Origin of the sequence: Providencia burhodogranariea DSM 19968 (assembly GCF_000314855.2) — a bacterium.
GTDB lineage: Bacteria > Pseudomonadota > Gammaproteobacteria > Enterobacterales > Enterobacteriaceae > Providencia > Providencia burhodogranariea.
In genome coordinates this window covers 1335865-1451207 of the sequence record NZ_KB233222.1, presented here as the reverse complement: position 1 = coordinate 1451207, position 115343 = coordinate 1335865, and the positions used below count along the sequence as shown (strand labels likewise).

Sequence of the window (115343 nt, the reverse complement as noted above, 5' to 3'; positions counted from 1 at the left end):
GCTGAAGTTGCCAGCTGGTTGCAGAAACACGGACGGTTAAAAGATCAACCTGAATTAGCTGCTAATGCAAAAACGTTAAGCAAATGGAATTTAGCACTGCGTGTAAGCGTGAGTATTGAGGCATCAGAGGTGGATTCTCTAACCCAAAAAATCGTATCACGCAGGCAAGTTAAAGAATTAAAAGATAAGACGACAAGTTAAGTACTAGCTCCTTTTTAGGTCGTAAAGGAGCTAATCAGACTTAATTTTAGGTTATTTAATGGCTAACTGGGCGCGAACTTCCATCAGAGCAAAACCAAGTAAATTCAATCCTTTCCACGTTAGTGGATTTTCAATATTTTCTGCATCTTCAGCAAGGCCAATTCCCCATATTTTATCGACAGGGCTGGCTTCAACTAAAACTCTTTCTTTTGTATTTAATAAAAACTGCTGTAATTCCGCATTTTGTGAAAATTTAGCGAGGTTTGCACTAACGACAATATCAAACCGATGAGCTTCCCAGATATCTTGCTTAAACCCACGAACTTCTCGACCAAATGCTTTTGCAGCACCCGGATTAGGCGCATTAATTATCTTAGTGAAAATATCTTGGTCGCTAAATAATCGGGCTTTTTCTGCCATCATAAAATGCTCAGCACTGGCAAAACGATTACCATCCACGATAAAAGGGGCTGGGTACCACTGGCTAAAGCAACTTTTGGTGATTTGATTTTGTTTTGATTGATGCCCCCAGAAAAAAAGGTACTTAAACTTTTTACCTGTACGGTACTGTTTACAAAGGTTTTGTATATCCATAATGATTAATCTAAATTTGAAAAATATCTATTTAGGGTAGCTATATTTAAACTTAATAAAAAGGGGGAATTGTATTTTGGTGGTTGCTCAATAACGTGATGTATCACAATTTGCTCATTTTATGTAATCTAACTGATTAAAATAAAACAGTTTTTAAGATTGTTGCGAGAGCGAATTTGTTCAGTTACATGTATTCTGAATTATTTTACACGCATCTTAATACATAAAAGAAGTGATCGATTTTAGGTGCTTTTTAGTTATCGTGACATGTCACGATATTTTATCTCTATTATTGATAAGTCATTTAAAATGAAACAAATTTATGTTTAAGATTGCAGGAATATTTTTAATTGTATGTGATTTTAATTATTTTGCATGTTTTTAAGCGCTACAAACAGATGTTACCTACCAGTATTGGAATAATCCCCAATCATTAATGACCAAAATTTTGACACGACAAGTTGTTATCGTAGTATTGACATTATTAGTAGTATGAGTACTAAACATGCATTAGAAGTATCAAATAGCTAAAAAGTAAAGATAAATATTTTGCAACAGATGCATAGTTACACTATGTTATCGAGTAATTACTTCATCCGATAAGGAGTTATGTGTGTCTTTGGAACAAAATCAGAATTATGAAAAGCAGTCTATCGATGAAGTTTTAAACAAGCTATCGTTACTCTATTCAAATGCCATTGATTCGCTGAGAAGTTCAATTGCGACTTATATAACCGAAGGGCAGTTACCGGATGCCGATGCTCGAAAAAACGGATTATTTGCATATCCCGAGCTGTGTGTTGAATGGAGTGGCAAAATCGACCACTGTGAAAAAACACGAGCATATGCACGATTCATTAAGCCCGGTAATTACTGCATCACGATTACTCAACCGGAACTATTTCGTCAATATTTAACCGAACAGTTGACCATTCTACAACAAGATTACGACGTTACCTTTACCGTCAAACCATCGCAAACAGAGATCCCATATCCATTTGTCATCGATGGCTCTGATTTGGTGCTAGATAGAAGTATGAGCAGTAGCCTTGCTGCACATTTCCCTATTACCGATCTCGCTAATATCAGTGATGATATTACAGATGGACTGATTCAATCGACGGATGAAATGCCACTTTCGCATTTTGATGCATTGCGTGTTGATTTTTCATTGGCAAGGCTCAAGCATTACATGGGAACTCCACCAGAGCATGTTCAACCCTATATCTTGTTTACTAACTATAATCGCTATGTAGATGAATTTGTCAGCTGGGCCTGCGAGCAAATTAAAGATCCGGATAGCCGCTATATTGGGTTATCTTGTGTTGGTCATAACTACTTGACGGCTGAAAATGCCGACCCGCAAATCGCAACCTCTGACCTGACATGGAAGAAATTCCAAATGCCAGCTTACCATTTGATGGCTAAAGATGGTGCGGGAATTACGCTAGTGAATATTGGTGTTGGTCCATCAAATGCTAAAAATATCTGTGACCATCTAGCGGTATTGCGACCCAATGCATGGCTGATGATTGGGCATTGTGGTGGTTTACGTGAAACCCAAAAAATTGGTGATTACGTATTGGCACATGCCTATTTGCGTGATGACCATATTTTAGATGATGTGCTTCCACCCGATATCCCGATCCCAAGCATCGCAGAAGTGCAGCGCGCCTTGTATGATGCCACCAAGCAAGTTAGTAATATGCCGGGTGAATTAGTTAAACAGCGTTTACGAACAGGAACTGTAGTGACGACTGATGATCGTAACTGGGAGTTGCGCTTTTTTGCAACTGCACGTCGCTTTAGTTTAAGTCGAGCAGTTGCTGTAGATATGGAAAGTGCAACCATTGCAGCTCAAGGTTATCGTTTCCGTGTTCCATATGGGACGTTGTTGTGTGTTTCGGATAAACCTCTACATGGCGAAATAAAATTACCGGGGCAAGCAAACAGTTTCTATGAAGGTGCTATCTCAGAGCACTTACAGATAGGGATACGAGCCATAGACTTATTACGGCAAGAGGGTGATAAATTACACTCACGAAAACTCAGAACATTTGATGAACCGCCTTTTAGGTAACAAGGAATTAAATCATGATAAATAGTAGTGGAATTATTCCTCAAATCGAGACTGAAAGATTAATTTTATCAGGGCATCAACAGAGTGATTTTTCTGCACTAACTCAGCTTTGGGCAACCGAATCGATGGTTCGTCACATTGGAGGTTCGCCGTCAACTGAGCGTGATTCATGGATGAGGATGCTTGCTTATATCGGACTATGGCCATTACTGGGTTTTGGATATTGGGCAGTACGAGAAAAGGAAACTGGGAGTTATGTTGGTGATCTCGGTTTTGCTGATTTTCACCGTGTCATCCAACCTGCGATAAAAGGAATACCTGAAGCGGGCTGGGTTATAGCGCCTGAATTTCAAGGGAAAGGCTATGCTACTGAAGCCATGCAGGCAGCGTTAAAATGGTTGATTGAACAGAACAAATTTCAAGAATCAATTTGTTTTATCGCACCGGATAATGCGCCATCACTGCGTGTCGCGCAAAAGCTAGGGTATATTATCCAAAAAGAAGTATTAATGAATGGTGCTTGCACGGTTTTACTCAAAAAAGCATTAAGATAACCGCTTGTTTTTTGAGCCGAGTTATCGCGTCAAACTTTGAGTTGTATGGGATGGTATCAACATTCATGCAACTCGAATTAGTTAAGGTGTATTTATGGTTGATGAATTAGATATTTCTGAGGTAAGTAAATTATCTGGCTTGCCTGCATCCACGCTTCGTTACTATGAAGAGAAAGGCCTCATCACCCCGATTGGTCGTAAAGGTCTGAAACGTGTATATCACGCCCAAAATATACTTATTCGTTTGTCACTTATTTCACTAGGGCGAGAGGCTAAATTTTCGCTCGATGAAATAAGCGCCATGCTGAACCAGAAAAATGGCCCGAATATTGATAGAAGTGACCTTGCCGCAAAGGCGGATGAAATTCAGAAAATGATTGAAAGTTTACTAGTGCTTAAAAGTGGTCTATTACACATTGCCAATTGCTCTGAAGAGAATCATCTCGCTTGTCCTAAGTTTCAAAAAATCATGGCGATCGCGTTGAAAACAAATCGTAAATTACATAAATAAGTTATAGCTGGTTTTATTTTCACTTGATTATCCCATTTGGGATAACAATTAATCCTATTATCGTTCATAGAAAGCCCTGGAAAACTTCACTACACTTACGTTATTGCCGTATTGCTTTGAAGGGGCCTATGTCTATTCATTTTCTTGCATTTGAAAAACCTATAGTCGAACTGAATGAAAAGATCGACGCCTTAATGACGTTTAAAAAAAATGGTCATCAGTCTGAAATTAATCTTGATGAAGAGATAAAACTCCTCGAAAAAAAATGTCTGTCATTAACCAAAACCATTTTTTCTCAGCTTGGTGCTTGGGAAATCGTCCAATTGGCTAGGCACCCAATGCGACCTTATACCCTTGATTATATTTCTTTAATTTTTACTGAATTTCAAGAGCTGGCAGGTGATAGGGCATTTGCCGACGATAAAGCATTAGTGGGGGGATTAGCTCGCCTTGATGATCAACCCATTATGGTTATTGGTCAGCAAAAAGGTAGAACCACAAAAGAAAAAGTATTGCGTAATTTTGGTATGCCTTCGCCTGAGGGCTATCGTAAAGCATTGCGTTTAATGAAGATGGCCGAGCGTTTCCATTTGCCTGTGGTGGTTTTTATTGATTCAGCGGGAGCTTATCCCGGAATTGGAGCTGAAGAACGAGGCCAAGCAGAAGCTATTGCGCGAAATATTATGGAGATGTCTCGACTGGCAACACCTATTGTCTGTGTGATCACCGGAGAAGGTTGTTCCGGTGGTGCGTTAGCAATCGGTGTTGGCGATCGCATTAATATGCTGGAATACAGCACTTATGCGGCGATTTCACCAGAAGGATGTGCATCCATTCTTTGGAAAGATGCGCAGAAAGCTCAAATCGCCGCAGAGGTGATGGGAATGACGGCGAAACGCCTCAAGGAATTAGGCATTATTGATACGATTATTCCTGAACCTCTTGGTGGTGCTCATCGTGACTATTTGCTTGCGAGCCAACATTTAAAGCAACAGTTACTTACCGATTTATCTGCAATAAAAAAACTGGATACTGAAACATTGTTGGCTGAGCGTTATCAAAAAATAATGGCTTTCGGTTACTGCTAATTACATATAACCAAAATAATTCGAGTGATATTGCGCGATACAACAAGCCTAATACTGATGGAAATACAGCAATGTTGATTGCGTAGGCTCATTAACGGTCATGCTTCTTGAATTATTTTGTGTATATTGTCACGTATCTGAATTACGTTATCGGAGACGTGAATGAATATATGTGACTGGTCGAATCAATTTGATAACTATCTACAACAACATTGGGTTAATAACGACAATGCCCATGATATTTATCATGTTCGGCGTGTTTGGATGACAGCGCAAAAACTGATGCAGACAGCTGATGAGGTTAACCCATTAATTGTTCTAACTGCATGTTATTTTCATGATTTCGTTAACTTGCCGAAGGATCACCCACAAAGAGCCGAAGCGTCATCGTTGAGTGCAACAGAAACTATTAATATTCTGCAAAAACACTTTCCAACCCTACCTAAAGATTATTACGCACCAATATCTCATTGCATTATCGCTCATAGCTTTAGTGCAAATGTGACACCGACGACGATTGAAGCCAAAATTGTTCAAGATGCCGATAGATTAGAATCGCTTGGTGCAATAGGATTAGCGCGTGTATTTTCAGTCAGTGGTTTATTGAATCGAGCACTTTTTGACGCAAATGACCCTTTTGCTGAAAACCGTTTATTAGATGATAAACAATGGGCATTAGATCATTTTCAAGAAAAATTGCTTAAATTACCTGAAACAATGCAAACACCTGCCGGTAGATTGCTTGCCATTCAAAATGCCAATTATTTAGTCCAATTTATGGCGAAATTAAGCGCAGAGCTTAATGGTAACAACGTTATATTTGATAATGTTATTATCGAAAAATTTTCACTGCCGCTGGAATGAAAACATCATGATAAATAAGCTGATTTAACAATACTTAAAAACTGTATACTTAATGAATCAATGACTATTAAGGATATAAATGCCAGTTGATTTGAATTTATTAAAGGTTTTTGTTTCAGTTGCTTCTTTAGGCAGCTTTGCTCGTGCTGCGCAGCAGTTGGTTATGCCGACGTCAACTGTGAGTCGCAGTATTAAACAGCTAGAAGAGCAACTTAATTGTCGGTTAATTGAAAGAACAACACGGCGCATGAGGTTGACCGAGCAAGGCTCAATCTTATTGAAACAAAGCCAAAAGCTGTACTTAGAACTTGATGAAACGTTGGAGCAAATAAGTCATCCCAATAGATTAACTGGAACATTACGTATTACTGTTCCCAGTGAAGCCGGTAGTCTATTATTGGCAGAGCTATTAGCTGATTTTGCCTTATTACACCCACAATTGGCGATACATTGTGATACGCAATTGATGCCTTTAGATGTGATTAAGGATGATATTGATCTGTTATTAACATTTCATCGTGGTGAATTAGAGAATAGTAGTTATCATTCGCGGATCATTCAATCGTGGGAAAGTGTTGTCGTGGCTGCACCCAGTTTAATCATGAAAACGGGTCGGCCAAACAATATAGCTGAGCTTACAAATATGCCGTGCATCTCAAGTTTTAGTGCATTATTTGGGCAGCCGTGGATCTTTATTAATCAAAAAAAACAACAGCAGAAGATCAGTATCAATAGTCAATATCGTGTAAATAGCGGTATTTTAGCTAAAGCCGCGGCACTTAAGGGAGTAGGTTATGCAATATTGGCGCAAGAAGCTTGCCAATTAGATATCAAACAAGGGCTGCTTGAAGTTATTGATTTTAATGAGAAGCCTGCTCCGATTGAATTACGAGCAATCTATGCCAGCCGTAGTTCATTGTCACTGAAGATTGATGCATTTTTGAAGTATCTGACAGAGAAATTTCCCACAACAGAACAATGAAATTACGATATGTTGCAGTAGTAGATGCAATAGTATAAATAATCTGGGGTTAAGGATTTTAATCGTTTGAAATGATATAATTGAATTTAAACAAGCATTACACCCGTCAAACATCATATTGTCTGGCGGGTGTTGCAAATTTAGGCGCTTATCAGCTACTCAATTTATTTGGCGCTAACACCTCGTAATTGCATCGTTAAGCCCTTCAGGAAATAACGCAGCAATTGGTCACCACAATCACGGTAGTTTTTGTGACCAGGTTTGCGAAACACTGCATTTAATTCAGGCTTAGATACTCGAAAATCAACTTTTTGATAGATATCTATCATATCAGTATCTTTTAATTCAAAAGCGACACGGAGCTTTTTTAGAATAATATTATTTGTGATCCGCGCTTCAATTTCTGGAACAGGATGATTTTCATCTTTACCTCGACGGAAAAAGATCAATCCATTAAGAAAATGACCAAGTACATTGTCATTACACTCAACATATTGCGGGTCATCATCTTTTTTTAACCAGTTTAGCATTTCAGGTTTGGTGACAGTTAAATCAGCGAGTTTAACAATCTCAACCATTTGGTTATCACTCAGGTCGAGCATATAACGGACACTACGTAAAACATAATTATTAAGCATGGTTATTGATTTTCCATTATTTGTTTTTTCTAAATCAATCACCAAAGATAACTATCAATGCTGAGATTCAAAAATATCAGGTCGTTTATTGGGGGCATGATAGAGATTAATTGAAGGTTTATCAATATACATGTATGACTTCAAGCTAGTATACACGTCATACTTCAAGCTATATGGGTGTTGACTGCACTCAGCTAGCCGAGTCACATAGTGACCTATGCTCTTCCGACAATCTTAGTTTGTCGCCTATACACGTCATACTTCAAGCTGTAAGGGTGTTGACTGCACGCAGCTAGCCGAGTCACATAGTGACCTATGCTCCCCCCGACTATCTTCGTTTGTCGCCTATACACGTCATACTTCAAGCTATATGGGTGTTGACTGCACTCAGCTAGCCGAGTCACATAGTGACCTATGCTCCCCGACTATCTTCATTTGTCGCCTACATACAGCTTGAATTATTTTGTGTATATATATGCAAGTTGACTACATGCATCATGAATTATTTTGTGTATATATATGCAAGTTGACTACATGCATCATGAATTATTTTGTGTATATATATTCAAGTTGACTACATGCATTTTGAATTATCTGGAGCATAACAATCGGTAAAGGAAAATATTTCGCTAGATTTTACGCATCTAAAGATGCATTAGTTACTCTTAAATTGCAGATTATCCCATAAAGTAAATCAACCCATAGAAAAAGACTAATGTTAGCCCAACAGTTAATAGCATATTCCTGAATAAAATTGCGGAAAAAACACAAAATAATGCTCCCCATAAGTAGGGATTATCAGGAAAACTGCGTAACTCATGGTTTTCTAAAAGAATAACGGGGGCGCAAATTGCAGTTAACAAGCAAGGTGCCGAGTAGCCAAGCGCTTGTCTGACAAAAAGTGGTAACCTGACGGGTAGCTGCGGGATCAAGAACACATAGCGTAAAGAGAAAACAATTGCTGTTAGAGCGATAATTAATATCCAGATCATTTTTCTTCCTTTAATAAACGTGAAACCACAACTGAAACACACATTCCACCGACACCCGCAATAACAATAGCGCTGCTAATTGAATAAAGTGAAAGTACTATTGCAACAATGAGTGAAAAAGCAACGCCACAAGCAGTACTAATTTTTTTTGTGAGGGGGACAACAATAGCTAATAAAGTGGCTACGACTGAAAAATCTAAATGTAGGTTGCTTAAATCAGTAACGAAATTAGCCATAATAATGCCGCACAAGCTGGTAATTTGCCAAACAAGATAAAAGCTGAATCCTGCCCCAAATAAATAAGGGAAACTTAATGCTTGGCGTTTTGCTGCGCTAATAGCAAATAATTCATCAGTTAGCAAAAAACCAATACTGAGTCGCTCGGTGGTAGTAAAGCTCTTCACATGAGGTCGCATGGTTAGACCATAAAGCAAATGTTGTGAAGTAATAAAAAATACCGAAATAATAATTGTAATGTAGCCAGCACCTGAATTAAGCAATCCTAGCGTCACTAACTGTGCTGCTCCAGCGAAAACGATGGCAGACATCGCCATGCTTTGCCAAAATGTCAGTCCGGCGTCAACTGCCATTGAACCTGCTAAAAATCCCCATGGAATTACGGCTAAATTTAAGGGCGCGCTATGCATCGCACCATCAACAAGGGCACGTCGCCATTGGCTACGTTGTTGTGAGTACATTAATTGAATACCTTTTTCTAATAGTTATAAATATTATCAAGATGAGACTGCATATCAGATAGAATAAAAGCCTATTTATCAACAGATATTATCAATTTATACCTGACTTACTTCAAGTAGCATAGGATGAGTATGGTTTATATATCCATCATACTTTAACTATTTGAATCACTAGGTTATATCCAGCACTCTTTGGAACACTCTATTGTTGTATGTATTAGCCATTTTAATTATAAATTTGTGTTTATTCATTAGTTACTTTTGATAAATAAGGTTATTTGTTACTTTGATTCATATGAGTTATTTGTCGGGTAAATCAATTTACTTTGTTTTATTTATATCTTTAATTGAAATTAATTTTACCATCACTATTTATGTATTTGTTTTAGATTATAAGTTTGCTTATATCGATTTTGGTAGAGCTAAATAGCTGAATAATTGTTGTTGTTAGTGAAATTCTAATAATGGATGGCTTGTTGGGTTATTTATTTTACTTAATAAATATTTTTGGTTCTTAGTGTAACTATTTTCTTCTTTAAATGGTGTTTGTAACTATATTATTAATTATAGTTGGTGATATCTTTTATAGCGTTTAAACCCCGTGTATCATAGTCAGTATCAAGTGGATATGTTTATTTTTTGTTATAACTTTTATTAGGTTAGCGGGTTCCTTATGCTTGAAAATCTAGGTGTCACTAATTTATGGACTTATTTAATCGGTGTGATTTTTATTACATTGGTTCCAGGTCCTAATTCTTTATTTGTTTTAACCAGTAGTGCAAAGTATGGCATTAAAAATGGTTATAAAGCGGCATTGGGGGTATTTACAGGTGATGCAATCCTGATTTTTCTATCATTTTTAGGGGTTGCATCATTAGTCAAAACATCACCGATGTTTTTTAGTGTGATTAAGTATGCAGGTGCGGCTTACTTATTTTATTTAGGAATAAAGACGCTCTATAGTGTGTTTCATAAAAAACAGTCAGAGAGTGAAGTGGATGCTATCGTTATCGCCACTAAAGGGACATATCAAAAAGCGGTATTTCTCAGCTTATTAAATCCTAAAATGATTATTTTTTATGTTTCATTCTTTATTCAGTTTATAAATCCTTCATACCCAAGTGCAGGTATCCCATTTTTTATTTTGGGTGTTATTCTTGAAGCATGCAGTATGATTTATTTATCTATGTTGATTTTTGGGGCTGTTGCAGTGACTAACATGGTAAAACACAATAAAAAATTATCCAGTTTATCAAATAGCTGTATCGGCGCAGTATTTTTAATGTTCGGTGCTAAATTAGCAATGACAGCTTAATAATTTATGTTTACCTTTATTATGCCGGCCTTAAGCCGGCTTTTTTATGGTTAATGCTGGTTATCAAACTTAATTTTTTAAACTCGCCAATTTTGTTTTGGGCTGAGGATATTCGATTAATAAGGTTGTCAGCCCTAATATAGCCATAATCAAACCCACCCAAAGTGGTGCTGTTAGGCCAAAATCGTAACTAATCCCCAGTCCGCCGAAGAAAGACCCAGTAACAATCCCTAAAGTAATCACAGAAGAGTGAAGGGTATTAATAACCGGTCGACCATTCGCAGTCCGTATCACTCTAGTTACCATTGCTGGGTTCATAGTCACACCGACTAAACCAATACCAAAAATCGCTAACAACGTAATCAATTTTGATGAAGGGAAAAGTGCAAATAATAATAAAAAACAACTTAATGAGAACAAACCAATAAATATAATTTTTATGGTATAGCGTTCGGCAAATTTACCTACAACTGTATTTCCTATCAATGTAGCAACACCATACATAATCAATAACAGGGTAACTGCATTATCACTGAAGCCCGTAAGTTGTTTTAAAATTGGTGTAAAATAAGTAAAAGCTGAGAATGTAGCGCCAATTATTAATAAACTTGTCGCAAATACCCACCAAATTCGACTTTGTTTTAATGATGTTAATTCATCCGAAAGGCTCAATACGGCCTGTTTTTCAATGTTTGGGATAAACCATCCACAGAGGCCACTAGCAAACAGGCTAAGTACACAAACTGCCCAAAAGCTTTCCCTCCAACCTAGATGCGTACCAATAAGATTTGCCATTGGTAGCCCAATAATGGTTCCTAACATGATCCCGGATAAAACAATCGCGATTGCCCAACCTCGATGAATTTCCGCAACAAGCTCAATACAGATTGCTAATGCAATACCAAAAAAAGCACCGGAGGCCGCACCAGTTATCAATCTTGCAATAATCAGTGTTAAGTATTGTGGAGCAAGTGCCCCTAATGCTTCACCTACGATAAAGATGGCAAACAAAATGAGTAGTGCTGTTTTTGGTGGTTTATGAAGTAAAAAAATCGCTAAAAGAGGACCTCCTACGGCCATTCCAAGAGCATAAATTGAGACTAAATAGCCGATTTGAGCAATAGAAACGCTTAAATCTTGAGCCATTACAGGAAGCATGCCAGCAACCTGAAATTCACTGGTTACGATAGCAAATATCCCAAAAGCCAATATATAGATGCTAAATGGGATTGTGGTTTTGTTATTCGTTGAAACTGATTTTAATTGCATGAAAAACCTTAGTTTAGTTATTTTTTTGCTTTTACTCGACAGAGAAAAGAAGAATGATTTGTTTTTGTAATTCAGATTACATAAATAAACTGACTTGATATTAATCGTCAAGTTAATTATGTTATTTGAATTACAAAAATAGAATATAGGGGGTTATATGGCGCAACGAGGCAGACCTAAAAACTTTGATAGAAAATCAGCGCTGACTAAAGCAATGACGCTATTTTGGGCAAAAGGCTATACAGATACTCAACTTGCTGAATTAACGAAAGTAATGGGAATTAACGCACCTAGCTTTTATGCCACTTTTGGCAGTAAAAAAGCGACTTTTCGTGAAGCAGTGGAGTTATATGTCGAAGAAGTCGGTTCGCAATCGATGAATGCTCTCAATGAGGGGACGACATTAGCTCAAGGGCTCAGAGCAATGTTAGAAATGAGTGTAAAAACTGATACATCCCAGCAAGCTGGCGGCTGTCTGATTATTATGGGCGTAGTAAACCAATCTACTGAAAATACGGAAGAATGGCATTTTTTAAAATCATTGCGCGAAGAAACTTATGATTTGATCTTAAAGCGGATCGTTCGTGGTCAGAATGAGGAGGAGCACTTGGCTGACGTAAATGTAGCTTCATTGGCCACTTTCTTTTATGGGATTGTGCAAGCACTTTCAATGCAAGCAAGAGACGGCGCGAGTGCAGAGCAACTTTATGCAATGGTTGATACAGCAATGAAAATTATCGAAACATAGCCTAGGTACGGATGAGTAAGCCGTGAATAAAAGCAGACTGTTAGTATGCGGCAGTCACTCGCTCACAGAGGGTTATTTGCGAGTAAAGTGTTTTGAGCCCGCTACACAGAGAATAACACCACAGGTTGCCAGCATCATTAGGGAACTAACAGTTTCATGTAGCAGCCAAGCAGATAGCATCAATCCCAAGAAGGGTTGCACTAGCTGTAATTGTCCTACACCTGCAATACCACCTTCTGATAGCCCTCTGTACCAGAAAAAGAAACCAATAAGCATGCTAAATATCGAAACATAGATGAGCCCACCCCAAGCAAAGGTAGGTACGTTATTCAAGGTGCTTGGCCAAAGAAATAGACATAGTATTATCATTAAAGGTAAAGATAAAACCAGTGCCCAGCAGATAACCTGCCAACTACCGAGTTGTTTGGCTAATGTCGCGCCTTCAGCATAGCCAAGTCCACATAATAAAATAGCGGCAATCATGTATAAATCGCCAATGAGCGAACTCTCTCCACCTTGCAGGTAGGCGAAACTCACCACAAAAAAACTCCCCAGCACAGAAAAAAACCAAAATGCTTTGCGAGGGCGCTCACCGCCACGCAACACGGCAAAGATGGCGGTAGATAACGGTAATAGCCCGAGAAACACCATTGAGTGTGCGGATGTTATATGCTCTAAAGCGAAAGCAGTTAACAGTGGAAAGCCAATCACGACCCCCGACGTAACTATACACAAGGCGGTAAGTTGCTTTTTACTTGGAAATTTTTGACGAAATGTGATGAGAATGAGTACTGCTAATAGGCCAGCTATTGTCGCTCGAGCAACAGTTAAAAAATCAGGCGTGAAGCCTGAGATCGCTGCTTTTGTTGCAGGAAGGGAACCACTGAATATAACTACGCCAATAAATCCATTAATCCAGCCCCGTGTTGAATGAGATTGTGATGTCATTTTTTGTTTCCTGTTATATTTCATATGGTTAAGTGCTTTGGCGTAAGGCGTGTATAAGCGACAGATTACTTGAGTTTCCTTAAGTTAATGTAGATAATTATGACAATCAAAAAATTGTCATAGGTACAATTGCATGAGTACAACTCGTTATAAAAGCTATGTTGATAATATTGCCCGCCAAATTCACTCGGGGGAATTATCACCGGGCACACGATTACCAACACATCGTGCATTTGCAAAACAGCAAGGCGTCTCATTAGTGACAGTGTCACGTATTTATCGAGAGTTAATAAATCTAGGACTTGTGAGCGGTGAAACTGGAAGAGGAACGTTTGTACGTGATATCAGCTTATTGCCAACATCGAGTATTGAACATGATATTGTGCCGAGTATGTTAGATCTTAACTATATTTACCCAATAACCAGCAATCAAACTCAGTTGTTACGCGATGTGCTGCGCCGGCTCTCGACAGGCGGAGACTTAGAAAGTTTTTTACACTACTTACCGAATGCTGGGCGCCGTCACGAAAGAATTATCATCGCAAAATATTTAGCAAAACGCGGACTTAAACACGTTGATCCTGACAATATTGCGTTAGTCAGTGGTGCCCAGCATGGTCTCGCTACTGTTATGTTTGGGATCTTTAATCCTGGAGATGTGATAGCCGTTGATGCACTGACATATCCCGGTTTTAAAGCACTTTCGAAGATTTATCATATAGATTTAGTGACGATTCCAGTAACAGAAACAGGTCCAGATTTAACTGTATTTGCAAAATTATGCCAACAACGAAATATTCGTGGATATTATACGATGCCAACATTACATAATCCGCTGGGCTGGGTTATGGATCTCAGTACGCGTAATAGAATCATTCAGCTTGCGAAACAGCATAATTTCTATCTGATTGAGGATGGCTCTTTCGCCTATTTACACAATTCACCACCACCGCCATTAGCTCAGTTAGCACCTGATATCACATTTTATATTTCAGGGTTTTCAAAAAATATTGCCACTGGCTTGCGAGTTGGTATGGTCGTCGCCCCCGCAAAATATATTGCAGATATAGAACGTATCATTCGTATTACGACTTGGAATACACCTGCGATCACCACTGCGATTATCTGTGATTGGCTTGAAAGTGGAGAAGTTGAAAAACTGGAACAAGATAAGAGGCTTGATGCAAAAGAAAGGCAAAAAATCGTACGACAGACTTTTGATAAAATCAATTATGTGGCACATGAAAATAGTTATTTTGTTTGGATACCTTTACCCGAAGATGTTCGAACTGAAGCATTAATAAGTCGTTTAGTAAAATTGAATATTGTAGTGAGCTCAGCAGCTTCTTATGCGGGAGTACAATCAGCTCCACACGCTATTCGCGTAGCAATAAGTTCACTATCTCATGAACAATTGAAGTCTACATTACAGCAAATCCAAGCAGTAATATTGTATATGGTCGATCTTTAAATTTGATGCAATATATAATACCGATATGAGTGATAAATTAGCTTGGTTGATTGATTTAAGGAAGTAGTGTTGCATGATAAATGAATATAAACATTTTACGGCGACAGCGATGATCCGTAATAGTAAAGGCGAATTTTTGCTGCATAAGCATCCTAAATTAGGTTTTTGGTTACCCCCAGGTGGGCATATAGAAACGAACGAAGAGCCTCAGGATGCAGTAATTAGAGAGGTGTTGGAAGAAACAGGGTTAGCTTGCCGAGTCGTTGATTGTGCTTATCCCATGAAAAATAAAGTGAGCAATTCAAAGCATGTCCATGTACTACCTATGCCATTAGCAATTTTGAAAGAGTTTATTGCCGATAATAAAAAAGGCGATCACTGGCATATAGATATGATTTATTTATGTGAATTAATCACACCGAATGTAATGCCTGATTCTACCTTTTGTTGGATCCCATTTGATGAAATGTCGAGCCTCGATATTCCTGATGATGTGATAGAGCTAGCGAGTATGGTAAATACCTACCATACTTTGAACCATACGATGTTTGATTCGCATGATTAACGATATTTTTGAAATGGATAAAAATTGTCCCAACAAAATGTAATCGTTAGCCAGAAATAGTGAGCTAAGAGGGTCTGATAGTTTAGTTGCTTATTCTTTCAGCAACCCTATGTGATTAATAAAGATTTTGTCACATAACTATTTACTCACGTGTTATATTTCATCACTTAAGTTTGTCGTTTTTTAAGGTGGAGCGAGAGTAATGAGCAAATTACGGGTAGGTGTTATTTTTGGTGGTAAATCAACGGAGCATGAAGTCTCTTTACAATCAGCAAAAAATATCATAAATGGTCTTGATCGCAATAAATTTGATGTATGCCTTATCGGTATTGATAAAGAAGGGCATTGGCATGAATATAATGAAGCTGATTTTTTAGTCCACGCGAATGATCCCGCCCGAATCGCACTTAACACGCCAAAGCGTAGTATTGCAATTATTCCAGGTAAAACAACACAGCAATTTATTTCGCTTGAAGATGCACAGCCGCTTCCTCAAATTGATGTTATTTTCCCTATTGTTCATGGCAACTTAGGTGAAGATGGTTCATTACAAGGTTTATTACGTATGGCAAATTTACCTTTTGTCGGCCCTAGCGTATTAGGCTCCTCTGCTTGTATGGATAAAGACGTTACTAAGCGACTATTACGTGATTCCGGATTACAAATTGCTCCTTTCATCACGATTACAACAACAGGTCGTTCAACTATCAATTATGAATCTGTTGTGAAACAGCTTGGATTACCACTGTTTATTAAGCCTGCAAATCAAGGTTCTTCTGTCGGTATCAGTAAAGTGACTAATCAAGAAGAATTCACTGCGGCCCTTGATTTTGCTTTCTTATTTGATGTCAAAGTGCTTATTGAAAGTACGGTGAAAGGACGCGAAATAGAGTGTGCTGTGTTAGGTAATGATCAACCACAGGCGAGTTTATGTGGTGAGATTGTTCTTCATAATAGTTTCTATGCTTATCATACAAAATACATCGATGAAAACGGTGCTTCTGTTGTAGCTCCTGCCGATTTATCAGTAGATATTAGCGATAAAATTAGAGAAGTTGCACTACAAGCTTACCGTGCATTAAATTGTTGTGGTATGTCGCGTGTTGATGTGTTTTTGACTGAAGATAATCAAATCGTTATTAATGAAATCAATACACTGCCAGGTTTTACTAATATTAGTATGTACCCTAAATTATGGCAGAAAAGTGGAATGACCTACCAAGAACTGATTACTCGTCTTATTGAATTAGGTATCGAAAAATATCAACAAACTGCGATTCTAAAAACAGCTTGTGAGGCAAACTAATTCATTAAACCTTGCTGGGTACTGGTATCTTCCGGCAAGGTTTTCATTAGAACTTTTTACATATTATTTTGATTGATAGAGTAAGGTAATGAGGTTTTCTTCTACTTACACCAAACATAGTTGCTATAACGGAACAGTGGCTCAAAGCCAAATTTTTTGTACAAATCAAAACCAGCTTCAGATGCATCAAGGAAACAATGCTCAACACCTTGTTGGCGACAAAATGCTAATGCATAAGCAATTAATTGCGAAGCATAGCCATTACCTTGATGAGTAGGTTCAGTACCGATATCGTCGAAACGTGCTAACGCACCCTCGATGGTGACGGTCATTGACGTTGCCGGCTCTCCATCAACGAGTAAGACGAGATGAAATTGTGGAGCGCCTTGTAGTAGGGCATCTTCATGATAACGAATATACTCATTAACAACCTGATCATGCTCATCTGAGATATAAAAAGCGGATACTAACGGTTTTGCCCATAATGAGAGGTCATGGTTTGCAAAAACAATATCAACTTGATTTTCAGGTAAATTAACCGGAAGTTGTTGATCAAGAGCTAATGCCATCGCCGTTGTCACACTATCATATTGATAGCCTAAAGATTCAGCCTCAGTAACGACTTCTTTTAGCATCTCCTCAGGGATCACCAAAGTATGATTTTTATTTTGTGCCACAAAAAGATGATGCGCCTGTTTAAAGGCATGAATGGTTGATTCAGGTTGCAGATAAATAAAGTTAAATACAGGCGAATTTAGCGGAGTGAGGTAACAAATCGTATGTTGTTCGATTTGGATACTATGCTCACAAATCGAAGTCCAAAACGTTTTCTCAATGGACTGATAATGCCTTAAATAATAGAGTGGAATATTCATTTTTCAGTTACCTGACGCAAAGCGTGTTAATCGATATGGGCTTAGTGCGGCCTGTTCTGTGTTGTGTATTATTTCATCCTGCGCCAGATGGCAAATTAAGGGCGCAAGGGTAACGGCAGCATGCATACTAATAATATATAAACCATTAAAATCAGTAACTTTACCAACAATCGGCATTTCATCCTGTGGCATAGGTCGCATTCCGGTGAACGCTTTCTCTAAGTTTAGATCATCTGTACTTATAAAAGATTTTTTGAGGGTGCATAGCGCGTTTTGTGCGATATGCGTTGCGCTATGTTCGGGAGTGTCGTCAATATAATCTTCAGCACAAAGTGTTTTTCCATCAGTTGCAGGGCGAACTTCCATTTCGGGTGTCGAAATAATATGTTTCATCGCCGGTGGTGTGCCCCGTGACTGAAAGTGGGCAATAATAGAAGGTGATGCAAAGAGCGGTAAGGTTACTTGTAAGGTTTTTAATAATTCAATCGCACCTACACCTGCGGTGATGATGACTTGATCTGCGTAGAGCGTTTCCGTCGAAGTCGTGATGCCCGTGATTTTATTATTTTCGTGCACCATCGCTAACACATCGGTATTAGGTAAGTAGTTGATGCCTTGTGCTACAGCAAGTTTGAGAAGGGTTTGTGTTACATAAGTAGGATCAACATAGCCTTCATCTTCAGAAAATGCAGCTAACTCTGGGAGAGTGAGTAAATTAGGCTCTATGGCTTGCAGTTCATGTTTTGTTAAGCCACGAATTTTGAATCCTTTTTCACTATGGGAATCAATAAACTGACGGGTTGCAGCTTCATTTTCTTGCCAACTTATTGCACCAGACCAATTAATATTGAGTTGACCGTTGGTTAGCCGATCAAGATTACGCCATTCTCTTAAGGCAAGTTGTCGAAGCTTGCTATAACCATCTGGCCTACCATAGGATACGTTGAGCCAAGCAAAGGCATGTTGAGTCACACCTAAGCCAGCTTCAGATTTATCAATAAGCATAATTTTTCCGTTAAAATTGCAGGATAAGTACCATGCAAGTGTTGTCCCAATAATACCTGCACCAACAATAATTATGCTACTTTGATTTTTTGAATTCATGATTTACCAGAGTGACAGGATCAAATTAAACTAAGCGTATTTGGTTAAAATATTGCTGCAAAAAATAGTCATAAACTAATCAATTTATTGTAATTTAGTTATCATATGTCAAATTATATGTCGGTAAGGATATTGATGGATCATCATTGATATCATGGGGACACAGATGCATGAGTAATGCATCAACAAATACACGTTATACGACTTGAATTATGACGGCGTATATATACCGTAATATTCATTATATGTGTATTAATATTCTCAAAATTATTATAGCCGTCATATTACTGGTTACCTCTGATGCTTTTCTTCTGCTTGGTTCTGAGGGTTATGCCGATACAGGGATAAAATCAATTTGATTAAAACATGCATAAAAGCAAACAGGATTAACAATGAAATTTCTATTTGAGCAAGTAACAGTATTTTCTGATAAAAGGTTGAATGGCAATCCACTTGCTGTGGTTGTCGGTGCGGATTCACTATCTGACGAGCAAATGGCTCAGTTTGCAAAATGGACAAACTTAAGTGAAACATCTTATTTATTACAGCCTAAGCATCCTGATGCAGATTATCGTGTGCGTATTTTTACATCTGAAGGTGAGCTGCCTTTTGCCGGTCATCCGACACTAGGAAGTTGCTATGTTTGGCAACAAGCATACGGACAGCAAAATAGAACCACTATTACCCAAGAATGCGGTGCCGGTTTAGTCAACCTGAAACAGTCTGAAGGTCGACTCGCGTTTATGGCACCACCGCTTATTCGCACTGGGGAAGTTGAACAAGATGAAAGAGCTAAAATACTCAAGGCATTTGCTCTTGAAGAGCAAGATGTTGAAGCCTGTGAATGGTTAGATAACGGACCGGGATGGCTGGTCATCCTGTTAAAATCGGTTGACAAATTATTATCTCTCACACCCGATTATTCACGATTGAAAGGCTATGATATTGGTGCTTGTGCGGTTAGGCCTATAGAAAATGAAAAGCAGCTCGAAGTTCGAGGCTTTTGTTGTTCAATTTCCGAAGAGGACCCTGTTACCGGAAGTTTAAACGCAGCCATAGCACAATGGCTAATCCCGCAAGGTAAACTACCCAAAAATTATATTGCAGGGCAAGGTCAAAAAGTGAGTCGTGATGGCATTATTTATGTTTCTTCAGATGCCCAAGGTATCTGGATTGCCGGAGATGTTGTGAATTGCATTAGTGGATCTGTTGAGTTGGATTAATCTTAACGGAGGCTTATACATCAGGCTGGGACTCAAATTCCCAGCCTTCAACGTCAATATTATTAGTTTATAACAACATGTAAATACTCTGGCTGCGATTGGATAAATCGAAACCAGAGTGCGTTATTTTATACTCTGACTAATTTAGTGACAAAAGCAACCACAACTAATAATCCGGCTATCATTAATAACGCAGTTGCTAATGTAAATTGAAATGCCACAAAACCAATAGCGGCGGGACCTGCTAAAATGCCCAGATAACCGAGTGTTGAGACCGCAGGTACAGCCAGTGCCTCAGGCATTGTATTTTGTTTGCCAATGGCTGAAAACATCACGGGTATAATGTTTGAACAGCCCGCACCGACCATTGCACAGCCAAAAATGGCTAACCACAAGAATGGGGATAAGACGGCAATGATAAATCCTAAAGAGGCAAATAACGCTCCCCAGAATACGATACGGGCTGATCCCACTCGCATCACAATTTTATCACCCGTCAAACGACCAATAGTCATCGTTGTTGCAAATGCAGCAAACCCAAGTCCACCAAGGGATTCTTTCAATCCATGATGTTCAATTAAGAATACAGCACTCCAATCGAGCACCGTACCTTCAGCAAGAAAGACCGCGAAACAGACAATACCAATAATAAGTACAATCCCTTTTGGGATAGCGATAAGTGGGCCTGTTGGCGCATTGGCATAGTTTAAAAAGCCTTTAAAACTGATGAGCAAAAGCAATAATGAAATTAAGGAAATAATGGTAGAAGCTATGATCGGTGGAATGCCAGTCAACAAAATAGCACTCATTGCCCCAGCACCTGCAATACCGCCCACGCTATAGAAGCCATGGAAACCTGACATAATGGCCTTATCAGAATTTTTTTCAACAATGACGGCCTGTATGTTCATTGCGCAGTCTGTTAGTCCAATGCCAATTCCGAAAAGTAATAAACCAAAGACTAATAAGCCAATGTGTGAAATAGCGGGTAATAGCGGCAATAGAAGACAAAAGGCAATTGTTGATGCGACCATGAGTCGTCGACAGCCAAATTTAGCCGCAATAGCGCCGGTTAAAGGCATTGCGACGAGGGCTCCAAGGCCAAAGCATAATAATAATAATCCTAATGTTGCATCATTTGCCCCCGTATTTAATTTTACATAAGGGATTAATGCAGCCCATGAAGCTGTCGCAAAACCTGCAATAAAAAAGATAATCCGAGTGGAAACTTGTTCTTTTTTTGCTGGTGTTAGTGCCGTTTCTAATGATTTAGTAGATAGTGTCATTTTATCAATATAGTTATCGGGTTATTAAATTATCCGTGATTAAGGATATGTAAAATTTGCTCATGTAGAATAGGGCAGCCTGTTGCAAGAATAGCCCCCCCTTTTTCTACGCGATTTCCATCGAGCGTCGTGACTCGGCCACCCGCTTGTTCAATAATCGGAATTAAAGGAACAATATCATAGGGTTCGAGTGCAAATTCAAAACAAACATCGATTCGTCCTGCTGCTAACATTGCCATGGCATAACACTCACCGCCATAACGTGTCATTAATACTTTTCTTGTGAGCTCAGTAAAGTGAATATTCGGATGGTTTTCTATCGGCTCAGGGGACGTAGTATGCAATATAGCTTGCTCAAGTGCGACATTTTTACGTGTTTGTAAGCGATACTGCCCCTGTCGATTACTTGTCCAACTCCCTGTTTCATCAGCCCAAAATCTTTCGCCAATATAGGGTTGGCTCATCATTCCCATTGTCGCTGTACCATCAACGGTAAGTCCGATTAGGTTAGCCCAAAGTGGTAATCCACATAGAAATGGACGGGTACCATCAATCGGGTCTAATACCCACTGGATTGGTCCTTCTCCCGTGATGCCATATTCTTCCCCCATAATGGAATGGTTAGGATAAATATGCTCAATATGTTCGCGCATCAATTTTTCCGCGAGTTTATCTGCTTGTGTGACGGGGTCAAAGCGATAATCAGCTTTAGGTTTGTTCTCAAGCACAGTAAGCTCGTTGGTTCGATAATGTTCTAGTGAAGCTTTACCTGCAATATTGGCGAGTTCATGTAAAAAAAAACTATCTGGGAGTGAGTGTTTGTTCATTTTTAGATCCTTACCGTAGAAAAGTCATCAATAAATTTGACATCTTGCCATGCTCGATTATGATACTTTTAGTTTATTAACAGGATGATTGCATGCTCGATTATGCCGCTTTTCCAGATCAAAGACAAAAAAAAATACGCGAACTGTTGAATAGCAATGGACGGGTAGTTTGCACTGTACTTGCGCGTGAAATGAATGTATCTGAGCATACAATACGACGCGATTTAAATGAGTTAGCGCAAGAAGGTATCTGTAAGCGAGTTCATGGCGGTGCGGTGAGTATGCTTGAGGAATCAGGCACGTTCGAGCAACGAATCGGACAAAATCAAGCTGAGAAAGTCAAAATTGCACATAAATGTGTAAGCTTAATCAAAAAAGGCGGTTGTATTTTTATTGATTCAGGATCAACTAATTTAGAGATTGCTCGTAGTATTCCTGACGATTTGAGTATCTCCGCGGTGACAAATTCGCCTTCCATTGCGCTGGAGTTGATGAAAAAAACACATTGTGAGGTGATTCTAATTGGTGGAAAGTTAAACTCGCAAATAGGCGCAAGTGTTGGAAATAGTGCGATATATCAAATTAGTCAAATTCACTTTGATCAATGCTTTATCGGCGGCTGCGCATTGGATCCTCAAATTGGCATTACTATTTTTGATTTTGAAGAGGCGGAATTTAAAAAAGCACTGATAAGGCAAAGTAACCAAATCATTATGGGTGTGACCGCAGATAAACTGCCAGGTGTTGCAAGATATGTGATAGCGGATTGTGAACAATTATCTGTGTTAGTCATCGATAAGCCGATGACTGCGGACCTCAATCAATTATTTGATGAAAAACTAATGCGCGTTTTGTTTGCTTAAGTGTCATTAGAGATAAAGTAAGGCGCGACAGAGAACCTATCGTGCCAATCAGGTTATTCTTGCAACCAAATATTGTGTTTCTAGAACCCCAGTGCTGGCAATAAAAAGCAAATAATACAGTAGATAATAAGTAGATAATAAGTAGATAATAATATGTGATAACGAGTGTGCTAAATTCCGTGCACGCCATAAAACTAACCTATTTGAGTGAGAGTTAAAGAATAAATTTAATTATAAGCGTACTGGATTTTGATAAGCATTTATACTTTATCTCTTTCTTATTTCAATTAGTAGAGTGGCTGATATTGAATACCAAATAAGCTTGTTTATATATAAAGCTTAAGGTTTTAGTTAGTGATTGATTATATTATATAAAATAAAAATAACATCGACTTTATATTAGTTTATTATGATGATAAATCACGCTATATTTATCATCATTCATTGAAGGGGAAAAAATGAAATTTATCGTATATATTGCAACGAGTTTAGATGGTTATATTGCGGATAAAAACGGCAATATTGATTGGTTAATCAGTATCGATAACCCTGAAGGCTCTGATTTTGGTTATGCTGACTTTATGTCTGAAATTGATGCCATTGTTATGGGAAAAAATACCTTTGAAACGGTGCTAGGTTTTGGTGGTGAGTGGCCATTTGATAAACCCGTATTTGTATTGAGCCAATCGCTTACAATGTTACCCGATGCACTGCCTGAAAATGTGAAGTTATTACAGGGCAATCCTGAGCAAATTGAAGCAGCGCTAACGCCTTACCAATTTGAACGTGTTTACGTTGATGGTGGCAAAACTGTACAGGCATTTTTAGCTGAGAATAGAGTTGATGAATTAATCGTTACGCGTATTCCTGTATTATTAGGTGATGGGATCCCGTTATTTTGTCAGAATGACAAGCAAATTAATTACCGCCACGTAAAAACAACTATTTATCTAGATTCATTAGTGAAATCGCATTATGAGAAGAGTGTGTAAATACCACGTAGTTTTTTTCAGGCTGAATTAGGTCGAATTAGTGGATATATTGGGATTTACTTTAACATTGTTACCCATTGTTATTTCTCCGGGGGCAAGTTTTGCTATTGCACTCAATAGCACTTTGAATAAAGGTTTTAGAGGACTTGTTGTTCCTATCGTAGGTACAGGGCTAGGTATCTTAACGCATGGCTTATTGGTGGGGATCGGGTTAACGAAAATCATTGTTTCTTCTCCTTGGATATTTAATCTGATCAGTATTTTAGGTTTTATTTACCTAATTTACCTTTCAATCATGCTGATTTATTCAGGATTAACCACATCTAAACAGGCGTTAAATGCCAAAGTTAAATCGGTAACGATTACAGATGCTTATCTTGCCAATTTACTTAACCCCAAAGCCATTATTCTCTACTTAGTTGTGGTGTCTAACTTCGCAGGAATTAACCCGACATTGCTCGATTTTCTCTTTTTATCCACCATTCATATTGTCCTGATGTCGCTATGGCTAATTTTTTCATGTGGCTTATTGGTTATTACATCGACTAAGATTGATGTGGTGAAATTGAAGACGGTGATTAACATTGGTGGTGGGGTATTATTGCTACTAATGACACTTTATTCTCATTTTTGTCGATAAAAAGTATCAAGCAGGCATGATTGAACAACACCTGCTTAATATATTATTCAACAATAAAACTGTGGTAATTAAATAGTGCAGTAAATCCTAATTTTTTATAGATAGAGAGCCCGTCGCTCGACGCTTCCAAATAACAACACTCAATACCGTTATTCATACATTCTTTTAAAGCATGCTTAATCAGTAATGTTGCTAAACCTTTACGTTGGTACTGTGTATCGGTGCCAATGTCATCAAGGCGTGCCATATTACCATTTACTGTGAGCGTTAATGTACTCACTGGTTTGTTGCCATTAAATAATACATAGTGCTGAAGCTGAGTATTTCTATCTAGCGCTCTTTGGTGATAACGCATATATTCATCAACGACGGCTTTATCATCAGAATTATCATCGTTAGTCTCTTCACCAAATGCAGTGATTAATGGCGCCGCCCAATCTTCTAATTGGTCATTACATAAGGTTATTTTATAACCTTCCGGCAAAATATAATCAGTGTGGTGGGTCATCTCTGCTTGGATCAAAACCATCGCTGTTGTTTCACCGTCACTCTCGTATTGTTTCGTTGAAATGAGAGGCGTGAATTGCTCAAGCTCATCTTCATGAATAACCAGAATATAGGGTTTGTTTTGTTGTGAAAATAAGGTGTTTGCTTGTTCAAAATGGGCAATAGAAGCGCCTGCTTTTAGGTAAATAAAACTGAAAGCAGGAATAGGGAGTTCAGAAAAATAAGCAAATGTTGCGCTATCAATTTCTATAGCGTCTTTGCAAATATTTGACCAAAAATGGTGCTCTAGTGTATAGAAGCCTATTTCATTAGTTTTCATCAAGTTAACTTTAGTTTAATTATTTGTTTATTTTAAATTTCAGTGTATATAAAGTGAGTCGGACTAGCAAGTGAGAGGTTGAAAAAAAGTACTTAACAATCAGTGTGTTATTGGTGGTTATTGATATATCAAACGTTAATCATATTATTATCTACGTGGTATTAACCGATCTCTCTTGAATTATCTTTGGGTTTATATCGTATTGTGTACAGATATTCTAAAAAATACTATACTCCCCCTATGTATATAACGGACTGTTAACTATGCCACATTCACCAAAAGAAAAAAAAGCTGTTCTAACACGAGTTAGAAAATTGAAAGGGCAGTTACTTGCACTGGAGACTGCTTTGGAAGATGAAGTGGAGTGCAGCGCGGTATTGCAACAAATTGCCGCGATAAGAGGGGCAGTTAATGGTCTGATGGCAGGTGTTTTAGAGAGTCACCTGCGAGAAGGACTACAAGAATCTGCAACAACATTGAGTCAAAAAGAGTCTGTTGATGATGCAATTTCACTTATTCGAACATACCTGCGTTAATATTGAGAAGGAATGATTATGAAATCACGTGCAGCGGTTGCATTCGGACCGGGAGAACCACTGAAAATTGTTGAAATTGATGTGATGCCACCTAAAGCGGGCGAAGTATTAGTTAAAATTAGCCATACAGGTGTTTGTCATACTGATGCATTTACATTATCAGGAGATGACCCTGAAGGACTATTTCCAGTCGTATTAGGTCATGAAGGTGCTGGTGTTGTAGTCGAGGTGGGGGAAGGCGTCACTAGCGTGAAGCCGGGTGATCACGTTATCCCTTTGTATACTGCTGAATGCGGCGAATGTGTATTTTGTAAATCCAATAAAACCAATCTATGCGTTTCTGTTAGAGGAACTCAAGGGAAAGGTGTTATGCCTGATGGTACAACACGTTTTTCTTATAATGGGCAGCCTCTTTATCATTATATGGGCTGCTCTACTTTCAGTGAATATACGGTTGTTGCTGAAGTCTCTTTAGCAAAAATCAATCCAGAAGCGAATCACCAAGAAGTCTGTTTATTAGGTTGCGGTGTGACGACAGGGATTGGTGCGGTACATAATACAGCCAAAGTTCAAGAGGGTGACTCGGTCGCTGTATTTGGACTTGGTGGTATTGGTCTTGCCGTAATTCAAGGTGCGAGACAAGCCAAAGCAGGGCGTATTTTTGCCATTGACACTAATCCGAGCAAATTTGAATTAGCTCGCCAATTTGGTGCGACAGACTGCTTAAATCCGAAAGATTTTGATAAGCCGATACAGCAAGTGCTCATTGAAATGACTGAATGGGGTGTTGACCATACTTTTGAATGTATTGGTAACGTTAATGTGATGAGAGCTGCGCTAGAAAGTGCGCATCGTGGCTGGGGTCAATCTGTAATTATTGGAGTTGCAGGCGCAGGTCAAGAAATATCTACTCGTCCTTTCCAACTGGTTACTGGTCGTTCATGGCGTGGTACTGCATTTGGTGGTGTTAAAGGTCGTAGCCAGCTGCCGGGTATGGTCGAAGATGCGATGAAAGGGGATATTGAATTATCGCCTTTTGTTACGCATACGCTTCCACTTGATAGCATCAATGAAGCTTTTGACCTAATGCATGAAGGTAAATCTATTCGTACCGTAATTCATTACGATTAATCTCTAGGGGCTGTTGCTATTTGAGAGTCAACAGCTCCGATTAAGCTTGTTATAGCGAATTTACGTTATTCAAATTGATGAGGAGCTTGTATGGAAAGGATTGAACGTCACGCCTGTTTTGGTGGTTGGCAAGATGTCTATCAGCATCATTCGAAAGTGTTAGGCTGCAGTATGAAATTTGCGGCTTACTTACCACCGGAAACCGATAACAAGACTTATCCCGTGATTTATTGGTTGTCTGGGTTGACGTGTAATGAACAAAACTTCATTAATAAATCAGGCGCACAACAATTTGCCGCTGAACATGGTGTTATTTTAATTGCACCAGACACGAGTCCTCGTGGTGAGCAAGTTGCTGATGACGACGCCTATGATTTAGGGCAAGGGGCTGGCTTCTACATAAATGCATTGATGGCACCTTGGAGTCGTCACTACAATATGTATGACTATATTGTTTCTGAGTTACCTGCTCTTGTTGAGGCTAATTTACCTGCTAATGGTAAACGAGCCATTTGTGGTCATTCAATGGGCGGACATGGTGCATTGATGATCGGGTTACGAAATCCTGAGCGTTACACCAGCTTGTCTGCTTTTGCACCGATTATTGCACCTTCACAAGTGCCATGGGGACAAAAAGCCTTTATGTCATATTTGGGTGAAGATAAATCGCTGTGGTCACGTTACGATACCGTTAATCTGTTGAATGAATTAGAGACAACACCACCAATGCTGGTGGATGTAGGGACAGATGACCCCTTTTTTCAAGAGCAATTGCAACCGGAACTACTTGATGAAGTTTGTCGCCGAAAGCAGCATGATTACACGCTGAATTTACGTGAAGGTTATGATCACAGCTACTATTTTATCGCGAGTTTTATTGGTGATCATATTGCATTTCATGCACAACATCTGAAACGCTAATTATTATTTGGTGATGAAATTATCCATCACCAGCATATTGACTTGGAAAATGAAGGAATTTACATTGAATAACGCACCAGAGACCATCACTTTTTTTGAGCGTCTGTTACCACTTGTTGTATCGGGTGAAAAAGTGATTACGATCCGAGATGAAAGTGAAAGTTATTATGTGCCCGGCTCTATTATTAAAGTGTATGCATTAGAAACAGGCAAATATTACACTGACATAGAAATAATTTCGGTAGACGCTATTTCTTATAATGATATTTCAGAATATCACGCAGCACAGGAATCGATGTCATTAGATACGTTAAAAACGTTGATCCGTGAAATTTATCCGACAGAGAAAAATCTGTTTGTGATCCATTATCGTTTGGTAAATGATATCAAAACGAATTGAATTTCGTTAGGTTGATTAATAGCTTAGTTTTAAGTGTTTTTGGGCTTTATCTAAGGGTAACGACGATGCCGAATATTATAATCGGCTCCGTTCATTATATATTTAGAATTTATCGTGCCCTAGATTTTATCCACAGTAGCAGCAAAATTAGAATATATTTATTTTTTGGATAGGCCATATATTTACAATTACTCCTTTAATAAACAGAGAGTAATTCATTTATTGGGATAAAATTTTAGTGAGTGGTAGGGCTAATGATGAATGAGCTTTATCTTAAATGTTAGGGGCGTTAAAGGACGGCTTGGTAGTCATACACAATAAACCAATATAAATCAATGCCTTACTGGTGAGCATAGTTAATGGTTTGTTTTGATTTAAATGATTAATAAATTAACATATAAAACAATGCATAGTGCATCAATCTATTTTTTTCCATAAATATTTTTTATTACTAACAATTAAAAAAAATGAAAAATAGTCATTCAGTATTTATCATAATTAATCTTAATTTTACTTTTAAATTAACATTATTTCATGTAATGGAATGAAAATGACATTGACATATTTGAATGGCTTGCAGTATAAAGATATCATTCATCAAGATTATATTATTTTAGAGTTTATTCATGATTAATAAGTTAATTAATAATGGAATTTCCAATAGTGGGGTTTTTGGTTTAAAGGAAGTAAAAAGTGAGTACTTATCACTGACTAATAAGATAAAAAGAATTTTTAATATATCTAATGAGCAGGTAGATAAAGTAAAGCCAAAGTTAAAACAGAGTGCAATGCAAGGAAAGCCAGCAGGACAAAGGAGTAGCTCACTGCGAGAACAGATTAAAACCTCATATGTTATGCCTGATTCAAGTCATATTGCAAAAAATAATTTTATTAAAACAGAACGATTCAATGGTGTAAAAAATGAAGTTACTACAGAAGAACGGAATATATTGAATAATGAAAAAAATAGCCTAATGAAAGGAAATGTTAGTTCTCTTCTTGGAAAGGGTATTATGTCTGCTCAGAAACTTGAGAATGTTCTGCCAATTAAATGTGAATATACGCGGTTAGATAAGGAAAATAATCGTTATTCACCTGCTAACTTAAAACCGCAGGCCGGGGTGGCATTTTCTACTGGAACTAATATAAAGGCTGCTGAAATTATTCTTGGCAAGCCGCTAGGTAACTATTTTAACAAACAAAATTATGATGATAATTTAAAAGTAGTGACAATTGATAACGGCAATTGTGGAACGATAGGAATAAGTTTCAATTTAAATGATATAAAAGCTGACCAACCTCTATTGCTCCATTCTGGCCAGCTTTCAGGATGTACTATGGCATATGCTATTAAAGGCGATCAGATGTATGCATTTCACACGGGAAAACCGGGTAATGATGATTCTGACTGGAAGACAGATAAAGAGGGTGTCAAGTCAATGATAAATGGTTATGAAAAAATGGCTCGGTTGCCACTTTCTGATCGAGATGATGTGAACAATCAAAGTCTAATTAATTATTTGCATGATAATTTTGATTTTTCAGCTGTGACATTTTGTGGACATGGTGAAAAAGTGGCGAGTCAAAGCAATGTTATTATGCTTGATTATAATAAACCATCAGAAATGGTTAATGACAATAACGCGAGAGTTGCAAATGCAGTTGCTGTTATCTCGAAAGATGGGGATACAATAAAAATTGAAACGTTATTAGATGATATGGTTATTGATAAAAAAACACTAGAAACAAGTTCTATAAATAGTGAATTATCAAATTCACAATATATTTCTAAACTTTAGTTATAAAAATAGTTATAAAAATAGTTATAAAAATAGTTATAAAAATAGTTATAAAGAATATTATTGATATACAAATCATCTGGGATGATAAATCACCCCAGCTTAGCTATATGCACTAGTCTATCGATTTACTTACTTCAGGGTAGGCAAATAGCGCCGGTGAGCCTCCAGTATGAACAAACAATACCGGTGTGTTTTCTTCGGAATTTGCTAGATAATCAAGAAGGCCAGCCATCGCTTTCCCTGTATAAACTGGGTCTAGCAAAATACCTTCACTGCGAGCAAGAAGAGTAATCGCATTCAAAGCTCTTTGGTTTGGCATGCCATACATAGGTTCAAAATAGCTATCCCACAGTTCTATTTGGGGGGTTTTTACAATAGCTAATAGCTCAGCGAGCTCACGCTGTATTTTCTCAACCTTAGGCGCTTGATCTTGCTTAAATCGAGATACTGTTACACCAATCACTTGTGATTGAGGTAACAACTCTTGTAGCCCAATAGCCAGTCCTGCATGGGTTCCTGCACTACCAGATGCAACGACAACTTTATCAAATTCAATTTCAAGTGGCTTTTGTTGTGCAATCTCGATAGCGCATTGAACATAACCAAGTGCGCCGAGTCCATTAGAACCACCAACAGGCACAATGTAGGTATCTTCCAATCCTAGTGTTTTAATTAGTTCTTCCATTTGTGCTTGTGGATCTGTGAGCTCGGCACACATAACACATTCTGCTCCAAATAACTCGGTGAGTAATTTATTGCCGTTATGTAGAAAGTTACTCTCATCACTTTGAATTGGATTTTCAAGCAAAGCAATACATTTTAAACCATATATAGCGGCAACCGCAGCCGTTTGACGGACATGATTTGATTGGATCGCCCCGGCGGTAACAATGACTTTTGCTTTTTTAGCGAGAGCGTCAGCAATCAGAAATTCTAGTTTACGAAGTTTATTTCCACCCATTGCTAGTGAAGATATATCGTCACGTTTGATAAAAATTTCGCGGTCAAATACGCGAGATAAGTTTTCTAGGTGTTCTAATGGCGTAGAGGCTTTGTTTAGATTAATTTTTGCAAAAAGTGCTAATTTTCGTTGTAGTGACATCTCAAACTTCCTCAGATATTAATAGGAAAAACCTAAGTATAGATAAATGGCAAGTACAATGCTTGCGGTGACTAATGCGTAAGGCATTTGTGTTCTAATATGTTCAATATGCTCGCAGTCAGTTGCCATTGAGGCAACGATGGCATCGGCAGAAATAGGTGAGGTCATATCACCAAAAATTGCACCAGAAATAGCTGCACCAATCATATATTCAATAGGCATGCCAACAGAGAGCCCGAGTTGAACACCAATAGGGATCATAATCGCAAATGTTCCCCATGATGTGCCTGTAGCAAGAGACATAATGGCACTTATAATGAAAATAAAACCAACTGAAAACCCAGGAGCCATTACACCGTGTGTGATTTCAGCGATATACGCACCCGTATTTAACTCTGCGGAGACATTTCCCATCAAAAAAGCAAGGATCATGATAGAACTGATTTTCAGCATATTTGCATAACCGATGAACAGTTCTTTAAAGAAATCATCAATGTTTAATAAACGACGGCCAATAAACCAGCAGAAAGAAACCACTGTGCCGAACATAACGCCCCAGTAAACTGATGCTGAGCCACTACCTTTACTAAAATCACCATCGCCCGTGATATAAAGCGCAACAGGTACCATTAGAACTGTAGAAAGAATAGGGATAAAAAAGTTTAAAACGGAATGTGCGTTTGGATGTTCAATAATATCAGCTTCATCATTAATATTGCCATGTTGGGAAATATTACCAGCGTCATGAGCTGCTTGATATTGTATTTCTGCTTTTTTCATCGGCCCCCACGCCACATTGGTAAACACATAAAATAGAATGGTTGCTAAAGATAACCATGCCATTAGGTTGTACCCAATCGAGGTAATGAGAATATCAAAAGGTTCACCAGTGATTAGTCCTTGAGATATTTGGACACCAATCAAACCCATGATTACGGCCCCCCAACCATTAATAACTGCGGATGAGCAGACGGATATACAAGCTGTTTGAATAATATAAGCCATTTTTTCAGGTGCAACGGCGTATTTACGAGCAAGGTTTTTGGTCGAAGCACCAGCAACAAGCTGATTAATCGAACTTTCAATAAAAATCAATGAAGTAATAATGATAGCTAACAGCTGTGTTGTAACACGGTTTTTAACGAGATTAGTTCGATAAGTGAGTAGTTGAACTAATGCTCTCACGCCTCCGGTCACGACAACTAACCGCATAATCCCACCTATCATCACTATAAAGACAATAGTTCGAGTATTTCCGGGGGAGGCGAAGGTATCGATAATTCCATCAACGGTACCTTTTACACCCAACAAAACACTGTGGTCATGAATAACGCTAAAGCCCACTAAAATACCAAGCATTAACGAAAGTATGACTTGGCGCGTAAGGATTGCCAAAAGAATTGTTACGATGGGCGTAATGATTGTCCAGATGCCATAATCCTGCATGTCTTTACCTGTTTTGTCCGCTTTGAATTAACATAGGAATTATAATTATCTGAAAATCATAGCATTGATACTAAGGCATATTGAATAAATTTCTCCGTTTGGCAGTATCTTGTAACAAAAATTTTTATAAAAAACGATAGTGCATGAAAAATTGCCTGTCTAGGATGAAATAAATCCATAAGAATGCGTTGAATCGTCAGGCTAATCATTTATTTATTGTGTTGAATAAACTATGGCTACTCGAAGAATGATTAAATGTATTTTTATAATGCCGAAATAATAACTGTTATATTTTTAATATATCAACCAAGGAATTTATTAATGCCAATGACAACCCTCGATCAGAAAGCAATACGGATGAAATACACTACTCCAATTGAGCTCGAGAATTTAAATTCATCAGAGTGAATCTAGTGAATTGATGGAAAAAGCAGTTTCACATTCTTATAATAAGCTTGTTGAAGCGTCAGTAGATTTGAGCAGGGTAGGCTGCTATATAATATTATCTCTAAATAGTGACATTGACAATTTTGTCCAAAAAATAAAAAGTCCTCCGTATCAATTCATTTTAAATTAAGAGCTAAGGTTTTTGAACCTATAATTTTTGAGTTATGTCATGCATGACATATTTATAAATAGGATTGTTTATGTTGGGAAAAATAAATTCTGGTCAGCTATTTGAGTTTAATATGTTGTGCAGCCTTTAGTAAGGCTGCACAACAGTTAATGTTATAACTACTTATTATTTATCATATAATTTAAATAACGGGCAAGTGATGTGATATCCATTGGCGTATACTCTGGTCCTCCCACTTCAATTAATGCGGCTTGAGTTTTATTAGTGTCATACCGAGGTATATTTCTGAAAACCTCCCAGAAAGTGAGGTCTTCATATATAACCTCTGAAAGCATCGGTAACAGCGGCATCAAAGGATTATCATCTAAATTAGGGTCGTCATATAACTGTTGTAACCACTGTTTATAAGGCATTGGCGTTAAAGGATAACCACAATGCTCAAATAGTTCAAAGAAGGCATTCAAACTGATTGATAAGTCATCATTCGGGGGAATTAGATGATACACATGCCCCAGCCGACTATTATCACTCGCGAGGCGAATTAAAGCTGTACAAGCATAATCCACAGGGATCAACTCTTTACGATCACCGGGTAATAATGGTGATGCGCCAGTTTTAATACACCCTTTGATCAACCGCCACATAAAATCGTCTGGATTACCTACGCCGCTAATACTATCGGTCATCATAAAGCCTGGTCGGTAAACGGACAACGGAATCCCTAACTTCCGTGCGTGCCACATTAGGCGTTCAACGACCCATTTACTCTGTATATAACCCAATGTATATTTCATTCCCTCCCAATAAGGCATCAAATCGTCTTCTTCATAAAAACGCTCAGTTTTAAATAATAGACCTGCGGGCCCTATGGCTGCGATGGTTGATACGTAATGCAGTGGTTTGCTTTTATTTTCAACAGCAAAACGTAATAAATTGATAGCCCCCTGTACATTAGCTGCACGGTGTGTTTGATAAGGTTCAATGAAACTAATATGTCCTGCAGTATGAAAAATAACATCACAATCTGTTGTCAGACGCCTGTAACTCTCACAATCCAACCCTAGCTGTGGCTGTGCTATATCACCCGCTAGCGCTACAATACGTGAGCCAAACTCAGGTTGCCAAAGCCCATATCCAGCCATATTATCTTTGATGCGTTGTAGGGCAGCGTCATTATCTTTGGCTCGTACCAGACAGAAAACCTGGCGTACATCATCTAACTGTAATAAATCGCGCAGGCAGAAAGCGCCCATAAATCCTGTTGCACCAGTCAACAAAACACGTCCTGCAGAGGCGGTTAACCATGGCTGAGGTTTTTGAGGGTGCGGCTGAATATCGTCAGGAAGTTGACTATCGTTAAGTAAGATAGAGCAAATATCTTCAGTTACAGCTTTTTGTGGTTGTTCGAGTAAAGTCAGCAAAATACGAGGTGTTTGGGCATCGTACAAATTTTGGATAGATAAACGTAATCCAAATTGACGTTTAATTTCCAACACTAATCGTGCTGCTTGTAATGATGTACCACCAAGCAGAAAAAATTCATCATCTAACGAAGGATTAGCGACATCTAGCACCTGTTGCCAAATCTCTAACAATTTCGCGGCATTTTGAGGTAATTCTGAAGTGCATTCAGCCCCAGTTTTTAGTTTCTCTAGTTGAGCCTGCAACAAAGGGCGATTGGCTTTTCCGTTTTCATTGATAGGAATAGCATCTATAACCTGTAAACGAGGGAGCATATAGGGCGGAAGCTGTTGTTTAAGGTTATTAAGTAGAGTGTTGATGTCGAAGCTATTAGGGTGCTTAGGAACGATAAAGGCAGTTAGATAAGCATCAGATGTCCCATTTTTAATGGGGCAAACGACGGCCGCTTGTAACTGGTTACTTTTGAGTAATTGAGCCTCAATATCTTCAACCTCAATACGGTATCCATGTAGTTTGATTTGGGAATCGGCACGCCCGATATACATGATAGTACCATCAGATCTTTGCCGACCAATATCGCCACTTCGATACAGGCGTTGTGGGTGATTTTTTCCAGTAATATTTACCATCAGGAATTTTTCCTGCGTAAGTTCAGGGCGATTAATATATCCTCGGGCTATCCCTTCACCTCCAATATAGATCTCCCCTTGAACACCTGCCGGTGTAAGATGCAACTGTTCGTCCAAAATATATACGTCAGTTTTGTCAATTGGCAGGCCAATTGGTAATGCGTCATTATACAAGTCGTTTTCCACAATGCGGTGGCAAAGTGTAATCGTTGTTCCTTCCGTTGGACCATAGCAATTGAGTAAGTTTTTGGGCCAAGCTGTTAGCGGTAGCGACTTCAATACTTGCAAGTTAAATGCCTCCCCACCAATTAGTAGATAATTTAGCGATCGGAAGGCGCTTGGGCATTGAGGTGCGATAAAATTAAATAAAGATGTCGTCATAAACAGGTAGCTAATCGCGTACTGTTGTAAGGCATCTTCTAATCGTTTCGGGTCAAGTAGAGTCTCTTTGGTGAGAATAACTAATGTAGCGCCATTGAGTAGTGCCCCCCAAACCTCTAGGAAGGAACCATCAAATGCTGGATTCGCGTGGCAAGCAATCCGCTCGTTCGACGTAATGTGAATAAAACTGGAATTAATGAACATGCGCACAATGCCACGAGCTTCAATTTCTACACCTTTAGGTTGCCCAGTAGTTCCTGAGGTGAAAAGAATATGGCTACGCTGATTCAACCCATTATTTCTCATCGGTAATTCAACATATCCACTGTTGGTTAAGGAATGCCGATTAAAAGGAATAAAATGAGTTGATAGAGCTCGCTCAGCAGAACTCGCATCTGTAATGGTCAATTTTGCTTGTACTTCTTGTAGCATAAAATTAAGTCGTTCATCCGGTTGTGATGGATGAAGAGGAACACAGGTTCCTCCGGCGAGTAAAACAGCTAATTGGCAAACAATATGTTCAGCACCAGCTCCCATTAAAATAGCAACGGGTTCCTCGGGTTGTATTCCTATATTATGTAATACCATAGCCAGCTTTTGCGCCTGCTCAGATAATTGGCTATAATTTAGAGTATAGTCTGGAGCGATGATTGCTGGCTGCTCTGGGTATTGTTTTGCTTGATGTAAAAAAAGGTCAATAAGGCTAACATCAAGGTATTCAGGGTGATTTTGTTGTGGTTGATTCATATTTTTGCTCCTATTGAGTGGATATTTCAAACTGCGTCAAATGAACATTGCTGCCGATACAATTCGAGTAATTTATGCTGATCGGCTTTACCATTAGAATTCAAAGGAATGGCATCAACGAGGTGGATACGTGGCAACATATAGGGTGGCAAAAATTGTTGGAGTTTATTTAACAGCTGTTTACTGCTGAAATTGACTGGATCTTGAGGAACCACAAAAGCAAGTAAATAGCCTTCATCACCTTCTTTTTTTATTGCACAGACAGTCGCTTCAAATAGCAAACCGGTATTCAATAATTGAATTTCGACTTCCTCTGCTTCTATGCGATAGCCTTGTAATTTGATTTGGTTATCTATACGACCTCCATACATAAAGACACCATCTTCTCTTTTCCATCCCAAGTCTCCAGTTTTGTATAAACGTAATGGCTCTTTTTGACCGCTAATCTCTGTGATGATAAATTTCTCTGCCGTTAAATCAGGTCGATTGAGGTAACTACGTGCTACACCATCACCACCAACATAGATTTCTCCCAAAACACCAACCTCTACCAACTGTAATTCTTTATCAAGAATGAAAACGTCAGTATTATTGATAGGGCGGCCTAATGGCATATTTTCTGCAGTTAGATCATCCAATCCAATCGGGTAGTACAGGGTGTAAGTCGTATTTTCTGTAGGTCCATAAACGTTATAGATATTCTTAGGCCATTCTTTTGGTGGTAGAGACCTAAGTGCATTGAGGTTAAAAGCTTCTCCACCGATCATCAGGTAACTGAGGGTACGGAAAGCATCAGGACAAAGAGCTATAATAAAATTGAATAATGAAGGTGTAACCAATATTGAGCTAACAGCATTATTGATAAAGCTAGATTTTAATTTTTCGGGGTCGAGCAGCTCCTCTCTGTCAATAATTACAGTTGCCGCACCATTTAGTAGTGCCCCCCAAAATTCAAGCAGAATGGCATCAAAATCTGGGGCAGAAATACTACCAAGGCGGTCGTTGGTCGAAATTGGGAGATAATCTGCATTTACTACTAAACGTAGTATGCCACGACATTCCACTTCAACAGCCTTTGGTTTACCTGTCGTACCCGAAGTAAACATAATATAGGCTCGATGATTCACACCCAGTTTTTGCCCTGGAAAATCAGTCGAAAAGGAATCGTTATGTGGTACAGACCTGAGTAGAATATATTGAGTTGATAACTTACGCTTCGCCAATGCAAATTCAGTAATGGTATAGGTGACTTCTGCCTCTTGTAACATAAAGTTCAACCGTTCATCAGGTGAAGTTACATTAAGAGGTACACAACTCCCTCCCGCTAACAAAATCGCGACTTGGCAGATGACTTGTTCAATACCCGATTTTAGCAAGATGGCTACTGGCGTTTCATTACTAACGCCTAAATGTAGTAAATAAGAGGCCAGTGACTTTGCCTGTTCTGCAAGTTCGGCATAAGTGATAGTTCGTTCTGATGTAATGACTGCTGGGTGATTTGGGTAACATTCAACTTGTTGTAAAAAAAGCGCAATTAATTTTAAGTTATCAGAATCTTTAACGGCTTGATGTTCTGTACAGACAACGAGATCATACATTTATAGCAGCTCCTGAATCTTAACTGTCAGCTTCAACAAAGTGACAGTTCGGTTTAATTGGGATAGTTTTAATATTGGAATCTCAAGAACGTTTACGAACAAGTTAATGTGCTTAGGTCTACCAGTATTCGCTGATCTTGTCGGGTTTCTAGCCAGTTATCGATATCCAGAATCCACCATTCGCATATTTTTAGCTCATAGAAACGGCGCATACCTTCTCCTATAAATTCGTTTAGTGGTGGCATCCACATTGCACGCAAGGTTTCATCAGGGTAATTATTGAGAGAAAAATAATTGTATGTTTCGTCAGTTTCACTCTTCGGTATTTCACGGCAAAGACCAGTAAATTGAGCTCCATCAAGTCCAATCGGTGAAATCCCTTGTAAGTCAGTCCGAAATATTGAACCACTTACTTGAGCATGTTGGCGGATATTTTCAGAGTGCTTAGCGATACGTCCTGAGCACCAAATTATCCGGGTAGGTGAAAATGCGGGAACATAATTAATTGTAGATGCCCAAACTTCACCAGCATGAGAACGGCTAGCAAGTGTGAAAAAACGAGCATTTTGTAGTAAAGAGAGGCTTCTTTTTATTAGTGACATAATTAGCATTTACTCTATTGGTTAAACGATAAGTGCTCTTTGCCACTTTTGATTGCTTCAATGATTGCGGCATGTGGAGCATGTAGATAATCATCAAGTGAAACCTCGTGTTCTTGCGCATATTGAGAAGGCTGTAGTTGTCGCCAGAAAATAGCGTCAAAGCCTGATTTATGCAGTACGGATGTCAGCGTTTTTTCAGACCAATAATGTGCTTCAATATTAACGTCATAGGGAGGTTGGCAAATATGCATATTCACCAAACTACCATCTGTACGTGCCTCTTTTTCGATCAGACGAAAACCATATGGGCGATAATATTCGGGATCTGGATTGAAGTTAGGATGCATGGGGAGAGTAATAAGGCGGCCGCCAGGCTTTAAGAGCCCAGCCATGGTTTGACTCATCGCTAATAATCTATCTTTATCCGGTGCATAAGGCATAACATAAGTAGCCAATACGATGTCAAATTGTTCTTTAAAATTACTATCAAGTGTAGATGTATATAATATACCTTGTGGATGTTGTTGTTCTCTCTGTTTGGCATAGCTCAACATGCCCTCAGAAATATCAAATCCTACCATCCGATTAGGGCCTTTACTATGTAACCAACGGGCGAATAAGCCTGGCCCACAGCCAAAATCTAGTACGCTCAATCCTGTAAGATCGCCCAACAAAGCATCAATCGTCGGGACTTCCAAATATTTGCGATAAGGTGCCGCGAACATTTTTTCATAAAGATCGGCATGGGCATCAAAAGTTTGTTTATCAAAATCAGTGTGTATCTGTTGTTGCTGACCAATTAATGGTGATGAAGGGGGTTGTTCAATACTCATACTACCTCACTAGTTATGGATGAAAAATATAGCTCTATAATTAATGAACAGAACTATTTACATTGAGTAATCTTCGTTCCCTGATGAGAGATAAGGTAAATATAGTGACCTTAAATAATAATTATCTTTGTCCTTGACTGGGGGAGAGTAGTTATTGTTAAGGTCTTCAACAATAAGGCGTGAATAACAATTTTTATAAGTACGAAATAAACCAGAGACGGGCTAGATAGGGTCGTGGGGTCATATATACATTGGGAAACAAGGTTTACTAACATTTAGCGCTAGATATTAAATTCATGGAGATAATGGTTTTTTTAGGCGTTCACTAAGTATATTTAGTTTTATTAGTAGTTATTAAATATATTATTAATGTTAAAAGGATGGGGTTTGTAATCGGTTGTAATTTAATTTTATTAAAACATATAAATTAGCAAAGTGAATTAATTATATCCATTAATTATATGTAGTCATTATTTACATATAAGAATGGTTTTTTTTATTAAAAAGGTATCTGTAATAAGTGATAAACTAATTGATTTAATGACTTATATGAGCGGAATGAACGTTTTAATCGATGTTGCCGTATTATTATGTAAATTGTTTAAACTATGACCAGCCAGGCTAAAAATAGCAAAGTGAAAAAATCTAGCGTACAACTAACTTGATTCAATCTGAGTACTGTGTTTTTTAACAAAATCGATAAAACAACGTAATCTTGGTGAAACGGCTTGAGTACGATAATAAACGGCGTGAATTGGCTGCTTACCATAGACTGTTTGTTCGGTTAATATCTGAACCAGTTGCCCATTGGCCATGGCCTCCAAGCAAACAAAATCTGAAGAAAGTAGTATGCCACCACCGTGAATCGCTAAGTGAAAAAGAACCTCGCCGCTAGTAGCAGAAATATCAGGTGTCACTTTAAATGATGCACCATCTTCTGTTTTTAGTGGCCATATATTTAACGATTCTGGGGTGGTGAAACCCAATAGACGGTGATTTTTAAGATCATCAAGGCGGGTTGGAACGCCATACTTTTGTAAATAAGATGGGCTGGCAACAATGCGTTTCTGGCTATACCCCATGAGAGTTGCATTTAACGAAGAGTCTTTTAAAGGGCCAATCCGAAATGCAATATCAGTCTTTTTTTCTAATAGATTAGTAAAACCTTCAAAATTAGTGATCTCTAATTCTACTTGAGGATATTGCTCATTAAATTGTGGAATCAGTGGCGCGAGTACACGAGTTAAAAAGGGGGTTGATGCATCAATTCGCAATTTACCAGAAGGAATAGATTGGCGAGCAGATAACATATTTTCTGCATCTTGCGCGAGTTGGACTATTTCTCGCGATTTTTGCAAGAATGCGATGCCTTCATCACTGAGTTTAATTTTACGCGTTGTACGGTAAATAAGCGTCGTGTACATTTTCTCTTCAAGCCTTAGCAGAGCTCGACTGACGGTGGATATCGTCATATTGAGTTGTTCTGCTGCGGCAGTAATCGACCCGCAATCTACAACGCTAATAAATACTTGTAATTCTTCAAAGGTAATTTTCATTTTTGCAATTTTGACAAAAGTTTTTTTCACATTAACGGCTTTTTCATTAGGGTTCAATATGAAAAAATAGCGCTACTTTAAATAGTTCCACAAAACATAGTTTTAATAAGGTTAATATATGAGAGTCAACACGGCACTTTTAGCATTGTCGATAGGTGCATTTGCAATTGGTGCAACAGAGTTTTCCCCAATGGGAATGCTACCTTATATTGCTGATAATTTAGATGTCTCTATCCCATCAGTGGGGGCGATAGTGATCATTTATGCACTGGGTGTCATGATCGGAGCACCAATCATGACATTAATTCTTGTGAAGTATCGACCGAAGTTTGCCCTGATTTTCTTAATGTCGATATTTACAGTGGGGAATTTATTATCAGCAATGTCTCCCGATTTGGTGACACTGTCACTTTCTCGCTTTGTTACCAGCTTGAATCATGGGGCATTTTTTGGAATAGGCGCTATCGTCGCGGCGAGTATAGTGCCGCCGGGTAAGCAAGCTAGTGCGATTGCTGCTATGTTTATGGGGTTAACCATCGCCAATATTGGGGGTGTTCCGCTGATGACTAAACTAACGCAAGTGATTGGCTGGAGGGAGGCATTTTACCTAATCTCAGCACTTGGTTTAGTGACTATTATCAGCCTTGTTTTAGCTCTACCAAGCCATTTAAAAGGCCAAATGGTTAATGTTAAGTCGGAATTACGAATTCTACGTAAACCTCAAGTTATGTTAGGTATGTTGAGTACTGTACTAGGTGCAAGTGCCATGTTCACCCTGTATACCTATATAACGCCGACATTAATGCAATTTATTAACGCGTCTGACCAAATGATCACTGTGATGTTAGTGATTATCGGAGTTGGTTTCACGATTGGTAATTATATTGGTGGTATATTTGCGGATAAGTCATTATATGGAACATTATTTACTTTCTTTGCAATGCTAGCACTGAGTATGGCTATCTTCCCACTAATTGGCACAACCATGGTTGGTGCAGCGATTGGACTAGCTTTCTGGAGTATATTTAGTTTTGGTATAGTGCCACCTTTGCAAATTTTAGTGATGAAGGCAGCGACAGGAGCACAGGCTTTAGCATCTTCAGTTAACATTGGTGCCTTTAATCTAGGTAATGCCATTGGAGCAGCTATAGGCGCAGTCGTATTATCACAAGGCTATGGTTATGCAATAGTCAGCTATATGGGCGCACTAGTCGCAATATTGGGCATTATTGTGCTGTATGTGAAGTTACGTCAAAATTCGCAGCAAAAAATGGCTCAAACTGCGGTTTGCTCCTGCGATTAAGTCACCATTATTGAGTTAGAACGAAAGCAATTGTTATCTTAATACGGTACTCAATTTAATTTTAAGGTATTCATATAACAAGGTTAATCTAATTCGGTCAGGCTATCTGTTCTCATTCAGTTTAAAAGTATCGTAAAATGGCGCTATTAAATAGCGCCATTTTCTATCATGGGTCTTACCCATTCACCTCTGGCCATATCGTTTGACTGTCATTGATGCATCCTGTAGTGGTGAGATGAGTGATAAGCAATCATGTTTAAAAATTGTTTGTCATTATCAAATCGTGTTAACACTTTTCCAACCTAATACGGGCAAATGGCCTATTACGATGATCATCCTTTTTGTATCTTCTTCGATAACTTATCAGATAGAAACAATGGAAGGAATTTATGATGGTCACAAGTATTTATAAAGACATTTCTTTAGCACCCGCGGGCGAACAAAAAATTGCATGGGTTCGTGCTCATATGCCATTGCTACGTGCGTTAGAAGCGCGTTTTTTTGAAGAAAAACCGTTTGCTGGCAAACGTATTGCGTTATCGATTCATTTAGAAGCCAAAACAGCTTACCTCGCCCAAGTTTTTGCTGCTGGTGGAGCGAAAGTCTCTGTGACGGGTAGTAACCCGATGTCAACTAAAGACGATGTCGTCGCTGCTTTAGTCAGCAATGGCATCAATACCTTCGCTATTCATGCCGCAAGTGCCAAAGAGTACCAACAATTTGTTAAAGAAACACTAGCTTGCGAACCCCATATCGTTATCGATGATGGTGGTGATTTAGTTCATGATTTGCATAGTGTTTATCCTGAATACGCGAGCCATGTCATTGGTGCCTGCGAGGAAACAACGACAGGTGTATTGAGAGCGATGGCTCGCGAAAAAAGCAATGAACTGAATTTCCCAGTGATCTCAATTAATGGCGCACAGTCAAAACACTTATTTGATAACCGTTATGGAACGGGTCAATCTACTTTTGATGGCATCATGCGTACAACTAATCTCGTCATCGCGGGTAAAAAAGTGATTGTTGCTGGCTATGGTTGGTGCGGTAAAGGTTGTGCAATGCGCGCTAAAGGTTTAGGGGCTGAAGTGATCATTACTGAAATTGACCCTATTAAAGCACTTGAAGCGAAGATGGATGGTTTTGATGTAATGACCATGGAAGCTGCTGCGCCTCTTGGTGATATTTTTGTTACTGCAACAGGTTGTTGTGATGTGCTCACCGAGGTGCATTTCAATCTGATGAAAGAAGCAGCGATTATCAGTAATACTGGCCACTTTGAAGATGAAATCAATCTTAAAGCTTTGCAAGCCATCAGTGTCGATACTTTCGAAGCTCGCGAGAATATTGACGCTTACTGCCTACAAAATGGTCGTACTGTTTATTTGTTAGGTCGTGGAGCTTTAGTTAATATTGCCTGTGCAGACGGTCATCCCGCAGAAATTATGGATATGAGCTTTGCTCTTCAAGCGCTCGGTGCAGAATATTTGCTTAAGCATGATCTTGATAAAAAAGTGTATGCAGTTTCTGATGAAATTGATAGCGAAGTTGCACGCCTTAAATTGCAAGATATGGGGGTATCCTTCGATACCCTTAGCAATAGGCAGTATCAATATTTGAATGCTTTTGAGCTGAAATAAAATAGGCGAGGATCACTAATGTCGATACTTAATAGCCTGTTGGGTATTGTTGTCATACTTTTGATTGCTTACCTTTGCTCCAATAACCGCCGTAGGATTAGCTTACGGGTCGTTTCCATCGCATTATTAATGCAGTTTAGCTTTGCATTTTGTATGTTATACCTACCTGCAGGTAAACAGCTAATGATATGGATGGCTGATAAAGTTACTGCATTATTAGATTACACACAGGTAGGAACTCAATTTTTATTAGGTGGTTTGGCGACAGACAAAATGTTTGATCTGCTAGGCGCAGATGGGTTTATTTTTGTATTTAAAGTGCTACCGGTATTGGTATTTTTATCCTCACTATCTGCCTTATTGTTCCACCTTGGTGTAATGCAAAAATTGATTATGCTGATTGGCGGTGGATTACATCGATTATTGGGTACTTCACGTGCTGAATCTATGTCATCAGCGGCTAATATCTTTCTTGGTGTCACCGAAGCGCCTTTGGTGATCCGCCCTTACTTGAAATACCTATCATCATCTGAATTTTTCGCTATTTTAGTTGGAGGGATAGCATCCATTGCCGGTACAGTGCTATTAGGTTATGCCCAATATGGTGTGAAGATAGAGTATTTATTGGCGGCATCATTTATGTCTGCACCAGCAGGATTATTGTTCGCAAAGTTGTTTTACCCAGAAACTGAGCAGAATAGTGATAAACACACCACTGCAACCTCAATGAAAGGGGAAGAATCAGAATACCGCAATAGCATTGATGCTGTTACTCAAGGTGCAAGTATCGGTGTCAATATGGCGTTAAACATTGCAGGTATGCTATTAGCATTACTCGCTATCGTTGCAATGCTTGATGGCATCATTATGTGGGCAACTAGTTTCACTGGATATGACATTTCACTCACTCAACTGATGGGATGGTTATTTTCTCCAGTTGCTTGGCTATTAGGTGTTGACTGGGCTGAAGCACAATTTGCAGGGCAACTATTAGGGCAGAAAGTCTTATTTAATGAGTTTATCGCCTATGCTAACCTACAGCCTTATTTAAATGGTGGGATTTTGCCTGTAACAGGTGAAGCGTTAAGTGTTAAAACACAAGTAATCCTCTCTTTTGCATTATGCGGATTTGCCAACATTGGAACAATTGGAATTGCGATAGGTGGTATTGGTGCGATGTGTCCTGAGCGCAGAGGTGAATTGACCAGCCTTGCATTCAAGGCATTTAGTGCAGCAATTTTAGTAAACTTAATGAACGGTGCAATTGCTGGGCTGATTTTAGGCTAACAATAATAGGTGGTCACATGATGAAAGAAACCCCATTTCGAGAGTTGTGGTTAAAATTTAGTGAACAAGAACTTTTACCCGATGTCGATTGGTTATTTCGTCATGCTCCACCTTCCGTGAAAAATACGTTCTGCACTATTCATTTGCAAGAAGGATACAAACTGATCCATCAAGGAACAGAGAATCTTTACATCTATATTATTATTGAAGGCGAGTTTGTAGTGAATAAACTTGCCGATAATGGGAAAGAACTTGCATTAACTCTCTGCTATAGAGGCGAGTTTCTAGGCGAAATGGAAGCGTTATGTCAACAAAAAAATTATCATTATGATGTGATAGCACTTACCGAAGCTCGAGTTATTCGTATTCCATCAGACAGCTTTTTGGTGTGGGTATCTCAAGATCATCGCTTATCTATTTTATTAAATCGTCAATTATCAAAGCGTTCTTTAATTAATGGTGAACAAAGACTTATGACGGTTGTTGATTCGATAGAAAAAAACCTATTATATATACTCACTCAATTACCGACACACCAAATTCGGCTTCCTCGGGAAACATTAGCTGCTATTTTAGGGACATCACGTCGACATTTAGATAAAGTACTCTTCAGACTGAAACAACAAAACGTTATCGAACAAGAAGGTCAAATAATTTTATTAAATACAAAAAACAATTATAATATATGAGTTATATTTTTTGGCCTTTATACTTTTCGTGTTTTTTTCTATTTATAAATGAATAATAATATCTTTTTATTAAAGCTGCTAATTTCTTTATAAGCCAAATTAAAGGGGTTAATAGAATAAATCCCGGATAATATTTTGAATTCTTATTTTGTTCGTATTCCATAATGAATGTCCTATGACCGTTTAATTATATTTAGATTTGCATAGGGAAAAATCAGAAAAAAGCGACAGATGCAATTTTTTGCATAATACAGATCAAGAATGAATGATTTTGTATTACATTACAGATACAGGGAAATTGTTAGGGGCTTAACGTGTTGCTGTACAAACAGATCTCGCAAACATTACAAGAAAAAATTCATCGAGGTGACTATTTAAGCGGTGAAAAACTGCCATCGGTTAGGGCAATAGGGCGTGAACATGCAGTGAGTCTGACTACTGCGCAGTTAGCTTATCGTGAGCTAGAAAAAATGCAGCTGATTTATGCTGTTCCTAAATCAGGATATTTTGTCATCCCTGATAAGTCAGAGGCATTATTACCTAAAGTCGTTAACTATATTCAAAAGCCCGTTCATATTGAACAGTGGAACCCTACGATCGATTTCTTACGTGTTGAAGAGCGTGAGGGGGTAACTTCATTATCTTGTGCTGTACCCAATATTGATACGAAAACGTTAGAGCCTTTATGGCAAGAAATGAACATGGTAAGTCGGCGTAAAAATCGTTTAATGCTGGAATATGATAGCTTGCAAGGGTTGGCTGCATTACGTGAGCAAATCCATAATATTTCAGATCATAAACCACTGATTACGGCTGATGATATCGTGACAACCACTAGCGGCCATCAATCGTTGTCACTCGCAATTCAAGCTTGTACGCAGGGCGCTGACGTTGTTGCGGTTGAATCACCAGCATTTCCCGGCTTGCTACAAACCTTGTATGGATTAGGACGGAAAATCATTGAAATCCCAACTGATCCACAAACAGGTATCGACCTTGATCGTGTGCAAGAAGCTTTCGAACGCTGGCCAGTTAAAGCCGTTATTGTTACACCAACATGTAATAACCCAATGGGTTGCTCTATGCCAGATATTCATAAACAACGATTGCTAGAATTAACCACTCAACATGGTGCTGCAATTATTGAGAATGATATCTTAGCGGGGCTTGCTTACGATTATCCACGCCCATCCACCATAAAGTCTTTAGATAATGAGGGGCGAGTCATTTTATGCAGTTCTTTTTCTAAAACGATAGCACCAGGGACACGAACAGGTTGGATAGTTCCAGGCAAATATAAAGAAAAAGTGATGCATTTGAAGTACCTTTCTCACTGCTCAGGTGAAATTTTTATGCAGCAAGTGATGGCCAATTTTTTACGTGATGGACATTATTTTCCGCATTTACGTCATATGCGTCAGCATTATAGCGAGCTGCAATGTCAATATCGTGAGCTGGTAGAAAGTCATTTCCCGCCAATGACTCGGATCTCACGTCCTCAAGGTGGTTTTTCATTGTGGGTAGAACACCCTCCGGTTGATAGCCGAAAATTGTTGGAGGTATTGAAACGAAATAAAGTTATTGTGCTAACAGGTGATCACTTTTCAACTAGCAATTGTTTCGCTAATCATTTACGAATCAATTATGCACTGCCATTGATCCCAAGGCGTCGAAATGGTATCAAAATATTGGGTGAAACATTAAAGTTGGCGAGTTTATAGAATTTTATTTGTAATTGCTGATGAGTGTCGTTGGTTTGATATCTGTGAAGCCATTATTGACTTCACAGATAAGAGCTTATTATTGGGCTTGCAAGATATGAGGTCGCTTAATGCTCATACCTTTGAGCATACTCATCCAAGCTAATACAGTGACGCACATCAGAATAATAAATATTGATTTAGGTGGTAGTTCGGTGAGGACTATTCCTGTAATCATTGGGTTAAATGCGCCACCTAATAGTCCCAAAGCTTGAGCAGAAAAATAGCTCGATTTCATACCCTCAGGCGCGATGTTATCGATAAGCATATACTCACCTGGCGCATAAATAAGCTCTCCTAAAGTAAAAATAAAAGCCCCGAGCGCCCATAGATACAAATTTTCGCCTGCTTGCATAAAAGTTGCTAAACTTACAACAAAACAAGCAGTACCTATTGTCATGTAACGCCGAAGATTATCAGGATGAAGTCGTCTACCCACCATATACTGTAACAATACCACTACGACAGCGTTCACGGGTAAAACAATACCAATGACTGCTTGAGCAAACTCGCTATTTGTCACTGTAATGAGATATTGGGATATCCATGTAACGAAAGAGCCAAATACTAACGAGCCGAGAAATGTAGATAAAATAAACCAAGCTAGCGCTCTGTCATGTAACATTGCAGCAGGATCCCAAACTCGTTTTTGTCCTGTTTGATGGTGAATTGGTTTAACACTTTGTACAAAGCGTTGAATAAAGAAAATAGGTAAAGAGGCTGATGCAGCGGCTAACCAAAAAGGTAAATTAATGCTGTATATTAATAGCCATGTTCCTAACGGAGGGCCAATTGTCCATCCGATATTTAAAAAGGTGTAGTTAAGTGAAAATATTTTTGCTTTATTGGATAGGGAGAGCGTATCTGAAAAGTAACCTTTTAAAACAGTAGAAAAAACAGAATAAGAGCAGTTTATCAGAGAAAAAAAGATCACTACCAGTATCGCATTGCTAGACAATGGAATAGCAATAAAGCCACAAATAAAGGCAATAATAGCAATTAGCATGCAAGGTTTTTTATCTACCTTATCAGCCAAGATACCAAAGCCCATGCTAAATATAATACCTACAGTTAAAGCTAGTGACATCGCAAACCCAACAATATCAATTGCCATATGGTATTCACGGGTCAGATAAATAGCCATAAAAGGCAGTGTTGCACCGCGCCCAATGGTTAATAGTAGTGATGAGCACAGTAAGGCACTATTTGAAATATTTGATTTAGAAAGCATGACTCACGACCTAGCGTTATATACCCAAAATAATCCTAGTTGCATATATACTTGCCATACTTCAAAATGCATAGTTGTTGACCGTTCTTAGCGAGCAATAGAGCTTATCTATTTCCTCACCAGTCATATCTTTGTTTCTATATGCAAATCGATTTATGTAGCGTATAAATAATCAGCTAAAATATCCTAAAAAGCCACATTAATGCAGTGATTATGGTAGAAGCAACCATCAACACGCGACGTATAGTATAACGAGATTAGTTGTTATTAAGTTATAATATCGTTCACAACCAATATAAATTATCGAATTTTCACATCGCAATAAATGCCTTGTTAAAGATAAAATTGAAAACAATATTTTTCTAATGACAATCTCCGATTCCCCATCATAAATATGGAATTCATTATAGAATCTAGGGTTATTAGAGTATTACTCTATAGCCTTTTATACTGTTTTTACTGATGAAAATGCGTTTGTTTAGAAAAAATGAGGAATAGTGTTATGGGGCAAAGAAAGAACAGCATATTAAATAAACCACTCGGTTATTATTAAATAATAACATACTTAAATTTAGATTAATAAATGAAATATTTGGTTTATAGGATATGTGGACGTTTATTATTAAGCTCAATAAATACGCAAAAAATAATAGTAATCTGCTTCGATGAAAACGAAGTTATAAGACATAATTCAAATATTCAAATAAACATAAATATCATGTTGGAATATACACAATTAAACGGTTGCCTTTTAATATATCAAAAGTCAAGGATGTGTAATCATAGTTCTCTAGTTTGCCTTGATAAGTTACTTCACGTACTCCAGTACAAGGTTGATAAATTTCATGCTTATCCCACAGTTGGTTAAAGACACTAGATTGTGCATTTAGTATTTTTATTAATTGTTTTATGTATGGGTCGCTTTTAGTTCGAGCGTAGTCACGACGAAAGCTGGCTAATAATTGTTTAGCGACGATAGGCCAATTTGTAAATCTTTCTTGATAACGTGAATCCATAAATAATAGATATAGGAAATTACAGTAATGAGAGTCAGCTTCAGAAAAATGGAAATAGTCATTTGCTCGAGAATTGTAAGCGAGAATATCCCAATGAAGATTCAATACGTAACATAAATAATTTTTAGGAAAGTCAGTAATCATACGTGAAATAGCACTAGGCACGTAATGTTCGGTACTTCCTGTTTCAGTCGGTTCACGATTATGAGTCAATAAATAGAGATGCTGGCGTTCAGCACTATTTAATTTCAGTGTATTTGATAGGTTATCAAGAAATTGAGTTGATACGCCAATGTCTCGGCCTTGCTCAAGCCAAGTGTACCAAGTTAATCCAACTCCCGCGAGAGCGGCAACTTCTTCACGACGAAGGCCTGGTGTCCGTCTTCGAGTTGTTCTCGGCAGACCAACATCTTCAGGTGAAATGCTTTCACGTTTTTGTTTTAAAAAATCCGCGAGCTCAGGGCGGTTACGCTCTTTATCTTTCATAGCCTATTGCTTTTAGTAATAGTATAAATGGTTAAATTGTATCAGGATAATGCATTCAGTATAGTCCTCATTTATTAGGTTGTCTAAATGAGAAAAATATGAATCAACATCAACGTATCACACTCTTTGTATTATTACTGGCAGGATTTGTGACTATTTTCGACTTGTTTGTTGTTAATGTCGCTATTGTCAGTATCGAGCGAGCGTTAAATGCCAATTTAACAGAATTAACTTTGATTATTGTTGGCTATGAATTGGCATTTGGATTGTTATTAATCACGGGTGGTCGGTTAGGTGATATTTATGGTAAAAAATCGTTATACCGCATTGGAATGGCATTTTTTACCTTAGCCTCTCTATTTTGTGCATTTGCGCCAACAGCAACACTACTTGTTATTGCACGATTTATTCAAGGGCTCGCTGCTGCACTATTATTTCCTCAAGTATATGCCAGTATTCGTGTCAATTTTAATGAATCTCAGGCAAAAAAAGCATTTGGCTATTTAGGTATGAGTTTGGGCTTAGCTGCGATAGCCGGGCAGGCTCTTGGCGGTTGGTTAATTACGCTCGATATTTTTGAACTCGGTTGGCGAATGATTTTTTTAGTCAACTTACCTATTGGTTTAGTGGCTATTGTTTTATCTGGTTATCTATTTGAAGGTGAAAAAAATAAAATCAATCTCGATTGGCTAGGCGTCTTGTTTTCTAGTGTGGGTATTTGTTGTGTATTGTTGCCATTTCTGATGTTACCTATTTGGGGTTGGACTATCATAAGTTGGTTATTGTTTATTGCTGGCGCATTGATACTCATTCTATTCGCATATTATGAAATTATTATTGAAAAACAAGGAAAAGCGCCTTTATTCAGTATACATATTTTACGTAATCGTTCTTTTATTGTCGGTTTGTTAGTCGTAATGAGCATCTATTCAACGTCATCCGCTTTCCCCCTTATGGTATCTATTTTATTACAAACAGGCTTAGGGCTAACACCACTGTTAGCAGGTATGATATTCGTTCCTTCGAGTATTGGGTTTGTAATATCGTCATTACTGACACCATCTTGGATAAATAGCCATGGGGAAAGGGTGGTATTTTGGGGAGCTGTACTTTACGGTTTAAGCTATATGTTATTGCTAGTGGTATTCCAGTTACTCTCACTAACTAGTGATATTTGGTGGCTTATGCTAGTGCTATTTCTGATTGGTTTTACTCAGGGAATGGTCATGACTCCGATGCTTAATCTGGTACTTTCAAAAGTAACATCTCAGGTGACAGGGCAAGCATCAGGGCTTACTGCGACGTTACAGCAAGTTGGAGCCGCGGTCGGTACAACAGTAGTTTCTGTCATTTTACAATATGGATTGGCACATTTTTCACACCAGTTACCATTTGAACGATTAAAAACAGCGGTTAGTATGGGTTTTAGTTTTAGCTTACTGATGGCGATATGTTCGGCGATATTGTTGTTATTGATTACGCGCAAAGTTAAGCCAACTATTAAAGGCAATTGTTGCTAGTCATAAAAAGCCCTATGAACTGCATAGGGCTGACACTATCCTCTACGAACAGAGGATAATTGGCGGCTATATTGTACCGCTAGGTGAGTATAAATTTGATTTGCCTAGAGGATAATATATTCATATTCATGGATACTGAAAAATCTAGCAATATCCTATAACCTGTCCTTAGTGATCCCCGATACCAATCAATTGATAAAAAACCTTTTGTATAAACATGTATCAACTTTTGTTGTTTACATTGTTATCGTCCACATATTGTAGAAAGCAACTCGGCCAAGTAATTCAGCCATAATCACTGAGGTTGCAGAAGCGTAAATCCAACTACTAGGAGCACGTTTAAATATGACAAATAGAGTGGCGATTAATGCGACTAATATAAGCAATACTTGCAAACCAAACCACAGAGTCTGTTCACTTGTGAGTGCGCTATTTGCTCGCCACAATATAGATAGATAACTTGGGCGAATTAATAAGCTAGCAATCATTCCGATGACGGCAACCCATAAAGCATTTTTACCCGCACCTAATGCAGCCAACCAACCAATACTTTTAAATAATAACTGACTACCTTTGCCACTAAGTAAGCCTAATGCTGAAATCGCGCCTAATATTCCGAAAAGTGCTGATAAGGCAATTTCATCGCTCATCGGTGAACGGCCAATACCAAAAAATAAGTTAATCGCGCGTAATAGTTGACCCATATGAAACACGCCGATAGCTAGACCAATACCGAACAAACATAGCGTTGCAAATAATCGACCTCCTAATTGACGTCCGTTATATTGAGAAAAACATAACAGCAGAACAAACGCGCCAACCGCGCTTTGGCTTAGTACTGTAAAGAAAACAAGCGGGAGTTCATGCATAATTTAGATCTCCTTTGGGTTCATGACTGAGCCATCTTTATCACCTGTCGGGCGAGCCGATGGATGCGGTTTAACGATAAGATTAGGGCGGGTTAAACTTGGGTCTGGTAAAGGTGCAATCGCATTTTGTGTGCCATAGCGTGTTCGTAATTCATCGATAGGGCCGAAATCTAGTGCGCGTTGTGGGCATGACTCAACACAAACAGGTTGTAAGCCTTGTTCGACTCTGTCAAAACAGCCATCACACTTAGACATAAGCTGTTTTTTCTCATCAAATTGTGGAGCACCGTAAGGGCAGCGTAGTTCACAATAACGACAACCCACGCAAATATCTTGATTGACCACGACTAATCCATCTTGTTCTCGTTTGTGCATAGCGCCGGTTGGGCAGCCTTTAACACAAGTTGGTTCATCACAGTGATTACAAGCTATTGAAAGGTAATAGGTAAAAGTATTATTTAACCAACCATTGCCCGATTTGACCCAACTCCCACCACCGTATTCATAAACACGACGGAACTTGGGTCCAATATCCAATTCCTTTTTATCTTTACAGCTAACTTGGCATGTTTTACATCCGGAGCAGCGTGATGAATCTACATAAAAACCGTACTGTGTCATAATTATCTACCCCTTAAGCTTTTCGGACTTCAACAAGATTTGTGTGCTGTGGATTGCCTTTTGCCAACGGTGATACTTTGTGTGATGTAAGAGTATTGATACATCCACCTATATCAATGCCGTTATTATCTTGTTTCGTCCAGCCACCTTCGGGCATTGCAACTACACCAGGAATAATGCGATTAGTCACTTTGCAAGGTATTTCAACCGTACCTCGATCATTAAAAACATGCACAATTGTTCCGTTATGAATACCTCTTTCATGAGCATCAATCGGGTTCATCCAGATTTCATCAGGAACAGCTTCTTGTAATTGAGGAACGTTGGAATATGTTGAGTGAGTATGGCCTTTAGTATGAAAACCACTAAGTTGAAGTGGATATTTACTATTCAGAGTGCTGTCTAAATGGGATTCTTTAGCAATACAAAATTCAGGTAGTGCGGTGATTTTATCGCCTTCAGGTAAGATCCAACTACGTGCTAGAGAATCTAATGCTTCGGAATAAATTTCTGCTTTTCCTGATGGTGTTTTTAACGGATTAGCGACTGGATCTTGGCGAAAGTCAGCCAATGCAATACTTTGTTGTTCGGTTGCTTTTTGTTGGTCTATTATTCCCATATTTTGTGCTATTGACCATTCGGGTAGATAAGGGCGTTTGGCTTTTACTTCGTTATAATGTTTTTCAATCCAATCGCTTTGGCTACGGTCCTCGGTATAGGCTTGTTTAACGCCAAAATGGTCAGCTATATCTGCGCAAATATCATAGGTGCTACGTACTTCCCACATAGGCTTGACAACGGGTTTCATAGCAATCATGTAGTGGTTTGATCCTGAAGCATAAGAGTTATCCACCAAATCTTGAGCTTCTAAATAACTGGTTTCTGGCAATAAGATATCCGCATATTTTGCGCTCGGCGTCATATGGTTATCGATCACCAAAATAAATTCGCATAGTTTGTCATCTTCGAGGATTTTAGCAGTACGGTTGATATCACCGTGTTGATTTATAAGGGTATTACCAGCTTGATTTATAATACATTTAATGCCGACATCTAATTTTTCTTTACCACGTAATCCATGGGTTTTATCGGTAATAATTTCAGGATTAAGTACTGCATCAGTCCACAGATAACATGGAATAGCTGTTTTAATTGGGTTATCTCCATCAGGCAGGCTAGGGACACCATACTTAGTCGCATAAGGCCAATTACCGGTATTCGTGCCCGCAAGACCAAAATGCCCAGTGAGTAGTGGTAGTGTATTGATTGCACGAACGGATTGTTCACCATTAGCGTGTCGTTGAGGTCCCCAACCTTGCGCGATATAACAGGCTTTTGCCCCAGCAATTTGTCGTGCGAGTTGACGAATACGTTGTGCAGGGATCCCAGTGATCATTTCTGCCCATTCAGGTGTTTTTGCTGTTTTATCTACACCAGTCCCTAAAATATAATCTTTATAGCTACCATTTTCTGGGGCACTGTTGGGTAAGGTGCTGTTGTCAAAACCAACACAAAAATGGTTAACCATGGCTTCATCGATTAATTGCTCAGTGATTAAAGTCCAAGCAATTCCAGAGACTAACGCAGCATCAGTAGTAGGGCGGATAGGTAACCATTCTGCATGTTCAGTCACTACCGAGTCAGTATAACGAGGATCAATAATAATTACTTGTGCTTGTGAACATTCCAAGGCGCGGCGAAGCTCTTCAACTTGTCCACCACCCGACATTCGAGTTTCCGACAGGTTCATACCAAAGAAAACCACGAGGTCAGAATGGCGAATTTGGTCAAAGTGGCTTGCCGAATATTCTCCATAGGTATAAGGCGTGGCCACAGAAATTTGAGCAGTTGAATAGGTATTGTAATAACGTAAATAGCCACCAATAAGGTTGAGGAGACGTTTCCAAGCTGTTGTACCTTGGTTGTGATAGTAAGCACCAGATTGATAGTTGTAGTAAACAGATTCATTACCATGTTCAGTGATAATTCGTTGCAGTTGATCTGCAATGATTTTATTCGCCTCTTCCCATGAAATGCGTTCAAATTTTCCTTCACCGCGTTTACCGACACGTTTCATCGGATATTTGAGTCTATCTGGGCTATAAACGCGCCACCGGCTTGAACGACCTCTTAAACAAGGGCGGATCTGATGTTGCCCAAATTCTGATTCATTTGGGGCGATTTCAGGTTCAATTCTTTGAATAACATCGTTTTTAACAATGACTTTTAATGGGCAGCGGCTACCACAGTTGACCAAACAAGCACTATGCTGAATCTGTTCTTTATCGATCGAGGTGGTAGGACCGAGTATTGAACTGTCAGCAAATGCAGTATTTGAAAAGGGCAATGGAATAATGGTAGAAATGGTAGCAGCAGTACTTATTTTAGCGCTATTTTTGACTAAATTCCGCCGGCTTAGTGAATGTGATAGTAAATTTTTAAAATTATAGGGCATAGTGGCATTACTCATTTTAGGTATAATTGCGCTAATAACTATACCTAAAATGAATAATATATATTGATAGTAATCAATTAGAACTCTAAGTTTTTCGGAATTTAATAAACTTTGTGAGTTCAAATATAAAATGAGCAATGGAAATTAATTCTAAAATGCAATTAATTAACATATTTTAAACTATTATTAGTATAAAAATATTTAATGTAATGTGTTAATCAATATGTATCCCAATATACATCGGTTCTGTATTTGATTATGTTTTTAGGATTTGTTGATAATGATTTTTATTTCCAATAAACTCAATATGCTTGTTTCTAATGTGATGTATTTAAAGAAAAAATAAATACTGGCATTGATGGGTTACTCCGATTTTTTTAATTAAAAATTCCATTTGTAATTCTTTAAACATTAATGTTATTAGCTGATTTAATGATTGGTTAATATGATAAGTATATATTTACTTTCATATAATAGATTGTTTGATAATAGAAAATATTGCGCTATTTCTTTTTTCATTACCAGGGTTTTGGTAAAATATAACGAAGGTTATTCTTCGTTATATCAAAATAACCTCCCACGGATATGGTGGGAGGTGTGTTTATTATAAAGCTGCGGTATAAACGCGGCGGCTAACATCAAGTGTAATATCTTGATGTTCACCTAATTGGGTCATACCGTTTTTAGCCAAGCTTTCGATAAGAGGCTCAATCACTTCTTGGTTAAGATTATAATCATGGAAATAAGTTTTTACTTCCATAGTTTCAAAGAATTGGCGTGTTAACTCAATTGCGCGAAGTGCTTTTTCTTTCTCTGAACCTTCACGAATTCCCCAAACTTGTTCGGCATATTGGGCAAGTTTTGCTTGTTTTTGAGGTAATTTTTCAAGCAGCATTGCTGGAAGCACGATGGCGAGAGTTTGTGCATGATCTAAATTATACAGAGCCGTGATCTCATGGCCTAACATATGTGTTGACCAATCTTGCGGTACACCTGCACCAATTAAGCCATTGAGTGCAAGTGTTGCTGTCCACATTAGGCTGGCACGAATGTCATAGTCTTGTGGATTAGCTAATGCTTTAGGGCCAATGTCGATCAATGTTCTTAACAAACCTTCCGCAAACACATCTTGAACAGGTGCATTTGCAGGATAAGTCAGATATTGCTCCATGGTGTGAACAAATGCATCAACCACGCCATTGCTGATTTGGCGAGGTGGTAATGTAAAGGTTTTCACTGGGTCAAGAATAGAAAACTGTGGGTAAACACTGTCATGCTGGAAAGCTCGTTTAGAGTGTGTCTCTTCACGAGTGATAACAGAGCCTTTATTCATTTCAGATCCCGTTGCTGGTAGCGTCAATACAGTACCAAAAGGCAGGGCTGAGGTGATTTTTTTGCCACCACTGGTGAGAATATCCCAGCTATCTCCTTCAAAATTGACGGCAGCAGCAACAAATTTAGTTCCATCGATCACTGAACCACCACCTACGGCTAATAAATAGTCATAGCCTTCTTTTTGAATTTTGGTGACAGCTTTAATTAATGTTTCATAACGAGGGTTTGCTTCAATACCGCCAAAAAGGCCAATTTCGCGATTGCCAAGGGCTTGTTCAACTTCATCTAATGTACCCGATTTACGTGCACTTTCACCACCAAAGAGGATTAAAACTTTAGCATCTTTAGGGATCAATCTGTCCAACTCAATGATTTTGCCTTCACCAAATACGATGCGTGTTGGGTTGTATAATTCGAAATTGTTCATGTACAGACCTTAATTTCAAGATTGAAAGATTAGTTATGTGCTTACCGTCGTACTAGCTCAGATGAGAGCAAAAAGGGCGACAAGTAAATATTCCCTTGGTTTATATTATAACGAATATTTCAAATTTATATTGTTACAATGTGTCATATATAGTCATAAAACATAGAGAAATTTGTTAGTTTTATATATTTGAACCTTATTCTCATCCAAATTATTATTAATAAATCGAATAAATTTTCTTTTTATGGCCTGTTATGAATCGATATAATCATTCAATAATAGGTAATATTCTAATATTAAAAATCATTCTCATTTGGGGGTGATAAATTTAAAAGCAATGTGCTTAATTAAATAGTTAGGATAAGTTAACTTCAAGGTGAAGGCTATGCTATTAGATGTATGTTGGCATTAGCTATTTCAACATAACTAAAAGTAATAAAGTAGAATGAGTTATTAAAAAACGTCAGTTAAATAATTATGTTGTATAAAAAATCCATTATTACTCTCCCTCTTACATTTATGAGCAAAATAAACTCATCTTATTGTTTTATAATTCTTTTATAATTGTTTTTGAATTTTTTTTATTAATAGCTACCATTTCCAATTTTTAACCTGTTGCAATGTGAATTTAAAGTGATTTTTCGACATAAGCTATCTAAAAAACTTATTTATCTGAAAAAATTGAAACAAAAGGTTACCACTTGCGGGGTATTGATATTTATCAATAAGCTAGAGTTTATCTGTTCTTATGATCATTAGACAATGAAAATTGCTATGTGAGAACGATATGTCTACTAAAAATATAAAAATCAAACAACATGGAAATGGAGAGCTTCCTGTAAGTCGCCGCCATTTTGTACAGGCAAGTGCAGCATTAGTTAGCTTGCCATTTTTTTCAAGCAATGTAAGAGCAGACGTTGATGCAATACCATTTACCGATATAACAGTAAATAATTTAGAGACTGAGGTTATCCCAACATGCAGTACTTTTGACTGTGGAGGTAAATGTGATATTCGAGCCCATGTTAAGGATGGCATTGTAACAAGGATCACCACACGACCCGATGATGCATTAGATGAAGGTATGCCAATCATGCGAGCTTGTGTTAGAGGAAGAGGTTATCGCAAGTTTGTATACAATCCCGAAAGATTGAAATACCCAATGAAACGTGTTGGTCAACGTGGTGAGGGTAAATTTGAGCGTATTTCATGGGAAGAAGCCACAACACTAATCGCTCAGAACGTCATTCGGCTAACAGAACAGCATGGCGCAGCTAGTCGTTTTCTCACCGTGAATACAGCCGTTACTGGTGGCGTATTTTCAGGTGATACAATGCTCAAAAAGCTGTTTAATCTTACTGGAGGCTATCTACCTTATTATCATTCAGTCAGTTTAGGTAATACTGCAAAGGTGACTCCATATACTTACGGGATAGCAAAATCGGGTAGTTCTCTTGATACATTGAAAAATACGCCATTGGTGATTTTGTGGGGACATAACCCAAATGAAACCGTTTTTGGTCATAGCAATCACTATTTTCAGAAAATGAAAAAAAATGGCACCAAGTTTATTGTCGTTGACCCACGTTATTCTGATACTGCACAATCACTTGCAGATCAATGGATCCCACTCTTACCTACTACTGATAATGCGTTGATGGATTCCATGATGTATGTGATTGTCAGCGAAAACCTGCACGATAAACCCTTTATTGATAAGTATGTAGTCGGTTTTGATGAAGAGCATATGCCTGAAGGTGTGCCAGCAAATGAATCATTAGTGGCTTATCTGATGGGTGATAAAGATGGTATTGAGAAAACGCCTGAATGGGCAGAAAAAATCACTAAAGTGCCAGCGAATACCATCCGTCAACTGGCTCGTGAATATGCAATGACTAAACCAGCAGCCTTGATCCAAGGTTGGGGGCCTCAACGCCATATTTGTGGCGAAAGAAGCGCTCGAGGTTCAACGTTACTTGCCGCAATTACGGGTAATGTCGGCAAAAACGGTGCCTGGGCGGCAGGTTATGGAGGCATCGGAAATCGTCAATCGATGTACGGACCGGACATTGGTGAAAACCCAATTCAAGCACAAATATCGATCATGAATTGGATGCAAGCTGTTGAAGATGCAAGTAAAGTCACACCTGCTGATGGGTTGGTTGGTGTCGATAAATTAGATTCTAATATTAAAATGATTTTTTCTTTAGCGGGTAACTATCTAGTTAATCAAAATCCGGATGTTAATGCAGCTGCAAAATTATTAGAAGACGAATCAAAAGTCGAATTTATTGTGGTCAGCGACCTTTATATGACCCCATCCGCAAAATATGCTGACCTCGTATTACCTGAAACTAGTTTTATGGAGCGCTGGAATATTGGTGATACATGGGGAGCGGGTAGTTACTTTATTTTGTCACAAAAGCTTATCGAACCAGCATTTGAACGACGTTCTGACTACGATTGGATTACGGATGTAGCTGAAAAAATGGGTGTGAAAGCGGCATTTACAGAAGGTCGCAGTGAAAAAGAGTGGATTGAGTATTTAGTTGGGGTTAACAAAGCTCGATTCCCTGAACGGCCTGATTTTCCAACGTTTGAACAACTATTAAAAACACGTCAATATTTGTTTAAAGAGAAACCGTTTGTTGCTTTTGAAGAGAATATTCGTGATTTAGCTAATAATCCATTCCCAACACCCTCAGGAAAAATTGAAATTTTTTCAAAGCGCCTTTATGACATGAATAACCCAGATATTCCGGCGTTATCTCATTATGTTCCCGCAATTGAGGGACCCGAAGATAAATTGACTCAAGCTTATCCACTGCAAATGCTGACGTGGAAAGGTAAAAATCGCGCAAACTCAACGCAATATGCCAATCCATGGTTACAAGAAGTTCAGCACCAAGAATTATGGATTAACCCAATAGATGCTAGCCTGCGTAATATTAAAAATGGCGATATGGTACGCATCCACAATGAGCGTGGTATTTCGCAAATTCCGGCATTGATTACAGAACGAATTATACCCGGTGTTGTTGGAATGCAGGCGGGAGCTTGGTGGAATCCAGATAAAGACGGTGTTGATCACGGTGGTTGTCCTAATGTACTGACATCAACACGAATGACTCCATTAGCGCATGGTAATTCACATTTAACAGTTTTAGTTGAGGTAGCAAAAGTATGAGTGAATTTAAAGAATATGTGCCAGTGAGTGATGAGCAGCTTGGCTTCTTTATTGACTCTTCTCGTTGCTCCGGCTGTAAAGCTTGCCAAGTTGCCTGTAAAGACAAAAATAATCTTGAAGTTGGACGTAAATTTCGTCGTATTTATGAGGTTCAAGGTGGTGGTTTCGTACCTAATGGACAAGGTAGTTATGAACAAAACGTGTTTTCTTACACGTTAACTATCTCATGTAACCACTGTGATGAGCCAATTTGCGTCAAAAATTGCCCAACAACTGCTATGCATAAGCGTGCAGGGGATGGCATTGTTCGTGTTGATACGAGTAAATGTGTTGGCTGTGGTTATTGTTCTTGGTCTTGCCCGTATGGTGCTCCACAAATGAATGAACAAACAGGGCAGATGTCTAAATGTGACTTCTGCATTGATTTATTGAGCGAGGGAAAAAATCCTATTTGTGTGGATACTTGCCCGCTGAATGCAATCAAATTTGGTAAAGTTAAAGAATTAAGAGAAAAATATGGCCATTTAAGCCAGGTTCAAGGGTTGCCTGATGTAACAATCACGCATCCGAATTTAGTGATCAAACCCCATACTGGTGCGCTCGATAAAGGAGGAAATTAATCATGGGTGAATGGCCATTAGTTACCTTTACGTTATTAGTGCAAAGCTCTGTTGGAATTGTGATCCTGACCGCCCTCTATTTTTGTTGGTTTGAACACGAAGTGGGCAATCAGCGCGCAACCTTAGTGATGAAACCTGCACTACTAACAGCTGCCATATTGGGTTGTCTTGGACTCTTATCATCGACACTGCATATGGGTTATCCGTTGAATGCATTTCATGCCTTACGCCATATTTCTTCTTCATGGTTGAGTCGTGAAATTGTATTTGCTGCACTTTATCTCGGTGCGCTGTGCTTATATACACTATTTGTCTTGATTAAAGGTCATATGAATAGAACAGTATTGGCATTAATTGGAATACTCGGTTTAATCGATATTTTTTGTATGGCATCACTTTATTTCAGTTCATCGATGCAAACATGGATGCATTCAAATACCTATTTTATGTTCTTTGGTTCGGTATTTGCAGCAGGTGCAGCAATTACACTTGCGGTTACAGCAATGAAAGCAAAAGTAATTGCCAGCCCAACTCTAGCTTATAAATTGGTGGCGAGTGCATTAGTGATTATCTTTTTAGCTATCGCTATCCGTTTGGTTGTTCAGCCATTTTATGTTGAATGGTTATCTGATGTATTGATGACGAATAATGCAATTACATTCCCACAAACTCCTATCAGTGCGTATAATGAGATCTTTGCGTTACGAGTCATCGCTTGGCTAATATCAATTGCCGGTATTCTTGTCTTAGGCTACAGCATGTGGAAAAAACGTGTTGCTATGTTGACAGCTGGAATGCCACTAGTGTTGGCTGGGTGTGCAATGATATTCATTGGTGAAGTACTCAATCGTTTCGCTTTCTTTATTGTTAAGTAACGGAGTTAGGTAGTATGAGGCGTTTTATTACGGTGGATCTTCCCCCTAAACCCATTATCAATGATAAATGTGTGAGAAAACGCCTCAAAAATAGCGTCTGTGAGAGTTGTTCACAAACTTGTCCTGTGGGCGCTATCACGTTTGGTAGTATGGACGCGAACATCAATAATGAACTCTGTTATCAATGCGGTAACTGTTTATTTTCTTGCCCAGTTGATGCAATTGAAAATATTGCTCCGCATGAACGTACTTACCAAAATGACCACTTAGTGATTAGCCACGATGAACCACTTGCTAGTGTTGAGGAATTGCTTGTTTGGCATAAGCAATATCATATTAATGGCATTGAAATAGCTGAACCTCTAGTGGACAAATGGTTACCAATCCTTGCTGCGCTTAATATAAAACTGAAAACCCTTCAAGAGCCAATTTGGCAACTGATTATTGCTCAACCGCCGGAAATAGACAGTGGGCGCCGTCGAATGTTCTTTCGTCAAAAATTAGATGAACAACCATTAAATAAAGGGCAAGTCCGCACGGGGTTAAATGCACGTAAGCAATATTATCCGCAAGATAGTTGGTTTCATATCCAGCTTGATGAATCGAGTTGTATTCTGTGTGGTGCATGTGCCAAAGTGTGTGATGAACAAGCAATTACGCTAGAAAATCATCAATTTATTTTTGATGAAAAACGTTGTACGGGGTGTATGAGTTGCCAAGTTGTCTGTTTTCCTAAATCGATTCAGGTTGAAGAAGCAGTGGCAAAGAATAGTGAGCCTATGGTGTATCATTATTATGATGGGCAGTGTGAAAAATGTCGGTTACCGTTTTTGGCTTGGCAGCAAAATGAAACGTTATGTCCAATATGTGCGCAACATAAAAAACAAGGTTGGTTGTAGAGGATAAGCAGCTATTTATTAGTTAAACTAGATAGAATAAATTAATTGATAAATAACTATTTACAAAGGTATTTATGACTAAATTAATTTTGCTTTATCTTCATTAATTTTAAACGTAAAGGCTCTAATTAAAGGGCCTTTAGCTTAGTTCATATATTACAGGTTTACGCTATAGCTGTTTTTTAAATGCGTAATAATTTTATCTGCAATAATGGGTACTAATTGCGGTGGTGTTTCATGACCCATACCTTCAATTAAATCAAAACTGGCATTAGCAATATTATCCGCAATATCTTGTCCCGCAGCAGGCGGGAAAAGTGGGTCAACTGAGCCGTGGATCACTAAAGTAGGTGCAGTGATTGCCGTTAAGTGGGAGCGAATATCACCCGTTACCACAACGGCAACTAATTGACGTTTTGTTCCTTCAGGTGAGTATGCCCGAGCTAAGGCTTGTAAAATATAATCACGGTAATAAGCTTCATCAAAAGGGCACGCAGTAGAACTAATACGGCGGTAAAAGGATAATTGGGCGTTTAAATAGCTCTGCAAGTTTTCTTTAGGGTTAGCTCCGGAGGTCATCAGCATTTGCATAACGTCCGATTCAGGTTGTGGTAATGTTGGGTTACCCGTACTCGACATAATTGGACACAAGCTTAATACTCTATGAGGCGCTTTTGCGGCAACTATTTGAGCAATTATACCACCCATCGAACGCCCGATAATATGTGCTTTTTCAATTGAAAGTTGATTTAGTAAAGCTAATACATCGTCTGCCATATCAAACAAAGAGTAGGGAATGCTAACTTGCTCGCCACGTTGCAAGTGTTCAACCAACTCAGGAATATTAATCGCGGGGCTGTCATCAAAATGTGGTGATAATCCACTGTCGCGATTATCAATGCGGATTAAAAAATAGCCGGCTTCAGCAAGGCGCAGACAGAATTCTTCAGACCAACTAATATTATGGCCGCCTAAGCCTGGAATTAAAACAATTGCTGGGTTTTCAGGTTGTCCAAACGAGTCATAATAAAGTGTAATAGAGGCGTTGAGAGTCATTTTATGTCCAAAATTGACGTGATTTATTTAATACGTTCAAGCTAAAGAGTAACAATAAAAAACCTTAAAAGTCACTTGAATTTATCTCCACAATCTCTAATTTAGGTGATAAACGCATTAATCCTCAAAATATGTTGATTCTTACAAATCTAAATTAATAATCTGTAATAGAGTTAAAGTCATTTCATTATCATATATAGTGTAATCATTAGTCATGTCGAATACAGTCTGTTGAGAATGCTCTAATTTAAAGCATATAATATTCAACATATTTGGCAGTGTAAATAATCACCGCATTAGCAAGGTGATTATTGAGTGAGTATTAATTAAATTTAGTTAGCCATACAATATAACCATTGTATGGCTATGATACTTTAAGCTAGATTCCTTTATGGATTAAAAAGTTTGCAATTCTAATGACATAATGAATTCTCATATTAAAAATATCATGGGTGTTGTGAAAAATGATAGTCGTATAATTTAGTTATAGTTTCATTTGTTGATGAATGTTTATTATATTGAGGAATTACAGTAAGCCGAATAAAGGTGGATTATGAGTAAGGTAATATTATCAAATAATAATATTGGAAATAGAATTGCTTCATTACGAGATAAATTAGAAACAAAGAATGGACTAAGAATAATGGAAACACATAGTCCACTATCTGCAATGTTAGTTGAGAATATTAAGTTTGAAAATAAAAAAGAAATAGTTGAGTATGATGGGTTTTGGTCCAGTTCTTTAACTGATTCTGCAATTAGAGGTAAGCCTGATATAGAACTTATTGATATAGCACATCGTCTAAGTGCAGTTTCAGAAATTTTTGATGTAACGAGTAAACCTCTTATTTTTGATGCGGATACAGGCGGGAAAATAGAACATATCGTTTATAGTATTTCTACCGCAGAGCGACTAGGGATATCAGCTGTTATTATAGAAGATAAAGAAGGTTTAAAAAAAAATTCATTGCTCGGAAATGATGTGTACCAAAAACAAGCGAAACCAGAGGAATTTGCAGAAAAAGTTTCAGCAGCAGCTAAGGCCGCTAAAACTGATGAATTTATGCTAATAGCACGTATCGAAAGTTTAATATTGGACGCAGGGATGGAGGATGCTTTATTGCGTGCTAATTTATATGTTGAAGCTGGCGCAAAAGGAATTATGATCCATAGTCGTAAAACCGATCCAACGGAAATTTTTGTTTTTGCAAAAAGATTTAAGAACTCACATCCTACGATTACATTAGTTTGTGTGCCAACTAGCTTTAATCAAGTTAAATTTGATGATTTAGTAAATCATGGTTACAACATCGTAATATATGCTAATCATTTATTACGTGCAGCTTATCCAGCAATGAAATATGTTGCCGAAATGATTTTAAAAAATGGTAGAACTCAGGAGGTTGAAGGTATATGTATGTCGATAAATGATATCTTAGAATTAATTCCAGGTACAAAGTAAATTAAACTTCAGGGATCATAATTATGATTGAACCGAATCAATTTGTTCAATTGCTAATGAATTTTGGCATACGTTCATTTTCAGGTGTTCCAGATTCATTATTAAAAGAGTTTTGTTTAGCGGTAGAGGATAAAGGGGATCAGTGTACCCATACTATTACAGCGAACGAAGGTGGAGCTATTGGTATCGCAATAGGCCATTATTTAGCAACACGTCAAATTCCCGTTGTTTATATGCAAAATTCTGGGATAGGAAATGCTATTAATCCATTATGTTCTTTAGCTGATATTGAGGTGTATGGTATACCAATGCTTCTTATAATTGGCTGGAGAGGAGAATTGGATGAAAGCGGTGAACAAATTAGTGATGAGCCTCAGCATGTTAAACAAGGGAAAGTTACGGAGCCATTATTAGAAACCTTAAGTATACCGACAGCAATAATCGGTTCAGAATATACTCTTACCACAGTAAAAAATATCATCGCTGATGCAGTGAACACGGCGTATCAGAAATCGATACCCGTAGCGCTTTTGGTCAGAAAAAATATATTTTCATTTTATACTGGGAATAGAGAGCCGATTGATAATAATCAATTACCTTTGAGAGAGCGGGCTTTGGAATGGGTAATTAGCTCTTTTACTAAGCCATTGCCAACAGTATGTACAACAGGAATGTTATCTCGAGAACTTTTTGAGTTGAGAAATAAGAGAAAAGAATCACATAACCAAGATTTCCTTTCAATTGGCGGCATGGGACATGCTTCACAAATTACCTATGGCATTGCATTAGAAATGCCGAATAATAAAGTTATTTGTTTAGATGGAGATGGTGCACTCCTAATGCATCTAGGAGGAATAACAAATACTTCTCAAGCTAAAAATATTATTCATATTATTTTTAATAATGGTGTACATGACTCTGTTGGAGGACAAAAAACTCAAGCAAAAAATATATCTCTTTCTAATCTTGCAAGTGCTTGTGGTTACGCTAATGTTGTCACTGCTAATGACGAATTAACTATCTGTAATGCTGTGGAAAAAGCACTCATATCACCAAGTAGCTATTGTATTGAAATTCTCTGCTCTCCTGGAAGTCGTTGTAATGTTGGTAGACCGAATATTTCCCCATATCAAAGTCGTGATAGCTTTCAAAAATTTCTTGTAACTTCTTGTATAAGACAAACAAAGGTAGAATAAATGAAAGAAATTATTATAAAAAACCCCTATACATTAGATATAGTGGGTTCCATCGCGACAACACCTCAAATAACTATAGATAAATTTATTGACTCAGCACTAAAATTTCAATCACCATTGAATAGATATCAGCGAGCTGAAATTTTCAAAAACGTTCATTTGTTGCTAGAAACGGATAAAAATTATGCTGCTAAATTAATTACGCAAGAAACCGGTATATCCATCAATGACAGCTATTATGAAGTTTCTCGTGTACTCAATGTATTAACTCTAGCCATAGCTGAATTACTAACTGAAAGAAATGATATTTTAGAGTCAGATATTTCTCCTAATATAGCCGAGAGAAAAGTTCTGACTTACCGAACTCCTCTTAAAGGTATTGTTTATGCAATTACACCTTTTAATCACCCAATCAACCAAGTTGCCCATAAAATAATACCTGCATTAGCGACTAATAATCGGGTGATATTGAAGGCCTCAGAAAAAACACCGTTATCAGCACAATACTTTTGTGATTTATTATTTTCGGCGGGTTTACCTAGGGAAATGTTATTATCTATTTACGGAGATCCCATTTCTTTATATAAGTATTTATCTTCTCAATCGGCTATTGAACTTATTAGTTTTACTGGTGGAGTATCGGTTGGTAAATATATTGCTAATAGATCTGGTTATCGTCGTTTAATTTTAGAATTAGGTGGTAATGACCCCTTAATTATATTCGCTGATGCAGATTTAGAAACAGCAGCTGAGTTGGTTGTTCAGGGTTCTTATAAAAATAGTGGTCAACGATGCACGGCAATAAAACGAGTATTAGTGCATGAGGATGTTGCAGATGAGTTGACTGAACTTGTTGTTGATAAGACACGCTCATGGCGAGCCGGCGATCCTTTTGATGAAACTATCAAGATGGGAACTGTCATAGATGAAAATGCAGCAAGAGTAATCGAATATCGTATAGAAGAAGCAATCGCTCAAGGCGCTAGATTACGTTATGGGCATCAACGAAGCGGAGCCTTACTTCAACCAACTGTTTTGGATAAAGTAACCTCAACGATGTCCATAGTGACTGAAGAAACGTTCGGTCCAGTCACACCAATATTAACTTTTAGCAAGGTAGATGAGCTGATTAATTTAGTCAACAACACCAAATATGGTCTTTCTGCTGGAGTGTGTACATACCGAATGGATTTAATAACGACATTAGCGAAGCAATTACATATTGGCACGTTAAATGTTTGGGAAGTTCCCGGTTTTCGTACTGAACTATCGCCTTTTGGTGGTGTTAAAAATTCAGGACTCGGCATTAAAGAAGGTATACGAGAATCATTTAAAAACTATACGAATCTTCAAACATTGACATTACCTTGGTAAAATTTGAATGCATGATTAAATATATTCACATTTGCTACCTTTTCAAATAATAACAGGATTAATTATTTATATCTATCTGATTTTAATGTTTATTAGATGATATTAAAGTGAATGTTTTTATTGGTGATACAGCTAATAATATTAAGTAATTAAATGGATGGTTTTATTTTATATACCTCTATATGGTTATTCATCTTCACATTTATACCATTTATAGTTATTACTATGTAATATATTATAAATAATTAAAATAGTTTAAAAATCATCTGGTTAGTCAATAAGTCAATTTTAATTATATGCACTTGATAAATTAATATAAACTAAGTGGTTTGTGAATTTTACCGTAGTTATCCATCATGTGATTTATGGCATGATGGATATAGCGAATAAATTTGGAGTAAGTATGATCTATATTGTTATTGCCATTATAGGAATTGTGGCAGGGATGATTAGTGGTATTGTTGGAACAGGATCCTCAATTATATTATTACCTGTATTGAGTTTTGCATTTGGACCTAAAGCCGCAATTCCTATCATGGCGATTGCATCTGTCATGGGAAATATTTCTAGAGTCATTATGTGGCGAAAAGACGTTCAGATAAAAGCCTTTTTATTATATTCAATCCCCGCAATTCCTTTTGCTGTATTAGGTGCCAATACGCTTTGGGTAATACCTGCTAATCTTTCTAATTTATGCATTGGTTTGTTTTTTTTGCTTTTAATTCCAATACGGCATTGGGCCAAAAACAGACAGCTTAAACTCAGTAGATTACAATTGATATTTTCTGGGGTCATTGTTGGCTACTTAACGGGTATTGTTTTCTCTACAGGACCACTAACAGTTCCTATTTTTGCGGGATACGGCCTTACTAAAGGTGCATTGTTATCAACGGAAGCTGCGAGTTCATTTGTAGTTTATCTCGCCAAAGCATTCACTTTTGGTACTATCGGTGCAATACCTTGGTCAGTGTTATTCAATGGCCTAGTCATAGGCTTTACTATGATTGTGGGTTTGTATATTGGTAAAAAGTTTGTGTTAAAAATGAGTGATAAAATATTTAACGGGTTAATTGATGGCATGATGTTAATTGCGGGTTTCTCCATGTTGTGGGATGCTATATGGTATTAATAAAACCGAAGGTATTGTTTTTTAATTACACCAATAGGGGGGAGATTTATAATACTCGTCATTGAAATAATTAAAAAACCATCCGGTTATTATATGATGAATGAAAATTTATTAATTGAGTTTCAAAAAAATCGATAATGTAAATTGATGTTTTTATATCTACATTGAGTAGAAGGGGTATTTTAAATGTTAATTAACGCATTGTAAATATTATAATTTATTTTATGATTAGAAGTTTGATTAGTAATTTAAGTTGCATGTAAAATGAAAGTGGAATTTTATCTTTAAATATAGTTTTATTATATTATTAACAAATCATGATAGTTTTAACGGTATTTTTTTGCCATTGAGTTTATTTTAAATGACACATTCACCTTAAAGTAATGAATTGAATTTGTTGGTTTTTTAATGTAAATAAATTGGTGTTATGAGGTGCATGTTAAGAATGATTGAGGTTTTTTCGTAACATGTCACAACGATATTTATATTAACAACCTTTTCGATATCAAATGATAAAATGAATATGATTAATACTGGTGTTTATGATGCTTATAATTTTATTTGTTATTTATGCATTGTTTCATAATGCTCATTAATAAAGCGATTTTCTTTTTATTCCCGGGTGAATGAATGAATTATATTAAAGTTATTATTTTGGTGTGGGAAACAAAATGAAATCTATAGTGATATTGAGTGACGAAAGGATTGAGTTTGAAAATAATTTTCTGTCACCTATAGAAGAAGAATTACGCTATCTTGGGTTTAATATTATTATTGTTAGTGACGAAGTAAGTTTAATCGAGATGGCGGATAACAATACACGCATTTGCAGCGTGATATTTTATGGCGATAGCCATAACATTGAATTTTGTAAGGAGATAATTGATATAAATGAAAATATCCCTAAGTTTATTATCATAAGTGATCAGCAAATAATTGAAGAAAAATTTAGTCAATTGAGATCTAATGTGATTTTTATTGAGTATATTGTCGAGAATGTAATTGATATTACAATAAAAATAAAACAAGCAGCGGACGAGTATCTTAGCAACCTCCTACCTCCATTCACTAAAGCTCTTTTCAGTTACGCAAGTAAAGAAAAAAACACTTTTTGTACACCAGGCCATATGGGAGGAATAGCGTTTACAAAAAGCCCAGTAGGGACATTATTTTATGATTTTTATGGCAAAAATACTTTCCGCTCAGATGTTTCTATTTCTATGACTGGACTAGGGGCATTATTAGATCACTCAGGCCCACATAGAGCGGCTGAAGACTATATTGCTGAAACTTTTAATGCCGACAGAAGTTTCATTATTACTAACGGCACATCGACTGCCAATAAAATTGTTGGAATGTATTCATGTTACTCAGGTGCAACTGTTATCGTTGATAGAAATTGTCATAAATCGATAGCTCATTTGATGATGATGATTAATATTACACCGATTTATTTAAAGCCAACTCGCAATTCGTATGGGATCCTCGGTGGTATTCCCAAAAAAGAATTTACGAAAGAGCACATCGAGAACTTACTGTGCAGCAAGAATATTACGCAATGGCCAACTCATGCAATCATAACTAATTCAACCTATGATGGTATTCTTTATGATACGCAGTATATAAAAGAAACGTTGCCCGTGAACTCAATTCACTTTGATTCTGCGTGGATCCCTTACTCTAATTTTAATCCGATTTATGAAAATAAATCCGGTATGGGGGGCAGCAAAATAAAAGAAAAAGTTATTTTTGAAACGCAATCGACGCATAAATTACTCGCCGCTTTTTCTCAAGCATCTATGATTCACATAAAGGGTGATTTTAATGAAAAGATATTTAATGAAACCTATATGATGCATACCTCAACTTCACCTCTTTATAGTATCGTTTCTTCTTGTGAGATATCAGCAGCAATGATGCGTGGTCAAAAAGGGAAAAGACTTATTAGTCAAGCTATAGACTTAGCTATTGATTTTAGAAAAGACATCTCACGTTTACATAGGGAGTCCGAGGATTGGTTCTTTTCTGTATGGCAACCAGACTGTATTGATAAAGTCATGTGCTGGTCATTGGATTCAGCGGATAACTGGCATGGATTTAGAAATATAGACGATAATAATCTTTTTTTAGATCCGATAAAAGTCACGTTACTAACACCGGGTTTAGATAGAGATGACAACTTGAGCGAAAACGGGATCCCAGCATCAATTGTTGCTGAGTTTCTTGATGAGAAGGGGATCATCGTTGAGAAAACCGGTCCATATTCTTTATTATTTTTGTTTAGTATTGGAGTTGATAAACAAAAGTCAGTCACATTATTAAAAGTGCTAATGGAGTTTAAACGTGTTTATGATAATAACAGTAAAATATCTGATGTTATGCCAAGGCTATATGAAAAAGCCCCTCTGTTTTATGAAGGTATGAGGATGCAAGACTTGACACAAGGTATTCATAATTTAATTGTTAAATATAAATTACCTGAGCTTATGTATAATGCCTTTGAACAATTACCGTTTATGGTTCTCACGCCACACGATGCATTTCAGCAAGAAATACGTGGAAATGTGGTGGAATGTGATCTATCTGAGATGATTGGAAAAATTAGTGCGAATATGATATTGCCGTATCCCCCAGGAGTGCCACTTATTATGCCAGGGGAAAAATTAACGATTGAAAATAAGCCAATACTCAGTTTTATCGAGATGTTATGCGAAATAGGAATACACTTTCCAGGTTTTGAAACAGATATTCATGGGGTTTACAAAAATAAAGATGGGAAATATGTTGTCAGTATATTGTCGACTCCGTAAAAATATTTAATTTTAACATCATGATATGAGACGTTTTTTAATACTACCTAACATATATTTAAAATAAATAGCGCGTTAATTTGTGTCATTTTTTTGCATATAAATAAACTGAAGCGCGAGAAACGCCTAAATGTTGAGCGACGGTTTCCATCGATTTTTTCATATCTAATAAGCCTTCATTGCGTAGAACTTCAATTAATGCTTTACGATCGTCTGCTTTTAATGTGCGAGGACTCGCTGAAAGCGAGGCGGCATATTGATCAATACGTTGGCGGATAGCTTCAGTGCCTTTGGGTTCAAGGTGTTCCTTGATTGGGCTAATACCTACTTGCGTAAATTGGGTTAAGACATTTTGCATACCACGAAATAAAGTCATATCAACATTTAGGCACAGAGCTGCAACATAGTTGCCGCTTTCATCTTTGATTCCAACAGATGTACTTTTAACTGGGCGTCCATCAGCAAATTGGTTGGCGTAATTCGCGACAATATTGGGGAAATCAGCGGATTCAATACGAGCTAGCCCCAGTTCAGTCGTGGGTTCACCAACTTTGCGTCCCGATAAATTATTGTGGATAGATAATATAGAATGCTCCGGGTGTTTTAAGTCATGTACCACTACTTCACAAAAGGGCGCAAAGGTTTCACTTAACCCTTTAGCGATTGTATCTATTTGCGCGAGCAGTGTATTTTCTTTAGAGATAGCCATAAAACGTCCCTTAATCTAGCAACCAAATGATATATATCATTTGGTTGCTGCCTGTTATGTAAGCCTACAGAATTAATTTAATTAGCCAAGATGCATATTTTATCTATGTTTCTCGGCTATATTCACTATTTTGTCTAATTTTATACTAATTTGGTTATTGATAATAGTTAAGCGAAAAGGCTTATTGATACTAAAGTTATTACGCTAAAAACTCAGCAAAACGAGTGATATCGACGTTTCCACCGCTAATAATAATGCCAATACGTTTACCTTGTAATTGTGCTTTCATTGCTTTTACAGCCGCGAAAGATAAGCAGCCAGTAGGTTCGACGATCATCTTCATACGCTCTGCATAAAATTTCATACAATCAATAAGTTCATTGTCAGTAACAGTCAAAATATCATCGACATTATTGCGAATAATCTCAAAAGTATAATGTCCTAAATGGGATGTCTGTGCGCCATCTGCAATGGTTTTTGGTGTATCAATATGGACAATTTTACCTGTTCGAAATGATTGTTGCCCATCGTTACCCGCTTCAGGTTCAACCCCATAAATCTTGCAGTTAGGTGAAAGCGCTCGCGCTGCTAATGCACTACCAGAAAGCAAACCGCCGCCGCCTAAACAAACAAATAAGGCATCTAACTCACCGACTTCTTCAAATAACTCTTTTGCAGCAGTACCTTGGCCTGCAATGATTTGAGGATGATCATAAGGAGGAATAAGGGTATAGCCATGTTTATTAACTAACTCTTGGCAAAATTGCTCTCTATCATCTTTATAGCGATCAAAGTAAACAACATTTGCACCATAGCCTTTAGTTGCTGCAACTTTAACTACTGGCGCATCAAGTGGCATCGCGATAGTCGCAGGTATATTTAGCAATTTTGCTGCTAATGCAATACCTTGAGCATGATTGCCTGATGAAAATGTAATCACGCCTGCGGCTTTTTGTTCTGGCGTAAACTGAGAAAGCGCGTTCATTGCACCTCGAAATTTAAATGCTCCCATTCGTTGGTAATTTTCACATTTAAAGAATAATTCAGCACCAAGCATGTCATTAGCTGTATGTGATGTCATGACTGGGGTTTTATTTGCATAGTTTTCGATTCTTTTTGCCGCTAACTCAACATCTTGATAAGTAGGTAGTACTAGATTTGTCATTACATCACCTCATGAATAGGGCTAATTAAATATGATAGGCAACCACTTCAACTTCCAGTGCAGCATCGTAGTGTAATTGTGCGACACCAGCGACAGCACGGGCAGGGCGAGTATTTCCCATCCATTCGCTATACAGTCGGTTAAATTCAGGCCAATTTGCCATATCCGTAATATAAACACGGACTTGAACGAGTTGCTGCTTAGTTATGCCGGCACTGAGTAAACATGCTTCAACTTTAGCAAAAACGAATGCAGTTTGTTCGGCAAATGTTCCCGTAGTTTGTGGAACGCCGAATTTATCGACGGGAAGCTGACCTGACACGAAAATAAAACCACCTGCGATAGTGTAATGAGAATAATGTCCTGCGGGAGGAGATAGGGTTTCACTGTTTCTAAATTGAATAGTCATATAAGGTTCTTAGAAGCTAAATGTACGGTTAGTCTATTATTAGACATAACGTTTAGTCAATGGCTGTTTTTTGTCTAATTGACTGTCTGAGAATAGGTCGTTGATTGTATTTAAAATATTTATGCTCCATAACAATCTGTAAGATTAATACTTTAAATTGCTCTTTTTTTATGATGAAAGAAAAAAGTAATAATATGAGAAAAATAAAAAATCATATTTAAAGGGTATAATGTAAGAATTTTATTGGATTATTGTGGAATGTTTGGAGTGAAACACTGGGTTGTAATATGGGATTAAATGACAATAAATACTGAATAAGAATAATCAAATTGTTAGATGAAAGAATTCGTGCTAACAATATGTTATATAAATGTTTTTAGAGAATTATCATGGCCAAAATTCAGTTTGATATACTACCGATTTACGGAAATAAAGATGTTAGCGTAGTAGAACAATATCTCCAGCAAGCACTATTACCTTTTGCCTTTTTCGATAAAGAATTACCAAAACAAATATTAGAATATGTCCTTGATGGAAATAACCCAGGTATTCTGGTGCAATTAAATCAATTAGCAAAAGATGAAGTAGCTGGATTATTAAACAAGCCAGGAACGATTGATTGGTGGTGGCCGAGCGTTAATTCGAATTTAGAACAATACAGTAAATTAGCCCGTCAAAGCCTTAATGCGCGTCATAAACTGTATGCCAAAGTCGGGGATTCATTCTCAGCTCAACAAGTTACTCGCTTTGCTAAAGTGATCGCGGCGGCATGCCAAGACACCAATATCAAAATTTTGACCCCAGAATTACCAAGTTGGGTGCTTTATTTGCTCGGGGATGCTTTTTATACCAGCTTCGGTGATTACACTGCTCGTGATGAAAAATATGAATTTCGTCAACATTGGAGTCTTAGTTTACTGGCAGATATCGTTGAAAAAGAGACTGAGAAGCCAGCTAATACCATTCTCTATGCACTCTTTGATCGCCAACAATTATCTGACTATCATTATGATAAGCTTAATCGTCTATTCAATATCCCTGAATTAAAAGCTTATATGATTGCAGAACAAGATTTTGTTCGACAAACATTGTCAAATAACTTGTCAGCATCAGGACAGGTACAACTAATTGATTACTTAAAAAAAGATGAAGAGTTACGGCAAGTTTTTGCTGATATTCTTGTTCTTTATGCCGCTAGCTCACTTAAAACAGTTCGTGTTAAAGCAGAACCTGTAATAGCAATTTTGCCTGAAGCTGCGGTAATAGAGCATTTAACGAAAATTCTGTTAGAAGGTACACCAAAACAACGAACGCAAGCTGCTGATTTATTTGCTCGTATTGGTCATGGGCGAAATGTATTAGAAAATGCCTTACATACGGAAAAAAATAAAACCGTATTGAAGAGCCTTGAAAGTGCAATTTCTCGTTTTGATGTTATGGAAACAGCCAATGATATTGAAGATGTGACATTACCGCCATTAATTGAGCTTGAAGATATACCTCTTCCTGAAAGTGTCCGCGATATTTTGGCAAACAACTTCAAAGAAATGCTAGAAAAAGCTAAAGAGTCAGCTGAAAGAGAGATTGAAGCCAGCAAAAATGAAAAACACAGTTATAGTTGGGCGCAAAAATATTATAAAGATTTCAGTAATAAGCTCACTGAAGAGAAGTGCCGTAGTTTATTGGATAAGCTGAATACCGGTGTCGGAGTTATTGAATCCCTAGAGCAAAATGTTATTCGTTATAAAGATCGCATTCCCAATTTAGCTGAATTTACCTTATTTCATGCACTACGTTTAATCAGCAATAATCGACCTAAATCAAGCCATCTTTCACCGTATCATTTTGGAGGGCAAGTTCCAGTACGCTTGGTATCAACGCTTGAATTACGCCAGTTTGAGCAAGTCTTAGCTCATTGCCATTATGCTGAACCAACACGTTTAATTGCTGATTTCTGCTTACGCCATTATTCGAATGGTTTAGCCTTTTTTACCAATAATGAACAGGTCTGGCCATTCTTCGCTCAACATCCTGACTTTATTGCAGAATCATTGGGTTTGATCCCTCGACCAAAAACCAATCGTACTTATGATGATTATGACGCAAGCAGCGCGATTGAAATACTCGCTCGATTACCTGTTTTACCCGCGCGCTTTATTCCACGAATAATGGAATTGGCATTAGGTGAAAATAAAACGGATCGTCGTCGTGCACAACAACTATTAGAAACCTTACCAAATATTCATTTAAATGCAGCGGAAGGGCTTGATGCAGGAAAACAAGAGATCCGAGTTACGGCGATTGAATGGCTTGCTCGGTTAAAGCATCCTGACTCTCTTCCGTTACTGTATGCATTACTGAAAAAAGAAAAACGTGAAGTGGTTCGAGCGGCACTATTAACAGCCATTGAACAATTTGGTGAGAATATCTCAAGTTATTTATCACCAAAAGCATTGCTTGATGAAGCACAAAAAGGGCTAAAAGGTAAAGCACCCACAAGCATGGCATGGTTCAATTTAGAGGCTATTCCTGCATTAACATGGCAAAACAAAAAAGCGGTTGATGCGGATATCATTCGCTGGTGGATCATCTTAGCCGTTAAGCTAAAAATGCCAGCTGGAAATGGATTGCTTCAGCGTTATATCAGCTTACTCAGTCAAGAAAGTCAGCAAAAATTGGGTAGTTTTATTTTAAGTCAATTCATCGCCCAAGATGTGAAAGGGCCTTCACTAGAACAAGCGATGGAAGAAGCTGAACAAAATGCACCGCAACGGTTAAAAAATTATTTAGGCTATGCAAAAAATTATCCTGAATATTATTCTCAGTATGAAAATTACACGCTTGAACAAGCTATCACCGATATCAAAAATGAAGTACTTCGTCGCTATTTAGGTTCAGCAATTAGTGACAAAGGTATGTTGGCATTAGTTTGTGGCGTTGAAGGGTATATCGCTGTGAGCACATTGCGTAACTATATGCGTGATCATTACCAACGCCGTGCACAAATTGAGGCCATGATTGATGCTGTTTCTGTGAGTAATGATCCGCTGATTATCCAATTGTTGCTGTCACTTTCTCGTCGTTATAGAACAGCATCTGTGCAAGAAAAAGCACGAGGACTGGTTTCTGAAATTGCACAACGCAATGGTTGGAGTGACGATGAGCTTGCAGATAGAACTATTCCAACAGCGGGTATGGATGAAACAGGCACTTTAGTCTTAGAGTATGGCGAACGAACCTTTACTGCTCGTCTAGATGCCCAACAAAAATTGGTGTTATTTAGCCCTGAAGGTAAAGAAATTAAAGCCTTACCAGCGGCTCGTAAAACTGACGATCAAGAGCAAATTAAAGAGTCGAAAAAACTGCTTACCTCGAGTAAAAAAGAACTTAAGCAAGTCATTGAGTTACAGTCAGCCCGTCTCTATGAAGCTATGTGTGCGAAGCGCCAGTGGACTTGTGCAGATTGGCAGGAATACCTCCTAACTCACCCAATTATGCGTTGCTTAATTGACCGATTGGTTTGGATGGAAGTCAAGGGTGACACGGTTATTAATGTATTCCGTCCATCAGATGATGGCAGTTTATTAAATCTTGACGATGATGAAATCACCTTAAGTGAAGATTCATTTATACAGCTAGCCCATGCTGCGTTGGTTAACGAAGAGGATCGTAAAGGATGGCTAGCGCATTTTAAAGACTACAAAGTTAAATTCTTGTTCTCGCAAATGGATCATAAAATCCCCGAATTAGATTTAAAACTAAATGAAATTGAAGATAGAAAAGGGTGGATCACTGACACTTATACCTTGCGTGGAGTGCTAACTAAATTGGGTTACCAACGTGGACAAGCTGAAGATGGCGGAACCTTTACGCATTATGCTAAGCATTTCTCTAGTTTAGGTTTATATGTCTACATTGAATTTAGTGGTAGTTATGTGCCAGAGGAAAACATTCCTGCGGTATTGTATTCACTCAGTTTTGAACTCAGCCAAAAAAACTCATGGAACCGCAGTTATGTTGAATTGAAAGACATTCCCCCGATTTTATTAGCAGAAAGTTATGCTGATTATCTGAAAATTGCAGATGCATGTTCAGGGTTTGACCCAGATTGGGAAAAGAAAACTCCTTGGTAATCATAGGTAAATAGGAAACAAATAATGGCCAAGAAAAAGGTTCCAGATCACTCGGCTATTCGTGAAAGTGCAGAAGTTCGTTTTGCGGATGAGTTAGACCGACTGACCAAGGCGGATAAAAATAACCCGAAGCCACAAGGTTGGCTTCGCTCACCTCGTGCAGTGAGACAATTTATTGTCGGTGATGAAGAGCTTAATATTACACCAAAATTTTTTGGTGATGATGCTCTTGTTGACAGAGCTATTGTCACTTTATTAGGTAAACAAGGTTTAATGCTAGTTGGTGAGCCGGGTACAGCAAAATCAATGTTATCAGAATTGTTAGCCGCTGCTATTAGTGGTGACTCAGGTTTAACCATACAAGGTACGGCGGGAACGACGGAAGATCACATTAAATATTCATGGAATTATGCTTTGCTATTGGCTGAAGGGCCAACTGAAAAAGCGTTGGTAAGTTCCCCAATATACCAAGGAATGCTTGAGGGCAAGATTGTTCGATTTGAAGAGATCACCCGTTGCCCACCTGAAATACAGGATGTTCTAGTCTCATTAATGTCTGAAAAACAGATGATGATCCCTGAGATGAAAGATAATGCCCGTATTAGCGCACAACAGGGGTTTAACTTAATTGGCACCGCAAACTTACGTGATCGTGGCGTACATGAGATGTCTTCGGCACTTAAACGTCGTTTTAACTTTGAAACCGTTAAACCGATTCAAGATCCATTATTTGAAATTGAACTGATTAATAAGCAATTGACGGCAGAACTCGGCGAACTCAATGAGCAGGTAAGTATCCCTGCGAATGTGATTGAACTATTGGTTACGACTTTTCAAGAGCTACGCTCAGGTAGCACAAGAGAAGGGGGCAATATCAAGACCCCAGATGCTGTTATGTCAACCGCAGAAGCTGTGAATATCGCCTATGCTTGTGCACTTGAAGCACATTATTTAGGCGATGGAGTGCTCAGTGCCGGTGCTGTTGCTCGTCAATTAATTGGTATTGTACTTAAAGATAATGCTGATGATATTAAACGAATGCGTTATTACATCGATAATGTCGCAAGAGAGCGTGCAAAAAATAGCCCCGAATGGAAGGCATTCTTTGAAGCTTCACGTGAATTTTGGCAGTAATATCAAGGCAGAGCATTAGCTCTGCCGATATCCGTCGTACTTCAAGTTATTGATCAGGAAATAATACGGTGAGTTTGCCATCCATAGAATTACCCGAACGGCTTTCGAGCGCGTTAGAGAAAATACGTGCGTTGCAGGAAAATCAACTCTATTTTGCTCCTGTGCGCCACCATAGCCCTGCATGTGCTTATAGTGTATTAACATTAATCGAAACTATTGCCCCTGATTATATTTTAATTGAAGGGCCTGACAGTTTTGATAGTTTAATCAGTGGGCTAGTCGATGGTGAAACTAAGCCTCCTATAGCAATAATGGGGCAAACTGACGTTAAACGACAAAGTGATAGTGAAAGTGACGCTGTCACTAAATCGGCCTATTTCCCTTTTTGCGAGTACTCACCAGAATGGCAGGCGTTACAAGTCGGCCATAAACAGAAAGCTAAGCTAAAATTCATTGATTTACCTTGGTCGGCACAAGTTGAACTTGATGAGAATAGAGAAAATCAACATCAAAGTTTGCAAACAGAGCGCTATCTTGCTCATAGCTTATTTATTTCACAGTTAGCCAAAAAATGTGGATGCCGTGACCATGATGAGTTATGGGAACATTTGTTTGAATTACGCACGCAAGAAGCATTAACGGACTGGCATTCATTGTTTCATGACACCTTTATTTGGTGCGCGCTGGCTCGTTTAGATTATGAGCCTCAAGTACTGGAAGCTGAAGGTTCATCTCAACGTGAAGCTCATATGCTAGCCCATATTCAAACGATCAAACAGGCTGAACCCGACGCTAAAATTGTCATTGTAACGGGTGGTTTTCATACTTTGCCACTAGTCGAAGGATTAACCGAAGCAATACCACAAGGCTTTGCACTGTCAACAACTCAGCAAAAACAATTCAAACAAAAACAGCTACTTCAACAAAAAGATAGTGCTTGGTTGATTCGTTATAGCTATGACCGCCTAGATGCGTTAAATGGCTACGCATCAGGCATGCCATCGCCTGCATTTTATCAGCGTGTTTGGGAAAGTCTGTTAGCGAAACGTCATGATATGCAAATCAGCTCAATGCCAATCAAACCGACGCAATATTATCGTAATCAATTGGGTATCACGTTTTTATCAAACGTGGCAAACGTGCTGAATGATAAGCAATTTGATGCGGCTCCAGGATTTTTATCGGTTAAATTAGCGGCTGAGCAAAGCTTGAGATTAGCCGCTTTTCGAGGTCATATTGGACCAGGACGTTATGATTTATTGGATGGATTACAAAGTGCTTTCATCAAAGGCAGTTTAGATGAAAGCCAAGATGAGCTATGGCATGAAATCAAGACCTGTTTTTCTGGTTTCCTGCTAGGCCAAATTCCCAAAGGAACGGTTACTCCTCCATTGGTTGCAGAAACTTATGAAACAGCAAAAGGTTATCGATTCAAACTTGATGATACCTTGAGTAAAAATAGCCGATTAGATGTCTATCGCAATCCTCAACATCGTTTACGCAGCCGTTTTTTGCACTTATTGGATTTTTTAGAAATTCATTTTGCACGACGGATCAGCGGGCCGGATTTTTTATCTGGTCATCAAATGGATTTACTCTTTGAAGAGTGGAAGTATGCGTGGACGCCTAACGTTGAAGGTGAACTGATAGCATTGTCAGAAAAAGGTACTCGCTTAAAAACAATTGCACTCGATAAATTACTGCAAATGGAAAAACAACTGGAAGATCAGGGTTTCAGCCGATCCAGTCAAAATGCAGTAAAGTTATTAATTCAAGCGGCATTGATTGGTTTAACTCAACAGCTGCCAGCCTTGTTTAACTTACTCGACCGTTATATCCAACAAGATAGCAAATTAGACTCTTTAGTCGCCTGTGGACATAAATTAATCCATCTATGGAGAGGTCGGCAGCTATTTGATATCGATGAAGCGTTTTCAATTGAGGATCGTTTGCATCTAGTTATACAACAAGTATTTTATTGTTTAGATCAACTCACGCAGAGTGATGAACAGCAGCAAGAACAATCATTTGAAGCATTATTATCTTGTCGCGAATTAGTGGCTTTCATGCCGGAAATCAGCCCTAATAGCAACTATCTGAATGAATTTCATCAGCAACTTAATCGACTCGATGGCCAATTAAACCATGTTCCATTATTAAAAGGCGCAGTAGATGCACTACGCTATTTAGGCGGCAAAATTGATGAATCAGTCTTAACGATAGAGGTGCAACGTAGCTTTAGTGCAGGTAGTGATCCTGAGATTGCTGTCGGCTACTTTATTGGCGTGATGAGAGCGGCACCAGAACTGGTGATCAGAATGCCTCTATTGGTGGATTTGTTGAATCAATTATTGTCGCAGTGGGATGAACAGCGTTTCATTCAAGTATTACCTGATTTACGCTTTGCCTTTAGCCAATTAACACCCAAACTAAATGCACAAATGGCGCATTATATCGCTCAAGAACTGGCCATTGACTCCCAGCAATTGACATTACACCAAACTGAATTCAGTGAAAAACAGTTGCTAGATGCGCTTCGAATAGAGCAAAAATTGCTCTCTCAACTTACGGAGCAAGGGCTTCAAGGCTGGTTTGATGAACTAAAGGATGTCGCTAATTATGAGTAATGACAATCAAGAACACAAAGATGAACCATTAACGCCTGAACAGCTTCAGTTGGCTAAGAGATGGCGTTTAATATTGGGACAATATGCTGATGATGCGCTTGGGCAGGCAACTTTTAATGCGAGCGAATTGAAAATCGAACGCTCTCTCGATTTCCTGTATCGACGAGAATATCAACGTCGAGGCCTACGCCAAGAGCGTGGCCGACATGGTTCATTAGACAGTTCACAGCTAACCGCAGTCAATTGGCTGAACCAAGCACGTAAGCTTTTTCCGAACAGCACCTTTGAACGTATGCAATCGCAGGCACTTGAACGTTATGAAATCAGCAGCTTCCTCAAAGATCCGCAAACACTCAATGCAATGGAACCGACTCAAGCGCTGGCAAAAACATTATTGAGCCTACGCGGTAAAATGAATGAGGAGATGCGAGATGCGGTTAAAAATGTTATTCGCAAAGTGGTGGATGATATTTTAAGCCAAATGCGTAACCAGTTCCGTCAAGCGTTAACTGGACGTCGGAACCGCTTTCGTCGTTCCCTGATCCCAAACAGTCGTAATTTTGATTGGCGTGCTACCATCGCAGCAAATTTAAAAAACTATGACCGTCAAAATCAACGATTGGTCATCAAAACACCTTATTTCAACTCGCGTCAACAGCAGCATTTGCCATGGGATATTATTCTTTGTGTCGACCAAAGTGGTTCGATGGCGAGCTCAATTATGTATGCTGCCGTTTGTGCCAGTATTTTAGCCGCCTTGCCGACTGTGAGAGTTTCATTGGTGGTATTTGATACACAAGTCGTCGATTTAAGTCATTTGGCTCATGATCCAGTTGAAGTGTTAATGACAGTGCAACTCGGCGGTGGAACGAATATCGCAAAAGCGATGAGTTATTGTGAGAGCCTGATCCGCAATCCCAAAAGAACTATTATTTCATTGATTAGTGATTTTGAAGAAGGTGGCGCATTAAACCATTTGCTTGATTGCACACAACGGCTTAATAGCCAACAGGTGAAACTATTGGGATTAGCCGCGTTGGATGATGCTGCTCAACCTGTTTATGACTCAGAAATCGCTCAAAAATTAGCAGATAGAGGAATGCATGTCGCCGCACTCACACCTGAACATTTTGCAAATTGGCTCGCAGAGGTGATGCAATGAGTTGGCAAACGGTTTATTTCCATTATGACGATGATGCTCTAGCAGTTTTTGCGAATGTCGGGTTGCTACGCCGAGCACGAAAAGATCTCGATAATAATAAAGTGAGTTTATTAGATGAGCCTAATGGCCTATTTAATAGTGATGAACAACAAGTTAAGTTAGATGAACAAGGCATTCAAAAAGCACAGTGTGATTGCTCTGCGACGGGGTGCTGTAAACATATTTTAGCGGCGATATTATGGCTGCAAGCAAATAAAAATGAAGGGATTACAAAGAGTGAGGATTGTGTTATTGCTGAAACTGAATTTGTCGCTCTTTTACCTGAGTTACTTGCTCTAGAACCTGCATTATTACTGAAACAAACTCCTAAAGCTGATTGTCGTTTAGCTGTACGTATAGTGCAGCAATGGGGAGATAGTTTGCTTCATTTTGAAGACTTGTCTACACAAATTAAGATCAGCCTGCCTGAATATGATGAGCCGATAATCTATCTGCGTGGTAATGGTTTTCAAGGAATGTTGTCATCGCTACCAGAGAAACAAAAAAAAGCGTTACACCTAGCCGTTATTGTGAAACTGTTTTTACAACATCAGCAAGTTTGGCCTTGGCCCGATGATCTAATTATCGTACCTGAAGGGGATAGACCATTAAGTGAGGATGAAATTGCGATGATTGGTATGGTCACTCGATTTATACAAGATATTCTACGTCAAGGGCTGTCTCATGTTAGCCGCAGTAGTGCCAAGCAATTACAGCTATTGAATATGTCCGCCCGTGCAGAAGGTTTACCAAGACTTGCTGCAAATCTACGTCAATTAAGTCGACAAGTGCAGTTACTCGCTGATAAACATTTCACCATGGATGAAGCACAAGTTTTGCGTTTAATTGCACGGATTACTGCATACTTATACCAATTAAGGCATTGCCAAGTTGAAAATCTGAGTGCGCTAAGAGGCCAGCCACGCCGTCAATATGATGATAAAAATGCTGTATTATCCTTATTTCCGATAGATGCTCAGTGGTGGTTAGCTGAAAGTGGTGCAATTGGTGCGACTTTCAGCTTTTGGGATACTCAAGAAAATCGCGTGATCCAATGCACGCAAGCACGTCCAAATCGACTTGACCCAATGTTTAATAAAGCAGCTGTTTGGAATGTAACGGCGTTATGGAAACACGCTGCAAATGATTTAATGGCATGCCCGTTTACACTTCATTTGCCACGATTATCCGATGAAGGAAAACTGGCTTCATTGGGTGAGAGTTATGCGATTAATACCTCAAAGCTTGTAACATTTGATGAATATACACAGCTAAAGTCTGAGTATGGTTTCAGTGATTGGCAGCAGCTTCACGAGTATGCTGATAAGTTACAACAAAGCGTCATTTATGACCCAATCATCTTGCACATCAATAACTATGAGCAATTGTATTGGAATGAAACAGAACAATGTGTGGTTTGGGTTGTCAATGATATTGATAACAATAGCGTTTATTTGCGTCTCAATTGGGATGGGAATAATAATAATAAACTTGAAGAGCTGAATTTTATCACTAAACGCACACAACCAATTAAAGCCGTCACGGTACAAATTGCACGTAATGAACAGGGGATAATTTTCGTTCCTTCAGTGTTATGGTTAGAAAAAGATCAAGGTATTAAGTTATTTTATCTTGATTTTGAATCTACAAGACGTAGCCAAAAACAATCTAATTTTGTCAGTTATATCCAAGAATATATGGATAAAAAACAGCAAAAAGGGGCAACGTTTACCCCCGTTCCCTCATTGATGCAACAACTGACCAGACCTATTTTTTCAGTACTCGAAACACAGGCATGCACCGGACGACAAAATCTATCCAATAACCAACGTGACGAATTGGCACAAGCTAAACGGACAGTTCAAGATCTCGGAATGATGTGGTTTGTGAAGCAGATTGATCAATATATGGCAGGAGCCCAAGATGCCGACGCCTTATTACGTTTGGTTTATCTATGTGAACAATTGGCTCAGTTACAAATATCATTGCCGATAAAATTCGATTCTGAAATATAAATGAAAATGGGTGGTTTCGATTAAGGTAACCACCCAAATGTATGCAATTTAAGGCTCTTAGAAGGTAATAGTGACGATAATTAATCAATACCTATTTTGTTTGATTAATAGGCAAGTTTATTTTCCTTTTAAGCCAATAAGGTTACCAAAAGGGTCTTCAACTTGGCACATTTTTAAACCCTGACCAATTTCCATTGGACCGCGATAAAGCGGTGCACCTAATTGTGCAAAATGCGCAATTACCTTAGTTATATCATCAACGTGCCAATACAATACACTGCCTTTTTTCCCTTCACTGACTTTTGTATCCGCTTGAACTATTTCGATTGTAAAGTTGCCAACATGTAATAATGTGAAATCAAATTCAGGTAAATATTCGGCAATGGCATTGGGGAATGCCTTTTTGTACCAAGCCAATCCCTCGGCAACATTAGGAACATGGATTAATACAGCAGTTGGTTTAATGAACATAACAGACTCTATTAATTAATAAATTTAGTTGTTGAGTATTTTAACCAAAAATTACGGTGTTCCCAGTGAATTTCAACACTATCATTACATGCGATACATGCGATACATGTGATACATGTGATACATGTGATACATGTGATACATGCTATTTTATATTGATGGCTCTTAGTTAATAAAATACACGCATATAGGGTTGATGTTGGTATTTAATCACTATTTTAATTTTTATTATTCGTGTTTTTCATTCATTAACATTTAAACTATTTATTTGAAAAAGCCATAAAACAATTATTTACATGAATTTATTTCTTTAGTGGGGGCATCATAAAAAATTATTTCATGCTCATTGGGGTTACGCGCCCATTTCATCGAAAAGTCCAAAGTTTGCTCGTAGCCCTCTAATATCAAGGGCTACAGACGATATCTTATACGACAGTATTAACACTCGATGTATTACATTGAAAAATTAAAAGTTCCAAGCTCCTCAGTAAGAGATTATTAATTAATAAAGATAGCGTTGTAAGAAAAACCATATAGAGAATTCATAGGTTAACATATATGCTTTGACGAATGTATTTTTTGAGTATACCTTATATACATTAAATATAGGAGAAGGTATGGAACCACTACTGCTGTTTAAAATACTCAGTGATCAAACAAGGTTGGATATCGTGTTGCTTTTGAAGTTATCGGGAGAGCTATGCGTTTGTGATATCTATACGGCTTTAAATTTATCGCAACCAAAGACTTCTCGGCACCTAGCAATGCTTAGAGAGTCGGGTCTTTTGCTCGATTCAAAACATGGTAAATGGGTTCATTATCGGTTATCTCCGGCATTACTACCGTGGGTGAAAAGTGTCATTGATGTCACCTATGCCACAGAGAAAAATAGAGTTGCAGATTTGCTTAAGAGTCTAGAGACAAAAGAGTCTGCGAGTAGTTGTTCGGCATAAAATTTTTTAAATTAATATATATGAAAAATCATATATAAGGTTGAGTTATGGAAAAACTAGAAGTCTTTGACCCAGCGTTATGCTGTAGCACTGGTGTTTGTGGAACCGAAGTCGATCAAGCATTAGTAGATTTCGCAACAGATATAGATTGGTTAAAAAAACAAGGAGCGAATGTAAAGCGCTTTAATTTAGCGCAAGAGCCTATGGAGTTCGTTAACAATACAAAAGCAAAAACATTTTTGGAAACCGCAGGTGCCGAGTCACTTCCACTATTGATTCTTGATGGTGAGATTGTGCTGACTGGTCGATACCCAAAACGACATGAGCTAGCAAGATGGTTTGGTATTCGACCAAATATTGAAAAAGCCGAAATTGTTAAATCGTGTTGTGGTAATGGTAAAACGTGTTGTTAACAGGAGCAATAAAATGAAATTTTTAGATAACACACCTAATTATTTATTTTTTACTGGAAAAGGTGGGGTGGGTAAAACCTCTATTTCCTGTGCGACCGCAATTAAGTTGGCTGAAAAAGGGAAAAAAGTCTTACTGGTGAGCACTGATCCAGCTTCTAACGTTGGGCAAGTATTCTCTCAATCGATAGGCAACAATATTAAGCCAATAACATTGGTTCCAAATCTATTTGCTATTGAAATAGACCCTCAAGCCGCAGCCGAAGAATATCGAAACAAAATTATTAATCCAATCAAAGAAAGTTTACCTGAAGCGGTAATTAAAAGTATTACGGAACAGCTATCAGGTGCCTGTACAACAGAGATTGCAGCTTTTGATGAATTTACTGGATTGTTAACTAATACCGAAATTACGGGGCAATTTGACCATATCATTTTTGATACCGCACCAACGGGGCATACCATCCGTTTATTACAACTTCCGAGTGCGTGGAGCGATTTTATTAGTGACAATCCTGATGGTGCGGGTGCGTCATGCTTAGGTCCAATGTCTGGTCTTGATAAACAACGTGAGCAGTATAGCATGGCCGTACAAGCGTTGAGTGATAAATCACTAACAAGATTAGTATTAGTTGCACGACCTCAGTCTGCCGCATTGAGGGAAGTCGCGAGAACCTATAGCGAGTTGTCATCTCTGGGTATCAAAAATCAGCAATTGATTGTCAATGGTGTTTTTCCTGAAACGGCTATGACTGAAAATGATAAGTTATCCCATGCACTCTATAACCGCGAGCAAACGGCATTGGAATCTATGCCTGAAGCATTACGCTCGTTACCTATCGATATTCTTTATTTACAAAATATCAATATGGTGGGAGTCGATGCACTGAAGCAGTTGTTATCGAATGACATGCCACAAGTTCCAACTATTACCCCGACAAAACAACCTATTTCTTTACCTACCTTGTCAGAACTGGTTGGCGAAATATCTCAGCAACAGCATGGGCTGATTATGTTAATGGGCAAAGGTGGTGTAGGGAAAACAACGATTGCGGCATCAATCGCAGTTAAATTGGCAGAAAAAGGGCTTGATGTACATCTGACCACATCTGACCCAGCCGCGCATATTGAATCAACCCTCGATGGTGTTTTACCCAACCTTCAAGTTAGCCGAATTGACCCCATTGCTGAAACTGAACGTTATCGTAATTATGTTTTAGATACAAAAGGGAAAGATTTAGATACAGAGGGGCGTGCATTACTTGAGGAAGATTTACGCTCTCCATGCACAGAAGAAATCGCAGTGTTTCAGGCCTTTTCTCGCATCATTAGAGACGCGAGTAAACGTTTTGTTGTCATGGACACTGCACCAACTGGGCATACATTATTACTTCTGGATGCAACAGGGGCATATCATAAAGAAATTGCTAAGAAGATGGGTGAAAAAGGCCACTATTTAACCCCGATGATGCAATTACAAGATCCTGAACGCACCAAAGTTATTATTACGACACTCGCTGAAACTACACCTGTGCTTGAGGCGGAGAATTTACAAAATGATTTAATACGGGCAGATATACATCCGTGGGCGTGGGTGATCAATAACAGTCTATCTATCACGGAAACAACATCACCATTGTTACTTTCAAGAGCAGAACAGGAAGTCGCTCAGATTGAAAAGGTGACATCAACATTGGCAAAACGTGTTGCTATTGTTCCTTTGCTTGAAACAGAGCCTGTGGGGATATCCGCATTAAGTCAGCTCTCAGAATAAGTTTTATTTTTGGAAAATAAAAGGTGCGGAAAAGCACCTTTTAAATGAGGTTGTTATGTTTATTGCCGCTTTAATTTTTATTTTAACGATCACCTTTGTTATTTGGCAGCCCAAAGGATTAGGCATTGGGTGGAGTGCAATGGCAGGGGCAGTATTAGCATTAATTTTTGGTGTCATTAGCCTTCAAGATATCCCGATTGTTTGGAACATAGTTTGGAACGCCACAGCGACATTTGTTGCAGTGATTATTATTAGCTTATTGTTAGATGAAAGCGGCTTCTTTGAGTGGACGGCATTACATGTTGCCAAATGGGGCGGTGGCAAAGGAAAACTGCTATTCAGTTATATCGTGTTACTAGGTGCGACTGTTGCGGCCTTATTTGCCAATGATGGCGCAGCATTGATATTAACGCCTATTGTGATTGCGATGTTATTGGCACTTGGTTTCAACAAAGGCACGACATTAGCATTTGTCATGGCAGCAGGGTTTATCGCAGATACAGCAAGCTTGCCGCTAATTGTTTCGAACCTCGTGAATATCGTTTCTGCGGACTTCTTTAATATTGGATTTACTGAATATGCATCGATTATGGTGCCAGTGGATATTGCAGCAATTATTGCAACATTAGCGATGCTGCATTGGTTTTTCCGCAAAGATATTCCTAAACAATATGATGTTACCAAACTGAGTGAACCGACTTTAGCCATTAAGGACATGACAACGTTTAAAGCAGGTTGGCTGGTATTGGTACTGCTACTTATTGGTTTCTTTGTCTTAGAACCATTAGGTATTCCTGTTAGCGCTATTGCTGCAATTGGAGCCTTAATTCTTTGGGTGATTGCAGCCAGAGGCCATACGATTAATACCAAAAAAGTGTTACGTGGTGCACCGTGGCAAATCGTCATTTTCTCTTTAGGTATGTACTTGGTGGTTTATGGTTTAAGAAATGCGGGGTTAACCGATTATCTTTCTGAAACGCTCAATTATCTTGCCGATAAAGGGTTATGGGTAGCCACTCTAGGCACTGGATTTATTACCGCATTTTTATCATCAATTATGAATAACATGCCAACAGTATTAATTGGTGCTCTATCCATAGAAGGAAGTGAAGCATCAGGGTTAATTCAACAAGCGATGGTTTATGCGAATGTTATTGGCGCCGATTTGGGGCCTAAAATCACACCAATAGGGAGTTTGGCTACATTGTTGTGGCTGCATGTTTTATCGCAAAAAAACATGACGATTACATGGGGATATTATTTCAAAACAGGGATTATCATGACTATCCCTGTGCTCATTGTCACACTCGTTGCTTTAGTACTTCGACTTTCACTGTTAAATTAAAGGTAACCCCATGAATGAGATCTCTATCTACCACAATCCAAACTGTGGTACTTCACGTAACACCCTTGCCATGATCCGCAATAGTGGTATTGATCCAACGATTATTCATTACTTAGAAACACCTCCGACTAAGGATGTGTTAGTGCAACTTATCGCCGATATGAAAATCACAGTCAGCGAATTACTACGGAAAAATGTTGAGCCGTATGAGCAATTAAATTTAGAACAAGATAGCTATACAGATGACCAACTCATTGATTTTATGTTGCAGTACCCAGTACTGATTAATAGGCCGATTGTTGTCACTCCGCTAGGCGCAAAGTTGTGTCGGCCTTCAGAGGTAGTGCTGGATATATTGCCTAATCGGCAACAACGTGAATTTATCAAAGAAGATGGGGAGGTTATTGTTGATAAACAAGGCATCAGAGTAAAGTAAATCACTGACGATATTTGTCATGATGAGCGTACCGGTGCAGGGCATCAGTACGCTCATGTTAATCCGGTGCTTGCTTAAGACCGTTGATATTGGTATTTTAAAAAAACATACTATTCATAGGAACAGCTGATCATATTATGCGCCTTACGCCGCCCTGAGATACCTCCTTCCTTTTAGGTTGATACTAAATCAACTAATTTCTAAATCCCTTCTTTGGGATAATTTCGTTTATTTAAAATACACTCTCCCATCTTGGGATTGATCGATTACAAGGTAGTCCAATATGCTGTTGTCCTCCTCTCGTCAGGACTGGCTAGGTAACATCCGTGGGGATATCCTAGCCGGTATTGTTGTTGCTTTAGCGTTAATTCCTGAAGCGATCGCATTTTCAATTATTGCAGGCGTCGACCCCAAAGTCGGGTTATACGCTGCCTTTTCTATTTCAGTGATTATTGCTTTCATCGGGGGGCGCCCCGGCATGATTTCATCAGCAACAGGTGCCATGGCTCTCTTAATGGTTGTTCTGGTGAAAGAACATGGTCTTCAGTACTTATTAGCCGCGACGGTTTTAACTGGGATATTTCAAGTTATCGCAGGATATTTAAAATTGGGTAGTCTAATGCGATTTGTTTCACGCTCTGTCGTAACGGGATTTGTTAATGCGTTAGCTATCTTGATTTTTTTAGCCCAACTTCCTGAGTTAACCAATGTGAGTTGGCATGTTTATGCAATGACCGCGGCAGGCTTAGGGATTATCTATTTGTTTCCATTAGTCAATAAAACCATTCCTTCTCCATTAGTGTGTATTGTTGTATTAACGATAATTTCAATATGGCTTGGTCTTGATATCCGAACGGTTGGTGATATGGGCGTTTTGCCTGACAGTTTGCCTATCTTTCTTTTGCCCGATATTCCCTTGAACATTGAAACGCTACTTATCATATTGCCCTACTCATTAGCTCTTGCTGTTGTTGGCTTATTGGAATCAATGATGACTGCAACGATTGTGGATGATTTGACGGATACAACCAGTGATAAAAATCGAGAATGTAAAGGGCAAGGCATTGCCAATATAGTCACTGCATTTATTGGCGGGATGGGGGGATGTGCGATGATCGGTCAATCCATTATCAATATAAAATCGGGTGGACGAGGACGATTATCGACACTGGTTGCGGGTGTTGTTTTATTGCTAATGGTGGTTTTTCTTAATGATTGGGTATCAAAAATCCCTATGGCGGCGTTAGTTGCTGTGATGATTATGGTGTCAATTGGGACCTTTTCTTGGCAATCCCTTGCCGATATACGAGTCCATCCGCTATCAACCAGCGTTGTTATGATAGCCACCGTCATTGTTGTCGTTTGGACCCATAATCTGGCATACGGGGTACTTGTCGGGGTGCTCATCGCAGCGCTTAATTTTGCCAATAAAGTCGCGAGATACATGACAGTTACATCAAGACTAGACAGAAAGGTACGTCATTATGAAGTTCGGGGACAAATTTTCTTTGCCACATCGGAACGCTTTTTTAATGCCTTTGATTTTAAAGAAGACATTGATAAAGCGATTATCGATGTGAATCATGCTCATTTTTGGGATATCACTTCCGTCAACGCGTTAGATAAAGTGGTGATTAAGTTTCTACGTGAAGGCATTGATATTGAAATTAAGGGGATGAATGACGCCACTGCAACGTTGGTTGATAAGTTTGGTATTCATGACGACCCGAAAAAAATTGAAAAATTCATGGGAGGTCATTAATTATGGCAGCAGATATCATTCAAAAAACTTGCGTAATTGGGTGTATAGACCGTTCGTCCTTGGCGATTGCCGTTTGTCACGCCAGTGCTTGGATAGCCCAAACACTTAATCTTCCACTGACACTGTTACATATGAATGAAAAAATCCCAACATCTGCACACCATGACTTAAGCGGGATCATCGGATTTGACACCCGAGAAACCTTATTGAATGAACTTGTGGATATTGAAGAAAAGCGAGCGCGTTTAACCCGTGAGGAAGGTCGACAATTATTGATGAGTGCAAAAAAAATCACTCAAGATTTAGGTCTTCTGGATGTTAATACACTTCAGCGGCAAGGGTCTTTAGCGGAAATGCTTAATCAGGAAGATTCGCATATTGTTGTACTCGGTCGTCGAGGAGAACAATCTGAATTAACGGGTCATATCCGCAGTCAGCTAGAGAGTATCATCCGTCTTCAAAAAAATTCAGTACTTATCTGTAAGCGAAATTTTGCCCAGCCTAAAAAGATTATGATTGCGTTTGATGGCAGTGAGGAAGGTAAACGAGTCATTCATAGGTTAACACAAGTGAAATTATTAGCGGGTCGTGATTGCCATCTGGCGATGCACGGTAATCAAGACAGTCAACTCAAAAAAACACAAGATATGCTTCATCAAGCAGGCATTGAGGTGAAAGCTAATTTACTTCAGGGTGGTGACAGCACTGTTGATGAGTTATGTCATTTTGCAGTACAAAACCACATTGACTTAATCATCATGGGGGCTTTTGGACATTCGCGATTGAGGCAATTTTTTGCAGGGAGTCATACGACAGAAATGATAGCGAAAACTCCGGTATCATTACTCATCATCCGTTAGTCTTTTCGTTTATTTCCAACATTGCGGGGGAGAAGTGGCTCATTTTCGTCACCTCTCCATCATAATTATTATCCAGTTTGATTGGAAAATTTGCGCAAGAAAATAATCAAGACGCTGTCAATATGATAGCTGAGTTATCGCCTGTCGCATGGCAGCATATACAGTTGGCCGGTAATTACACCTTTGGCCTAAAAAAAGATAATATTGTACTGGAAAGATTACTGGAGAATTTAGCTCCTCTTATTTCAGAAGAATCATTAAGCTTAGTGGCATAGTCTATAATAAATTGCACATTGTCTGTAGCCCTTGATATCAAAGGGTTACGAGCAAGCTTTGGACTTTTCGATGCACAAACCCTAATTGTATTGAATGTTTATTTGATTGAATTAATGTTTGCGAATAGTTTAAAATTTATTTTTAATTTAAACTTGGTGCATTATCTGTATTTTAGGTGGTGGGTTTTTAAAGTGAAATCCTTGTATTTATAATTAATTATAATTTAATGGGGGAATAATGAAATTAACGGAATTGTTATGTGATTTTAATATGCAACAGCGAATTCAAGCTCAGGATGAACCAGAAAAAACTAGCGTAAAAAATAATCTTAAAAAAAATATTGGTCTTGTGAGAAATTTGTCGAACGAATCTATTCGAGAGAATAGTGTGATTGATAAAAGTGCTAATATTATTAAAGACTGTTTTAGAAAAATAATAGCAGACAAGAGTTATAATAAAATGTTTTCTCAAGGTGCTTACTTTAAAAAGTTAGGTACTGACTTACCTGAGTGCTCAGCGGGAAAGCCTTCCTTGTATTCTTTGCAACACCTGAATAAGCTATCTAAAAATTATTTAACTAAAATAAAAGAAAACACAAAAAACCTGACTCCTCAAGAGAAGAATTTGCTGAGTAAAGTAGTTAATACTCATCTACACTTTAGGCACCAGAGTAATGCTAATCTTTCAGGGGAAACCCTAAATATTATGTCGAACCATAGATTACAAACAAAAAATATTTCTACAGCATCTAACACTTACTCAGAAGATATACAATACTTAAGCAATCATGATTTTGTATTTTTTGGTATTGAATTTTCAGACGATAAATCTCAACTACCCTTAAATACTAAGCATACCACAATCAACTATGGCGCTAATGCATATATAATAAATGAGCAATATCCTTATGGATATTTGACATTAACAGATCATTTTGATAACCAAGTTCCTCCTGCCTTTCTTCATGAGCATCAAAATTTCATTTCTCATTTCTCTGAGGTTAGAAATGAAATTGAACGTTATATTTATGGAGAGAATGGACGTTATGATATTCCTATTTATAATACTAAAGATATGAAAATTGCTTTAGGGATGCATCTTATTTATTTTTTGAGAAATAGTTCTGATGTGAACTTCAAGGCGTTAGCTTTAAATGAAGATTTAAATAGTAAAGGATTAGATCACGTACTCAATTTCGTATTTCAACCTGAATTTCATGTGCCTAGGATGGTTAGTACAACCAACTTTAAAAAGGTTCAATTACGAGATATTAGTTTATTCGATGCGATTAAAGCTTCTAATGTTGAAGAAATATCTAAACAAATAGAAAGTAAGAAAGATGCATGCGATGTGATGAAGATGTCGATAAAATACTTCAAGCCGGATATTGCTGAATAGTTGTTTTCAACATGGAAATTCACCAAAGAAGATATGAATGAAATGTCGTATGGAATAGACATCGAATATGAACTAAGTGACTCCTGTGGTATTAATAATAAAATATTAGAAAAAGTTTTACAGCTGGGATTAATTGATCCTAACAAACGATTTGAAAAAATTAGTACTGGTAATACTATGTTGGATAATGCGATTAAAAACGGTAATAAAGACATGATAAATCTATTACTCGAACACGGGGCTATGACAGGTAATGAATTAGAAAAGATTAATTTCGAGAGATATAAATTAGATAACTAAGCATTAAAAAGCGAGCATCCTATGCTTTCTAATCTTTGTGAGTAGATTCGGGTAACCATTTCATGCTAGATGGTTACCCGTTAACGACAAATAGACATATTGACAAGATATCAAATAAAAGTTCAATAGCGAAATTGAATGTTTAAGTTAAATTAATTTAAGATAAGAAAATGATACTGAGAAATCTTATTCTTAAGGTATTGAAGAATGAGTGATATGCGAATATAAATAGTTATTTGCGAAACAATATCGATGATAACAAATACTAGGGATAACGATGTACAGTTTTCAAAATGATTATAATGAAATAGCTCATCCAGCTGTGATGAAAGCATTAAATGATTTAGCTGGAAAACGCTTTGGTGGTTATGGAACTGATAAATATACTGAGCAAGTTGCTGAGAAAATCAAACTCAGAATAGGTCGTACAGATTCGGACGTTCATTTTTTTAATGGCGGTACAATCACTAATTTAACCGCTATTTCGCATGTTCTACGTCCACATCAAGCCGCAATTGCTGTTGATTCTGGACATATTGCGACGCATGAAACGGGTGCTATTGAAGCAACGGGGCATAAGGTCGTGACGGTGAAATCTGAATCAGGAAAACTGGAACCAAAGCATATTCAAGCAGTACTTGCAGAACATCCGGATGAGCATTCTGTTCAACCAAAATTGGTTTATATCAGCAACTCGACGGAAATTGGTACCGTTTACCGTAAACATGAACTACAAGCCCTTAGAACTGAATGTGATAAACATGGCTTGTTATTATTTATGGATGGAGCCCGTTTAGCTTCTGGTTTAATGTCTGCAGACAGTGACTTAACCATTGAAGAAATCGCTGGGCTGACAGACATGTTTTATATTGGCGGTACCAAGATTGGTGCGTTTTCGGCAGAAGCCTTAGTCATTTTAAATCCAGTATTAAAATCTGACTTCCGCTATAGCATCAAGCAAAAGGGTGGATTACAAGCGAAGGGCTGGCTGTTAGCTGCACAATTTGATGCGTTGTTTACTGAGGACCTATATTTCCAATTAGGTACTCATATCAATGATATGGCTGCACAATTGGCTAGCCTTTTCGAACAAAAAGGTTTCAGATTCCTTGCTCCACCAGAATCTAATCAAGTTTTTGTTATTTTACCAAATTCGCTTGCAACTCAATTGATGTCACAATACGTGCTGCACAAAATTTGTGAGCCAGAAGAAGGCCAAAGTTGTTTACGGTTGTGCACATCATGGTCAACGACTCAACAAGATGTTGATAAATTCATCACGGCATTTAATGCGCTTGTATAGCCCAAAGGCCAGTTATACCTAAGCTGCGAGCAAATTAAGCAACGCCCCATCTTAAAGAATAACAGCTCTATATCTGTTGAAAGAGCACGGTATTAAATCGTGCTCTTTTAGTCTACTTACGCAGTAACCCACTTAATAACAAATCAATTGCAGTGATGCTTTCCGTTAATCTATTTGCGCTATCTTTTTGCGCTATCCAACATGCGGCTTCGGCTAAACTACCATAAATTAAGGTCGCTAAAACCTTGGCTGACGCTTGAGCAATAACGCCTTGTTGAATAAGCTCGCTGAGTATTTTTTCCATCGAATCAATGCAGTACTGCTGTGAACTTGCCGAAACACCACCAAATACCGCTTTTGCATCATATAATACAATGCGCTGATATTCGGGCTCGATGGCCATTTTTAGATATGAGTGGCATCGTTCACAAAAACCAGACCAAGGATTTTGGGCGTTATTGCTGATGACCTGTAAACGCGAGTCCATTTCAGCATCGATTTGTTCAACGACTGCGGCAAGTAAGCCTTTTTTATCCCCAAAGTGGTGATAGAGAGCGCCTCGAGTTAAATTTGCACTCGCTGTTAAATCGTCCATCGACGTTTCTGCATAGCCTAAACGGCTAAAATAATCACGAGCCGTTGTTAACAGCGTGGCTCGAGTTTCTTCCATTTCTGCACGAGTTCTTCTTGCCATTATTCCTCTTTACATACATTGCGTATGATTATTTTACATTCATCTCGTATCATTATATCATCCTTCTTATTCATACGTAATGTATGTATAAATTAAATTTCAGGAGAAGGTATGCAACGTCGTTACCAACAATTGTTTAGCGCACCGGGGAGTAAACGTTTTGTTTTATCCGGGCTTATTGCACGATTACCTTTACCCATGATGGGTATAGGAATTATCACCATGCTAGCTCAAATAAAAGGGAGTTATGCACTTGCCGGATTGGTATCAGCCACTTTTGTACTTGCGTATGCTTTGCTATCACCGCAAATCTCACGATTAGTTGATAAGTATGGACAATTTTACATTTTGCCCATTGCATCAACCATTAGTGTGATTGGCGTTAGCATCGTGTTGTGGAGTTCATGGGCTATGGTGTCTGATGTGGGTTTTTTCGTCGGTGCGGCACTTGCTGGATTTATGCCAAGTATGTCAGCAATGGTCAGAGCTAGATGGTCTGCTATCTATAAAGGACAATCCATTTTGCAAACGGCTTATTCTTTAGAAACGGTTTTAGATGAAGTGACATTCATTATAGGACCACCTATATCAGTAGGGCTTGCCGTGGCACTATTTCCGCAAGCAGGTTTAATCATTGCGATGTTTTTGCTGATCGTAGGCGTTGTTTCATTAATTTTGCAACGAAAGACTGAACCAGTATTAAGCGTAAGTCATGCAGTAGCCAGTAAGCCGCGATGGATTATGTTGCAAACAGGCATGCAACTTTTAGTGCTATTGATGATCGCCATGGGTGCAATAGTGGGAACAGTTGATATCAGTAGTGTTGCTTTAGCGGAGTATGTAAAACAACCAGCATCTGCAAGTCTTGTTTTATCTGCTTATGCGCTGGGATCATGTTTGATGGGATTAGTTTATGGTGCTTTAACGTTGAAAACTTCGTTACCACGATTATTACTATTGGGCGGAATATTAACGGCGTTATCGGTGCTTCCTCTGTATTTTGTCAGTGATGTTGTTTCACTTGCGATTGTTGTATTTATTGCTGGGCTATTCTTTGCACCAACTATGATCGTGGCGATGTCATTAGTTGAGAATTTAGTTTCTGAAAATCAATTAACAGAAGGTATGACTTGGTTACTCGCAGGCTTAAATATAGGTGTAGCAATGGGCGCTGCGTTATCAGGGAAGCTCGTCGATAGTTATAGCATTCAAGCCGGATTTTTGGTGGCAATTGTGGGAGGGGTAATCGTCCTGTTAGCGGCGATTTTAGGGCAACGAAGACATTTGCTTTCACATAACTCTATAGACCAAGCTACGGTTGAATAACAGATCATCTATTTATTCAATTCTCGCATGGTTGCTTGTCACGAAACTATGCGAGATAAGAAATTAAACTAAGGGCTTATTTGCTAATTGTTCACTCAATTTTTGATAATCAATCTTTAGCAGGGTGCCTGAGGCGGGAGATTCGATTAATTCTTGTTCGGTTAAACCCAATCGAGCGCTAGTGAGATACAAAACTTGTCCGTTCTCACTGAAACAACAACTCGTTGGGCGCTTAACGGGTAGCGAACAGAATTGAATATCATCACCATTGGGCGAAATCCGAGCAATGGCACTGCCGTCAAATAATACACTCAAAACATAGCCATCTGCATCAACAACTAAACCATCGGGCTTGCCATCGGTATCGCTAAACTGGGTAAAAATCCGTTTATGGCTAACATCTCCTGTGCTCAAATCGAAATCATAGGCATAAATAACGCGTTTTATTGAATCCGTGACAAACATGGTTTTATTGTCTTGACTCCAGTCAATTCCATTAATGAGCGTAAAACCTGTATCAATGGTTCGCCAACACCCATTTTGATCAAAACTGTAGAGATACCCACTATTTTCTATGAGTTGCTCACTCATAAGTCCACACCACAAACGTCCTTTAGCATCAAACTTAGCATCATTTAGGCGATAACCTTCGCGAGAATGGGGTGCTAATCCAATGAGTTGCCAATTAGATTGTTGATCAAACCTTGTCAATTGGCAGCCAATACCAACAATTAGTTCTTTTTCTGGGTTTTCTGCGATAAAGGTTAATGGTGCCGATGTGGGATATGAGGTATGTGCAGAGGTTTTTGGATCGAAAGCCAATAAAGTTCCTTGTAGTGTATCGACCCATAAGAGTGATTGCCTCGCATCACTCCAAATTGGCGATTCACCAAGAATTGTCTGCGTATTGGCAACAATATTTGTCTGATACATTAGCGTCGTTCCGTATTTGGAATAGCGATTTTGTGCCAGTTATCTGCAATATCTTGTGCAGTTAACGCGCGGATAGCTTTAATATCTCGAGGATAATCAACAAATTCAGCTTCCATTGTTTTTGTTGCATGGAATTGACCATTTGCAGCGCGTAAAATCCATCCACCCGATAAACAATCAGAAGAGGCTAAAAAAGCCACACCGGGAGCAACATCAGCAGGGTGAAGCTCATCAGGTTCACCGCTTTCTCCCCACATGCGCGTTTTAGCAACAGGTGATATAGCATTGACCATGATCCCATGCTTGTTACCTTCATGGTTAAGGATATTCATTGCACCCACAATAGCCATTTTGGCAGCTGCGTAGCTAATTAAGCCATGTTGAGCATATTGAGTATAAAGTGCACGGCAAGAGGTCGTGACGACGATACGGCCGTATCCAGCTAATTTCATCTGTGGCCATGCTGCTTGTGCAAGCCAAATCGGTGCTTTAGTCGCAATCGATAGCATGTGATCAAACGCTTTTTCATCCAACTCTTCAATTGGTTGATAATCCACCCAACCGGCATTGTGGATCACTGCATCTAATCGGCCGTATTTTTGAATTATCTGTTCAACGAGTTGATGGCAAGTAGTACGAGAGTTTAGAGAACCTGATATTGCTTGAATATCTAAACCTTCTACGCGCAAAGTTTCAGCCACACGTTCAGCAACATTATTATCTTCACCATTACCTTGGCTATCTGCGCCTATATCCTGAATTAACACTATCGCGCCTAATTGCCCGATACAACGTGCGTAGGCTAAACCTAAGCCACGTGCACCACCTGTAATTAACACGATTTGACGATGAAAGGTGATCATTTTAAATATCTCATTTTATAAGTTAGGAAGCATTATCAGTATGTCAATAATCAGGTAATATATAAAATATGATTAATGATGATTCTTGATATATATTTTATATCGATATAGCGGTTTTATTTTGGAGTTGACCATGTCAGAGAGTTTTCGTATTACTTTACGGGCAATGGAGCAATTTATTGCCGTAGCCGAAGAGCTGCATTTTCATCGTGCTGCAAAACGGCTCAATATGTCTCAACCTCCCTTAACGATGGCGATCCGTAAATTAGAAGAAGATATCAAGGTCACTTTAATTAATCGTGATAATCGAGTCTTAGGCTTAACTGATGCAGGTAAAAAATTTTTGCTTGAAGCACGCCAAACACTGAAGCAGGCTGCTTTAACGGTTTCGTCGACTCAAGGGATCGCATCTGGCCAGATAGGTAAGCTACGGCTTGGTTATGTTGGTAGTGCCTTGTATGGTCGTTTGCCTGATGTGATACATCAATTCCGATTGGCGCATCCTAATATTCGGCTAGAATTGCGAGAGGCAACAACTGCGGCACAAGTAAATGACTTACGTAACGATATCCTTGATATTGGGGTTATGATCCCGCCACTGACTAATGTGAATGATATTCAGTTGAGTGAATTTGATCGTGATAGCTTATGCATTGCGGTTGCGAAAAGTCATCCACTAAGCCAACAAATGGACGTTTTTTTAACACAATTAGCCGAAGAACCTTTTATTCTCTGGCCGATGAATGAAGGGCGAGGATTTCATTTGCGTGTTTTTAAACTGTGCGCTCAAGCAGGTTTTGTTCCTCAAATTGCGCAAGAAGCCCATGGGATGCATGCAGTGTTATCATTAGTTGCTGTCGGTGCAGGGGTATCGATTGTCCCTAAAAGTATGCGAAATTTTCGCTGTGATAGGATCTGCTATTATTCAATTGAAGGCCAAGATACTGAGTTTGAATTAATGATTGGTACTTTAGCAATGAGCCCATTAGCACAAAAATTTATCAGCCTAGCTAAAATTGCGGCCAATAGAGAGTAAAAGGGTCACTAAAGCTACTTCAAACTAGCAAAGTAGATTAAAATAGAAATTAATTATTTTCAATCAGTTGGTTGTAAAGCCACTAATAGCATTGTTACAGGGTCACGTTATGTTCATTTGGGTTGATGCGGATGCATGTCCGAAAGTTATTAAAGAAGTACTATACCGTGCGGCAGATCGCGAAAAAGTTCAAATAACATTCGTTGCTAATCAACGATTAACCGTACCTGCATCGGCTTTTTTACGCACATTACAAGTTCCAGCAGGCTTTGATGTGGCTGACAATGAAATTGTCCGTCGTGCAGAAACGGGTGATCTTGTAATTACTGCTGATATTCCTCTAGCTGCTGAAGTGATGGAAAAGGGCGCAGTTGCATTGAATCCTCGTGGAGAACGTTACAGTGAAGCGACAATTCGTGAGCGTTTAACGATCCGTGATTTTATGGATACGATGCGAGCAAGTGGTGTTCAAACAGGTGGTCCTTCTACTTTGAATCAACGTGATCGGCAGTTATTCGCTAATGAATTAGATAAATGGTTATTACAGCGTAAGAAAACATTATAAGTGTATGTGCTTTTTACAATATTTATTCTAATCAATTTTTAATTGTTATATCACCTTAAAAATTTATTTTTAAGGTGATATATTCTCTTAATATATAGACTGAATCTAATTAAAATAATTATTTCACTGTGATTTAAATCGTTATTTTGGTTGGCAAGTATAAATCCATGCTGGCGGAATATTGAGGTATACACGTTCTTTAGTGAAACTGAAGTAACGTTCAAACATTGATTCGCATCCTCGTGTATATTGAAATAATATAAAAACACCTTTGTTTTCAATAAGACGACCATGTACCTTTTTAAGAATTCTCATTCCTGTTTTTTTATCTAATGAACGAAAAGGGATCCCCGAAATAATTGCGTCATAGTCACCTGAAAGATATTCTGCTGAACGGTGGTTAATTTCCATTCTATGGTCATCGATTCGTTGTAATACTTTAATAAAATCATCATTGATTTCATAGACACTAAGCAATGTTTCTGGTGTGATTTTTTTCAAAATTCGTTTTGTTATCACTCCGTCACCCGCGCCGATTTCAGCTATTTTAGCACAATTATTCCAATCAATATTATTGAGCATTTTATTGCATAACCAAGGGGAAGAAGGAATGATAGTGCCCATTTTTTTTGGAGAAGATATGAAGTTTTTCATATACAGTGGGTAGTGATTGATTCGATAAAAAAAAGAAATTTTCATATTTGATATTACCTATTCTAAGGTGAAAATTAAGATTCCTGTTTATACCGACAAGCCACACTCACTACAGAACTTAGCTTCTAAATTTAAGACCGAATGACACCGTTTACATTGCATGATAGTGATATGCTGTTTATTTACCGCAGTGTAAATGTCATTATTTTGATTTTCGTATTGTTCTTCGCGCCGCTCGCGATTTGCACGGCGTGCATGTTTTGACTGACTACTTAGCTTAGAATGACGATAATTCTTATGTAAACCAAATAACCAACTGAGAAAAGACATAATAGAACCCCTCCATTATTTATTTTAGACAAAGTCTAAAGCATGGAGTTTACACGAGGCTCAATAGAGTAACTCTGTTATTACAATTAATTACAATAGTTAAAGCCAAATTAACATTAGATTACTATATTAAATTAATAATGACATAAATGCTTATTTATAGTTAATGTATATAAATAAAAAGGTCGTGGTTTTTAATTTTCTGGTAAGGAAATTAAATAATAATGCATTATTATTTAATTAGCATATTGGTATGAGTATGATAACTTTTTTAGGCGTAAAAATTATCATATAGAGAAGAATGAAATTTAAAAAATAAGTGATACTTTAAGTTACCATTGTTCTATATAGATAATAATAATTTATTAGTGGGTATCAATGACCCTAATATTTATTTTCCCTCATGATTTGGACGATGATGAACATATTCAATTACTGTGCCATCGGGATGAATAGCATTAAAAGCTCTACCCGTAGGTACATCTTGCAATGGAAAAATAATTGTAGCGCCTTGATCTACTAATAAATCATAGTAGGGCTGAACATCATTAACTAATAGTGTGGTATGAGTGCTGGTAAAAGGTGTTAATTTTTCGTCAGGGCCTTCAATAATTAAAAATGCACCGACCATAGCAAGACGTAACTGATGCTCAGGGAATGGAAAAAAACCATCTATTTCAACTTGTTGTAGTTTTTCATAAAAATTGATGCTGTTTTCTAATTCACCGGGGTGGATAAAAACACGAGCCATTACTCGAGGGGATGTTAAATGTTCGCTTGTTGGATTTTTTCGCCAAAGTTGATTAATTTTGGTCATAGTGTGCTCCGCTAAAGATAAATTAAATAGAAATATAGAGTAAATTACGAAGTTTTGTATCGGTTCTAAGAAAATTTAGTCTAACATAAATCAATTACTATGCTTTTTGTGGTAGATATCAGGTCTTACAATTTGCCACACTAAATTATCTTTATTGACTGCACTAAAGCCAACTTTTTCATATAGCCATGATGCCGAAGAGGTGACTAGCATGATACGTCTTAAACGTTGTACGATTGGATGCTGTTGGCAGCAATTTATTAACCAACGGCTTAATTTTTTATGACGCCACTCTTCTAGTACATAGACATCACATAAATAACCAAAAGTTGCCCAGTCAGTGACAATGCGCGCAAAGCCAATCTGTTGTTTTCCAGCAAATAAACCAAAACATAAGCTATTGCGTATCGATAATTCGACAGTATCGAGATCAATACCTTCAGCCCATGATGATTGCGTGAGAAATTGATGAATGGCAATGATATCCATTTTTGCCGGGTCGGTAGTGACAACATAACGTGAGTCAATTGAGTGTAGATAGGTTTGAGGTTGATGATTCATTTAACCCTCACTTATTCTAGGAAAACATTTTACGAAATAAACTACAGACTACTGTATGAATTACAAGCACCAATAACGTTTTATTTAAAGCAAGATTGAGAATGTTCAGATAATCATAATTTGAGCTGAGATAAACGAGTAATTCAATGATGATTTAATGTAAACTTTAGATAAATCTAAGAATACAATAAGGAATGACATGAACATTGCTTTTCAAAAACCACGTTGGTTACGTGATCTATTTCGATTTATTTCCTTGAAAAGTCAGTTTGTTTTATTTGGCAATGTTCGCGATCTACAAGCAAGTGAAATTACCCCTAACGTTGTGACGCCTCTCCCTTTCAATCAATCACTGTTCAATAATTTATTTGAAGCAGGCTACGCACATGTCATTACCTATACGCCATTATTAGGATTTCAATGGGTAGTCAATCCTTCTCGTCAGGCTCAAGAAGGAGCAGTACTAATGCAACAGCTAGGGCTAATGGCAGTTGATGGACGCGCTGCAGGTGGTATTGATATCCTAAATCAAGTTTTAGATAAATTAGTTATTTATAATGAACAACCCATCGCACTATGTATTGATTTTGCATCATGCTTGATTTCACATCGAGATAACTTAACCCCTGTGGAACATAGCTTATTTACGCGAGCACTTGTGGCATCACATCAAGCAAAAGCTCGCCCGGCAGGTAAAAACAATCAGCCCTTCTTTAATACGGTATTTTGGATTGTTGAAAAAGAAACAGACTTACCGGATTGGTTTCTTGTTAATAATCCACGCGTACGAGCAATTCCTGTCGCTAAACCTGATAGTCAAATACGTCGAATATTAGCACCAATCTTATTGTCATCTTTGCAAGGTTTTGGGCAAATTAACGAATTAGAAAAAGAACGCCTATTGAATGATTTTATTGATGAAACTGAAGGTCTTTTACTGCTTGATTTGACTGCGATTATCCAGCTTGCACGGATTGAACAGGTTGATATAACTCGTGTTAGTGATGCTGTACGTCGCTATAAGGTGGGCATTACAGAAGATCCATGGAAAAAAATCGATAAGCAAAAAATTCATAATGCACCCGAAATGATCCAACGAAGAGTAAAAGGGCAACAACATGCAGTAAATCATATGTTGGATATCATCAAACGTGCAATGACAGGTGTAGGAAGCAGTAAAGGTGGTCGTCCTAGAGGTGTTGTTTTTCTTGCGGGTCCGACAGGCGTTGGTAAAACTGAGTTAGCAAAAACGGTGACTCAATTACTGTTTGGTGACGAAAGTGCATACATTCGCTTCGATATGTCAGAATTTAGTGCAGAACATGCAGACCAACGCTTAGTAGGTGCACCTCCCGGTTATATTGGTTATGATTCCGGTGGTGAATTGACAAATGCAATTAGAGAAAAACCGTTTAGTGTGGTGTTGTTTGATGAAATAGAAAAAGCGCATCCACACTTAATGGATAAATTTCTACAAATTATTGATGATGGTGTACTGACATCGGGACGTGGTGATCGCGTCTATTTCTCTGAATCTTTGATTATTTTTACTTCTAATTTAGGGATTTACCGTTTAGATGCAAATGGGGAACGTGTTGCAAATGTGCAACCACATGAACCTTTTGAGACAGTTACCCGCAATGTTAAAAGTGAAATTGAGCGTCATTTTAAATTAGTGCTCAATCGCCCTGAATTACTCAATCGTATTGGTGAAAATATTATTGTTTTTGATTTTATTCGCCCTGATGTTGCGGAGCAAATCTTTGAGCAAATGGTGAATAATATTCTGTCGGGGCTTGATAAACAGTCGTTGAATATTTCTATTTCAAAAAGTGCTAAAGAGACCTTAAAAATACATTGCTTAGCTGATCTTTCTAATGGTGGTCGGGGAGTACGTAACCAGTTAGAAGCTTATCTGATTAATCCATTATCTCGGGCTATTTTTGATAGCGAACTTGAAGCTGGCTTAGCCTATCAAATCGCTGATATTAAAATTGGGGATGTGACGAGAGTTTTATTACAGCCCCTGGCAAATTAAATCATGAAAATAAGTCTTTCACGTCTACATTTTCCAGTAACAACATTGGGGCCGGGTCAGCGTATTGGTATATGGGTACAAGGCTGTAGTTTACTTTGCAAAGGGTGCATATCTCCCGACACTTGGCATCGTAGAGACAAAGGGATTCAAATTGCTAATGTCATGGAACAACTCAAGCAATGGCTGCCATTTGCTGATGGCATTACCATTTCTGGCGGTGAACCTTTTGAGCAAGCAGATGCCCTACATGCGTTATTAATTGAGCTGCATGCAAACTTTCAGGGAGATATTCTGGTTTATAGTGGTTATGGATGGGATGATATTAAGCTGAAGGTTTCAGAAATGGATGGTTTGATTGATGCCTTGATTAGCGGGCCTTATCTTGTCGATGCACCACAAACGTTGGCATTAAGAGGCAGCGATAATCAATTATTACACCGACTGACACCACTTGGTGAAGCTCGTTTTGCACAATATGACAGACAATTAACTGCCGATGATAAGGTGTTGGACTTAGCGCTTGATGGCACTGGGCGTATTTTCTTAACAGGGATCCCGCAACGCCGTGACATGTCACGCTTACAAATATTACTCGAACAACAAGAAACGCCTTTAACACCCTTAAAAAAATAACAAATAAAGTAACTTAATCGGAATAACGGATGACCATGATACGCTTTTGCCCGCACTGCCATACTGAACGCCCACTAATGGAGATATTTTGTGCGGGACAAATTAATAATCAGCCTTGTGGATGGGATCTCACGCTTGAATCTATTCATGATGAGGGTTGGAAACCACCACTACAAGACGCCGTTATTCCAGATAACCTAAATCGATCAGACAGTCCGAGCACTGTTGATAATATACCTACATCGCATATATACGCACTTCAATGCGCAAATGGTCACCCAATGGAAGTAGGGGAACTTATTTGTTTCCAGTGTGGAGCCGATGCTGCCGATAATGATCAAATTGCAACTAATAATGATAACACGCAAACCCATCAAACAATCGGTGATTGGCATTTAGAACAGCGAATTAATGCGATAGATAGTACGCGAGAGCGTTACGCTGTCACTAATTCGCAGTCCATGCAACCAGGTATTTTGACACTTTATCGTAAAGGCGAGGAGCCAGATCCTGCCATATACCAAGTATTGAAACTAATCTCTGTTGACCACGTTCCTGTTTTTTATGATGCAGGTCGCTGGGAAAATCGAGCTTGGCATGTGACAGAAAAATTGGTTGGTGGCTCGCTAAGTCAATTTATTGCACAAGGCGACTTTTGGCGATCGGATGAGATCCCGAAACTTGTGAAGGAGATAGGTAAAGCGATTGCCGCTTTTACGGAGCATGGGTTACGTCATAGAGACCTTCGTCCATCTAATTTATTAATTCGCAGTCGTGATCCCCTTGATATTGTCGTGATCGAGTATGGATCAGCCAGTCTGTCAGAGTTTGACCTTGATATCGTTTCACCTTTAGATATTTCTCGCTATACAGCACCGGAAACTCTTGCTGGTGGTGTTAGTGTGGCATCTGACTGGTGGAGTCTGGGTATTATTCTATTAGAGCAACTCACGCGAGGCCAATGCTTCGATCATATCCATGATAATGCTTTTTTAATTCAAGTAATGACTAATGGTATTGAGATCCCAAGTGATTTAGATCCCAGAACTCAATTGTTACTACGTGGATTATTGAATCGTGACCGTTTTCTACGTTGGCAGTGGCCACAAGTTTCTGCTTGGTTACAAGGACGACCGGTACAAGCTGAAGAAGCTATTACCGATATAAAACAATCACAATTACACAAAATCCAATTTGCTGGTTATGCGTTTAGCCAACCTGAAGCATTTGCTATGGTTGCGGCGGAAAAAGAGCATTGGGATGATGCGATAGAAATTCTAACCCGAGGTGAGATAACGTCTTGGCTGACCAAATTTGACCATTTAGGCGGTGTCCTCAATCCACTACAACAGTTAGCGAATAATATAGATATTGACGCTGGTCTTAAATTATTGCTTGCGCTGCGTATATTGAACCCCAACATGCCGTTTATTTATCAAGGTGAAATTATTACGCCTGCATGGTTATTGGAAAATCCAACGCTCGGTTATCAATTAATTAGTGAACCACTTACGGATAAAATTCAAGCAATTGATGAGCAACATTGGTTAGTTCAGCTCTATCATCGACAATGCCGAATTCGTCAGCGGGCAGAACAACAGCAGATCCCACTTAACGAAGAAAGCCTACGCTTGTATCTTTTAATTACCTCAATAAGCCAATTAACGGCTCGTTGGGATATTTTTCATCGACAATTTCCAGATGCTCATAACGACAGTTTGCGTATCTTAATTGGCAAACAAAAGCTGCAAGAAGACGATTATATTCTCTTATTAAGCGCTGATATTGATCAGTTTATTTCATTAGATAGTCTGGCTAACGAAGCTATTACTTTAGCAAAACGCTATAATATCATCAGTTTTGATGCCAATATTGCCAAGCAGCAATTAACGCTTTCACGTAGTGAGCTTTTCGAACGTTTGAATGACCGTTTAAGCGGTTTTAAACGTCTTGATATCCCTGAAATTGACCAATGGGTTGACACTTTTTTACTCACAAAACGCTTACCTCTGCAACATATATTGGTGATGCTAGCGATTCCAGATGAACAGTGGCATGTTCCAAAATCGCAAAAGTATGTACTGGAAGTTTTGAGATTTTTTGCGCAAAAGCTCATTTCAGTCACACAACGTGGAAACTTAGTTCGTATGCGACTGACGCCTAACTCAGGCCGTGTCGATTTAATGGAATGTGTGAGCTCGACTCAAAACGCAGATAAACTACTTGAGCATTTGATCAATCGAAAAAATCGGCCAATCTCTATTGATAATGACCTGTTATTGCAACGAAAAGGGGTTACTTCTCGGCTATGGACATTACAATCAAATACTCAACTATACCAACGTGACACCGGTATTAATGGTATGTATCTGGGGTTTCCTTTTTTATTACTCAATACCCAGCCTAATCAAATAAAACCACGTATTGCACCACTGTTTTTATGGCCGATATCTATGGTATCGACAGAGCTACAGCGGGGGCCAGTACAATTAACATTTGATAATGATCGAGCCGTAGTGCGCTTAAATCCAGCGTTGGCGAATTTTGTGGGCATTCCAGCTGTTAGTGAATGGCAAAAAGTGTTAGATAAGCTGCTTTCACAGGCGGGATTAAGTGTTGAAGAAGTGATGGCAACACTCGCTAATATATTGCCAGTGAAAGAACACACATTATTACCACTGCCGTCGATTACTGATGAAATTGAAGAAAACAGTGCTCAGATAGCATGCTCCGCCGTATTGTTTCACACCTCTTTTATTGGGCAGGCAATCAGTAGTGATTTACGACTTATTGCTTCACAGACAATTAGCCATACGGCGCTGGCCACTATGCTTAATATTTATAAGCCTGACAGCCGAATTAATTCACCGTTGCAAGCTATTGATCAGTATTTTATTTCACTACAAGACCCATCACAAGAGTCTGTTATTCAAGCTTCTCGTCATGAAACAGGGCTATTGATTGAAGGTCCTCCGGGAACGGGTAAAAGCCAGACTATTGTTAATTTAATTGCCGACACGATTGGTCGACAAAAAACGGCATTGGTAATTTGCCAAAAACCAGCCGCTTTAGAGGTGGTATATAAACGATTAGTTGCTAATGGCTTAACTGACCGAGTGTTGATGATCAATCAAAACCAGAAACCGCGAGAGATTATTTATGCAGTAAGAGAACAAATCGAACAATTATGGGCACGAATTGTCACTGAATTGCATGATGATGATTGGCGAAACCATCGCCAGCAAGCAGGGGAAAGGCTTAGCCAGCATGAAAATAGTCTCGATAATTATTATCGGGCCATGTACAACATAGATGAACATCTTAAGTTGTCATACAGAGATGTTCTATCGGGACTGCTTGCTGTTGAGAATAGTCACTATTTTTCGCTTGAAATGGATAAAATGCAGTCTTATTTGGCTGCTCACAACAAAGATAGCATTGAGCAACTTATTGACGATATTCAAATTGAAGCTCCTCATTGGCTATCGCTTAATTATGAAAATAGTCCACTGAACGATTTAGCGCAATTTACAGCTAATGACCCTGAATATGCACTATTTAATCAGTATTTTCCTCAATTTAGAACAGCAGAAAAACAACGTTCACAAGTGTATGACGTGGCTGAAAATCAGATAAATATTACACAGCTTACTAATCATCGACAGACGTTTAAGGAAAGCATACGGCAACTATCAAGACTAACGAATGCGCAATGGTTGGATATTTCGCGATGGTTGAGCTTATTTTTAACTCAACAGGGCAAGCAAATTATAGGCTCTGTAATTATCAAACAATTAACTCAAATTAATGAACGATTATTGATGATCGATTCGACGGGTTCTGATCCTATCTATTTTCAGTTGATCTCAGCGTTAGGTAATCAAGCGTTGGTGGAATTGTCTCGGTCAGTAACTGAAAAAATGCATGGCACATTGTTGCGCTTTTTTAATCCGTTTTACTACAGTCGTAAGAACAAATTAGCCAACTTTATTGCGGCAAGTGGTATGGGTGCTGATACAGTCAATCTAACCAGCCTATCGCACACAATAAATGTTGAACAACAATGGCGTTTACTCTACCAAGAACTCGAGCCAATTTATCAACAACTAACCATCGATGTTAGCGAACAACTGCATCAACAATCTTGGCAGCAAACATTAAGTCCACTCATTGAACAGCTAAATCATGTTGAGAGTGTCGCTAATGTTTTGGCAGACTACCCACAACCTGAGCATTTCCTTGATGCTATTATTAATCAACAACAAATTGGTTTTACTCAGCAATGCGTTGAAGTTGAAGCCGCGATAAAAAAAGCTGAAAGTGTAGAGCAAAGTATCAATATTCTGAACTCACTAAAACCGGCACTCAATGAAGTGTGTTTCGCTCGATTTAAAAATACGATCGAGTCGGGCATTTTATTGATTCAGGAGGTTGAACAGCTGCAAATTGCCTTACCTAAACTGATTCAATTTCAAACATTCAGGCAACAAACTGCCCATTTTACTGAGACGCATTGGCAAATACTCGCCTTACTACGACCAAAGATGGCCGAAGATAAACAGCAAAATTGGCTAGATGTATTAGCAAATACGGTTAAATATTATTTTCTTATGTTAGCCAAAAACCAAATTGAAGCCCGATCAGCAATTTTAGGTATGGATAATGCTCAGATGGTTCATCATACTGAACAGCTGTCTGAGGTACAAAATCAATTACAACACTATAATCGACAAGCACTTACCCTAAATATTGATGCATTAACACTGGGAAATCGTCGTGATTGGGAAGAAATTACTCGTCTAGCAGGACCAAGAGCACGGCGTTTGCGTGAGTTTATCAGTGAAGGCTGTGAATTAGGATTAATGCAATTACGACCTGTTTGGCTGATGACTCCTGATGTTGCAAGCCAAGTACTGCCTTTAAAAGCAGGAATGTTTGATAGTGTGATTTATGATGAAGCTTCACAAATGCCTATCGAATTTGCCTTGCCTACTTTATTTAGGGGCAAGCAAGCAATTGTAAGTGGTGATGAAAAACAGATGCCACCATCAAAATTCTTCAGTGGTAAGTTGACGGAAGAAGAAGATAATGATGATGACTTTGATGAGCAGCAAGAGCAGGCCGATGAACAATGGAATTATCGCCAGATTAGTGATTGTCCTGATTTATTGCACCTTGCTCGTACCGTTTTACCTGTTCATTCCCTCGATATTCATTATCGCTCGGTTTACCGTGAGCTGATCAATTTCTCAAATTATGCCTTCTATGAAAATAGGCTCAATATTCCAGCTCAGCACTCACTGAAAACAGTAAATGACGTCAAACCAATACGCCTAATTAATGTTAATGGTGTTTATGTTAATCAAAGTAACGAAGATGAAGCTATTGCCGTTATTGAACATTTAACTCAACTGTGGCAAAAACCATTCAATGAACGACCATCGATTGGTGTTGTGACTTTTAATCAAAAACAGGCTCAACTGATCAACCAGCATATTCGTGCTAAAGCATTGGTTGATGAGCAGTTTCATCAGGCATATACCGAAGAAAATCAGCGTCAGACGAATGATGAAGATATGTCTTTTTTTGTTAAAAATGTCGAAAATGTACAAGGTGATGAGCGTGATGTAATCTTATTTTCAACCACTTTCGGTCGTAACCTGCAAGGTACCTTCCGTCGAAATTTCGGTGTGTTAGGACAAACAGGGGGGGAACGACGGTTAAATGTTGCAATTACCCGAGCTCGTCAGCAAGTTGTGGTTATGACATCAATGCCAATTGATGAAATATCTGATTTACTCACGACCTATAGAAAACCTGATATCCCGCGTGATTATTTGCAAGGCTATTTAGCTTATGCAAAAAACCTGAATAACCCATTGATGCAACAAGATAACCATAAATTACTTAAGAGAATGTGTCATACACTCGTGGGACAAGAGCAAATAGAGAGTCAGCAAGATGCTTTTGTTGAATCTGTTATTAATTTTATTCGTTCACAAGGCTGGAAAATAGCACCGACCGAACAAGCAGGCGTATTTTATTTTGATTGTTTAATTGAGAGTAATGCTAATGGTCAGTTCTTGTTGGGTATTGAGTGTGATATGCCACAACATCCATTATTACAACGCGCGCGTGCTCGTGAATTATGGCGTAATAGCATATTACGGCGCATTGTTGCGCATCGTCATCGAGTCTCATTGAAACAATGGTATTATGAGCGCGAAACTGCACAACAGAATTTACTTGATGCTATCCATCATGCTTCATTAATAAACGTTAATTAGGTTAATTATGAGTTCATCTGTTCACCGTATTTCAGTAAGAGAAATCAATGAGATCCGTTATCAACGGCAACTTGCTGTTTTGAATAGACTGTTTCGGCAGTGGCAAGCAATCAGCGAAAAACAACAAAATGCGGAGCCTCGAAAAGAACAAATAACGACCACATATCAAGCGCTAGTTAAAAACAGCCAGCAAGTAAAGCAGCTAACGGCCAAACAATTAACTGCACTTAACCAAGAGGTGGCGAGTTTTAGTGTTTCACTCAGCAATGAAATACGCCATATTCGAGAGCAGCTTATTGATCAGCAAGCACACAACGCACGTAGTCAGTTTCATCGGCAACGCAATCTAGTTGAACTGAGCGAATTAATTCAACGACAAGCGCCACATGAAATTGATTTAATTAATGAGCTTAATCAAAATATATCTTCAGATTTATCAGAGACAGCAACATTGATTTTCCGTGCATTTTCAGTGTTAGAAAGTAAATTAAACATACCATCCCAACGCCAAAATGAATTATTAAATCAACTAAAAGCTCAATCAGATGGCGTGGCGGAATTTTGGCGAAGTGGGGTCCCACAAAGCCCCTTTACGATGCAATGCGAACAGATAGCCTTAATGATAGAAAAGCTTAAAATTATGGGCTTAAATGAAGAGGCTACAATACATTCACGGATGTTAATTGATATTCAACAAATGCAAGAAAACGCACAACGTCATGTCCGTGCAGATTCATTAATAATGACGATGGCAACTCAGTTGAGTGAAGGTCAAAAACGGATTGAATTAGCTGAACGATTAGAGCAAGTCAGCGATGAACTTGCTAGCTTTGAAAATGCCAAATTTACTGAGATCATTCAAGAGGCTAGTCAACTTGCAGTGACAGGTACTTTGCAGCAAATTGTGCTACTGATAACACAATTAGAAGAAAAAATTGAGCAAGCAGAACAACAAATAGTGATCCGCGCTCAGCGTGAAGCAGTGCTTGAAGGGTTGAGTAAATTGGGTTACGAGATACGAGAAAATTCGGTCACTTCATGGCTAGAGGATGGGCAAGTTGTAGTTACTCACCCAGCAACACCGGGATACGGCTTAGAATTGGGTGGAAAGCAAACTCGTTTTCAGGCTCGGACTGTCGCATTTTCCGCACAGCGTAATACTCAAAGAGACCAAGATGTGGACGCTGTCTGGTGTAGCCAGCATGAAAAATTACAAGATATTCTTATGCAATCAGATGCAGAGCTAATGATTGACCGAGCATTACCTGCTGGCAGTAGTGAAATGAAAGTGATTGAAGTCCAAAATCAAAATGAACAAGTACGCCAGCAGTCAGTACCGGTAAAATCAAGAACACTTCGATGAGAATTAATCATATTATAAAAGCAGGAAATGTTGTGACACAATTATCCGATGAAGAAAGAGATAAAAAGTCTTGGAAACTTATTCTTGATTATCTAAAGCAAGCCACACCAGCTCAATGGCATATATATATTGCCAATTCTAATTATGATGGCAATGCGCAAGGTTTAAATTG

At 38.3% G+C, this 115343-nt stretch carries 94 protein-coding genes and 1 pseudogene (2 of these 95 only partly in view); 59 read left to right on the top strand and 36 right to left on the bottom strand.

The genetic code is table 11. The features are described from left to right. On the top strand, positions 1-201 hold the 3' portion of the coding sequence (locus OOA_RS06135) for a helix-turn-helix transcriptional regulator (RefSeq protein ID WP_008911274.1). 375 nt of this gene lie to the left of the window's left edge; only the last 201 of its 576 coding nucleotides appear in the window; its start codon lies beyond the left edge, outside the window; it ends in the stop codon at positions 199-201. Positions 202-252: 51 nt separating this feature from the next. Here the strand turns inward: OOA_RS06135 and OOA_RS06130 are convergent, their stop codons facing one another. Further along, the gene (locus tag OOA_RS06130; protein WP_008911273.1) at positions 253-795 is read right to left on the bottom strand and encodes an NADAR family protein; all 543 of its coding nucleotides are present in this window, start codon (positions 793-795) and stop codon (positions 253-255) included. Positions 796-1414: 619 nt separating this feature from the next. On the opposite strand from OOA_RS06130, the gene OOA_RS06125 reads away from it, so the two are divergent. From OOA_RS06125 to OOA_RS06100, 6 genes are all read left to right on the top strand, one after another. After that, a complete protein-coding gene (locus OOA_RS06125) occupies positions 1415-2875 on the top strand; it encodes an AMP nucleosidase (protein WP_008911272.1) in 1461 nt (486 codons plus the stop codon). A gap of 14 nt (positions 2876-2889) precedes the next feature. Beyond that, entirely contained in the window at positions 2890-3429 is a 540-nt protein-coding gene (locus OOA_RS06120) for a GNAT family N-acetyltransferase (RefSeq protein ID WP_008911271.1), read from the top strand. A 94-nt stretch (positions 3430-3523) separates the two neighbouring features. Then, positions 3524-3940, top strand: a complete 417-nt coding sequence (locus tag OOA_RS06115; protein ID WP_008911270.1) for a helix-turn-helix domain-containing protein — start codon at positions 3524-3526, stop codon at positions 3938-3940. Between the two features lie 128 nt (positions 3941-4068). Further along, the gene (gene accA / locus OOA_RS06110) at positions 4069-5028 is read left to right on the top strand and encodes an acetyl-CoA carboxylase carboxyl transferase subunit alpha (protein ID WP_008911269.1); all 960 of its coding nucleotides are present in this window, start codon (positions 4069-4071) and stop codon (positions 5026-5028) included. Between the two features lie 162 nt (positions 5029-5190). Continuing rightward, entirely contained in the window at positions 5191-5892 is a 702-nt protein-coding gene (locus OOA_RS06105) for a phosphohydrolase (protein WP_008911268.1), read from the top strand. Positions 5893-5971: 79 nt separating this feature from the next. Continuing rightward, positions 5972-6874: a LysR family transcriptional regulator gene (locus OOA_RS06100; RefSeq protein WP_008911267.1), complete on the top strand. Its 903-nt coding sequence runs from the start codon at positions 5972-5974 to the stop codon at positions 6872-6874. A gap of 164 nt (positions 6875-7038) precedes the next feature. Here OOA_RS06100 and OOA_RS06095 read toward each other — a convergent pair whose 3' ends face one another. The 3 genes from OOA_RS06095 to OOA_RS06085 form a co-directional block, all read right to left on the bottom strand. Beyond that, positions 7039-7512, bottom strand: a complete 474-nt coding sequence (locus OOA_RS06095) for a YehS family protein (RefSeq protein WP_008911266.1) — start codon at positions 7510-7512, stop codon at positions 7039-7041. Positions 7513-8189: 677 nt separating this feature from the next. Beyond that, positions 8190-8504 (bottom strand): AzlD domain-containing protein, encoded by a 315-nt coding sequence (locus OOA_RS06090; RefSeq protein WP_008911265.1) that lies wholly within the window; start codon positions 8502-8504, stop codon positions 8190-8192. Then, positions 8501-9202 (bottom strand): AzlC family ABC transporter permease, encoded by a 702-nt coding sequence (locus OOA_RS06085; protein WP_008911264.1) that lies wholly within the window; start codon positions 9200-9202, stop codon positions 8501-8503. Before OOA_RS06085 ends, OOA_RS06090 begins: the two co-directional genes overlap by 4 nt. 673 nt (positions 9203-9875) lie before the next feature. On the opposite strand from OOA_RS06085, the gene leuE reads away from it, so the two are divergent. Beyond that, positions 9876-10517 (top strand): leucine efflux protein LeuE, encoded by a 642-nt coding sequence (gene leuE / locus OOA_RS06080; RefSeq protein WP_008911263.1) that lies wholly within the window; start codon positions 9876-9878, stop codon positions 10515-10517. Between the two features lie 69 nt (positions 10518-10586). On the opposite strand, the gene OOA_RS06075 is transcribed toward leuE, so the two are convergent. After that, positions 10587-11786, bottom strand: a complete 1200-nt coding sequence (locus OOA_RS06075; protein WP_008911262.1) for an MFS transporter — start codon at positions 11784-11786, stop codon at positions 10587-10589. A gap of 157 nt (positions 11787-11943) precedes the next feature. Between OOA_RS06075 and OOA_RS06070 the strand changes: the two genes are divergently transcribed. Then, the gene (locus OOA_RS06070; protein ID WP_008911261.1) at positions 11944-12534 is read left to right on the top strand and encodes a TetR/AcrR family transcriptional regulator; all 591 of its coding nucleotides are present in this window, start codon (positions 11944-11946) and stop codon (positions 12532-12534) included. 72 nt (positions 12535-12606) lie between these two features. Here the strand turns inward: OOA_RS06070 and OOA_RS06065 are convergent, their stop codons facing one another. Next, on the bottom strand, positions 12607-13482 hold the full coding sequence (locus OOA_RS06065; RefSeq protein ID WP_008911260.1) for a DMT family transporter: 876 nt from the start codon (positions 13480-13482) through the stop codon (positions 12607-12609). A gap of 133 nt (positions 13483-13615) precedes the next feature. Here OOA_RS06065 and OOA_RS06060 point away from each other — a divergent pair, with 133 nt between their 5' ends. From OOA_RS06060 to ddlA, 3 genes are all read left to right on the top strand, one after another. After that, positions 13616-14953: an aminotransferase-like domain-containing protein gene (locus OOA_RS06060; protein WP_008911259.1), complete on the top strand. Its 1338-nt coding sequence runs from the start codon at positions 13616-13618 to the stop codon at positions 14951-14953. 73 nt (positions 14954-15026) lie between these two features. Further along, positions 15027-15518, top strand: coding sequence for an NUDIX hydrolase (locus OOA_RS06055; RefSeq protein WP_008911258.1), 492 nt, complete (start codon positions 15027-15029; stop codon positions 15516-15518). A 202-nt stretch (positions 15519-15720) separates the two neighbouring features. Continuing rightward, positions 15721-16824, top strand: a complete 1104-nt coding sequence (gene ddlA / locus OOA_RS06050) for a D-alanine--D-alanine ligase (RefSeq protein ID WP_008911257.1) — start codon at positions 15721-15723, stop codon at positions 16822-16824. 101 nt (positions 16825-16925) lie between these two features. Here the strand turns inward: ddlA and OOA_RS21245 are convergent, their stop codons facing one another. Further along, a complete protein-coding gene (locus OOA_RS21245) occupies positions 16926-17699 on the bottom strand; it encodes a GNAT family N-acetyltransferase (protein ID WP_008911256.1) in 774 nt (257 codons plus the stop codon). A gap of 3 nt (positions 17700-17702) precedes the next feature. Further along, complete coding sequence (locus tag OOA_RS21240) at positions 17703-18803, bottom strand: NAD(P)/FAD-dependent oxidoreductase (RefSeq protein ID WP_008911255.1); 1101 nt, start codon at positions 18801-18803, stop codon at positions 17703-17705. Between the two features lie 392 nt (positions 18804-19195). On the opposite strand from OOA_RS21240, the gene OOA_RS06035 reads away from it, so the two are divergent. Further along, entirely contained in the window at positions 19196-20026 is an 831-nt protein-coding gene (locus OOA_RS06035) for a PhzF family phenazine biosynthesis protein (RefSeq protein ID WP_008911254.1), read from the top strand. 128 nt (positions 20027-20154) lie between these two features. Here the strand turns inward: OOA_RS06035 and OOA_RS06030 are convergent, their stop codons facing one another. Both OOA_RS06030 and OOA_RS06025 read right to left on the bottom strand, forming a co-directional pair. Further along, on the bottom strand, positions 20155-21312 hold the full coding sequence (locus tag OOA_RS06030) for an MFS transporter (protein WP_008911253.1): 1158 nt from the start codon (positions 21310-21312) through the stop codon (positions 20155-20157). Between the two features lie 29 nt (positions 21313-21341). After that, positions 21342-22139, bottom strand: a complete 798-nt coding sequence (locus OOA_RS06025) for an inositol monophosphatase family protein (protein ID WP_008911252.1) — start codon at positions 22137-22139, stop codon at positions 21342-21344. Between the two features lie 92 nt (positions 22140-22231). Here OOA_RS06025 and OOA_RS06020 point away from each other — a divergent pair, with 92 nt between their 5' ends. The 3 genes from OOA_RS06020 (at position 22232) to OOA_RS06010 (ending at position 24634) form a co-directional block, all read left to right on the top strand. Continuing rightward, on the top strand, positions 22232-23002 hold the full coding sequence (locus OOA_RS06020; RefSeq protein WP_008911251.1) for a DeoR/GlpR family DNA-binding transcription regulator: 771 nt from the start codon (positions 22232-22234) through the stop codon (positions 23000-23002). 458 nt (positions 23003-23460) lie between these two features. After that, positions 23461-23994: a dihydrofolate reductase family protein gene (locus OOA_RS06015; RefSeq protein ID WP_008911250.1), complete on the top strand. Its 534-nt coding sequence runs from the start codon at positions 23461-23463 to the stop codon at positions 23992-23994. Positions 23995-24034: 40 nt separating this feature from the next. Next, on the top strand, positions 24035-24634 hold the full coding sequence (locus tag OOA_RS06010) for a LysE family translocator (protein WP_008911249.1): 600 nt from the start codon (positions 24035-24037) through the stop codon (positions 24632-24634). 43 nt (positions 24635-24677) lie between these two features. Here the strand turns inward: OOA_RS06010 and OOA_RS06005 are convergent, their stop codons facing one another. Next, on the bottom strand, positions 24678-25460 hold the full coding sequence (locus OOA_RS06005) for a GNAT family N-acetyltransferase (RefSeq protein WP_008911248.1): 783 nt from the start codon (positions 25458-25460) through the stop codon (positions 24678-24680). 263 nt (positions 25461-25723) lie between these two features. Here OOA_RS06005 and frmR point away from each other — a divergent pair, with 263 nt between their 5' ends. From frmR to OOA_RS05980, 5 genes are all read left to right on the top strand, one after another. Then, positions 25724-25996, top strand: coding sequence for a formaldehyde-responsive transcriptional repressor FrmR (gene frmR / locus OOA_RS06000; RefSeq protein ID WP_008911247.1), 273 nt, complete (start codon positions 25724-25726; stop codon positions 25994-25996). Between the two features lie 18 nt (positions 25997-26014). Further along, positions 26015-27127 (top strand): S-(hydroxymethyl)glutathione dehydrogenase/class III alcohol dehydrogenase, encoded by a 1113-nt coding sequence (locus OOA_RS05995; RefSeq protein ID WP_008911246.1) that lies wholly within the window; start codon positions 26015-26017, stop codon positions 27125-27127. A 90-nt stretch (positions 27128-27217) separates the two neighbouring features. Continuing rightward, positions 27218-28048, top strand: coding sequence for an S-formylglutathione hydrolase (gene fghA, locus OOA_RS05990; protein ID WP_008911245.1), 831 nt, complete (start codon positions 27218-27220; stop codon positions 28046-28048). Between the two features lie 64 nt (positions 28049-28112). Then, entirely contained in the window at positions 28113-28448 is a 336-nt protein-coding gene (gene yqfB / locus OOA_RS05985; RefSeq protein ID WP_008911244.1) for a N(4)-acetylcytidine aminohydrolase, read from the top strand. Positions 28449-29074: 626 nt separating this feature from the next. Then, positions 29075-30247: a cytotoxic necrotizing factor Rho-activating domain-containing protein gene (locus OOA_RS05980; protein ID WP_008911243.1), complete on the top strand. Its 1173-nt coding sequence runs from the start codon at positions 29075-29077 to the stop codon at positions 30245-30247. A 115-nt stretch (positions 30248-30362) separates the two neighbouring features. Here OOA_RS05980 and OOA_RS05975 read toward each other — a convergent pair whose 3' ends face one another. The 7 genes from OOA_RS05975 to OOA_RS05945 form a co-directional block, all read right to left on the bottom strand. Then, positions 30363-31352, bottom strand: coding sequence for a D-cysteine desulfhydrase (locus OOA_RS05975; RefSeq protein ID WP_008911242.1), 990 nt, complete (start codon positions 31350-31352; stop codon positions 30363-30365). Positions 31353-31370: 18 nt separating this feature from the next. Next, on the bottom strand, positions 31371-32798 hold the full coding sequence (locus OOA_RS05970; RefSeq protein WP_008911241.1) for a Na+/H+ antiporter NhaC family protein: 1428 nt from the start codon (positions 32796-32798) through the stop codon (positions 31371-31373). Between the two features lie 735 nt (positions 32799-33533). Next, the gene (locus OOA_RS05965) at positions 33534-36554 is read right to left on the bottom strand and encodes a non-ribosomal peptide synthetase (RefSeq protein ID WP_008911240.1); all 3021 of its coding nucleotides are present in this window, start codon (positions 36552-36554) and stop codon (positions 33534-33536) included. A gap of 26 nt (positions 36555-36580) precedes the next feature. Further along, positions 36581-38152, bottom strand: a complete 1572-nt coding sequence (locus tag OOA_RS05960) for an amino acid adenylation domain-containing protein (RefSeq protein ID WP_008911239.1) — start codon at positions 38150-38152, stop codon at positions 36581-36583. A gap of 92 nt (positions 38153-38244) precedes the next feature. Beyond that, positions 38245-38754: a pyridoxamine 5'-phosphate oxidase family protein gene (locus OOA_RS05955; protein WP_008911238.1), complete on the bottom strand. Its 510-nt coding sequence runs from the start codon at positions 38752-38754 to the stop codon at positions 38245-38247. A gap of 14 nt (positions 38755-38768) precedes the next feature. Next, positions 38769-39587, bottom strand: a complete 819-nt coding sequence (locus OOA_RS05950) for a class I SAM-dependent DNA methyltransferase (protein WP_008911237.1) — start codon at positions 39585-39587, stop codon at positions 38769-38771. Positions 39588-40243: 656 nt separating this feature from the next. Next, positions 40244-41173 carry a LysR family transcriptional regulator gene (locus tag OOA_RS05945; RefSeq protein ID WP_336431263.1) on the bottom strand — a complete coding sequence of 310 codons (930 nt, stop codon included), beginning with the start codon at positions 41171-41173 and terminating at the stop codon, positions 40244-40246. A gap of 88 nt (positions 41174-41261) precedes the next feature. On the opposite strand from OOA_RS05945, the gene OOA_RS05940 reads away from it, so the two are divergent. The 5 genes from OOA_RS05940 (at position 41262) to OOA_RS05920 (ending at position 47783) form a co-directional block, all read left to right on the top strand. Further along, positions 41262-42446, top strand: a complete 1185-nt coding sequence (locus tag OOA_RS05940; protein ID WP_008911235.1) for an MFS transporter — start codon at positions 41262-41264, stop codon at positions 42444-42446. Positions 42447-42835: 389 nt separating this feature from the next. Beyond that, the gene (locus OOA_RS05935; RefSeq protein WP_236611170.1) at positions 42836-44086 is read left to right on the top strand and encodes an adenosylhomocysteinase; all 1251 of its coding nucleotides are present in this window, start codon (positions 42836-42838) and stop codon (positions 44084-44086) included. An 18-nt stretch (positions 44087-44104) separates the two neighbouring features. Beyond that, entirely contained in the window at positions 44105-45373 is a 1269-nt protein-coding gene (locus tag OOA_RS05930; protein ID WP_008911233.1) for a NupC/NupG family nucleoside CNT transporter, read from the top strand. Between the two features lie 17 nt (positions 45374-45390). After that, positions 45391-46062, top strand: coding sequence for a cyclic nucleotide-binding domain-containing protein (locus OOA_RS05925; RefSeq protein WP_040690833.1), 672 nt, complete (start codon positions 45391-45393; stop codon positions 46060-46062). Between the two features lie 314 nt (positions 46063-46376). After that, positions 46377-47783 (top strand): aminotransferase-like domain-containing protein, encoded by a 1407-nt coding sequence (locus tag OOA_RS05920; protein ID WP_008911231.1) that lies wholly within the window; start codon positions 46377-46379, stop codon positions 47781-47783. A gap of 79 nt (positions 47784-47862) precedes the next feature. On the opposite strand, the gene ydeE is transcribed toward OOA_RS05920, so the two are convergent. Then, on the bottom strand, positions 47863-49053 hold the full coding sequence (ydeE, locus tag OOA_RS05915) for an efflux MFS transporter YdeE (RefSeq protein ID WP_008911230.1): 1191 nt from the start codon (positions 49051-49053) through the stop codon (positions 47863-47865). 716 nt (positions 49054-49769) lie between these two features. Next, positions 49770-50555 carry a helix-turn-helix transcriptional regulator gene (locus tag OOA_RS05910; RefSeq protein ID WP_008911229.1) on the bottom strand — a complete coding sequence of 262 codons (786 nt, stop codon included), beginning with the start codon at positions 50553-50555 and terminating at the stop codon, positions 49770-49772. A gap of 98 nt (positions 50556-50653) precedes the next feature. On the opposite strand from OOA_RS05910, the gene OOA_RS05905 reads away from it, so the two are divergent. Next, positions 50654-52075 (top strand): MFS transporter, encoded by a 1422-nt coding sequence (locus OOA_RS05905; protein ID WP_008911228.1) that lies wholly within the window; start codon positions 50654-50656, stop codon positions 52073-52075. A gap of 236 nt (positions 52076-52311) precedes the next feature. Here OOA_RS05905 and OOA_RS05900 read toward each other — a convergent pair whose 3' ends face one another. From OOA_RS05900 to OOA_RS05885, 4 genes are all read right to left on the bottom strand, one after another. Continuing rightward, entirely contained in the window at positions 52312-52944 is a 633-nt protein-coding gene (locus OOA_RS05900) for a DmsC/YnfH family molybdoenzyme membrane anchor subunit (protein ID WP_008911227.1), read from the bottom strand. A 3-nt stretch (positions 52945-52947) separates the two neighbouring features. After that, positions 52948-53565, bottom strand: a complete 618-nt coding sequence (locus OOA_RS05895; protein ID WP_008911226.1) for a DMSO/selenate family reductase complex B subunit — start codon at positions 53563-53565, stop codon at positions 52948-52950. A gap of 13 nt (positions 53566-53578) precedes the next feature. Next, positions 53579-56020, bottom strand: a complete 2442-nt coding sequence (locus tag OOA_RS05890; RefSeq protein WP_008911225.1) for a DMSO/selenate family reductase complex A subunit — start codon at positions 56018-56020, stop codon at positions 53579-53581. 604 nt (positions 56021-56624) lie between these two features. Continuing rightward, complete coding sequence (locus OOA_RS05885; RefSeq protein WP_008911224.1) at positions 56625-57782, bottom strand: iron-containing alcohol dehydrogenase; 1158 nt, start codon at positions 57780-57782, stop codon at positions 56625-56627. A 787-nt stretch (positions 57783-58569) separates the two neighbouring features. Here OOA_RS05885 and OOA_RS05880 point away from each other — a divergent pair. From OOA_RS05880 to OOA_RS05865, 4 genes are read left to right on the top strand one after another with little or no spacing between them, the layout of a single operon-like run. After that, the gene (locus OOA_RS05880) at positions 58570-60969 is read left to right on the top strand and encodes a DMSO/selenate family reductase complex A subunit (protein ID WP_008911223.1); all 2400 of its coding nucleotides are present in this window, start codon (positions 58570-58572) and stop codon (positions 60967-60969) included. Next, a complete protein-coding gene (locus OOA_RS05875) occupies positions 60966-61589 on the top strand; it encodes a DMSO/selenate family reductase complex B subunit (RefSeq protein ID WP_008911222.1) in 624 nt (207 codons plus the stop codon). Before OOA_RS05880 ends, OOA_RS05875 begins: the two co-directional genes overlap by 4 nt. 2 nt (positions 61590-61591) lie before the next feature. Beyond that, positions 61592-62464 carry a dimethyl sulfoxide reductase anchor subunit family protein gene (locus tag OOA_RS05870; RefSeq protein ID WP_008911221.1) on the top strand — a complete coding sequence of 291 codons (873 nt, stop codon included), beginning with the start codon at positions 61592-61594 and terminating at the stop codon, positions 62462-62464. Between the two features lie 14 nt (positions 62465-62478). Beyond that, on the top strand, positions 62479-63363 hold the full coding sequence (locus OOA_RS05865; RefSeq protein WP_008911220.1) for a 4Fe-4S binding protein: 885 nt from the start codon (positions 62479-62481) through the stop codon (positions 63361-63363). A gap of 156 nt (positions 63364-63519) precedes the next feature. Here OOA_RS05865 and OOA_RS05860 read toward each other — a convergent pair whose 3' ends face one another. Next, entirely contained in the window at positions 63520-64419 is a 900-nt protein-coding gene (locus OOA_RS05860; protein ID WP_008911219.1) for an alpha/beta fold hydrolase, read from the bottom strand. 553 nt (positions 64420-64972) lie between these two features. Between OOA_RS05860 and aepX the strand changes: the two genes are divergently transcribed. The 5 genes from aepX (at position 64973) to ldcC (ending at position 72390) form a co-directional block, all read left to right on the top strand. Then, on the top strand, positions 64973-65881 hold the full coding sequence (gene aepX, locus OOA_RS05855) for a phosphoenolpyruvate mutase (protein WP_008911218.1): 909 nt from the start codon (positions 64973-64975) through the stop codon (positions 65879-65881). A 23-nt stretch (positions 65882-65904) separates the two neighbouring features. Next, positions 65905-67077 (top strand): phosphonopyruvate decarboxylase, encoded by a 1173-nt coding sequence (gene aepY, locus OOA_RS20455; protein WP_008911217.1) that lies wholly within the window; start codon positions 65905-65907, stop codon positions 67075-67077. After that, positions 67078-68451 (top strand): aldehyde dehydrogenase family protein, encoded by a 1374-nt coding sequence (locus OOA_RS20450; protein WP_008911216.1) that lies wholly within the window; start codon positions 67078-67080, stop codon positions 68449-68451. Between the two features lie 403 nt (positions 68452-68854). Further along, complete coding sequence (locus OOA_RS05840; RefSeq protein WP_008911215.1) at positions 68855-69580, top strand: sulfite exporter TauE/SafE family protein; 726 nt, start codon at positions 68855-68857, stop codon at positions 69578-69580. Positions 69581-70251: 671 nt separating this feature from the next. Continuing rightward, on the top strand, positions 70252-72390 hold the full coding sequence (ldcC, locus tag OOA_RS05835) for a lysine decarboxylase LdcC (RefSeq protein WP_008911214.1): 2139 nt from the start codon (positions 70252-70254) through the stop codon (positions 72388-72390). Between the two features lie 85 nt (positions 72391-72475). On the opposite strand, the gene OOA_RS05830 is transcribed toward ldcC, so the two are convergent. From OOA_RS05830 to OOA_RS05820, 3 genes are all read right to left on the bottom strand, one after another. Further along, positions 72476-73099: a helix-turn-helix transcriptional regulator gene (locus OOA_RS05830; protein WP_008911213.1), complete on the bottom strand. Its 624-nt coding sequence runs from the start codon at positions 73097-73099 to the stop codon at positions 72476-72478. 199 nt (positions 73100-73298) lie between these two features. Further along, entirely contained in the window at positions 73299-74264 is a 966-nt protein-coding gene (locus OOA_RS05825) for a threo-3-hydroxy-L-aspartate ammonia-lyase (protein WP_008911212.1), read from the bottom strand. Between the two features lie 25 nt (positions 74265-74289). Next, positions 74290-74673, bottom strand: a complete 384-nt coding sequence (locus OOA_RS05820; RefSeq protein WP_008911211.1) for a RidA family protein — start codon at positions 74671-74673, stop codon at positions 74290-74292. A gap of 389 nt (positions 74674-75062) precedes the next feature. On the opposite strand from OOA_RS05820, the gene OOA_RS05815 reads away from it, so the two are divergent. The 5 genes from OOA_RS05815 (at position 75063) to OOA_RS05795 (ending at position 85783) form a co-directional block, all read left to right on the top strand. After that, positions 75063-78806: a DUF4132 domain-containing protein gene (locus tag OOA_RS05815; RefSeq protein WP_008911210.1), complete on the top strand. Its 3744-nt coding sequence runs from the start codon at positions 75063-75065 to the stop codon at positions 78804-78806. A 24-nt stretch (positions 78807-78830) separates the two neighbouring features. Continuing rightward, on the top strand, positions 78831-79940 hold the full coding sequence (locus OOA_RS05810) for an ATP-binding protein (RefSeq protein ID WP_008911209.1): 1110 nt from the start codon (positions 78831-78833) through the stop codon (positions 79938-79940). Positions 79941-80008: 68 nt separating this feature from the next. Continuing rightward, entirely contained in the window at positions 80009-82567 is a 2559-nt protein-coding gene (locus OOA_RS05805) for a DUF5682 family protein (RefSeq protein WP_008911208.1), read from the top strand. Further along, positions 82560-83729 carry a VWA domain-containing protein gene (locus OOA_RS05800; RefSeq protein WP_008911207.1) on the top strand — a complete coding sequence of 390 codons (1170 nt, stop codon included), beginning with the start codon at positions 82560-82562 and terminating at the stop codon, positions 83727-83729. The genes OOA_RS05805 and OOA_RS05800 overlap by 8 nt, the downstream gene beginning before the upstream one ends. Next, complete coding sequence (locus OOA_RS05795; RefSeq protein ID WP_008911206.1) at positions 83726-85783, top strand: SWIM zinc finger family protein; 2058 nt, start codon at positions 83726-83728, stop codon at positions 85781-85783. Before OOA_RS05800 ends, OOA_RS05795 begins: the two co-directional genes overlap by 4 nt. A gap of 117 nt (positions 85784-85900) precedes the next feature. On the opposite strand, the gene OOA_RS05790 is transcribed toward OOA_RS05795, so the two are convergent. Continuing rightward, positions 85901-86254 (bottom strand): VOC family protein, encoded by a 354-nt coding sequence (locus OOA_RS05790; protein WP_008911205.1) that lies wholly within the window; start codon positions 86252-86254, stop codon positions 85901-85903. Positions 86255-86871: 617 nt separating this feature from the next. On the opposite strand from OOA_RS05790, the gene OOA_RS05785 reads away from it, so the two are divergent. The 10 genes and pseudogenes from OOA_RS05785 (at position 86872) to OOA_RS05745 (ending at position 97071) form a co-directional block, all read left to right on the top strand. Next, positions 86872-87207: a metalloregulator ArsR/SmtB family transcription factor gene (locus OOA_RS05785; protein WP_008911204.1), complete on the top strand. Its 336-nt coding sequence runs from the start codon at positions 86872-86874 to the stop codon at positions 87205-87207. Positions 87208-87254: 47 nt separating this feature from the next. After that, positions 87255-87620, top strand: coding sequence for an arsenite efflux transporter metallochaperone ArsD (arsD, locus tag OOA_RS05780; protein WP_008911203.1), 366 nt, complete (start codon positions 87255-87257; stop codon positions 87618-87620). Between the two features lie 13 nt (positions 87621-87633). Then, on the top strand, positions 87634-89391 hold the full coding sequence (arsA, locus tag OOA_RS05775) for an arsenical pump-driving ATPase (RefSeq protein WP_008911202.1): 1758 nt from the start codon (positions 87634-87636) through the stop codon (positions 89389-89391). Between the two features lie 55 nt (positions 89392-89446). Further along, positions 89447-90736, top strand: a complete 1290-nt coding sequence (locus OOA_RS05770) for an arsenic transporter (protein WP_008911201.1) — start codon at positions 89447-89449, stop codon at positions 90734-90736. 10 nt (positions 90737-90746) lie between these two features. Continuing rightward, complete coding sequence (gene arsC / locus OOA_RS05765) at positions 90747-91172, top strand: glutaredoxin-dependent arsenate reductase (protein WP_008911200.1); 426 nt, start codon at positions 90747-90749, stop codon at positions 91170-91172. Positions 91173-91455: 283 nt separating this feature from the next. After that, positions 91456-92934, top strand: a complete 1479-nt coding sequence (locus tag OOA_RS05760) for a SulP family inorganic anion transporter (RefSeq protein ID WP_008911199.1) — start codon at positions 91456-91458, stop codon at positions 92932-92934. A gap of 2 nt (positions 92935-92936) precedes the next feature. Next, on the top strand, positions 92937-93794 hold the full coding sequence (locus OOA_RS05755; protein WP_008911198.1) for a universal stress protein: 858 nt from the start codon (positions 92937-92939) through the stop codon (positions 93792-93794). Positions 93795-93916: 122 nt separating this feature from the next. Further along, positions 93917-94069 (top strand): hypothetical protein, encoded by a 153-nt coding sequence (locus OOA_RS20275; RefSeq protein ID WP_201764575.1) that lies wholly within the window; start codon positions 93917-93919, stop codon positions 94067-94069. Between the two features lie 238 nt (positions 94070-94307). Then, positions 94308-95768 (top strand): annotated as a pseudogene (locus OOA_RS05750) (T3SS effector OspC family protein). A gap of 277 nt (positions 95769-96045) precedes the next feature. Beyond that, entirely contained in the window at positions 96046-97071 is a 1026-nt protein-coding gene (locus OOA_RS05745) for a threonine aldolase family protein (protein WP_008911194.1), read from the top strand. Positions 97072-97183: 112 nt separating this feature from the next. Here the strand turns inward: OOA_RS05745 and OOA_RS05740 are convergent, their stop codons facing one another. After that, positions 97184-97765 (bottom strand): TetR/AcrR family transcriptional regulator, encoded by a 582-nt coding sequence (locus OOA_RS05740; protein ID WP_008911193.1) that lies wholly within the window; start codon positions 97763-97765, stop codon positions 97184-97186. A 111-nt stretch (positions 97766-97876) separates the two neighbouring features. Here OOA_RS05740 and OOA_RS05735 point away from each other — a divergent pair, with 111 nt between their 5' ends. Further along, positions 97877-99091: an MFS transporter gene (locus tag OOA_RS05735; protein WP_008911192.1), complete on the top strand. Its 1215-nt coding sequence runs from the start codon at positions 97877-97879 to the stop codon at positions 99089-99091. A 63-nt stretch (positions 99092-99154) separates the two neighbouring features. On the opposite strand, the gene OOA_RS05730 is transcribed toward OOA_RS05735, so the two are convergent. Further along, positions 99155-100024: an SMP-30/gluconolactonase/LRE family protein gene (locus OOA_RS05730; RefSeq protein WP_008911191.1), complete on the bottom strand. Its 870-nt coding sequence runs from the start codon at positions 100022-100024 to the stop codon at positions 99155-99157. After that, the gene (locus tag OOA_RS05725; RefSeq protein ID WP_008911190.1) at positions 100024-100887 is read right to left on the bottom strand and encodes an SDR family NAD(P)-dependent oxidoreductase; all 864 of its coding nucleotides are present in this window, start codon (positions 100885-100887) and stop codon (positions 100024-100026) included. The genes OOA_RS05730 and OOA_RS05725 overlap by 1 nt, the downstream gene beginning before the upstream one ends. 133 nt (positions 100888-101020) lie before the next feature. On the opposite strand from OOA_RS05725, the gene OOA_RS05720 reads away from it, so the two are divergent. Continuing rightward, the gene (locus OOA_RS05720) at positions 101021-101923 is read left to right on the top strand and encodes a LysR family transcriptional regulator (RefSeq protein WP_008911189.1); all 903 of its coding nucleotides are present in this window, start codon (positions 101021-101023) and stop codon (positions 101921-101923) included. Between the two features lie 109 nt (positions 101924-102032). Beyond that, positions 102033-102488, top strand: coding sequence for a YaiI/YqxD family protein (locus OOA_RS05715; protein WP_008911188.1), 456 nt, complete (start codon positions 102033-102035; stop codon positions 102486-102488). A 141-nt stretch (positions 102489-102629) separates the two neighbouring features. Here OOA_RS05715 and OOA_RS05710 read toward each other — a convergent pair whose 3' ends face one another. The 4 genes from OOA_RS05710 to OOA_RS05695 form a co-directional block, all read right to left on the bottom strand. Further along, the gene (locus tag OOA_RS05710) at positions 102630-103187 is read right to left on the bottom strand and encodes a class I SAM-dependent methyltransferase (RefSeq protein WP_008911187.1); all 558 of its coding nucleotides are present in this window, start codon (positions 103185-103187) and stop codon (positions 102630-102632) included. A 42-nt stretch (positions 103188-103229) separates the two neighbouring features. Then, a complete protein-coding gene (locus OOA_RS05705; RefSeq protein WP_008911186.1) occupies positions 103230-103472 on the bottom strand; it encodes a hypothetical protein in 243 nt (80 codons plus the stop codon). A gap of 391 nt (positions 103473-103863) precedes the next feature. Next, on the bottom strand, positions 103864-104289 hold the full coding sequence (locus tag OOA_RS05700; protein ID WP_008911185.1) for a VOC family protein: 426 nt from the start codon (positions 104287-104289) through the stop codon (positions 103864-103866). A 90-nt stretch (positions 104290-104379) separates the two neighbouring features. Then, a complete protein-coding gene (locus OOA_RS05695) occupies positions 104380-104850 on the bottom strand; it encodes a GNAT family N-acetyltransferase (RefSeq protein ID WP_008911184.1) in 471 nt (156 codons plus the stop codon). 199 nt (positions 104851-105049) lie between these two features. Between OOA_RS05695 and OOA_RS05690 the strand changes: the two genes are divergently transcribed. The 5 genes in view from OOA_RS05690 to OOA_RS05670 are tightly spaced (at most 32 nt apart) and all read left to right on the top strand, a layout consistent with a single transcriptional unit that may run on beyond the window. After that, the gene (locus OOA_RS05690) at positions 105050-106888 is read left to right on the top strand and encodes an AAA family ATPase (RefSeq protein ID WP_008911183.1); all 1839 of its coding nucleotides are present in this window, start codon (positions 105050-105052) and stop codon (positions 106886-106888) included. 3 nt (positions 106889-106891) lie between these two features. Next, positions 106892-107521: a 4Fe-4S single cluster domain-containing protein gene (locus OOA_RS05685; protein WP_040690832.1), complete on the top strand. Its 630-nt coding sequence runs from the start codon at positions 106892-106894 to the stop codon at positions 107519-107521. A 29-nt stretch (positions 107522-107550) separates the two neighbouring features. Next, positions 107551-113808: an AAA domain-containing protein gene (locus tag OOA_RS05680; RefSeq protein WP_008911181.1), complete on the top strand. Its 6258-nt coding sequence runs from the start codon at positions 107551-107553 to the stop codon at positions 113806-113808. A gap of 7 nt (positions 113809-113815) precedes the next feature. Continuing rightward, positions 113816-115171 (top strand): coiled-coil domain-containing protein, encoded by a 1356-nt coding sequence (locus OOA_RS05675; protein WP_008911180.1) that lies wholly within the window; start codon positions 113816-113818, stop codon positions 115169-115171. A gap of 32 nt (positions 115172-115203) precedes the next feature. Then, positions 115204-115343, top strand: partial view of a DUF4274 domain-containing protein gene (locus OOA_RS05670; RefSeq protein ID WP_040691147.1) — the 5' end (the start) only. The gene runs 376 nt beyond the window's last position; 140 of the gene's 516 nt are visible here — the first part of the coding sequence; the start codon lies at positions 115204-115206; its stop codon lies beyond the right edge, outside the window.

Bases quoted from the DNA above. Each gene is read 5' to 3' on its own strand.
- OOA_RS06130 (WP_008911273.1), bottom strand. From the start codon at position 795: ATGGATATACAAAACCTTTGTAAACAGTACCGTACAGGTAAAAAGTTT.
- OOA_RS06120 (WP_008911271.1), top strand. From the start codon at position 2,890: ATGATAAATAGTAGTGGAATTATTCCTCAAATCGAGACTGAAAGATTA.
- OOA_RS06115 (WP_008911270.1), top strand. From the start codon at position 3,524: ATGGTTGATGAATTAGATATTTCTGAGGTAAGTAAATTATCTGGCTTG.
- accA (WP_008911269.1), top strand. From the start codon at position 4,069: ATGTCTATTCATTTTCTTGCATTTGAAAAACCTATAGTCGAACTGAAT.
- OOA_RS06105 (WP_008911268.1), top strand. From the start codon at position 5,191: ATGAATATATGTGACTGGTCGAATCAATTTGATAACTATCTACAACAA.
- OOA_RS06100 (WP_008911267.1), top strand. From the start codon at position 5,972: ATGCCAGTTGATTTGAATTTATTAAAGGTTTTTGTTTCAGTTGCTTCT.
- OOA_RS06095 (WP_008911266.1), bottom strand. From the start codon at position 7,512: ATGCTTAATAATTATGTTTTACGTAGTGTCCGTTATATGCTCGACCTG.
- OOA_RS06090 (WP_008911265.1), bottom strand. From the start codon at position 8,504: ATGATCTGGATATTAATTATCGCTCTAACAGCAATTGTTTTCTCTTTA.
- OOA_RS06085 (WP_008911264.1), bottom strand. From the start codon at position 9,202: ATGTACTCACAACAACGTAGCCAATGGCGACGTGCCCTTGTTGATGGT.
- leuE (WP_008911263.1), top strand. From the start codon at position 9,876: ATGCTTGAAAATCTAGGTGTCACTAATTTATGGACTTATTTAATCGGT.
- OOA_RS06075 (WP_008911262.1), bottom strand. From the start codon at position 11,786: ATGCAATTAAAATCAGTTTCAACGAATAACAAAACCACAATCCCATTT.
- OOA_RS06070 (WP_008911261.1), top strand. From the start codon at position 11,944: ATGGCGCAACGAGGCAGACCTAAAAACTTTGATAGAAAATCAGCGCTG.
- OOA_RS06065 (WP_008911260.1), bottom strand. From the start codon at position 13,482: ATGACATCACAATCTCATTCAACACGGGGCTGGATTAATGGATTTATT.
- OOA_RS06060 (WP_008911259.1), top strand. From the start codon at position 13,616: ATGAGTACAACTCGTTATAAAAGCTATGTTGATAATATTGCCCGCCAA.
- OOA_RS06055 (WP_008911258.1), top strand. From the start codon at position 15,027: ATGATAAATGAATATAAACATTTTACGGCGACAGCGATGATCCGTAAT.
- ddlA (WP_008911257.1), top strand. From the start codon at position 15,721: ATGAGCAAATTACGGGTAGGTGTTATTTTTGGTGGTAAATCAACGGAG.
- OOA_RS21245 (WP_008911256.1), bottom strand. From the start codon at position 17,699: ATGAATATTCCACTCTATTATTTAAGGCATTATCAGTCCATTGAGAAA.
- OOA_RS21240 (WP_008911255.1), bottom strand. From the start codon at position 18,803: ATGAATTCAAAAAATCAAAGTAGCATAATTATTGTTGGTGCAGGTATT.
- OOA_RS06035 (WP_008911254.1), top strand. From the start codon at position 19,196: ATGAAATTTCTATTTGAGCAAGTAACAGTATTTTCTGATAAAAGGTTG.
- OOA_RS06030 (WP_008911253.1), bottom strand. From the start codon at position 21,312: ATGACACTATCTACTAAATCATTAGAAACGGCACTAACACCAGCAAAA.
- OOA_RS06025 (WP_008911252.1), bottom strand. From the start codon at position 22,139: ATGAACAAACACTCACTCCCAGATAGTTTTTTTTTACATGAACTCGCC.
- OOA_RS06020 (WP_008911251.1), top strand. From the start codon at position 22,232: ATGCTCGATTATGCCGCTTTTCCAGATCAAAGACAAAAAAAAATACGC.
- OOA_RS06015 (WP_008911250.1), top strand. From the start codon at position 23,461: ATGAAATTTATCGTATATATTGCAACGAGTTTAGATGGTTATATTGCG.
- OOA_RS06005 (WP_008911248.1), bottom strand. From the start codon at position 25,460: ATGAAAACTAATGAAATAGGCTTCTATACACTAGAGCACCATTTTTGG.
- frmR (WP_008911247.1), top strand. From the start codon at position 25,724: ATGCCACATTCACCAAAAGAAAAAAAAGCTGTTCTAACACGAGTTAGA.
- OOA_RS05995 (WP_008911246.1), top strand. From the start codon at position 26,015: ATGAAATCACGTGCAGCGGTTGCATTCGGACCGGGAGAACCACTGAAA.
- fghA (WP_008911245.1), top strand. From the start codon at position 27,218: ATGGAAAGGATTGAACGTCACGCCTGTTTTGGTGGTTGGCAAGATGTC.
- OOA_RS05980 (WP_008911243.1), top strand. From the start codon at position 29,075: ATGATTAATAAGTTAATTAATAATGGAATTTCCAATAGTGGGGTTTTT.
- OOA_RS05975 (WP_008911242.1), bottom strand. From the start codon at position 31,352: ATGTCACTACAACGAAAATTAGCACTTTTTGCAAAAATTAATCTAAAC.
- OOA_RS05970 (WP_008911241.1), bottom strand. From the start codon at position 32,798: ATGCAGGATTATGGCATCTGGACAATCATTACGCCCATCGTAACAATT.
- OOA_RS05965 (WP_008911240.1), bottom strand. From the start codon at position 36,554: ATGAATCAACCACAACAAAATCACCCTGAATACCTTGATGTTAGCCTT.
- OOA_RS05960 (WP_008911239.1), bottom strand. From the start codon at position 38,152: ATGTATGATCTCGTTGTCTGTACAGAACATCAAGCCGTTAAAGATTCT.
- OOA_RS05955 (WP_008911238.1), bottom strand. From the start codon at position 38,754: ATGTCACTAATAAAAAGAAGCCTCTCTTTACTACAAAATGCTCGTTTT.
- OOA_RS05950 (WP_008911237.1), bottom strand. From the start codon at position 39,587: ATGAGTATTGAACAACCCCCTTCATCACCATTAATTGGTCAGCAACAA.
- OOA_RS05940 (WP_008911235.1), top strand. From the start codon at position 41,262: ATGAGAGTCAACACGGCACTTTTAGCATTGTCGATAGGTGCATTTGCA.
- OOA_RS05935 (WP_236611170.1), top strand. From the start codon at position 42,836: ATGATGGTCACAAGTATTTATAAAGACATTTCTTTAGCACCCGCGGGC.
- OOA_RS05930 (WP_008911233.1), top strand. From the start codon at position 44,105: ATGTCGATACTTAATAGCCTGTTGGGTATTGTTGTCATACTTTTGATT.
- OOA_RS05925 (WP_040690833.1), top strand. From the start codon at position 45,391: ATGATGAAAGAAACCCCATTTCGAGAGTTGTGGTTAAAATTTAGTGAA.
- ydeE (WP_008911230.1), bottom strand. From the start codon at position 49,053: ATGCTTTCTAAATCAAATATTTCAAATAGTGCCTTACTGTGCTCATCA.
- OOA_RS05910 (WP_008911229.1), bottom strand. From the start codon at position 50,555: ATGAAAGATAAAGAGCGTAACCGCCCTGAGCTCGCGGATTTTTTAAAA.
- OOA_RS05905 (WP_008911228.1), top strand. From the start codon at position 50,654: ATGAATCAACATCAACGTATCACACTCTTTGTATTATTACTGGCAGGA.
- OOA_RS05900 (WP_008911227.1), bottom strand. From the start codon at position 52,944: ATGCATGAACTCCCGCTTGTTTTCTTTACAGTACTAAGCCAAAGCGCG.
- OOA_RS05895 (WP_008911226.1), bottom strand. From the start codon at position 53,565: ATGACACAGTACGGTTTTTATGTAGATTCATCACGCTGCTCCGGATGT.
- OOA_RS05890 (WP_008911225.1), bottom strand. From the start codon at position 56,020: ATGCCCTATAATTTTAAAAATTTACTATCACATTCACTAAGCCGGCGG.
- OOA_RS05885 (WP_008911224.1), bottom strand. From the start codon at position 57,782: ATGAACAATTTCGAATTATACAACCCAACACGCATCGTATTTGGTGAA.
- OOA_RS05880 (WP_008911223.1), top strand. From the start codon at position 58,570: ATGTCTACTAAAAATATAAAAATCAAACAACATGGAAATGGAGAGCTT.
- OOA_RS05875 (WP_008911222.1), top strand. From the start codon at position 60,966: ATGAGTGAATTTAAAGAATATGTGCCAGTGAGTGATGAGCAGCTTGGC.
- OOA_RS05870 (WP_008911221.1), top strand. From the start codon at position 61,592: ATGGGTGAATGGCCATTAGTTACCTTTACGTTATTAGTGCAAAGCTCT.
- OOA_RS05865 (WP_008911220.1), top strand. From the start codon at position 62,479: ATGAGGCGTTTTATTACGGTGGATCTTCCCCCTAAACCCATTATCAAT.
- OOA_RS05860 (WP_008911219.1), bottom strand. From the start codon at position 64,419: ATGACTCTCAACGCCTCTATTACACTTTATTATGACTCGTTTGGACAA.
- aepX (WP_008911218.1), top strand. From the start codon at position 64,973: ATGAGTAAGGTAATATTATCAAATAATAATATTGGAAATAGAATTGCT.
- aepY (WP_008911217.1), top strand. From the start codon at position 65,905: ATGATTGAACCGAATCAATTTGTTCAATTGCTAATGAATTTTGGCATA.
- OOA_RS20450 (WP_008911216.1), top strand. From the start codon at position 67,078: ATGAAAGAAATTATTATAAAAAACCCCTATACATTAGATATAGTGGGT.
- OOA_RS05840 (WP_008911215.1), top strand. From the start codon at position 68,855: ATGATCTATATTGTTATTGCCATTATAGGAATTGTGGCAGGGATGATT.
- ldcC (WP_008911214.1), top strand. From the start codon at position 70,252: ATGAAATCTATAGTGATATTGAGTGACGAAAGGATTGAGTTTGAAAAT.
- OOA_RS05830 (WP_008911213.1), bottom strand. From the start codon at position 73,099: ATGGCTATCTCTAAAGAAAATACACTGCTCGCGCAAATAGATACAATC.
- OOA_RS05825 (WP_008911212.1), bottom strand. From the start codon at position 74,264: ATGACAAATCTAGTACTACCTACTTATCAAGATGTTGAGTTAGCGGCA.
- OOA_RS05820 (WP_008911211.1), bottom strand. From the start codon at position 74,673: ATGACTATTCAATTTAGAAACAGTGAAACCCTATCTCCTCCCGCAGGA.
- OOA_RS05815 (WP_008911210.1), top strand. From the start codon at position 75,063: ATGGCCAAAATTCAGTTTGATATACTACCGATTTACGGAAATAAAGAT.
- OOA_RS05810 (WP_008911209.1), top strand. From the start codon at position 78,831: ATGGCCAAGAAAAAGGTTCCAGATCACTCGGCTATTCGTGAAAGTGCA.
- OOA_RS05800 (WP_008911207.1), top strand. From the start codon at position 82,560: ATGAGTAATGACAATCAAGAACACAAAGATGAACCATTAACGCCTGAA.
- OOA_RS05795 (WP_008911206.1), top strand. From the start codon at position 83,726: ATGAGTTGGCAAACGGTTTATTTCCATTATGACGATGATGCTCTAGCA.
- OOA_RS05790 (WP_008911205.1), bottom strand. From the start codon at position 86,254: ATGTTCATTAAACCAACTGCTGTATTAATCCATGTTCCTAATGTTGCC.
- OOA_RS05785 (WP_008911204.1), top strand. From the start codon at position 86,872: ATGGAACCACTACTGCTGTTTAAAATACTCAGTGATCAAACAAGGTTG.
- arsD (WP_008911203.1), top strand. From the start codon at position 87,255: ATGGAAAAACTAGAAGTCTTTGACCCAGCGTTATGCTGTAGCACTGGT.
- arsA (WP_008911202.1), top strand. From the start codon at position 87,634: ATGAAATTTTTAGATAACACACCTAATTATTTATTTTTTACTGGAAAA.
- OOA_RS05770 (WP_008911201.1), top strand. From the start codon at position 89,447: ATGTTTATTGCCGCTTTAATTTTTATTTTAACGATCACCTTTGTTATT.
- arsC (WP_008911200.1), top strand. From the start codon at position 90,747: ATGAATGAGATCTCTATCTACCACAATCCAAACTGTGGTACTTCACGT.
- OOA_RS05760 (WP_008911199.1), top strand. From the start codon at position 91,456: ATGCTGTTGTCCTCCTCTCGTCAGGACTGGCTAGGTAACATCCGTGGG.
- OOA_RS05755 (WP_008911198.1), top strand. From the start codon at position 92,937: ATGGCAGCAGATATCATTCAAAAAACTTGCGTAATTGGGTGTATAGAC.
- OOA_RS20275 (WP_201764575.1), top strand. From the start codon at position 93,917: ATGATAGCTGAGTTATCGCCTGTCGCATGGCAGCATATACAGTTGGCC.
- OOA_RS05745 (WP_008911194.1), top strand. From the start codon at position 96,046: ATGTACAGTTTTCAAAATGATTATAATGAAATAGCTCATCCAGCTGTG.
- OOA_RS05740 (WP_008911193.1), bottom strand. From the start codon at position 97,765: ATGGCAAGAAGAACTCGTGCAGAAATGGAAGAAACTCGAGCCACGCTG.
- OOA_RS05735 (WP_008911192.1), top strand. From the start codon at position 97,877: ATGCAACGTCGTTACCAACAATTGTTTAGCGCACCGGGGAGTAAACGT.
- OOA_RS05730 (WP_008911191.1), bottom strand. From the start codon at position 100,024: ATGTATCAGACAAATATTGTTGCCAATACGCAGACAATTCTTGGTGAA.
- OOA_RS05725 (WP_008911190.1), bottom strand. From the start codon at position 100,887: ATGATCACCTTTCATCGTCAAATCGTGTTAATTACAGGTGGTGCACGT.
- OOA_RS05720 (WP_008911189.1), top strand. From the start codon at position 101,021: ATGTCAGAGAGTTTTCGTATTACTTTACGGGCAATGGAGCAATTTATT.
- OOA_RS05715 (WP_008911188.1), top strand. From the start codon at position 102,033: ATGTTCATTTGGGTTGATGCGGATGCATGTCCGAAAGTTATTAAAGAA.
- OOA_RS05710 (WP_008911187.1), bottom strand. From the start codon at position 103,187: ATGAAAATTTCTTTTTTTTATCGAATCAATCACTACCCACTGTATATG.
- OOA_RS05705 (WP_008911186.1), bottom strand. From the start codon at position 103,472: ATGTCTTTTCTCAGTTGGTTATTTGGTTTACATAAGAATTATCGTCAT.
- OOA_RS05700 (WP_008911185.1), bottom strand. From the start codon at position 104,289: ATGACCAAAATTAATCAACTTTGGCGAAAAAATCCAACAAGCGAACAT.
- OOA_RS05695 (WP_008911184.1), bottom strand. From the start codon at position 104,850: ATGAATCATCAACCTCAAACCTATCTACACTCAATTGACTCACGTTAT.
- OOA_RS05690 (WP_008911183.1), top strand. From the start codon at position 105,050: ATGAACATTGCTTTTCAAAAACCACGTTGGTTACGTGATCTATTTCGA.
- OOA_RS05685 (WP_040690832.1), top strand. From the start codon at position 106,892: ATGAAAATAAGTCTTTCACGTCTACATTTTCCAGTAACAACATTGGGG.
- OOA_RS05680 (WP_008911181.1), top strand. From the start codon at position 107,551: ATGACCATGATACGCTTTTGCCCGCACTGCCATACTGAACGCCCACTA.
- OOA_RS05675 (WP_008911180.1), top strand. From the start codon at position 113,816: ATGAGTTCATCTGTTCACCGTATTTCAGTAAGAGAAATCAATGAGATC.